The following is a 115,343-nucleotide window of genomic DNA, read 5'->3' on the forward strand; positions in this document are numbered from 1 at the left end:
GGTAGGGCTCTATTTTGAATCGGCGGATGGACTCAACTGGGGGGATCCTCAGATTGCCTGGTTCGGAGCAGAGCATTATTTTGAACAACCGCCTGCCCCTAAACACCTCAGTCGATATGGGCGGTTTGAACGTCCGCAACTGCTTATGATAGACGGCAAGCCGGCCTACTTGTTTTGTACGACCCAGGGTGGAAAAGGAGAAACAGCCTCCGGCTTTGTGTTTCGAATCAAACCGGAATAGAGGAGTAGGTGTTTCGATCGTGCTGATGTGATATAACAAAACAAAGCCCGCAGATATTATTTGATCTGCGGGCTTTGTTATATATATAATAGAATCTCTATCCGGAATTATCCATTCATAGAAGCAAGGAATTCCATATTGTCGGAGGTATTCTCCATACGCTTCTTCACAAATTCCATGGCTTCGATCGAGTTCATATCCCCAAGATATCTGCGAAGGATCCACATGCGATTGACGGTAGCGTCGTCTTGCAACAGGTCGTCGCGACGGGTGCTGGAGGCAATGATATCGACAGCCGGGTAGATGCGTTTGTTAGAGAGCTTGCGGTCGAGCTGAAGCTCCATATTACCGGTTCCCTTAAATTCTTCAAAGATCACATCGTCCATTTTTGAACCTGTCTCGGTCAGTGCCGTAGCCAGGATCGTTAAGCTACCACCATTCTCGATGTTACGAGCCGCACCGAAGAAACGCTTGGGTTTCTGCAGGGCATTGGCGTCAACACCTCCGGAGAGTACTTTACCTGATGCCGGTTGTACGGTGTTATATGCACGTGCCAAGCGGGTAATCGAGTCGAGCAGGATCACTACGTCGTGTCCACATTCCACCATTCGTTTGGCTTTATTCAACACGATGTCTGCAATTTTTACGTGACGGTCAGCCGGCTCGTCGAACGTAGACGCGATCACTTCCGCGTCGACACTACGTGCCATATCGGTTACCTCCTCCGGACGTTCGTCGATCAACAGGATGATCATATATACTTCCGGGTGGTTAGCTGCAATCGCATTGGCAATGTCCTTAAGCAACATCGTCTTACCTGTCTTTGGTTGGGCAACGATCAGTCCGCGCTGCCCCTTACCGATCGGAGAGAATAGATCGACCACACGCACAGCTGTTTTGTCGTATACCTTCGGCGTGCGGCGAGCTGTCAGCATAAACTTCTCATCCGGGAAGAGAGGTGTCAGGTGGTCAAAAGGTACACGGTCGCGCACCTCTTCGGGCGTACGTCCGTTGATGCGGTCAACCTTTACCAGCGGGAAATATTTCTCGCCCTCTTTGGGAGGACGAATCGGCCCTTCTACCACGTCGCCGGTACGCAGTCCAAACAGTTTGATCTGCGACTGTGATACATAGATATCGTCCGGTGAAGTGAGGTAGTTATAGTCTGACGAACGCAGGAATCCGTATCCATCGGGCATCATTTCCAATACACCTGTTCCGGTCAGGATACCATCGAATTCATAGGCTTTTTCCTGAGGTTGTTGTGGAGCGTTATTTTTTTGTTGGTTATTCTGTCGGGGAGTGGGTTTGTTTTGATTCGCCTGTTGCACCGGTTTCGATTCTTGTTTCTCGTCCTGTTGCTTTTTAGGCTCTGCTTTCGGAGTTGTAGAAGAAAAAGGGAATATCTGGTCGAGCAGGGATTTGGCATCCGGATGACGGAATACAACCCGCTTGTTATCTTCTTTCTCTTCTGTTTTATTGGCCTCTTCCGCTACCGGTAGTTCCTCTTTTTTCTCAGGAGCGGCAGGTGTTTCGCCTGTTGTTTCCGCTACCACCGGGGGCAACACCTTTTTGGGTTCCGGCCGACTCGCTTCCGCCTTGGGCATTTGCGCGACTTCCGGTTCTTTCTCTACCGAAGGAGTCGTCTTTGCCGACGGTGTATCGTTTTTGATTAATACCGGTTCCGCATCCGGGTTGCCCGGCATAACGGCAGCCGCTACTTTCTCTTTCTTCTCTATCCGCACCCGTTTTTTCTTTTCCGGTTGCGGGAGCTCTTCTGTCGCAGCAGCTTCGGCCTTCGTCGGTTGTTCCACGGGGGTCGGTTTGGTAACGACTTTTGGCTGCTCTGCACCCTTTTTAGGTGCAGGCTGTTCTGTGGCTACGACTGCTTTCTTTGGCGTTTTTTCTTTCTTCTCTGAAGACTGGTCGCCCTCTTGCTTCTCCGTTTTGGCCGCTTTGGCTGCGGTTTTTTTCTGTGCTTTCTTTTTGGCCAGATTCTCTACCTTCTTCGCCTCTTTTTCCTTTTCTTTCTCTACTTGGATACCGGCTAAAGAGATCGCTTGTTCGTCTAAGATGCGATAAATCAGCTCTTCTTTCTTAAAACTGCTGACTTTTTTAATACCTAACTCTGTAGCAATGGATTGAAGTTCGGGTAGAAGCTTCTCATTTAGTTCTAAAATGTTATATTTCTGCATAATTTGGGAAGTGAATAACTTTTGACGTAACGTATGTTTTATTCCGGATGGAATCACACACGGCGCATGTTTATCTCATTAATTTTGTAAATGCGTTGAATTAAATTATATCTTTCGTGAATGCGAAGTTTATTAACGTAACGATTTGTTAATAATACATCAGCGTGGTAAGATGGTGCAAATGTATAAACTTTCTTTATAATACCATGCTACTTCACTGCTTTTTTTTCACTTTAAGTACCTGTTTTGTGGTCGATTCCACCCGAAAACGATTATCCGTTCTTTCTCCGACAATCCAGAGAACATCGTTTCCGGAACATAATAGCCAGGCATTCTCTTTTTCAAATCGGCTGTATTTATTATTGGAGAAATAATCGCTTAGTTTTTGCTTGCCGGTCATGCCGAAAGGGATAAACCAATCGCCCGTTTGCCAGCGGCGTAATTCCAGGGGAAAATGAACCTTATCGGCATCAAACCAAGCGCAATTTTTATCTTTTTCGATACGGGTCTCTGTTGTATAAACAATCCGGTGGAAAGAAAGTTCAATAGGAAGATGTATTATATCGTTTTCCGACAAGATCTGAAATGAGCTTTGAATAGTTTCTTCTTTCAAAGGTGTCAGAAAGAGATCTTTCCTGTCTTTCAATAACCGATGGGTAGAGGAGAAGAATAGTTTACCGGATTCTTTCTCCAGGGAAGAAAAGATTTCGTGCACTTGTGTGCGGTTGAACTGATAGGGACGCAACAATTCAAAGAGGATTGTCTCCGGCTCTTTATAACACAATAAAGCGGTGATCGATAGTTGATGGGGGGCAACAAACACCTTTTCATTCGCCTCCTCCACCACTTGTCGATAGATTGTTTCTACGGCAGATATATTTTCGGCTGTCCGTGCGATCGCTTCGCGGACGGAGGGGTTTTGTTCTTCCATCAGGGGAAGGATGCGCAGGCGAATGAAGTTGCGCATATAGGCGTCCGACAGGTTGGTATGGTCGGTCATGTAGTGCTGCTGTTCGCTCTCCAACCAGGCGACGATCTCCTCCCGGCTGATGCCCAGAAGGGGTCTTATGATATGCCCGTTTTGGGGACGCATACCGCCCATTCCCCGGATGCCGGTTCCTCGGATCAGGTTCATGAGGAGCGTTTCCGCATTGTCATCACGGTGGTGTGCCACGGCAATGGCATCGGCTTTCAGCTCCTGTCGTTTTTCTTCAAACCAGCTATAACGCAAATCCCTCGCTGCCATTTCGACAGAGAGGGAATGTGTTTTCGCATATTGATGTGTATCAAAATCGATTTTGTAAAAGGGAACGGATAAACTTTCCGCCAAGCGGTGCGAGAATGCTTCGTCGCGATCCGATTCTTCCCCGCGTAGATGGAAGTTGCAATGAGCTGCAAAGCAGGTATATCCTAAACGCACTAAGATTTTCAGCAGCGCCACCGAGTCGGCTCCGCCACTGAGTCCAACCACCACTCGGCCTCCTTCTGGCAGAAGCCGGTTGGATAGGATATAGGTGTGAACCGCTTGTAACAAATATAGATTTATTCTACTCCTGCCAGTTCCGGGTCGATCATGATACGACCGCAGTACTCGCAAACGATAATTTTCTTGCGCAGCTTGATGTCCATCTGCTTCTGGGGCGGAATTTTGTTGAAGCAACCACCACAGGCATCACGTTGGATATAGACCACTGCCAATCCGTTGCGTGCTCCTTTGCGGATACGTTTGAAAGCAGTCAATAGTCGAGGTTCAACCATGGCTTCCAGCTTTTTCGCTTTTTCACGCAGCTTTTCTTCTTCCTGCTTGGTCTCAGAGATAATCTCTTCCAGTTCGTTTTGCTTCTGTACCAGGTCACCACGACGGCCTTCCAGGTTTTCAGCTAACTGGGCAATCTCATCCTGTTTTTGGTTGGCCAGCTCTCCGAATTCACGGATTTTCTTTTCGGCAAACTCAATCTCCAACCCTTGGAATTCGATCTCTTTGGTTAAGTTGTCGAATTCGCGGTTGTTACGAACATTATCTAATTGTGTCTTGTATTTTTCAATCAAAGCGGTAGAATCGGCTATTTTGTTCTTTTGGGCTATAACCGACTGGTCGTATTCTTTTACATCCGTTTGGTAGTTGCTTAAGCGCGTTTCCAATCCGGCAATTTCATCTTCCAGGTCCTGCACTTCCAAGGGCAACTCACCACGAAGTGTTTTAATCTTATCAATTTCAGTCACCATCGTCTGAAGTTGATACAGCGTAGAAAGCTTCTCTTCAACTGTATATTCCTTTTCAGCTGATTGTTTCTCTTTAGCCATGCTATAAATATTTTACTGGGTTTGAATTAACATTCGATAAATGAAGTGCAAAGGTAGGGAATTTTTTGGATATCAAATCAAAAAAGATCTCTTTTGTACAGACCTCTGATTCATAATGCCCGATCACTGCCAGTAAGATTCGGTCTTCCACATCGTAGAAGTCGTTGTATTTGGCTTCGCCGGTAATGAAGACGTCAGCCCCATAGGCGATAGCATCCTTGATCAGAAAAGCTCCGCTTCCTCCACAGATGGCGACCTCCCGGATCGGTTTATGGATTAGGGGCGAATGTTTGACACAGGCTACATTGAATAGGTCCTTTATACGTCGCAGGAAGAAATATTCGTCTTCCTCTTCGGGTAGTTCTCCTACCACGCCTGATCCGGCCTGCTCCCAGGTGTTCTCTAACGAATAGAAATCGAACACAGGCTCTTCGTAGGGATGCACCGAGCGCAGGGCGCGCGTCACTGCCATCTTCTTATAGGCTGGTAATACGGTTTCGATGCGTGTCTCATTCTCGTAATGCACTTTGCCTATCTCCCCTACAAAAGGGTTGGCTCCTTCCTGGGCGCGGTAGGTACCGTCTCCGTAGAGGTTGAAGCTGGTGGAATCGTAGTTGCCAACATGGCCTGCACCCGCCTGAAACAAGGTGTTACGCACCATATCAGCGTAAGGCGTAGGAACGAAAGTGACCAGTTTCAAAAGACTCCCTTTCTGCGGACTCAAGATGCGGATATTCTCCAGACCAATCATTTCCGCCAATCGGTAGTTGACCCCTCCCTGGGCATTATCCAGGTTGGTATGAGCGGCGTATATCACCAGGTCGTGTTTGCAGGCCTTTATCATACAGCGCTCTATATAGGTGGCACCGCGCAGTGACTTAAAAGGCTTAAAGGCCAGCGGATGATGGGATATAATTAAATTACATTCCCGTTCAATCGCTTCATCAAGAACCTCCTCCGTGACATCCAAACAGAGCAATGCTCCGGTAGCTATTTGATTCACATCGCCAACCTGCACACCGGCATTGTCGAAGTCCTCTTGCAGAGGAAGTGGAGCAAACAGCTCAATCTCACGAAGAATATCCTTAATCTTTATCATGTTTATTTTTTACCTGCTTGTATTATTTTTACTACGGCCTCTTTGCCGAAGCAAACCCCCTTTACTATACCCGTGCGAGGCTCGCTTCCCTCATTCGAAAAAACTGTGAATTGTACTGTCTGAACACTTGTTGGCAAATCTGCTTTTGTTGATGCCATCAAATTATCCAATATGATCCAGTCGCAGTTTTCTACATAGGCTTTATTCATGCCATTTGATTCAAACTTCACGTAAACTACCCCACCATCGGCACCGATCGTATACTCCTTCTGTTCCGGTTCGATATAGGCATTTACCACACTGTCATCATCACACGCAAACAATCCCAACGTTAAGGAAAGGATCATAAATAAACTCCATACTTTCTTACACATAGATTTCATTTTGTTTAAATATAAAATAGGTTTTAAGGTTATTCAACAAACAAAGGCTATAAATAGTTCGCCTTTGTTTGTCCTTATTATATCACCTTTTCTTTTTGTTATTATTTTTTATTATTCTTCCGGCAGCTCCACTTTCAAAAACAACTCGTCAAGCTGAGCCTGGTCGATCGGCGTAGGCGCGTCGAGCATCACGTCGCGACCGGAATTGTTTTTGGGGAAAGCGATGCAGTCACGGATAGAATCCAAACCGGCGAACAACGACACCCAACGGTCTAAGCCGTAAGCCAATCCGCCATGCGGAGGCGCTCCAAACTTAAAGGCGTTCATCAGGAAGCCGAATTGTTCTTCCGCTTTCTCGCGGGTAAAGCCCAAGAGTTGGAACATCTTGTTCTGCAACTCGCTATCGTAAATACGAATAGAGCCACCTCCTACTTCCACACCGTTGATGACCATGTCGTACGCATTGGCACGTGCCGCAGCCGGGTCGGTCTCCAACAAAGGAATATCCTCTTTCTTCGGCGAGGTAAACGGATGGTGCATCGCATACAGGCGCTGATCTTCCTCGCTCCATTCAAACAAGGGGAAGTCGACGATCCAGAGGCATACAAACTTATTCTTATCGCGCAAGCCTAACTGACCGGCCACTTCGAGGCGAAGCTCACACAATTGCTTGCGCGTCTTCATCACATCGTCGCCCGAAAGGATCAATATCAGGTCGCCCGGCTGAGCGTTGAAGGCTTTTTTCATCTCCTGCAACACCTCCTGCGTATAGAATTTATCCACACTCGACTTCACATTCCCGTCGGCCTCCACGCGGGCATACACCATGCCCTTGGCACCGATCTGCGGACGCTTCACGAAGTCGGTCAATGCGTCGAGCTGCTTGCGCGTATAGCTGGCAGCACCCGTAGCACAGATACCCCCCACATAGGCGGCATCATCGAACACCGCGAAGCCATGTCCTTTCAGGATATCCATCAGTTCCACAAACTGCATGTCAAAGCGCAAGTCAGGCTTGTCGCTTCCATACAATCTCATCGCATCATGCCACGACATACGTTGGAAAGGCTCGTTTATCTCCACGCCCCGGATAACCTTGAACAGATGTTTCGACATCCCTTCGAAAAGGGTTAACACATCCTCTTGGTCGACAAAGCTCATCTCGCAGTCGATCTGCGTAAATTCCGGCTGACGGTCGGCACGCAGGTCTTCGTCGCGGAAACATTTCACGATCTGGAAATAACGGTCGAATCCGGATACCATCAACAACTGTTTCAGCGTTTGCGGCGATTGCGGCAAGGCATAAAACTGTCCGGGATTCATACGGGAAGGCACAACAAAGTCGCGCGCTCCTTCCGGTGTGGAGTTTACCAATACGGGCGTTTCTACCTCCAGGAAACCATGTTCGTCAAGGTAACGACGCACTTCGAATGCCATCTTATGACGCAGCTCCAGGTTGGCGCGCACCGTATTGCGGCGCAAATCCAAGTAGCGATATTTCATGCGGATATCGTCTCCGCCATCGGTTTCGTCTTCAATCGTAAAAGGAGGCGTGGCCGCCCGGTTCAATACCGTCAACGTCGAAGCGATCACCTCGATCTCACCCGTAGGTATCTGCGGGTTTTTGCTCGAGCGCTCGCGCACGGTTCCGGTTGCCTGGATCACATATTCGCGTCCCAATTTGTTGGATTGCTCACAAAGTGCAGCATCATTCTCCTGATTAAACACCAACTGGGTGATGCCATAACGGTCACGAATATCGACAAATGTCATTCCACCCATTTTCCGGGTCCGTTGTACCCAACCGGCCAATGTCACTTCCTGTCCTTCATCCGACAGGCGAAGTTCTCCACATGTTTTTGTTCTATACATATTATTAATGGTGTATTTATTACTTATTGACGGCTCTCTATTTTTGTCGATAGAATGCCCATTATCTGTATCATCGGCAAAGATAATCCCAAGTTGGCAATTATTCTTATTTTATGCGAAGAAAATGCGAATAAGCGCCTCTTAGGAATGGATTATGTAGGCTCTCCATCCCCATTGCTTTTTCTTTTTGTCGAAGGATTTGATGGCTTCACCTTCAACCAAGTCAGCATCTGAGAGAGTGTATTTCTCACATAAGTTTGCCATGATAAAGACATCTTCCACAAATCCGAACTTATTTGTTTTGGATATTCGAATCTTGCCCTTAAAGTGTTTTATATACTGCTTGTGGAGTATTTCATCTTCGCCCTTCGAAAGAGTTGCCAACTGACAGAAACCACTCTCTTCTCTCTTTTGAAATCGAACTCTCAGAATATCCCCAATAGCTACTTTTTTAAGAAATCGATCATACTTGAAAAAGCCATTCCTGCCATCAGAGGTAATAAAATTCAGCATTTTCTTATCCGGATTCAGATGAGATACCATTACATTCTCTTCTGGAATGTCACGAAAAAGAATCGCTTCAGCTGTTGGTGCATACTCTTTGTATATGAATTTATTATCTCGTTTTCTGCTTGCAGATCGATACCACTCGGAACGTTGATAGGAGAGTAAGCTGTCGGATATTTTCCAATTTTTCGATTTACGTACTTCTATTATTTTATCAATCTCGGTTCGTGCCTCGTTCCACATTTTTCTCTCGATAAGCAAGGGCACTATCTGGGTTCTTAGATTAACAGTCATCTCATCGGGTGCAGGACAAAGCAGTCCTTTACAATAGCAAGCAAATTGTATGTCACCTTCCGAAGGAAAAGCCTCCGAGAGAATCTGCCAGACCCAAAAAGCATTTTGTTTCTTTTTTGCAAAAGGAAGTATGGCAGACAATACATTGTTTTGATCGCCCAATGCCAACAATAGTTTCGCTCTATAAAAAGAGGGATATTGATATTCGGGATGATTCTTTTCTAATTCCTCCATCTTTGACAAGAAAGCAGTTGCTCTCTCTTTGTTGAATGCTATTCCCCCCGATATATTCTGTCTTGGTAATAAAAGTTTCGCATAGCTGATATAGGCTTGTTCAACTAAGGCTATCATCGGTTTGCCATTTGGCATTTTCTCTTCTGCATAATCTTCGGGTCGAAAATTCTCAAAGCCCCACCAGTCGGCGAAAGTCAGATAATTGTCAGTATCTTTATATATTTTGTGAAACAGATTAAATAGAGAAGAATAGACTTGAGATGGTTTGGAAAAGTGAAATGCTTTTACGGCAACAAACAATTGTTCCTTTTCCTCCGGTTGTAATTCTCTCTCTTTCATCAAAGCAAAGCCCATTTTTACCATCAGCCAACCGATGTTGTCAAAAAGCAATTTCTCGTCTTCAGGCAGCTGTAATTCGGCTAATGCCTGCAAGTTTTCGCAAAAAGCCTGCAAGGTAGCTGTTGCACAATTTGATTTGGCGTATTCATAATAGACCCAACTGAGATTTCGCTTTGTCCAAATGTTGTCGGGTTCTTGTCTATACTCAGCAAGAGCAAGTTCAAGCGCTTTTTCCAATTGCCCTGATTGTCGTAATTCTTTGATCTCTTTTCCCGGCATAACTTTAGCACTTTAATAGTTCGATTAATTTTTGAAGTTTTATATCTTTCTCTCCTATATCTGATTTGGGATTCGCTATGGTAAAGCCTTTTTGGTTTTTATAATAAAACTGTATGTAAGAGAACTTTCCGCTTGTTCGAAAGAAATACATCACATAATAATTCGAAGGATATTCAATCACATTGGTGATTTGAACAGACAAGTCGGCACAGGCAGAGTCTATTTTCTGATAGAGCGAACGAAACAGATCTGTCGAAGGCTGATAGGACAAAGGAATATATAAATGACAAGGTTCATTCAGTAGCTCTTTTAGCCTCTTTACATCATCCGTGTCATTTGCCAACACGACAACATCATTAAATATCCCCGACTTCTTATGGTATAAGTCTATCTGAATGTGTTTTGATTCATAAGAGAAAGTGTATCTTTCGTTATACTCGAACGATTCTATTGTGTGTATCTTAAAAGGAGTACCTTCCAGTTTTTCTAAGATTTCGCAATATTTCAAACGTTTAGCGATAGGGGTATTCTCGGCATGATAAGGCGTGGAATAAAAAGTAGAATCCTGATAATAGGCATCACTCACTGTTGAAGCAGTGAGTATAGGCGTAAACGACAAGCTTTGGAGACCATCAATATGAGGCAAATTAGCCCCTATTAGTTTATTTCTGGCTCTTGTTGTAGCAGTGTAACACCAACGCAAAGCATCATCGAAAAGAGCGGCTCTGCCAGCGTAATCCACATAAACCATATCCCACTCTCCCCCTTGTGCCTTGTGGCAGGTGATGGCATATCCATATTTCACTTTCAAGGCATTGATATAAGGATCTCTTTTTATTTTCTTTTTAAACTCGTCAGAACCTTCTTTAAAGGGTAATCGTCCGTTTTCTACAGTCTGTTTTTGTTCCTCGTTGAAGCGTATGCAGAAATCGATGTAAAGCGCTTTCATTTCATTCGTATCCAAATCTCGCACAGGGGAATCTATCAAAGAATCAATAATCTTACAACTGATTTCATTGTCATAATGGGGAAGCCTAATCTTAATATCCCTAAAGACAAGAGTTATTATTATTCTCTCTTTACTGATTTTGTCGTAGACCGGAACCTTCCGAGTCTCTGTTTGTGTTGAGACATCGACTACTTTAGCCATATCTCCATTATACAACTCGATGTCGTAGGATGAATAATTGTTATTGTTTATCAAAACAATATCTCCGGGAACCACCTCTTCGTTTTGTGGAAATATTTTTTCTCTAACAGCTCTATTATAGGTGGATGCCATAGCGTTTGAGTAGGTGATGACAACACCATTCCCTACTTCCGGTATCGGAAAATGCGACACGTAGTCCGTTGCAATTTGTTCGGGTAAAATTTCCGTTATTTGACCGCCGGGAGTGATGATGAATTTATTCCTCTCTGCGGAAGGTTTTTTCAGAATTTCACGAATAGCATTCGCCTGCTGTAATATTTCACTTTGATCTTGTTGACGGAAAACTGTTTGTAGAAGAGCTGACTCAACCGCAATATTTTTTTCTAAAAAATAGTTTTCATCCAAGGCTCGTGAACTTGTATCTGTGACAGGAGGTAACTGGGCGTCATCTCCGATAAAGATTAGTTTTGATTCGTTGTTTGATAAATAGGCAAATTCAATCAAATCGGTTAATAATTGACCAGATCCGAAAGTGAAGAGTTCATTTTTGGTCACGACATCTGAAATCATAGATGCTTCATCTACAATCACAATTTTACTATCAGATCGTGGAATCAATGGATAGTAGTAATGAAATGTTTTTAGGGAAACGTCAGGATTCTCCACCTGTTTGGATTCCAGTCTGTCAAAATCATAGATTCCCCTATGTATCGTGGTTCCAAAACCGGTTTTGTCTCGGAGAATTTTTGCTGCACGCCCAGTGGGTGCGAATAGCTTAAATAGTTTTTTCTCTGCTTGCAAGAACTGGATGATTTCTCGGATCAATGTTGTCTTTCCCGATCCGGCTGCGCCTTTGAGAATAAAAACTTGCTGCTTCGAATCATTTAGGAATGACTTGATCCTGGATAAAGCTTCTTGCTGATCGGTTGTAAGAATAGGTTTCATTGCTTCTTTTTATGTAGGAGCGGTATATCATCGGACCTCTCCAACTATTGATAGGCACAATATAAGCAAAACTACACTTTAGCTTTGCGAAATGAGGTGTTAAAAAATATTTATATCGGGAGGTTCTCAGCGTTGAGCATTTATTCGTAACTACTCAGCCCCTCTCTGTCCAACTACACATTTTGCAATGTTCCACAAAATTGTTCAAAGACGAAGGGCAATTTGTTGGCTGACCATGCTCAGCCAACTGGTCGAGCTTAGTCAGTCAATTGGTCGACAGTGCTCAGCCAACTGGTCGACCATGCTCGGCCAACAAATACTCCTGCGTGCTTAATTTGATGACAACGACATGACCTGGCTTTTTTCTAAAATGTAGAATCGTAAATATTTTGTCGGTTGGGGAAATTTTCCTCAAAGTATTCTCATTAATAACTATTTAGGCGAATGAATAAAGGTTTACTTTGCATGTGTATAAAATAACGATAAAACCGATTAAGACAAAAATAGAAAAAAGTATGAGTATTGATGTTATTGCCAACGACCATGTATTGGGTGACTTAAACGCTCCGGTAGTGTTGATTGAATATGCTGATTTCCAATGTCCTTATTGTAAGCGTGCTAGTAATGTGTTGCGCGAGGCAAAGAGAATCATGGGAGATCGTTTGACTATCGTATTCCGTCATTTCCCATTACAAAAGTTGCATGCGCATGCAGTGCACGCGGCTATTGCCTCTGAGACGGCTGGCGGACAAGGTAAATTTTGGGAAATGCACGATGCTCTTTTCGAACACCAGGATCAGTTGGATGACAGTAGTCTGGTTGAGTATTCGCGTGAGATAGGATTGGATGTGAGACGTTTTGAAATGCGTTTTGGTGAAGATCCCTATTTTCATAAGGTAAACAGGGATTATGAGTCAGGGTTGCAGCATGGTGTGGACACGACCCCAACCTTTTTTCTGAATGGAAAGAAATATGAAGGCGACTGGATGTCTGATCGCTTTATTGACTATCTGCAGACATTGGCAGACGAGCGAGAACAGGTAGCTCAATAAGAGTACACAAGTAAAACCTTACTATACGTTCCCAAACCGGAAAATAGCCACAGGGCTATTTTTCGGTTTTTTTATAGGGAAGTCGAAGTTATCAATCGGAGGAGGTTTATCGGATCACCTTCTTTAGTGCTTCTTGCACAAGGCGTTCCATAATTCGGTAAGCCTCCAGGTTAGGGTGTACCCCATCGGTTGCGTATTGGGTGGGCAGTCCGCCCTTTTCGTCTGTCAGGGAGGAGTAATAATCGACATACAATAATCCGTTTTGTTCGGCATAAGCCTTAATCATCTCATTTAGCTCGACGATCAACTTGGCCGGTTCTATCTCCGGGCGCCACCCGAAACGGGTAGCCGGCAGGACGGAACACAATACGGGTGTTATTTGGTTGACTTTCGCTAATTCAACCATGGATATGATATTGCCTAAGATATGTTTGTGAGATATGTAGCCGTTGTTTTGCGCGATATCGTTTGTGCCGGCCAGGATGACTACTATTTGCGGATGTAGATCGATCACATCCGGACGAAAACGTACCAGCATCTCAGAGGTGGTCTGTCCGCTGATGCCCCGTCCGGCATAGTTGTTCGCTGTGAAAAAGGCCGGGTCTTCCCGTACCCATCCTTCGGTAATGGAATTTCCCATAAATACTACTTGGGGTGAAACTGTCACCTCTTTATTGGCCTCCGCATAACGACTGAATTTTGCCCAGTCTTTCTGTTGCGCACTAAGCGACATGGTCATTCCGAAAAGGAGAGAAAGGCATAGGCATGTGGTAAGATTCTTCATACTGGTTGTTTTTTTAATTTTAGATAGGATACAAAACTAATGAATTTTACTTGCAAACTATCGCTACTCTTCTGTATACCTCTTTGCGAATGCGAACAATTATTTGATTTATTTGTTATGAATAAGTCTTATCCCGCTTTTTTTGATAAATTTGCGGAGGTGTATAGACGATATGATATACGGTGTACGAGACCGTGTGTCAGATTAAACAAGTAAAAGAAGCAACGATACGAATATTGCGCAGGTCATGACAATTTTTATACAGGAACATCCGTTCTTTTCCTTGTTTTGTTTGCTCCTCATACTGCTGTTGGGGTATGTGGCTTATGTTTTTCGCAGATACCGGCGTCAACAAAGGGAAGATGCTCAAACGACTAACACTTGGATGAGTCAACTGCTACATTCCATCCCTGATACGGCTATTATCTACGATTCCGATCTGAAAATTATTAATATCCTCAATCCTTATAAAAATCGGCTTTTCGAGGGCGATGTATCACTGTATATTGGTGCGTCAATTTTTGATATGGCGCAGATCAGTCCCGCTTTGCGTGATTCCGCTGATAAGATTACGGAATATGTTGTGAAGACGGCCGGTACGGGAGAAACGTTTCAGTTTGAATACGAAATGAAAAATGAGACCGGGGTCTATTACTTCGAAGCGACTACCGTTCCGTTTGTAAATAACTACGTGATTTGTTTTACCCACGATGAAACCAAGCATATCGCCGCCCGTAAAGAGGTCAATCGCTTAAAAGATTTTTTTCAGTCGATTGTGGATAATCTGCCGGTTGGCTTGTTGGTGAAAGAGATTACCAATGAATTTCGCTTTGTATTCTTTAACCATCACCTGCTCGATTTCTTTGGCGATAAGGTGGTTTTCGAATTGGGTAAGAACGAACTGGAGAGCAATGACCCACGTGCTGCAATTTATTATGCAGAAGATGAGAAGGTCGTGGCTAATGGACAACCTGTCTCCTTTGAGCGTGTCTCTCTGAATGCAGAAACCGGATTGCCGGAGCGATGGGAGGTGACCACCAAGAGCTGTTTTGCCAACTCCGACGGCAAAGAATACCTGATGGCGGTGACGGTGGAGACCACCGATATACAGAAACGGGAGTTTGAGTTGGGTAAAACGAAAGATGCGTTGGCGTTAGCGCTCGAAGCAGGCAATGTCTCTGCCTGGTATTATGATTTTCCCAGTCGGCAATTCAAAACCCTTTATGGAACAACTCTTTCGAAAGACGGGAAGAGCCTGGAAGAGATACAGGCGCTGCTTCATCCTGATGATGTGGATAGCTACTCCAAGAAGATGAATGCCCTTCTGTCGGGGAAGGTAGAGAAGAGTAAGCATGTCTACCGCTTTATGACCCAAGAAGCCGGTTACCAATGGTACGAGGCCTATGTTATCAGCCAGAAAGCTGAAAAAGAGGGAGTGCCTCCGCGCGTGATCGGTACAGAGAAGAATATTACGGAAGAGATACTTCAGCAAAAAGAATTGATCGATGCCAAGTCGAAGCTCGAATTGTTGCTTAACTCCTCCCAAATCATCCCCTGGGAATATGATCTTTTCGATGGGAAGATTACCTCAATCAATCCCCAGGCTTTTGAAGCCAAGGAGTATACATTCGAGGTTATTCGTAACTTTATTCACCACGACGATCGTGTCCTGTTGGATAAAGCAATAGAGGCATTGATCAATGGCAAGGAGAAGATTGTTCATTTCGAAATACGTCTGACCGGTGAGGAAGAAGAGGGAGAGGGGGTACGCTGGTTTGCCTATACGGCTTCCGTTACCGAGCGTGATGCAAACGGCAATGTCTCTATGATTATGGGCGTTAGACGCGATATTACGAACATAAAGATGACCGACGAACTGATTGAATTACGCGAAAAAGCCGAACGTTCCAATCGTATGAAGAGTGCCTTCCTGGCTAATATGAGTCATGAAATACGCACTCCGCTCAATGCCATCGTTGGATTCTCTCAGTTGATGATGCAGGCTGATGACCGTCAGGAGCAGGAAAGCTATTATGAGATTATTGAGGCGAACAATGAGTTGCTGTTGCAACTCATCAGTGATATTCTCGATATATCTAAGATCGAAGCCAATGAATTGGACTTTATCTATTCCGGTTTTGAGGTGGCCTCGCTGTTTCATACCCTGGAAAAGGTTTATCGGGAAAAGGTCAAAGAGGGTGTCGAGCTCGTTACGTTGCTCCCCGATCGACTCTGTCTGATCTATTCGGACAAAAATCGCCTGACACAGGTTGTCTCCAACTTTCTTAGTAACGCTATTAAATTCACCACCCAGGGCTCCATTACGATGGGATTTAGCTATGTAGAAGGCGGTCTGCGTTTCTTTGTGAAGGATACCGGAAAGGGAATCGACAGCGAACATCAAAAACAGGTGTTCGACCGTTTCTCTAAATTCGATTCCTTTATTCAAGGTAACGGACTGGGATTGTCTATCTGTCAGTCGATCGTGGAACACCTCGGTGGCGAGATCGGTGTTCATTCGCAATGGGGTGAAGGATCCGAGTTCTGGTTTATGATCCCCTGTGATCCGGTGCTTCTCTGAAGCGTTTTGCCCGGATGTCACCTATAGAGAGTGTGACGCTTTCTTCCAACGATTTTTATTCATTCTTTTTGTATTTCTCCTGATATTCAGAAGGAGAGATGCCGTATAGCGCTTTGAAGTTCTTGGCGAAATAGGAACGGCTGCTGAACCCGACCTTTTGAGCTACTTCGGATATATTCATATCGGTATCTCTGAGCAGTTGTGCGCCGACCTCCAACCGGATATTACGTATCAGATCGATGGGGGAAAGGCCGGTGGCTGATTTTACTTTTCGGTAGAAGTTCGCTCGGCTCATGCCTAATGATTCGTATATCATCGATATATCCAATTCCTGGTTGGATATATTAGCCTTCACAAAATCGACATACTGGCTGAGGAAATTGTTTTTCTCTGTCGTGGCGTCAATTTTTATATGAGCCAAGGTGTTCGATAGCGTAGGCTTCTCCGCGTGGAGACTGCGGTTTTTCAATAGGTTTTTGATCCGAGCTTTCATTAAGGTGATCTGGAAAGGCTTGACGATATAGTCGTCCGCCCCGGCTTCAAGTCCCTCTTCAATCTGGGAGGTCATCGATTTGGCCGTTAATAAAATAATAGGAATCTGCTTGTAGATCTCTGTTGTTTTGATCTGCTTGCATAATTCTATTCCGCTCATTTCGGGCATAATGACGTCGCTTATCACCAAATCAGGCATTTTCTCCAAGGCGGCGAGTGCCTCTTTTCCGTTTGTGGCGAGTAGGATCTTGTAGTCGTCTTCCAATTGAAGCTTCATGTACTGGAGGATTTCCGGATTGTCGTCGACAAGCAAGATCGATTGTTTTTGCATCGTTTCCACTTTGTCGAGCAAGAGGTTGATTTTTTTCTGTGTCTGTGTGTTCGACTGAAGAACGGCGACCTCCTCTTCGGGTAGGGAACTCTGATTGTCTGTATCGGGCAGAAGAATGATAAAGCGACTGCCTGTGTTTTCGGAACTATCTGCCCAGATATATCCTCCGTGTTGATTGATGATCGACCGGGTGAGGCTCAATCCGATACCTGTTCCAGGTGACTGCTGGTGTAGGTCGTTCTGAAACCGGTAGAAGGGTTCAAATATCTTTTTTCCTTCTTCTTGTGTAAAGCCCTTTCCGGTGTCGATCACCTCTATCAAAATATAATCTTTTTCGTTGATTTCTTGTTTTATCTTTTTGCTTTCCGACGGCACAACCGGTTTCCCGATCCGGCTTGTTTGCGAGATGCGCAAATAGACACTTTCACCGGAGGGGGTGAATTTGAATGCGTTTGACAATAGGTTATAGAAGACCTTTTCGATTTCGATCTCGTCATACGTGGCATAAAAGGTGTCGGGGAGATTGTTCTCCAGTATGAAACGAATGTTTCTCTTGTTGGCAACAGCTTCGAATGAGAGATATATTTCACGGATAAAGGCAGACAAGTTGATCTTTGTCTTATTCAGCATGCTTTTCCCGGCTTCGTATTTTTGTATGTCCATTAGGTTGTTGACCAGGAGAAGCATTCTTTTACTGTTTTTATTCATCAGAAGCAAGGATTGTTTTACCTCCGGAGAGAAGGATGGGTATTGCAAGAGCTCTTCCAAAGGGTTGATGATAAGCGTCAGGGGTGTGCGAAGCTCATGAGCAAAATTGGTGAACATACGGATGCGTTCTTCATGCAACTCTTTCATCCTCTCTTGCTCTTTTTGTTTGAAACGCATCTCCCGTTCGCGTTCATGCCGTCGGTGTTGATATCGATAGGTTAACATAGCGGCAACCAATAAAAGCAAGGCGTATAGGCTGTAGGCCCACCAACTTCTGTATAAAGGAGGTTTAACTAGAATATGCAAAACGGTTTCATGTGGGTTCCATATACCGTCATTATTGGATGCCCGAACGCGGAAAGTGTAGCTGCCCGATCGAAGTTTGCTGTAATAGGCCTCCCGTCGGTTGCCAACCATATGCCAGTCGTTGTCCGCTCCTTCCAGTTTGTACATGTATTGGTTACTTTCCGGGTGTATGTAGTTCAAGGCGGAATAGGTAATGGCTATGTTGTTTTGCCAGGCTTGGAGCGTAATGGAATAGTCGGTCGGGTGGTTGGCCTTCGGATGGGTTCTTTTCAGTTGATGAATAATGTCTTCATGGTTATTCGTCACTAAGGAGGTAATATAGATCGGCGGAATGGTCGGGTTTTGTTTGATCTGTTGCGGGTTGAAAGCCAATATGCCTTTGCTTGCCGGGAAATAGATGGTTCCGTCGGAGGAGACCGATCCGGCATGGATGGAGAATTCCTGTGTGGGCACCGACGCTGACTTGACGGGATAGAACAGGTCGTCGTTCTTGTTCAACCGGAAAATATCACTCCCGCTGGCCACCCAAAGCTCTTGGTTGTTATCCAATACAAGGGAGGTGATGTTGCTGCTCGTGAGGCCCTCTTCCCGTTGGTAGTGTTTGACGAAGGAGAACTGCCGGTCTAATTTGAACAAGCCCCCCTTTGTCGTGGCTATCCATATCCTATCGGAATCCCGGACAAAGGAGGAGATGGTGCCCAGTCGGTCGTACTTGCCTAACGGCGGGAGCTTTTCGTTTAATGTTTCGAGCGTTTGTTGTTTTCTGTCATACAGGTAAATCTCCCCCCGAAGGGTGCCGAAGAGGAATACCTCGGGCTGCAACTCCATAATGGTGGTCACATACGGAAACGACTGCTTATGACCGTTTGCTACAAATTCATTTGTTCTACGACCTTTCCTGTCGATCATCACCAGATGGCTGTTGTTGTTTGTCGGGATCCACAAGTTTTTTTTGCTGTCGACATACAGGGTGAAGATATCATTCTCTTTCGAATCGAAGAGGAGGGTATATTTCCCGGTGCGTATGGAGAAGACATAGACAGAACCAAAGTGCGTGCCGCAATAAATAATATCGTCTTCAATCCGGATGGATTTGATGATGTTCAATTCGTAGTTCCCCTCTTCCGGATCGACAATCGGATATAGTTGCTGCTTGCGTGTGCGGGGCTCATAGAAAAGCAGGCCGGCACCTTCTGTGGCAAACCACATATTGCCGTTTTTGTCTTCCTGCCCCAATCCCATAATGCCCGCATATTCACTGGGGGTGATATAATAAATGGATTTGTGGTATACACTGTAATAATTGATGCCGGCCGAGTAGGTTCCGATCCATAGTGTTTGGTCTTTATCGACGAACATGGAGTGAATGGAGTAGTGACTCAGCCCGCCCTGGCCTTCGATGTTCATATAAACGGATGAAATCTGATCGTTGATTTTATCAAAGATATATAACCCGCTGAAGGTGCCTATCAATAGCGAATCCGGATTGAGGAAGACAAGCGAACGCACCCGGTCGTTGCCCAAGCCGGAGTTCTGCTTGGTGTAATGAATGAATGTTTTCGTTTCCCGGTGGTATCGGCATAAGCCACTCTCTTCGCTTGCCAGCCAGATGTATTCCCGGTCGAAGGAGATCTGGGTAATGTTGTTGGCGGGCAGAGTGGTGTTGTTCCCCGACTCCGGTAGCCATTGCTCGCGCAACGTCCAGTCTTCCGTATAAATAAAAACACCTTCCGTACTTGTTCCGATATAAATATCTCCGTTGGCATCCTGTGAGACAGCGGTTATGGTCGAGCCTATTTCAGGTAGATGCATGAAGTAATCGGCTGTTTTGTCGGAATGACAGCGGTAGATGTGAGAATAAGAGAAAAGATAAAGCGCTCCATTGGTATGCGAAAGGAGGTGGCTGGTCGATTTGTACGGGTTCTCCGGGTTGATATCCGAAGGCAGAAAGCGGGTGATCTCCCCCGATACGTAGTCGATGCAGTTGAAACCATAGCTGGTAGCCACCCATATGTTCTTATTCTTGTCTTGTGCAATGGCTTGGATATAGCTATCGGATAAAGAGAGCGAGTCGTTAATCACATTTCGATACACTTTAAACTCGTATCCGTTATACTTATTCAGACCGTCGCGGGTGCCAAACCAAAGGTAACCATCCGCGTCCTGGAAGATGCGCCTGACGGATACTTGCGACAATCCATTCTCGACTCCAAGATGGGAGAAGAAGAAATTCATGCTCCCTCGCGCAGGGAAGCTAAATAATAGAAAAAGAGCCAGGAGATAAGGCATAAAGAGCTTGTTCATAGTATGATAGTTTGGGCGTTTTCTATAGACAAAGATAAGAATAGTTTTCAAAATGAGATGAATCTATCCTGTTTTGAGATGTTTTTCTCTGCGAATAATCGTTCGTCGCCGTAGCTTTGTATGATAAACACATCTAAAATGTCAAAACTATGATCAAACGAATGCTGAATAGTCTCCTTGCCGGATTATTCTTTGTGACAACTCTTTCCGCCCAGGGACGCGTGGTCGAACCGTTCAATAATGGATGGTCGTTCAAAAAGGCTCCCGCAACGACCGAGTTGAGTGTAAACGTCCGTACCTGGAACGCCGGATGGCAGCCGGTGCATCTGCCACACACCTGGAACGCCAAGGATATGCAGGTGGCAGCGGCCAACTTCTATGAAGGAGTCGGCTATTATAAGAAAACCTATCGATTGCCCGAAGCCTGGGAAGGGAAACGATTGTTTCTGCACTTTGAAGGTGTCGGTGCCTGTGCGGAAGTGTATGTAAACGGTGAACTGGCCACTGAACACAAAGGCGGCTATTCTGCTTTTGCCTGCGAGATCACTAAGTTGCTCAAAGCGGGAGAAGAAAATGAGATTATGGTGAAGGCCGATAACAAAGCGCGTCCCGACGTGATTCCGGTCAATCACCACCTGTTTGGTGTCTATGGCGGAATCTATCGTCCGGTCTGGCTGGTGGCTACCGATCCGTATGCCATCTGCGTAACCGACAACGCCTCTTCGGGTGTCTATATCACGCAGAAGAACGTTTCGCGCAAACAGGCAGAGGTTGAGGTGAAGGTCAAACTCGATAACGGCACTCTGCAACCAGCGCCCGTTACATTGAAAAACACAATCTACGACCAATCGGGCAAATTGATCAAGACGCATACTCAGTCTTTCGATCTCTCTCCGCAAGGCATCCGCAGCTTTACCTCTTCGTTTACTATCAAAAATCCTCATCTGTGGCATGGACGTAAAGATCCTTATCTCTATAAGGTGGTTAGCCAGCTGATTCAGGAAGGAAAAGTGATCGACGAAGTGGTTGAACCGCTGGGGTTGCGTCATTACGAAGCCAGAGCAGGCGAAGGCTTCTTCCTGAACGGCGAGAAATATCCCATGTATGGTGTCTGCCGTCATCAGGATTGGTGGGGATTAGGCAGTGCTTTGCAGAACGAACACCATGACGCTGACCTGGCAACGATTATGGACCTGGGAGCGACCACCGTACGTTTTGCCCACTATCAGCAGTCGAAATATCTCTATTCCCGCTGTGATACCTTGGGATTGATCATCTGGGCGGAAATACCTTTCGTGAACCGTGTCACCGGACAGGAGGCAGAGAATGCCCGGAACCAGTTGCGTGAGATGATCCGTCAGAACTTCAATCACCCTTCTATTTATGTGTGGGGATTGCATAACGAAGTGTATCGCCCGCATGAATACACCCGCGAGTTGACCCAATCGCTTCATGACTTGGCTAAAACAGAAGACCCCGATCGTTATACCGTTTCGGTCAATGGTTACGGGCATATGGATCATCCGGTCAATATGGTGGCTGATATACAAGGGATGAATCGCTATTTTGGCTGGTATGAAAAGCGATTGCAGGACATCGAACCTTGGGTCGAGGGCTTGGAAAAGAACTATCCGCATCAGAAGCTCATGCTTACAGAATATGGGGCGGATGCCAACATCACTCATCAAACGGAATACCTGGGCGAATCGCTCAACTGGACCAAAGAGTTTTACCCCGAGACCTTCCAGACCAAGACGCACGAATACCATTGGAGTGTGATAGCAAACCACCCCTACATCCTGGCCTCTTATCTATGGAATACGTTTGACTTCGCCGTGCCTATGTGGGAGCGGGGAGGAGTGCCCGCCCGCAATATGAAAGGGCTGGTTACCTTCGATCGCAAGATAAAGAAAGACTCCTATTTCTGGTATAAAGCGAACTGGAGCGAAGAACCGGTGCTTTACCTGACACAACGCCGTAACCCCGACCGCGAGAAAAAGATCACCTCTGTCACGGTCTATTCCAATATCGGCACTCCTACGGTCTACCTGAACGGGGTGGCATTGACGGGCATCCGACAGGGCTATACCGAGGTGCATTATGTTTTCGATGAAGTTACCCTACACGATGGCGTGAATGTGTTGAAAGCGGTGGCAACCCGCCGGGGCGAAACCTATGAGGATCAGATCGAATGGAATTACAGCGGTGAAAAGAAGCGCGAAGCAGACACCTATACGATCAAAGGCGAGCATTGGGGCTTCTGATGCTTCTCCTCTGTTGAATAAATCTAAAAAAAACGGAGAGAGCTTATAACAAGCACTCTCCGTAACATGATTATGCCGGATCTACGGCTATCCCCCCATTCATATATACGTGTATATACTTTTAGGTTCTCAATTATAATAAAACTCTTTTAGTTCGTTTTGCAAACGCTGACGGGCTACGAATATGCGGCTTTTTACCGTTCCCATCGGGATATTCATTATATCAGAAATCTCATCATATCGGTATCCGCTAACGAATAGAGCAAAAGGAGCTTTCATATCTTCGCTCAATCCTTCAATAGCGTTGTTTATTTCATTCATGTCGATACATCCTTCCGGAGAATCAAAGCCGGAATGGCTGATGGTATCTACATTATATACATCAATGCTGCTATCGAGAAATGTATTGGTACGAACCACACGGTTGTAATTGTTGATAAAGATATTGCGCATAACAGTCATTACCCAACCCTTGAAATTTGTGTTGTCGGTAAATTTGTCACGGTTGTCGAGCACCTTAAGTGTGGTGTCTTGCAACAAATCCATTGCGTCTTCTTTGTTTGCGGTTAAAGTGAGTGCAAAGCTGAATAGATTATCCTGCAATCCTACCAATTTGGTTTGAAATTGAATCTGTGTCATGTTTTTCCTAAAAAATCGCTGTTATTATTCCTTATTTTCTTTGATCTTATCGCTGATCGATATGCAAATGTAGGAAGAGGCAGGTGGGAGGAATCTTTTTTCGTTGTCTTTTTTGCTTTTAAATCGTAAGTAGTTGCTTTTTCTTGAATTTATCGGATTTTTGAACAGGATTTACAACTTGTTCAAGTTGCAGATTCCAACATTTTCAACTTTGTGATTACATTTTTCAAGCAAACGGATAAGGGGGCTAAACATAAAAAATGTTTTTAGCGATTAATATTCTGTTTATATGCTTATTTTTGCCTTATGCCGACAGGAAATCCATCTCTGCCGGCTTGTGTGCAGCTTGTTTACAATCAATCATAAAATAGAAAAGAACCATGGAAACAAAAAAAGTCAACCGAAGAAACTTTCTCCGCTTATCGGCCGCGGCCGGTGCCGGTGCTTTACTGGCTCCGGGAGCCAAAGCGATGTCTCCTGATAAAACAACAACTCATAAGAAAGCAGCTTTCCCAATGCGCAAGCTTGGACGCTCGGGTATTCAATTGCCTATTCTGAGCATGGGAGTGATGCGTGCCGACAATCCGAATGTCGTACGGGCAGCCTATAATTCAGGTATCAAGCATTTCGACACTGCGCATGGCTATCAAAACGGACGCAACGAAGAGATGCTGGGTAATTTCTTCAAGGACAAACCGCGCGATAGCTTTTATGTAGCAACCAAAGGACGGACACGTCAATATCCTTATACCGATTCGTTTGAAAAAGAATTCACGGATATGCTCGACCTGAGCCTTTCCCGCCTGCAAATGGATTATGTCGACTGGTATTACGTGCATGACCCCAAGAGCGTGGAAGAGATTAAAGATCCGCGCTTGATCAATATCCTCAAGAAATTCAAGGAAGAGGGAAAGACAAAATATGTAGGCTTCTCAACACACGCCAACAAACCGGAATATATCGATGCCGCTATCGAAGCAGGCATATACGATGTGATCCTGTTGAGCTATAATTTTAAGTTGGATAATCTGAAAGCGACTGACGAAGCGTTGGCACGCGGCGTAAAAGCGGGTATTGGGTTTGTAGCGATGAAAACCATGACCGGTGCGGTGGAAGATGCCGAAGGGAATAAGAAGATTAATGCGCAGGCCTGCCTGAAATGGGTATGGCAGAATGAAAATATCACTACAGCTATACTGGGATTCTCGAACTTCGACGAATTGGATGAGTGCCTGGCAGCGGTTGAGAACATCGAACTAACTGTTGGTGAAAAAGAATACCTGGCGGCTCTGTGCACACAGGAAGGGGTGTTCTGTCAGCAGTGCGGTAAGTGCCTGGAGCAATGCCCCGAGCATCTGCCGATTCCGGATATGATGCGTGCCTATATGTATGCCTATGGTTATAAGTATGCGCAACTCTCGAAAGAGACCCTGGCGGATCTTTCGCTGCCGGATAACCCGTGTGCCAATTGTGAATCCTGCAAGGTGACCTGCGTTTCTGGCTTTGATGTGTCGCGCAAAATTGCCGCCATCAATCCGGTTCGCACTATACCCACCGAATTTTTAAGTTAATCACTGCAAAGAAAAAGCTAATATGAAATATCGTTCGTATGTGTTAAGTCTGGTAAGTAGCCTGATTGTTTTTTCTCTCTCTGCGCAAACGCCCCAGGAATTGAAGTCCTGGTTGCCCTCCATACCGGGCTGGGAAATCAACGAAGAGATAGAGGTGTTTGATCCGGATAATTTGTTTGACCGCATCAATGGGGCGGCGCCTCTTTTTATTGAGAACAATTTCAGGGAAATGACCAGTGTAGAATATAAAAAGGATAAGGACTATATCACGTTGCAGATCTACCGCCATGCTTCACCCGAGGATGCCTTCGGCATGTACGCTTCCGAGCGTTCTACCGAATTGGCTCATTACCCGATCGGCGGCGAGGCGCAGGGCGATCCAAGTAGTCTGTTCTTTTTTGCCGGTCATATATATGTAAAGATGTGGGCCACCTCGCAGGAAAATCTCGAAACAGTGTTGCACCAGATCGGAACCGGCCTGGCCGAGCGTATCGATCCGAAGGCAGCTTATCCGACGATCCTGCGATTCTTCCCGGCGGAAGGGAAGCAACCCTACTCCGAAGCCTATATTACCTCCAATTATATCGGGCATGAATTCCTGAAACAGATCTACCTGGCAAAATACGAACGGGAAGGAAAAGCCTTTCAATTGTTTGTGATCGATGGGAATTCTGCAGACGGAGCGAAGGATATCTTGACAAAATATTTCACCTTTGCCCGGCAGCCATTGGAGTTTGCGGAAGGCGCACTCGTGATAAAGGATCGGTACAATGGTGATATCCCAGCTATCTGGAAAGGGCGCTACATTGTGGCTGCCTATTCGGAAAATGGAGAAGCGATCGCAGGCGTAGAGGAACTACTGAAATCTATTGCCGCTGCCTTCCCGGATTAATCCAACTCAACGACCGTAACACCGGCTCCTCCGAACTGCACATGCTCGTCGTGGTAGCGGCGGATGCCGGGCACGGAATGCAGATAATCGCGAATCAATTGCCGGAGAATGCCCGTTCCGGTGCCATGCAGGATGCGTATTTTCCCGGCGCCCACCTGGATGGCGTCGTCCACAAAATAGGTAACGGCTTGCAATGCCTCGTCGCCACGCATACCACGCACATCGATCTCCTGCTTGAAATGGATCTTTTTCTCGTGCATACTATCGGTTGTCTGGCTGCTGACAAAGGTGCTTTTCTGGATTTCTTTCTTGATTTGCCCTTTGCTTACCTTCTCCAACTGATCGAGCTTGACGGTGCTCTTGATCATACCAAAGGCAACCATCGCCTGCTTGCCCTGCAATTCTAACACCGTTCCGGCAGAAGTCTGTCCGCGTAGGCGCACATTGTCTCCGACAGCAATGACCTCTTTGTTAAATTCCTGCTTGGCAGCAGCCTTCGGTTTCTCTTTCTTTCGCTCGTTTCGCTCTTTGATTTTCGCCATTTTACGGGCGATCTTATCGTTCTTTTCCTCCTCTTCAGCCGAAAGCACCGAGGCTTTGAACTCATCCAGCGCTTTGCGCGCCAGGCGGGTCTGTTCTTTCTCCGCCTGCGTCTCTTTGATCTGACGGATGGTATTTTCTATTTTGGCATTCGCTTCGGAGATAAGGTGCTGCGCTTCCGCTTTGGCATCCCGCAGAATCTCCTTGCGTTGCTTGTTGATGGCTTCCAGATCCTCTTCGTAGCGGGATGTGATATCTTCCAGTTTCTTCTCCTGCTGGCGGATATTCTGCCGTTTGCTCTCCCAATAGCGTTTGTCGCGGACAATATCCTGCAGGTATTTGTCCATATTGACATAGTCGGCGCCCACCTTTTCGGAGGCATCAGATATAATATCTTCGGGCAGACCAATCTTCCGCGCAATCTCAATGGCAAAAGAACTGCCCGGATTGCCTATCGCCAGTTTGAATAAAGGTTGCATCTGATGGCGATCGTAAAGCATCGCCCCATTGACTACTCCTTCGGCCTCCTCGGCAAAATGCTTGAGGTTCTGGTAGTGGGTCGTGATCACCCCGAAGCTTTTCCGCCGATTAAAGCGATCGAGCAGGGCTTCGGCAATGGCTCCACCTATCTGCGGTTCCGTTCCGCTACCGAATTCGTCGATCAATAAGAGTGTCTTCGCCTGGCAGTTGCGCACGAAATGCTTCATATTTGTCAGATGCGAACTGTAGGTACTCAGGTCATTCTCAATGCTCTGTTCGTCGCCGATATCGATAAAGAGGTTGTCAAATACCCCGGTATGCGAATTCTCATAGAGTGGAATCAATAGGCCACACTGCAACATATACTGCAATAAGCCGACCGTTTTCAGGCATACCGACTTTCCCCCGGCGTTCGGACCGGAAATAATCAGTAAGCGTTGCTGCTCATTGAGGGTAATGTCCAGCGGGACCACCTCTTTCCCCTGCTTTTTGTGCGAGAGGTAGAGGAGCGGATGAATGGCATGGTACCATTCGACCTCCTGCTTGTCTTCCATTTGCGGGCGGATTGCATTGATCTGATCGCCAAATAGCGCCTTGGCGCGTATGAAGTCGATATCCCCCATAAAAGAATAGGAATGAAGAATGTCCTGGATATAGGGGCGCACCAGATTGGTGAACGCAGTTAGGATCTGTATGATCTCCCGGCGTTCTTCTCCTTCCAGCTCGCGGATGCGGTTGTTGGCCTCCACCACCACTTCGGGTTCGATGAATACCGTTTTCCCACTGGCCGACTCATCGTGCACGATCCCTTTTATTTTGCGCTTATAAGCCGGCGCAACCGGTATCATCAACCGCCCGTCGCGCATGGTTGGTGCTACATCCTTATCGACCAGTCCTTCCGACTGTGCCGAGCGAAGAATGGACTGTAGGCTGCGGGAGATGCTGTTCATGGTCGACGCCATCTCTTTGCGGATGCGGGCCAGCTCAGCAGAGGCATTGTCTTTGATGCGTCCGTATTTGTCGAGTATATGGTCGATCTGTGTGATCAGTTGCGGAAACACACTGATGTTGCCCGCCAACGCCGAAAGAGCAGGATACAATACTTCGGCCTCTTCATCTTCCGGTGGCCGGAGGAAACGGATGATTTCATGGATGGTCTGAAGCGAGCGCTTGAGATCGAACAACTCTTTCTCGTCGAGCCAGGTCCCTTCCGGGCGAATGCGTTGCAATGAATAGCGCACATCGAAGAAGTAGCTTGCCGGAAACTCCACGTCGCCCCGCAGGATGCGAAGGAACTCTTCGGTTTGCTGCAAGCGGGTCGTAATGGTTTCGTAATCGGCAGAAAAGTCCATGTCGTGCACGCGTTCTTCGCCGAGCGGACTCAAACATTTATCGGTAAGCAGACGACGGATAGAATCAAATCCTATCTTCTGCTCAAAATTATGTGGATATATCACGTGTGTAAAGTCTCTTATTTATTTAACTTCGATTGTTACGTCCGTACGCACGGTAGGACGTATCAATACTTCTTGTTTTTCTTTCCCTCGTCGGAGAACGAAATTACAGGTGTTGTTGCCTGATAGATTGATATAGGGTGCAAAGTAGTAGAGATAAGCGAAGGGTGCCATGGCATTGCCGCGTTGCAGTGCGTTGGCTACCTGCGTATATTTGAAGCTATCCCAATACATGCAAAACTCAAATCCGTTAGCATCCTTGAATTGAGTTTTCGGGTCGCGCAGATTCATCGTGTTGGTGATAAATCGTTTATAAGCGCCGGTCAGCTCTTCGGCTGTATGATTCATGCGCTGGTTACCAATGCGGTCGACAGTGTCGCCTACACGCACTCCGGCAGTATAAGCCGGTGAGTTCGGATCGACGGCAGCTACACGGTCCAGTTGGTTAATATCATACTGCAGTCCGGTGTAATTGTAGGTTTTCCGACTCACCGTAAACGGCACGTTCCGACTATATTTCACATACGGATACTGCATCAGCATCAGCGGGATATGAATTCGCGCGTAGTCTTCCAACCGGTAGGAGTTTTCTAATAGCTCATGCGCCTCACATTCCCAAATAACCTGTCCGGGATTAATCCGAAGATCCACTAGACGAAATCCAAACTGAAGCAAAAACTCCGCCTCCGATTCTGCTGTTTGATGGTTCAGGAAAGGGAGATCGATCATGCGGTTGTAATTCACGTCGTAACGCGAGATAACCTCTTTGTTGACTATCACTTTGCTGGGACCTTTATAGTTGGGATTCTTATCGAAATAATAGAAGGTCTCTACTCGAACCTCCGGTTGCTCGGGGTCGTAGATCAATCCCTTTTGCGTCAATTCCTTTTCAATATATCCGTTGATGGCAGTCTCCATATTGCGGTTGCTTTCGTCAATGGCCGAGAAGGTGAAGGTAGAAAAAGCACCAAAATCGACCGGGTCGGGCGTTACGTTCATTTTGAACGGACAGACAAAGCGACGTTCACTGGTGGTCTCCAGGCTGTACATATTAAAGGCAATCGCCAACTGCTCCTCTGTGATGGCATTCGGTAGTTTGCAATCTTTGCGCACCACCACCTTTTTCTGCGGGTTGGAGATCGAACGGATGGTCAATGTGATCTCGTTCTTGTTTGCCGGGTTCAATAGCTGGTTGAGCTCCGTCTCACTCAGGTTCACCGTAGGCACATTGTCGATGGCTTCTACGATATCCCCTTGCTTGATACCCGCCTGTTCGGCTGAAGAGTAGGGGACAATACGGGTGACGATCGGGAATCCGGGACCCCAGTTCTGACTTTGACTTATTTCATACGAAAAACCGATGCGGCAGATCTGTTGATTGTTCTGAGCAAAGCCGATCAGCGAGAGAGCCAATAGGGCTATGGAGAAAACTATTCTTTTCATATCCGAGTAAGAATCTTATAATACGTAATAAAAGGCAGGCAACAAATACTTTTTGTGGCCTAAATCAAAAACAAAGGTAAAGATATTTTTCCTCTTTTTTAGGCCTGTCTGAAAATTCTCACCCGCGTGAGAATTTTTTCTCACCCGCGTGAGAAAAAAAATATCAGAAAAAAAAGAGATATCCATTAGGTGTATGGAGGGGGTAGTTCGTATTCATAGGTGTAACGATCTTATTTGATAATATGAAGAGAAAGGTTTTATATTTTATATTATTCCTGTCCTGCTACGCGGGAATCCATGCTCAACCCTATACCTCTAAGGTATGGAAGGCTGATCTGGGGAATGGTATGTACCGGAATCCGGTACTCTATGCCGATTATGCAGATCCGGATATAATTCGGGTAGGCGATGATTATTTCATGACGGCATCGAGTTTCAATTGTGTACCGGGCTTGCCCATATTACATTCCAAAGATTTGGTTAACTGGCAAATTATTAATTATGCCCTGAAAGATCTGTATATGGAGGGAGTAGAGCCTGTGGGATTCTTCGATAAGGCTCAACACGGACGTGGCGTATGGGCGCCCTGTATCCGTTACCATAACGGGGAATATATGATCTACTGGGGAGACCCGGATTTCGGTATCTATGTCGTGAAGACCAAAGATATATACGGCAGATGGGATAAACCTATTCGGGTACTACCCGGCAAGGGACGCATCGACCCAAGTCCACTTTTCGACGATGACGGGAAAGTTTATCTGGTACATGCCTGGGCAGGAAGCCGGGCCAGTATGAACAGTGTGATGACCCTTTGTGAGATGAATAGTGATGGTACCCGCGTGATAGGAGAGGAGGTACTGATCTATGACGGCAATGACGGTGTGAACCATACCGTAGAAGGGGGCAAATTCTATAAAAGAGAGGGCTATTATTATCTATTGGCACCGGCAGGTGGTGTGGCGACAGGATGGCAATTGGCTATGCGTTCTAAACATATCTATGGTCCCTACGAGGTAAAGACTGTATTAATACAAGGAGATACGGAGACAAATGGTCCCCACCAGGGCGGATTAGTCGATACACCCTCCGGAGAATATTGGTTCCTACACTTTCAGGACAAAGGAGCTTATGGGCGTATCAGCCATTTGCAACCTGTGGAATGGAAAGAGGGATGGCCGGTGATTGGGAGAGACACCGATGGTGATGGTTGCGGAGAACCTGTACGAACGCATAAGAAGCCGAACGTGGGACGTAGTTATCCGGTAGAAACTCCGGTGGATAGTGATGAGTTCAACGAGCCAGCCTGGGGCAAACAATGGCAATGGCATGCCAATCCACAACAGACATGGGGATACCCGACACCATACGGTTATATACGCCTGTATGGGCAATATTATCCGGATAAGTATACGAACTTTTGGGATATACCGAATCTATTGATGCAGAAATTTCCGGCACCCGAGTTCACGGCGACGACAAAGTTATCCACCATACTGCTGAATGAGAATGATAAGGCCGGGCTCATTGTCATGGGATGGGATTATGCCTATATAGCCATCCTGAAAACAGCGGACGGGTACGCGTTGGAATATAGTACTTGTAAAGATGCGGAACAAAAGACACCCGAAACACTTCTACAACAGATTCCTTTGAAAGATATCCGGGTAGAAGAACGATATAATTATAAAACACCTATACCCTCGGCAGAGATCTATCTTCGGGTGCATGTGGATAAAGAGGCTGTTTGTACATTCAGTTACAGCTTGAATGGGAAGAAATATCACCCGTTAAAACAATCCTTCAAAGCACGACAGGGGAAATGGATCGGAGCCAAGACAGGACTGTTTATCCTGAATGACCGGAAAAACACGTCACGTTCATGGGTAGATGCAGATTGGTTCAGAATAGAAAAATAAAAATAAAATATAATATGATGAAAAGACTTTTATTTACTCTTAGCTTAGTTCTTTTATGTTTCTCTTCCTGCAGTCAGAAAGAAACAATATCAGACTTTGATGTCGATCAACAGCTGGAATACTGTCACAAACAGGTAAAGCGGACATTGGATATGATAGGCGACACAACACGTATGCCCCGTAATGTCTTACCGGGACAAACTGCCTGGAACCTCGTACCCGTATCGATAGGCGAATGGACGGTTGGTTTTTGGCCGGGCACCCTATGGTATGCCTACGAAGCAACGCAAAGCGAGGATATCAGAAACCATGCCGTTCATTATACGGAGTTATTAGCTCCTCTGACTAAGGAATCACCCTATGATCATGATCTGGGCTTTCAACTGTTCTGCAGCTATGGAAACGGTTATCGTTTGACAGGTAATGGATCATATAAACAGATCCTATTGAACGCAGCGGACACATTAGCAACTCTGTTTAACCCGAAGGTAGGCACTATCCTTTCCTGGCCCAGAGAGGTAGAGCCGAATAATTGGCCGCATAATACGATTATGGATAATATGATTAATCTGGAGATGCTCTATTGGGCGGCCAAGAACGGAGGGGATAAAAAACTATATGACATAGCAACCTCTCACGCGGCAACCACCATGAAGTATGGCTTCCGAGAAGACGGTGGCAATTATCACGTAGCAGTATACGACACCATTACCGGGGATTTCCTGAAAGGCGTTACTCACCAGGGATATGCAGACAGTACACTCTGGGCACGCGGACAGGCATGGGCGATCTATGGTTATACGATGGTTTATCGCGAAACAGGGGAGCAGCGTTTCCTGGATTTTGCGGAAAAGGTGACCGATTTATACCTGAATCATTTACCCCAGAATGAATATGTTCCCTATTGGGACTTTAATGCCCCGAATATACCCGACGAACCTCGGGATGCCTCGGCAGCAGCTATTGTTGCCTCCGCACTATTAGAGTTGCAGGATTATGTGAACGATCCGGAAAAGAAAGAGACCTATAAGCTGGCAGCCGTTAATATGTTGAAGGAATTATCTTCCACCCAATACCAAAGCCATGAGAAGAATCCTTCTTTCCTATTACACTCCACGGGGCATTGGCCTAACAAATCAGAGATAGATGCTTCTATTATTTACGCGGATTATTACTATATTGAGGCGCTTTTGAGATACAAGGCGTTAACAAGCAACTAATAGTAATATGTTTTCATAAATAAAAGAAGTAAGTATGACAAAAAAACAATCTTTTTGCCTTCTTATATGGCTATTGTTCTCTTTACCGGCCATAGCACAGGAATACCCTAAGGCTATATTCCCAGGCGACTATCCTGACCCAACAATCGTACGCGATGGAAAAGACTATTACATGACACATTCTCCCTTTTATTACATGCCAGGCTTTCTGATATGGCATTCACAAGACCTGATGAACTGGGAGCCTGTTACTCGCATTATTCCGGAATATAGGGGTTCCGCTATGGCACCCGACTTAGTAAAGTATAAAGATCGTTTTTACCTTTATTATCCGGCGGCCGGAACCAATTGGGTGGTTTGGGCAGATGATATTCGTGGACCTTGGAGTAAGCCGATCGACCTGAAGGTAGGCAATATTGACCCCGGACACATCGCGGATGCAGAAGGAAACAGATATCTGCATCTATCCGATGGACATATGATACGCCTTACGGAAGATGGCTTGGCCACTGTTGGCGAATCAGAGAAAATCTATGACGGATGGATATACCCCAAAGAATGGGAAACGGAAGGGATGTGGCTTGAATCACCCAAACTAAACTATAAGGATGGTTATTACTATATGACTACCGCCGAGGGTGGCACAGCCGGGCCTCCAACGAGTCACATGGTTGTTTCTGCCCGTTCCAAAAGCCCCATGGGACCATGGGAAAACTCCCCTTATAATCCAATCGTGCATACCTATCACGCGTCCGACAACTGGTGGTCGAAAGGACATGGCACAATCATAGACGATGTGAATGGTAATTGGTGGGTTGTTTATCATGCCTATGAGAAGGGTTATCATAGTCTGGGAAGACAGACATTGATAGAACCAATCGAGTGGACAGCCGATGGCTGGTATCGTACCAAGGCAGAAGCCACACCAATCGTGCCGGAAAAACCGGTTAAACACGGGTTAGTACTCTCAGACAAATTCGACAAGCCAACACTTGGCTTACAATGGACATATTGGAAAGAATATGCACCCCAGGCGATAACAATTAAGGATAACAGTCTCTTCCTGCGGGCAAAAGGGAAAACACCGGCGGATGGGCGCAAACTCCTTATTACCCCAACAGACAAAACCTATGAAACACAAGTGGAGATAGAGGTGACTAACGGAAATAAAGCCGGATTGCTTTTATTCTATAATGAAGAGGCATTTGCCGGTATCGTTTCCGATAATAAGCAGTTTACAATCTACCAAGATGCCAAAACGGCCAAGACTATTCCTCATAAACTGGGCAAACATTTCTTTCTAAAGATATTGAATCAGGGAAACAACTGTACATTCCTGGCAAGCCAGGATGGAGACAACTGGCAAACCTTGGCGGAGCAGGTCAATGTTTCGGAGATGCACCATAATAACTACAAAGGCTTCTACGCATTGCGTCCTTGCCTATTATCGACCGGCAAAGGAGAAGCTAAGTTCCGTGATTTCCGCTATAAGAATGCTATCCCCACCGAGCAGGATATGAGTGCCTATTTGATGGTGTACCACCGGGACGAAACACATGGGCTTTATATGGCTTTGAGTGCGGATGGATATAGCTTTACCGGGCTGAACGAGAATAAACCGGTTATGGCAGGTGACACCATTGCCGATCAGAAAGGGATTCGTGACCCTCATATCTATCGCGGACCAGACGGGGCATTTTATCTGGCCATGACAGACCTACACGTGCATGCTAAAAGAGACGGACTGCGTGAGACGGAGTGGGAGCGTGACGGGGCTGTATATGGCTGGGGGAATAACAGAGGATTGGTATTAATGAAATCATGGGATTTAATTAACTGGAAACGAACCAATATCCGCTTTGACCAATTGTCGGCCGCATACAGTGAGATCGGTTGTGCCTGGGCACCCGAGATCACCTATGATGATGAAAAAGGAATGTTAATGATCTACTACACCATGCGATTTAAGAGCGAGCCGAACAAATTGTATTATGTCTATGTGAACGATGAGTTTGATCGCTTAGAGTCTATACCGCAGCTTCTATTCGAGTATCCGGATAAAAATGTGTCGGCCATAGATGCTGATATCACAAAGATTGGCGATACCTACCATATGTTTTATGTATCACATGACGGCGTACCCGGCATCAAATATGCCACTTCAAAGCGGATAAACAGAGATTATCACTATGATCCGCGCTGGTATGATCCGGAACCTAAATCATGTGAGGCACCGAATGTATGGAAGCGGATAGGAGAGGAGAAGTGGGTACTGATGTATGACGTGTATGGTATTTCGCCCCATAATTTCGGCTTCAGCGAGACTTCAGACTTTGTACACTTCAACAACCTGGGACGTTTTAACGAAGGAGTAATGAAAGCGACCAACTTCTTGCCCAAGCATGGAGCGGTTATTCATCTGACCCGTCAGGAAGCCGAACGATTGGCGAAGCATTGGCATCTCGATATGCCTTTCAAATAAATAGAGACTCTGTACGAAGAAATAGGATTTATGCCCTTAAGGACTGCGTGTTCTTAAGGGCATTTTGTTGTTTCTTTGTCCAATTCTTTGACAAGAATGTCTAATTATTGGACACTGTAGGAATAAGGTGGCGTTGTGTAATGTGTTGTATGTTAAGTCGTTTCGTTGTTTGGCATATCCTTTGCTTATTAGTTGATAGAAAAATAATGGAACAATGAAAAAGATCTTACTTACATTCATTTTAGCTGTACTTCTTTCTTCCCTATTGAAAGCGCAGGAGCAGCTGTGGACCATGGAGGCCTGTATGCAATATGCCGTTGAATATAGTCCGGCAGTGAAACAAAAAGAGTATCAGGAAGACACCTATAAGGCAGAATATACCTCGGCGATAGGCAATTTCTTTCCTTCCTTAGATGGATCGGTTGGGGCGGAGTATAATTTTGGTCGTGGGATCGACCCGGAGACCAATATGTACACCAATACCACCTCTTTCTATAATTCCTATCGAATCAATGCCAATATGCCTTTGTTTAGCGGGGGACAATTGGTGAATACCTGGCGACTCTCCAAGGTGAATCGCCAAATAGGTATGAATGATGTGCAGAAGGCGAAAGATGACCTGGCGTTGAAGGTGATGGTGGCTTTTGTTGATGTAGTCTATTATCAAGGCACCAAGCGATATGCAGGTGAGAAGCTGGAGGAGAGCAAAGCGACGCTTTATAAATCCGAACGCATGAACGAACTGGGTCTGAAGAGCAAAGCGGATCTCGCTTTGGTGGAAGCCCAAGTGGCGGAAGATGATTATAACCTCACTCGTCAGGAGAATCTGTATAATCAGGCGATGGCCAGCCTGAAGGAATTAATGAATTATCCGCAAGAGGATCTGTTAGCGGTAGATACGGCGGTCGCAACGGTCGATTATCTATTACCCACTGAATCGGTAGCCGATATATATACACTGGCCAGCGAAGCCAATCCAACGGCTCTGCAGGCAGAATATCAGGTGCGGGCTGCCAAAATGAATCATCTGATACAGAAAGGACGTTTCTTCCCGACGATCTCTTTGTATGCCGGGGTGAACACCACCTATTTTGAGCAGTTGAATAGCGATCGGGAGACCACACCGTTTAAGGATCAGTTTAAGAACAACCGGGGAGAATGGGTTGGCGTAAGCCTTTCTATCCCGCTGTTCAGTCGCTTGAACCGTTTGACCGATGCCCGTCGTGCGAAGAACAACCTGCGCATTGCCGCCGAACAGCAGACCGAGGTGTTGCGCCAACTGCAGACCGCTATTGAAAAAGCGGTATTGGACCGGGAAGGATATGCCAAAGAGACCTTTCAGATGGAGAAGAAACAGGCGGCAGACGCTATCGCCTATCAGCAAACGTTGCGCAAATATGAAGAGGGTCTGATGAGTCCTATCGAGTTGCAAACCAGCGCGAACGCGCTCTTGATGTCGCGAGCTAATCTCTTGCAACGCAAATTGTTGTATCTCTTGAAGTGCAAGGAGGTTGATTATTATAAAGGAGTTCCACTAATTGATAATTGATAGTTGATAATGGATAATGTTTCCTATCAATTCTCAATTATCAACTATCAATTATCAACTGTCAATTAAATTACAAAGCCATGGATATAAAATTAGAAAAGAAAAAAGGAATACAGAAGAAGCATATCCCTTATATAATGGGAGGCGTTGTTGTTCTTCTTTTACTGGGTTGGATCATCTTTGGAGATCACTCTTCCACTTTGCGTGTCGACGCAAGAGGCGTTAGCGTAGGAAATGTAACCCGCGATATGTTTAATGACTTCGTACGTGTCGACGGGCAGGTGCAGCCTATCACGGTGGTGCAGCTTAGCCCGCAGGAGGGTGGAATCGTTGAAGAGCGAGTGGTAGAAGAGGGCAGTCAGGTGCGGAAAGGGGATGTGATCGTCCGTCTTTCGAATTCCAGCCTGGAATTGTCGATCCTTACCTCAGAAGCTAATCTGACGGAACAGATGAATATCCTGCGTAATACGCAGATCACCATGCAACAGCAAAAACTGGATAACGAAAATACCAAGTTGCAGACCGACCTGGAGATGGCTCGCTCCAAACGTACCTTCCAACAATATGAGAACCTGTATGCCGAAGAGTTGATCTCGCGTGAAGAGTATCTGAAGGCAAAAGAGGATTTTGAATTTTCAGAACGGAAGAACAAACTGATCACCGAACGTATCCTGCAGGATTCGATCTACCGCTCGTTGCAACTCGATCAGATGGAGGAGAACGTCGAGAGTATGCAAGAGAATATGCGCCTGATCCGCCAGCGGAGGGAGAACTTGAATGTACGTTCGCAGATCGATGGCGAACTGGGATTGTTGAATGTGGTGCTTGGGCAGAACATCTCCGCCGGACAGATGATTGGACAGATCAACGACCTGTCGGATTATAAAGTAGAAGCCATGATTGATGAACATTATATCGACCGGGTACGTGCCGGTTTGAATGCGACGTTTGAGCGTCAGGGCAAAAGCTTCGGTCTGACTATCCGCCGTGTATTCCCGGAAGTGCGCGAAGGTAAATTCCGTACCGAGTTTCTGTTTGTCGGCGAACGTCCGGATAATATCCGCAGCGGGCAGACCTATTATATCAACTTGGAACTGGGACAGCCTACCGAAAGCGTGATCATTCCGAAAGGCACCTTCTTCCAGCATACAGGAGGCAGTTGGATATTTGTATTGGATAAAGAGGGTAAAAAGGCCCATCGCCGCCAGATCCGTATCGGCCGTCAGAATCCGCAGTATTACGAGGTATTGGAAGGATTGGAACCGGGTGAGCGTGTGATCGTTTCCAGCTATGAGAGCTATAAGAACAATGAGGTGTTGATTTTGGAGTAAGTAGGAGAAAGTCCTTAAAGTCCTTAATGACCTAAAAGTCCATAGTAAAAAACTAAAAAACAAGAAAAATGGAAAATCTACTAATCATATTTCGTTCCCTTTTCAAAAAAGGACGTAACAACCTGATAAAGATATTATCTCTGGGCGTAGGGTTGGCCGTTGGCCTGGTGTTAATCGCAAAAGTCTATTTTGATCAGTCATTTGATAATTTCTTCCCCGAGACGGATCAGGTTTATCAAGTACAGATGAATTTCAAAATGGGCGATGCCGATCCGTCCGAATCGAACCATACGAGTGGCGGGCTTGCTATCGGATTTCGGGAAGACATATTGGAGACGATGTCTGCTTCGCGCTTTACCGTCTTAAATAATGGAGAACATTTCTATACCACCGATGGTGAAAAGTATCGTTCCGATATCATCATGGCCGACTCTTGCTGGTTTGATATATTTCCTCGCAAGATGCTGGTAGGCAATCCCCGGGAGGTGCTCGCGCGTCCGATGTATGTGTTGATATCCGATGAGATAGCCGAACGGCTCGGTGGGGCATCCGTGGCGGTGGGGCAAACGATCTGGATCGATGGGAATAAAGGAAAGAACCTGACGATCGGTGGAGTGTTTGAGCGTTTGCCTTACAATACGCACCTACGCTATGATATGATTATCTCTATGGAATCCATCTCCAAGTTTATGTGGGATGGCACGGAGAACTGGTTGGGTAATGAGCGCTATACGACGTATGTGAAGCTTCGTCCCGGTACTTCGATGGAGCGTGTCGAAGAAGAGATCGATGATATGAAGAATAAACGTCTGCCGATGGAAGAGATCAAAAAGGTGGGCTTGGAATTGAACTACCTGTTAGTGCCCTTGCATGATATCTATTCCGGAAGTAAAGAGGTGAAGCAGATGTCCTGGTTGCTTGGTTTGTTGGCTTTCGCTCTTTTGGCAACGGCGATATTGAACTATGTGTTGATTGTGATCTCCTCTTTGGTGAGCCGTTCGAAAGAGATGGCTGTCCATAAATGCTATGGCGCATCTGAACCCAATATCCTTAAGCGAATGTTGGTAGAGACCTGTGTGGATCTGTTTGCCTCTCTCTTGTTGGCTGCTGTGTTGATCTTTGTTTTCCAGGGCAACATAAAGTCGTTGTTGAATCAGGAAATCAGCGTGTTGTTTAACGCGCAGAGCCTATGGGTGTTGGCGGGTGTGTGCGTCGTGGTATTCCTTGTCTCCGGACTCTTGCCTGGCTATCTGTTCTCGCGCATACCGGTAGCTGCTGCCTTCCGCAATTATAGTGAGAACCGTCGTTTCTGGAAGCTGGGACTGTTGTTTGTAGAGTTTATCGCTGCCGGATTCTTTGCGGTATTATTGTTGGTGATCGTTCGTCAATATAACTTTATGGTGAATGACGATACGGGATACAATGCCGATCAGATTGCCTATTGCGAGCTGTCGGGCGTGAATCGTGAGTTGCGTCAGAAGGCGCTTGATGAGGTGGGTCGTTTGGCTGAAGTGGCCGAAGTGAGCTCCGCATCCTCTCTATTGTTCTATGGAGCGTCGGGCAATAATATCGCTTTGCCGGACAATGATACTGATATGTTTAATGTAGCAGACCTTTATTTTGTAGGGAATAACTATTTTGACATGATGCAGATTCCTATTATCGAAGGACGTCTGTTCCGTGAACATGGAGCTGCCAATGAGGTGATGGTGAGCCGTAGCTTTGCCAATAAGATACTGGCATACGTTGATTGGACCGATGGTGTCATAGGGAAAGAAATCCTGATTAGCGAGCATAGCGAAGAGGGTGGAACCTTTACCATTTGCGGCGTATATGAAAACATTCGTATTGGCGCGATCGGTATGGAAGACACACGGCCGAGTATTATGTTTAGCGCAACCACTCCAGCCAATTATATGCAGATCAAATTTCATCAACTGACAGCCGAGAGTATGAAGGCGGTGGAAGATCTGTTGGTTCGTTTATTGCCCGACAAAGATATTCAGCTCTATTCTTACGAAGCAGAACTGTTGAATCGTTACAGTGACTCCAAGCGTTTTCGTGATCAGGTGTTGATCGGTGGATTGATTACGCTGATTATCTGTCTGATCGGTCTCTTGGGCTACACCAGTGACGAGATGAACCGTCGTCGTAAAGAAACAGCAATCCGCAAGGTAAACGGAGCCACTATCATGGATATCCTTCGTCTGTTTGTTACGGATATATCGCGTATTGCCTTGCCAGCCCTGATCATAGGGGGGATGGGAGCTGCTTTAGTCGCGAGCCGCTGGATGCAACAATTCCCGCAAAAAGCCGATGTCTCTATCCTTACCTATCTTTGCTGTGGCGTGGTGGTGTTCCTGATTATTCTTTGCGCAGTTGCCATAAAGAGCTTCAAAGCCGCTGTCGATAATCCGGCAGAAAGCGTGAAGAGCGAATAGGAAATAGTTGAGCGTTCATAAAAAAAGTAGCCCCGAAAGAATCTCTCTCTCGGGGCTACTCTTTTTATGTGATGGCGATCTCTTTTAGGCTAATAGCAATCCGGCGGCGACCTCTTCGGCAACGGCTTGGCCGCGAAGTGCTTCAACAATGGCTAAACCGAAGTTAAACACCAATCCGGGACCACGTCCTGTGATGACATGTCCGTCCGTTTCCACCGCAGCATCGCTGACAATGGCTCCGGTCAGTGCCGATTCAAAACTGGGATAGCAGGTGGCGCGGCGCCCTTTCAATAGGCCTAATCCCCCTAACACCAAGGGAGCGGCACAGATAGCAGCTACGATTTTGCCTTTTTGATCTTGCGCGACAAGCTGCTCTTTCAAGGGCTCGAAAGCATTCAAGTTATTGCTGCCGGGCATTCCACCGGGTAATATTAAAGCATCTGCGGCCGATAGATCCGCCTCTTCATATAACAGATCGGCTACAACACCCAAACCGTGTGCACCCTCTACCATGCGTTCTCCTGTGATCGATACAACGGTTGTTTCAATACCACCGCGTCGTAAGACGTCGATTGTTCCAACGGCTTCCGTCTCTTCGAAACCGGTTGCTAAGAATACAAAGGCTGTTTTCATATACTTTTGTTTTTATGGTTGGTTATTCGCGTTTTAATTCAAATTGTATTTGTAGGTGATCGTTCCGCTTTGGTTGTCTAACCCTTGAATCGCGTTAAACTTCGTGCGTCGTGCCGCTTCTATAGCACTCTGGCGTATGGAGGCATTTTCAATCGTTGTACCTTTGCCTGTGCGGGCATCGATCACATTGCCTCGCGGATCTACCACAATATCGATCACGATCTTCCCTTCCACATTGGCGTTGTAGGAGGGGCGTTGCAGACCTCCTGCGCCGATGGAACGCCCTTTCAGATCGAAGCTCCCCCAGCCGCCGACGCCTTCATTGGCGCCCTGATCGCTGTTGCCGAATGGATTTCCCTGGTTACCCGTTCCTGTCGCGGCATTGCCCTGGCTGGTACCTTCCGTACTGCCCATACCGAAAGCGCCGGATATGCGGTTGCTGATCTCCTCTTCCTTTTTGCGTTTCTCTTCAGCCAGGCGTTGGCGTTCGGCCTCTTCCCGGCGCAGTCGTTCTCGTTCTTCTGCTTCGCGGCGCTTGCGCTCCTCTTCTTTTTTGCGTTCCTCTTCCTGTTTGGCATTCAGGGCAATGCTCTCTTCCAGATCCTGCGTGATCAGCTCTTCTTGCTGACTCTGGCTGGGTGTAACGGGGGTAGGAGGGGGAATCACCGGCTCGGTTGGTGTTTCGCCGGTATAACGCGGCTCAAAGGTGCCTGCGGCCGTATTCAGATTACCGAAGTTGACCAGAATACCTTCCTCTTCTTGCGGTATAACTGTTTTGAGCACCGTAAACCAAAGAATAAGAAACACAATCAGGTGAAACACCAATGTGCCGATCAAGCTATATGTGTTCTCTTTTGTCAATTTCATATCCTTCTATCGTTGCGGGCGAGTAGCCAGCACCATTTTGAAGTTGTTTTCATTTGCGATATTCAATATCTTCACAATCTCCCGGTAAGGAACTGTTTCGTCGGCATAAAGGGCGACAAACATATCCGGCTCTGCCGTCTGACTCTCCTGCAGGAAAGGGGTGATCTCGTCGAAAGAGACCTGGCGTTCGCGTTGATTGCCCGCGGCTACGAAATAGTTTAGATTGGCATCGATCGTAACGCGTGTCAACGGTTTTGCCGCTGTCTGCTTTTGCGATTGAGGCAGGGTGACTTTGATGGCGTTCGGAACGACTACCGTTGATGTGACCATGAAAAATATTAATAACAGAAAGATCACATCGGTCATCGATGCCATGCTAAAGTTTGCCTCTATTTTTGTTCTTCTTTTTAAAGCCATAGTCTTTTAGTTGAAAGCATTCTTTCTGTTTAATTCGCCGGTTCATTCAATAAATCCAGGAATTCCATGGTGCTGGCTTCCATTTTATTCACCACGTTATCGACTTGTGATACCAGGTAGTTGTAGGCGAACAGGGCAATAATACCTACCACCAGACCTCCTACGGTAGTCACCAAGGCTTCGTAGATCCCTCCCGAAAGGAGTGTCACGTCAACATTTGTCCCGGCATTGGCCATGTCGAAGAAAGCGCGTACCATCCCGGTAACCGTACCCAGGAATCCTAACATCGGAGCGCCTGCCGCCGTTGTTGCGATAAGCGGGAATCCTTTCTCGAGCTTGGCTACCTCCAGGTTGCCCACATTTTCGATCGCCACCATCACATCGTTCATCGGACGCCCCAAGCGGGAGATACCCTTCTCGATCATACGTGCCGATGGAGTATCTGTGGTGCGGCAGAGGTTTAACGCGGAATCTATTTTTCCATCATGGATATAATCTTTGATGCGGTTCATAAAGCTTTCATCTTCTTTCCCGGCCTTACGGATCACAAGCAGACGCTGAATAAAGATATAGATCGCCAATAGCGAGAGAGCTAACAGGACAATCATAATCCAACCTCCCTTAAAGGCCAGGTCTATTATATTTATTTCTGCTTCGGTCGGAACGGCTATGTCCGTAAACTCCGGCAATTGTTCTGCCGCCTGTTGCCCTAAGGCTTGTAATGCAAATAACATACTCATTGTTCAGCTTTCTTATTTGATTGTTTTTATAATGATCGATTACTTGAGGTTATTCCCTAATTGTTTCCGGTATAATGTGATTGTCTCTTTGAGTCCGAAATACAAAGCGTCGCATATCAAGGCATGCCCGATAGACACCTCTTCCAGCCAGGGGATCTGCTCGTGGAAGTAGCGTAGGTTCTCCAGGCTCAGGTCATGACCGGCATTCAGTCCCATGCCTAACTCTTTCACCAGCTTGGCGGCCTCCACAAAAGGGGCTACGGCTTTCTCCCTGTTTTCCGCATACTGCGCGGCATATGGCTCCGTATAAAGCTCAACCCTGTCAGTCCCTGTCTTAGCCGCCCATTCCATGTTTTTCAGATCCGTGCCGATAAAGATAGAGGTGCGGATGCCTTTCTCCGTAAACTGATCGACCAATTCGCTCAATAGATCGAAATTGGTTTTCGCATCCCAACCGGCATTCGACGTAATAGCATCCGGCGCATCCGGCACAAGGGTGACCTGTGTCGGCTTTACTTTTAATACAAGATCAATAAACTCTTTGGTTGGATATCCTTCAATATTGAACTCGGTTTTAACAACCGGTTTTAAGGCATAGACATCACTGTAGCGTATGTGTCGCTCGTCTGGACGAGGATGAACTGTAATCCCTTGGGCGCCGAACGCTTCACAGTCGATAGCTACCTTTACTATGTCCGGCATATTCCCGCCACGTGCGTTTCTGATCGTAGCAACTTTGTTTATGTTTACGCTTAAATTTGTCATTCTTTCAAGTAAAATCCTGTTTCTTTCATTACATTTGTGGCATATAAGATGCGCTTCGGCCATACTAACACAAACGTAGTGACAAAAGTAGTAGTATTTGCTAAATAAACAGAATAATGTTGTTGAAAGATTTCATAACAAAAGATATTCCCGTGTTAAAAAAGTCTGATAGTGCAGCTTATGCCCTTGCCTTGATGGATGATTGGAAAGTCAGACAATTGCCCCTGCTCGAAGGGAATATCTATCAGACGTTGATTTCCGAGAAAGATCTGTTAATTCTACCTGACACCAAAGAAGAAATAGGAGACCCTGTTTTGTTTGCTCCCGCCATAGAGGAGAATGGGAATATCTATACCGCTTTGGCACTGATGGGGCGCTATGGCTTGTGTGTGTTGCCGGTGGTAAACCAGGAAGGCGTTTACCTCGGAGTGATTACCCGCGATAAACTGGTCGATGCCATGGCTGAGTTAAGCGGTGCTCACGTGTCGGGCAGTGTGATCACACTGGAACTACTGCCGCAGGATTATGTGCTTTCGGATATTGCACGCATCGTGGAGTCTAACAACGCGCATATCATCAACCTCTTATCGACAACAGACCCCAATACCGGTCGCATGCTGATCACGATCAAGATCGACCTGGATGATGCCTCCCCCGTTATCCGCAGCTTCGAACGCTTCAATTATACCATTCTCTATCACTTTATGGAACAGGGCATGGTGGATGATATCCTGCAGCAGCGGATGAACGAATTGCTTTACTATATGAATATGTAACCCGCCCAAACACCACAATGCCATGATGAAAGTAGGGATTTTTGGTAGCCATTACCTGTTGGAAAAGCAAAGCCTCATAAAGCGCCTATTCGAAAAATTGCGCCAATTGGAAGCAGATGTCTATGTCGATGAGGGCTTTTTCCTGTTTCTTACCGGAGAAATGCGTTTCACCCCTTCCATAGCCGGCCTCTTGCCTGAAGAGGGACCGCTGGCGCTGGATGTGGCTCTTAGTATTGGAGGGGACGGTACCTTCCTGCATACCGCCGCCCGTATCCATGCACAAAACATCCCTATCCTGGGCATCAATACGGGGCGCCTTGGCTTTCTGGCCGATATTGCTGGGAACGATGTGGAAGATACCCTGGATGAACTGTTCAAAAACTACTACCGCATTGAAGAACGTACGCTTCTTCAGCTGGTGGCAGGGGAGGAGCTGGCTACCGGCTTTCGTTTTGCCCTGAATGAAGTAGCTGTCTTAAAACGCGACACCTCTTCCATGATTACCATCCATGCCACCCTGAATGATGAGTTTCTTGCTTCTTATCAGGCGGATGGGCTGGTGGTGGCTACACCGACAGGTTCGACAGCCTACTCCATGAGTGTGAACGGCCCTATTATCGTGCCGCAAAGCAATAGCTTTGTGCTTAGCCCCGTCGCTCCTCATTCCCTGAATATGCGTCCCTTGGTTATTCCCGACTCAACGCTGATAGGCCTGACGGTCGAAAGCCGCAGTGATAGCTTTCTGGTTGCCTTAGACGGACGTTCGGAGGTCTTTCCCGCCGGCGCTTCGTTGCAGATTGTCAAGGCGGATTATACCATAAAGATCATCAAACGCTACAACCACACCTTCTACCAGACTTTGCGCGAAAAGCTTATGTGGGGGGCCGACTCACGGAACAAATAGTTTTTCTTTCATAAATTCAGAAGGCGACTTACCATATTCTTTCTGGAAGCAGTTGGAAAAATAGGCGGGAGAAGAAAACCCTGCCTGAAAAGCTATTTCATTGATGCGCATATCTCCGCTTTGCATCAGTTCGAGGGCTTTCCGGAGACGCGCCATGCGTATCAGGTCGACAGGCGTTAGGTTGGAGATCGTTTTTACCTTGCGGTAAAGACTGGAATTACTCATCCCCATCTCCTGTGCTAAGGTCTCTACGTTTAACGCTTCGTTTGTTAAATTCTCTTCGATATAGGTGTTGAGCTTCTGCAGAAATATATCGTCTAAAGCCGATAGGTTGCTCAGGTTGAACAGGCGTTCCGTATTTCTTTCAATGATGCGTAAATTCTGTTTTACCTTTTCGTTGCCTTCATTTTCAAGAAGCATTTTCTCCAACGGCTCTTTGATCAGGTTCAAAGGAGTGCGAATCTCCTCTTTGATAAAGGTGGAATATTGCACCTTGGCATGATACAGTTCCTTTTCTTTTTCTTTTTCGAAAAGTTCTTGTTTCTCTTTCTGTCGGGCAATCAGTCGTTTCTGTTTGTGCCGGTAGAGGGCAATGATGGCTGCAATCACCAGGCCTGTATAGAAAATATAAGCCCAGATCGTAGCCCAGAAAGGCGGGGTGATGGTGATCGGTATGTGTTGCTCATTGTCCTGCCATAGATTGCTGCTATTCGTTGATTTCACCCGGAAGGTATACTTTCCGGGGGATAATCCGGCAAAGGCAACCTCTCGGGTATTCCCCAGTGTGACCCAATCGGTATCTGCCCCATCCAATTTATAGGCATATTGTATCGATTGAGGGGATGTAAAGGATGGCGCAATAAAAGAAATTGTAAAAGCCGAATGGTTATAGGGCAGTTTGATGGTAGATTGCGCATCCAGGAGATATTGTTTTCCCTCCCGTTCCCTTTCCCTTTCCGGAATGGCGATCTCTTTGATATAAAGAGGAGCTGTAAAGCTGTCTTCCCGGAAGGTGCGCGGATCAAAAGAGATCATTCCATTTACGGTACCGAGATAAATCGTGCCGTCTTTTGCTTTGTAAGACGAAGAGTAATTGAACTGCGCCTCATGCAGTCCATCAAAATGAGAATAGGTACGGATGGCGTAGGTCTCCGGGTGGAATCTGACCAATCCGTTTGCTGTGGTGATCCAGAAGAGGCCGAAATCATCCTCTACAATTCGGTAGATAACGTTGCTGGGCAAGCCGTCCGATACGGTGAAGTGAGTAAAATCGTCTTCCTCCGGATGATACAGGGAAAAGCCATAGGCGGTGGTTATCCAGATACGCTTGTGAGAGTCTTCAAAAACAGAAGTGGTGTTGTCGCTTCCCAGACCTTTCGCTGGAGTTGCTTCCGATCGATACGCCCGTATTTTATCTTCCGACCGGATATATCGGTAGATGCCGGATGAGGTGGCCACCCACACATCGCCGCGACTGTCTTCCATGATCTGCCGGGTCAGAACATGAATGTTTTGCCAGCGGGTAAATCGATCTTTCTGTTGGTCGTACAGAAAGACACCATTAGAGGCGCCTATCAGCCACTCCCCCCGGCTTGTCTCTTGGAAGCATAAGATAAAGTCACTCGAAAGGCTATTGTGTGTGTTGGCTCGGGTATATCGTTTGACGATTTTCCCGGTAGGAATATGTAAGAGGTCTATGCCCGTATTGAACGTGCCGATCCATAAGGTGTCGCCTTTGGCATACAATCCGTGGATATTGGTGGCCGATAATTTACGGGTCGCGTGGCGGAGCGAATAATTCACCATCTCATCCGTTTGCGGATCATAGCGATTGATCCCGTTATCTTCCGTGCCGATCCATAGGTTTCCGTACCGGTCGGGACAGATCTCCCGAACAGCATTCCCCAGCATCCCCGGATGGGTCTTCTCGGCCAGGTAATAGCGGAAGGAGGTATTCCGATTGGGCAAATAATTGATTCCTCCGAAAAATGTACCGGCCCAAATGCCCCCTTCCCGGTCTTTGGTCAGGGAGTAGACCGCATTGTCGGAGATGGTATATTCATTGACCAGCGATTTGCGCAGGTTGACTACCGATCTATCTAATATGTTGTAGATATAGATGCCCGATTCGGAGGCAATCCAGTAGGTATTGGCCTGGTCGTGCATGATGAAACGCACATAGATATCCGGTATAAGGGTCTCTGTTTGGTTTGTTTTGGTGTGGTAAAGTTTGAGCCCCTCCCTGTTTGTTCCGATCAGTATGCCGACATCAGGCACTTCGCAGAGCTGAAGAATAGTGGTTTGCTTCCGTCTCTCTTCTTCCGTCAGGACAGGATATCTGGCGAATTGCTCTGTTTCCGGTTTGAAAAGGTAAAGCGCATGTGCATCGGAAAAGAAAGGCTGGCCTTTGTTCGACATGCCTATTTGGGTCGGATAGAAGCCGGTCTCATCCGGCGTATAGATTTTAAACGTTTGGTTGTTGGGATTATACCGGATGATAGTTGCTTCACTCCGAAACCAAAGATTCCCTTCCGCATCCTCTTTTACCATCGAGAAGGTTTGGGAGGAGAGATCGTTCTTGCCCGGAATAATCAACGGGTGGAAAGAGTTTGTCTCATAGGTGTAATAGCAAATGCCTCCATTTGTACACACCCAGATCCGGCCTTTGGAATCTTCAAAAAGACAATTTGTGCGATCATTTGGCAGCCCTCCGCTTCCGGCTGTTGAGGCATTGAAACGGAAAACGGAAAAAGTATGCCCATCAAAACGATTCAATCCATCCTCCGTGCCAAACCACATAAATCCCCGGCTATCTTGCATTGAGCAGTACACGGTATTGTGCGAAAGACCATCTTTATTAGTATAATGTCTGAAATAGTAATTGTCTGCCGCCTTCGCCGTTAAAGGTGCTATTATGCCTGAAAGAAAAATAAAAAACAAGTAGATACTCTTCATAAGAGAAAACGGGCTAATAAGTTCAGAAACAAAGCTACGAAAATAGTTTTTATATTTTCTGCTTATGCAAGATTAGTGAAATGAATTGACGGATTATTGAAAGTTGTACGTTTTTGACATCGACTATCTTTGCCCTATCAACTTAAAGAAAAATAGCATGAAACGAAGCGTATTGATTTGTACCGCACTGGCTCTTACGATGGCAGTGCAGGCTCAATGGATTCCTGTTGGGAATAAAATAAAAACCGATTGGGCAGAGAAAGTAAATCCACAGAATGTATTGCCGGAGTATCCGCGTCCCCAAATGGAACGTGCCGAATGGCAAAGCCTGAATGGGTTATGGGAATATGCCATTCAGACGAAGGGGAAAATAGAACCCGCCTCTTTCGATGGAGAGATCCTGGTGCCTTTTGCGATCGAATCGTCGCTGTCGGGCGTACAGAAAGAGGTAGGTGAGAATAATGAACTTTGGTATAAGCGTGAGTTCAGTGTGCCATCGGCTTGGAAAAATAAAAATATCCTCCTGCATTTCGGCGCGGTCGACTGGATGGCGGATATCTTCGTGAACGACATTCTGATCGGTTCGCACCAAGGGGGGTATACGCCCTTTTCTTTCGATATCACTCCTTACTTAAGTGCCAAAACAAAGCATAAACTGGTGGTTCGTGTATGGGACCCCAGCGATAAAGGCTATCAGCCTCGTGGCAAACAGGTGGCTAATCCCAGTGGCATCTGGTACACGCCGGTGACGGGTATCTGGCAGACCGTTTGGTTGGAGCCGGTGGCGGCTGATCATATTACCTCCATCAAGGCGATCCCCGATATCGACACCAATACCTTGTCGGTTACGGTCGGCGCCTCTTCCTGCGATCCGTCTCAGCTTGTCGAAGTACAGTTGATAGAAAAGGGTAAACTGCTTGCTTCTGCCCGGGGGCTTGCCGGGAAGGAGTTGCGCCTGGGGGTGGATAATCCAACCTTGTGGGATACCGAAAACCCTTATCTCTACGATATGAAGGTATCGCTGGTAAAGAATGGCAAAGTGATGGACAGGGTAAACTCCTACACCGCTTTCCGTAAGATTTCTATCAAGCAAGATGCGAATGGCATCATGCGTATGCAATTGAACAATAAGAACCTCTTCCACTATGGTCCGCTCGACCAAGGATGGTGGCCTGATGGTCTGTATACGGCGCCAACCGACGAGGCATTGCTTTTCGATATCTTGAAAACCAAAGAGTGGGGCTTTAATATGATCCGTAAGCATGTCAAGGTGGAACCGGCTCGCTGGTATTATCATTGCGACCGCTTGGGTATGCTGGTGTGGCAGGATATGCCCAGCGGCGATATGGGCAATCAGTGGCAGGCTCATGTCTATAACGGCGGTACGGACAAAAAGCGCTCCGCTGCATCCATTGCCAACTTCTACCAGGAATGGAAAGAGATCATGGATCTTTGCATTTCGAACCCCTCCGTTGTGATCTGGGTACCGTTTAATGAAGCCTGGGGGCAGTTTGATACCGAAAAAGTGACCGAATGGACAGCCGCTTACGACCCTTCCCGCCTGGTGAACCCGGCAAGCGGTGGCAACCACCGTGCTTGCGGCGATATCCTCGATCTGCATAACTATCCCGGCCCGCGTATGTTCCTTTCCGACCCGATGCGTGTGAATGTATTGGGCGAATACGGCGGAATTGGTTTGCCCCTGGAGGGACATCTCTGGCAGCCCGACCGCAACTGGGGTTATATTCAGTTCAAGAATAGCCGGGAGGTAACGGCGGAATATGTCAAATATGCCCGCGAACTGAAAGAGATGATCCAAAGAGGTTTCTCCGCCGCTGTATATACGCAGACCACCGATGTAGAGGTAGAGGTGAACGGCCTGATGACCTACGACCGCAAAGTGATGAAGATCGACGAGGCAGCGGTGAAACGTATCAACCAGGAGGTGATACAGGCGTTGTCGGAATAGATAGGTTCGATCAGGATGCCAACATCGTACAACGCTCCTTGGGAATCAAATCGGAGGAGAGGGGAAGGAGAAAGGAGAAGGGAGAGGGGGAAGCGCTGCATAGCAGCGACCTGTATCCAGCCCCGTGCGTGAGCGCGGGGGAATAGATCGTGCAATCAATAGCGCCGCGTAGCGGTGCTATATGACTGTATTTATGAGGTGTTACATAGCACCGCTACGCGGCGCGTTTTTGTTTATCCCTTTTCCCCGCGCTTCCGCACGGGGCTGTATACATATCGCTGCTATGCAGCGTTCCCTCACTCCAATTCCTTTCCCCCTTTCTCCTTCCAATTTTTCAAAATCGGAAGAAACCATTTTGTCAAAAACGCCCGAGTATTTTTCCGAAAACGGCGGGGTGTTTTGAATTACCCGTAGGGGTAATATATTTTAACATATTTTATTATAAAGGCAACTGTTCCGCCATTCCAAATAATCCCTACTGAGATTCCTTCAAATAATCGTTTTTTTACACTTGTTTGTGAGTCAATAAATGACATACAATAGGCTGTTATTGGCTAGTAACCAGGGATATAGTGCCTCCGCACTACCTAGGGACTACCTACGTACTGTCTATGTACTTTTTACATACTTTTTATATAGTTAGTATGTAGGCACTACGGAGACACTACGGAGGCACTACGGAGGCACTCCCTAGGCACCCCCTAAATACTATTAAAATGTAAGCTGATCGCTCTGAATACAGCCCGATTTCTCGGTCTATTCCTAACAAAAAGAGTCTTATTTCGGGAAATTGGTTACTTTTTGATAGTGAGAAAAAGGTGAATTTTAAGCCTCATTTTATCAATTATTAACATATGACCTGATTCAAGGTCACTACTTTCGGGTAAATAGGAAAAGTGTGGGCTGGTCGGATACTTTTGGCATATCATTTGTTATATTTATAAATAGAACATCAAAAAGAGAGATATGACATTGCAAGAGATAAACAGAGCCTATGACCGCATTGTCGGTTCGTTGGACAATAAAGAGTTGAAAAATGCCTTCGTGTTTTTGCATGGGCTGATCTCCGGCATACAGGAGTTTAGCTTTTTGGATAAGCTCAATGAGCTGCAAGAGACCTATTCGTATATGTTGCGATACCGGGCGGAGGGCTTCAAGGATCCGATGCAAGAGCATATCTATCATAGCTTATTGGCCTCTACCTATAAACTGGCGGATCGGGTGAAACACAAGGCGTTGGCCATTGAGTCGCCCTTGGTGTATTACAGCAAAAAGCGCTCTTTACAATTGAACCCTCCGGTCTCTTTCGATAATCTCTATGACATGCTGAAAGGCAGTAGCGAGGTGGTAGGGCAGGAAGAGGTGTATGAGGCGGCGTTGGTTCGATTGTATGAGAAAATCTGGCTATCGGACTTCCTGACGCTGGAAGATAAAGCGGCTGTTCATGCCATTTTGTCGGATTTGTCACTGCCTTCGTCTACGGGCTGTCAGGTGGTATCGGCTCTTTTCATGGGACTGCAAATGTCGTTCGATGCGGAAAAGATGGATTTGTTGTTTGATGCCTGCGAGTCGGCCGACGAAGAGGTGCGTGTGCGGGGATTGATCACCCTATTGCTTACCTTATACACCTATCGCAAACGTATCGACATATATCCGGAGGTGGGCAACCGCTTGGCTGCGCTGGCAGAGGGAAACCCTGGTTTTACTTCGGCTATCCGCACGATCACCCTGCGTTTTATCCTCTCGCGTGAAACGGAGAAGATCACCCGTAAGCTGCAAGAAGAGATCATTCCTGAGATGATCAAATTGAGCTCGAAGGTGGGGAATAAAATCAACCTGAAAGACTTCACCGCCGAACCCATGAGTGAGGAGATGAATCCCGAGTGGGAAGAGCTGATGGGGGATAGTGCCTTGGGCGATAAGATGCGCGAGTTTGGTGAACTACAGCAGGAGGGGGCCGATGTGATGCATTCGACCTTTGTGCACCTGAAGAGCTTTCCTTTCTTTCGCGAACTGAATAACTGGTTTCTGCCTTTTATGCCTGAACACTCCTCGTTGCAGAGTTTCGCGGGAAATGAACAAAAGGGACATGCTATGCTGGATACCCTGGCAATGGCCTCGTTTATGTGTAATTCCGATAAATATTCGCTCTACTTCAGTATGATGCAACTGCCTGACCCGCAGCGGCAGATGATGTTCGACCAATTTGGTGGGCAGGCCTCCGAGATGATCCAGCAAGACAAAGAAGAGATGATCACCAACCGGGGGAAAATAGAAATTGTCACCGGGCAATACATACAAGACCTGTATCGTTTCTATAAATTATATCCGGGCAGAAGGGACTTTGATGATATATTCACCTGGACGCTCGACTTTCATAACCTGCCGATTTTGCAACCCTATATATCCGATGTCGATAGCCTGACTACGATCGCGGAATACTACCTGCGGAAAGGCTATTACGCTGATGCGTTGGTGATCTATAAGCGGTTAACGGAGAAGGATCCCGAAAGCAATATCCTGTTCCAGAAAACAGGCTATTGCCAGCAAATGATGGGGAACCAGGAAGAGGCGTTGGATGCCTATCTGTTGGCGGATATTCTGCATACGGGCAGCCCCTGGCTGATTCGTCGTATTGCGGGATGCTATCGTGCACTAAAACAGCCCGAAAAGGCGCTTGCCTACTATCAACGCTGCGAAGCCTTGAAGCCCGATGATCTATCTGTTCAGATGAATATCGGACATTGCCTCCTGGAGATGCGTCAGTACGATGAGGCGTTGAAATATTACTTCAAAGTGGATTACCTCGACACGAAGGGGCATAAGGCGTGGCGACCGATTGCCTGGTGTTCTTTCCTGACCGGACGCTATGACCAGGCACTCAATTATTACAAAAAAATTATGGATGCCCAGCCTATTATGCAGGACTACCTGAATGCCGGCCATACGGAGTGGGCCTTGCAACATGTGAAAAACGCGTTGGGCTATTACAAGGCGGCTGTCATGATGGAAGGGGGTAATTTCCAAACCTTCTATGATCAGTTTCAGCAGGATATCCCCGACCTGCTTATCGCCGGGATTGAAGAAAAAGAGATCCCCCTTATGCTCGACCAGCTGAGGTATATGTTGGAGGAAGCCAATTGAGTAATTGCGCGGAAAAGGTGAATTAATCACAAAAAGCAATGAAATTCAAGTAAGAAAAGGGCTATATGTCGTTTTTTCTCTATATTTGTGCCTAGAGCTAATGAATTTACTCAAAGGTTAAACATAAATTATTATCATGAAAAGACGAGACTTTTTAGCAGGCACCGCTTTGCTCGGTGCCGGTATTCCACTTGGCGTTGCGCCACTAGCCCTATCCTCTTGTGAAGGTAAATCCGCTTCCGGTTCTAATGTAAAGGCAAAAACCTCGGAAGAATTAGGCATGTATTCATTTGTAGAGATTGCTCCTGATGGCAAGCCGCTGAAGGCTGCGCTGATTGGTTGCGGTGATCGTGGAACTGGTGCAGCGACTCAATTTCTTAAAGCAGGTCCTAATGTATCTATTATAGCCTTGGCGGATGTGTTCCCCGATCGGATGGCGGGATGTCGCAAGGTGTTAAAAGAAAAATTCAATAATGAAGTGCCTGATGCCAATTGCTTCTTAGGCTTTGATGCCTATCAGAAGGTGATGGCCATGGGGGATATCGATGTGGTATTGCTCTGTACGCCGACCCATTTCCGCCCCGTGCAGTTCAAGGCGGCTGTAGAAGCAGGAAAGCATATCTTTATGGAAAAACCTTGTGCGGTAGACCCAACGGGTATTCGCACGGTGATTGCTGCGGCTAAAGTAGCTACCTCCAAAGGGCTTACTGTTGTAACAGGTAACCAACGTCGTCATCGTCGCGACTATTGGGAGGCCTATATGCAGGTACAGAATGGTATTATTGGTGATCTGGTGTCTGCCTCTGCCCATTGGGATCAAGGCGCCTGGTGGAACAAACGCAAACGCCCCGAATGGAGCGATATGGAATATTGCATTCGCAACTGGTTTAATATCAAATGGCTAAGTGGTGACCATCTGCTCGATCAGGCTATCCATAACATTGATATCGCGACCTGGTTCCTGGGCGAACGTCCTGAAAAGGCTGTTGGTTTTGGTGGGCGTGCTCAACGCCTGACGGGTGACATCTATGACTTCTTTAGTGTCGACTATTATTATGCCAGCAACAAACGCATGTTGGCTACCGCTCGTCAGATCGACGGTTGCGAAGGTAATGTTTGCGAACGGGTATATGGCACAAAGGGAGTTGCTCTGTTGAACGACCGCAATGATATTAAGATTATCGACTACAACGGAAATGTGTTGTGGCAATATGATTATGAGACGAAACCAGTAAAGAACCCGTATGATCAGGAACATGTTCATTTAGTAGAGTCTATACGTTTGAACAAGAAAATTAATCAGGCTGAGGATCTGGCCTATTCTACGCAAGTAGCCATCCAAGGTCGTGAAGCGGCTTATACAGGTAAAGGCATTACCTGGGATGAGATCATGGCCTCTAATCTCTATTATGGACCGGAAACCTATGAAATGGGTGCGCTTCCGTTCTATAAAGAGGGTGAAGCTCCTGTGCCGGGTAAGGCTCCTAACGCTCCGGTTATGTAGTTCTTTCTTTTAGCATTCATTAAATACATTATTACTCATGAAAAACCAATCAAAGAAGGTCTCCAGAAGAGATTTTTTAGGCATGTCGGCATTAGGGCTGGCGGGTCTGACTATTTTACCCAGTTGGACTATCAATGGCGTTCGTATGGCTCCCAGCGATCGTGTTGTGTTAGGCTTTATCGGTCTTGGCCGACAGAGCATTTCTGACTTTAATAGCTTCAAAAATTGTCCGGGTATCCAAGTAGCTGCCGGTTGTGATGTGGATTCGATCAAAAGAGACCGCTTCAAAAAGGTAGTTGGCGAATGGCAAAAATCCATTAATATGCCGGAACGCTGTGATCAATATGAATTCTATGAAGAACTGCTCGAACGTAAAGATATCGATGCGATATCCATTGCTACGCCTGACCATTGGCATGCATTGAATGTGATTCATGCCTGTCAATCAGGAAAGGATGTTTATTGCCAGAAGCCTCTTTCGTACACCATTACGGAAAGTATGGCGATGGTAAAGGCTGTACGCGATAATAACTGCATCCTGCAAGTAGGAAGCCAGCAGCGTTCAAGCAAGGAATTTCAACAAGCTATCGCCCTGGTACGCAGTGGCGCTATTGGAGCGATCAGCAAGATCTATGTGCGTATCGGTGAACCGCCCGCACCTTTCAACCTGAAAGAAGAGCCGGTTCCTCCTCATATGAACTTCAATCAATGGCTCGGCCCGTTGAATAGTCCGGTGGTACATTTCAATAGTACGATGTGTCCGCAGATCTCCTATCCGGAGTTGAGAGAGAAAGGCGAATGGGCTACTTGGCGTTATTACCGTGAAACAGGTAATGGCTTTACCGGCGACTGGGGTGCGCACCACTTCGATATTGCTCAGGCTGCCATTGGCATGGACGGCTTAGGCCCGGAAGAGTTTATCCCGGCAGGATACAACGGCACGAAATACGCGACATTGAAATATGGTAACGGTATTGTGATGACCGAACAACCTTTCCGTGAAGACAGTGAACATGCTAAAGGCATACAGTTTATTGGCAGCAAGGGTTGGATTAAGGTGGCCAGAGGCTATATCGAATGTTCGGACTCCTCTTTGTTGAAGAAATCGGAACAGAAGATCGGTGAAGGTGTATTTGAAATGAGCTCTCCGCATATGCAGGACTTTATCGATAGCGTGCGCTCACGGAGAGATCCAATCGCTCCGGTAGAGGTGGGTAGCTCAACAAATATCCTTTGTTGTTTGCTCAATATTGCCTACGAACTGGGACGTCCGGTGAAATGGAATCCGGCTACGCAACGCTTTATTGACGATAAAGAGGCGGAAGCTCATCGTCTGTATTGGTACGAATACCGGAAACCGTATACGTTACCTTATTGGAAATAATCATTAATTGCAATCATTATGAAGGTGAATAATAAATTCTCATACCTCTTTTTAGGAATAATGACACTCTTACTAAGCTGTTCGGGAGCAACGAAAGCCGTTGCTGAGGGCAAGGATAAACCGTTGGAAGTGATGGAAATTGCCGCTGATGCCCTGAAAGGCAAGAAGGTGCTCTATGTACATGGTGGCTGGGATGGGCACGAACCCATTCAATGCCGTGATATCTTTGTGCCTTGGTTGAAAGCAGAAGGTGCCGAGGTGTTTGAATTCGATAACCTCGAATGCTATGAAGACGCAGAGTTAATGGGTAAGGTAGATCTGATCATTCAGCACTGGACCCAGGGTACAATCTCGCGCGGACAGGAAAGAGCGCTGCTCACGGCTGTGAAAAGCGGAATAGGCCTGGCCGGATGGCATGGAGGAACGGGAGACTCTTTCCGGAATAATATCGAGTATCAGTATATGGTCGGTGGACAATGGGTAGCTCATCCGGGCAATGTGATCCCTTACCGGGTGAATATTACCGATAAGAAGGACCCGGTAACTCGTGGCTTAAGCGATTTCGATATGAAGTCGGAACAATACTTTATGCACATTGACCCCAATGTAAAGGTGTTGGCTACCACTACTTTCAGCGGTGAGCATAACGAGTGGATCGACGGTGCCGTTATGCCGGTGGCTTGGAAAAAACAGTACGGCAAGGGACGTGTATTCTATTCTTCCCTGGGACATGTGGCAAAAGACTTTGATGTGCCCGAGGCTTTGGAGATTATGAAACGCGGTATCCGCTGGGCTGCCGAGAGCAAAGAGAAAGGTGCGGAGCCATGGCTTTCGCCTATCTATAAATAAACGAATAGAGATTCGCTTACGATAAACGCAAAGACGCGGAAAACACAACCTGGTGTTTTCCGCGTCTTTGCGTTTATTGTTTATCGCTTTATTGCTTACCGATCGGGAATATAGGTCTCCATCAGTTTGGCATGAGGCGAAGGTATAATTGTGATCGTCTGCGTCTCTGCCGGGATTAAAGCGGTTTGTCCCTGGTGAAGTAGTAACTCATAGCCGTTATTATCTTTCAAAACCACCGTGCCCTCCATGCAGATATAGATAAAGAAGGAATCATGGATTGCCACTTCACGCTGCATCTGTGTGTCCAGATCCAATAGATTGGTTACGAAATAGGGACACTCGGCCAACGGTACGGTTTCGTTGGTTGTGGCCTTGTAATGCGTCTTGGTGTCGGGGTACCAGGTGTAATCGATCGCATCCTTTGCCAAAGCGGTATGTAGTTCGCGTTCGTTTCCTGCCGCGTCTTTCCGGTTATAGTCGTAGATACGATAGGTGATATTACTGGTCTGTTGGATTTCGGCGATGAAGCAACCGGCTCCAATGGCGTGTACACGTCCGGCAGGAAGAAAGAAAACATCGCCGGGCGCTACCGCATACGACTGAAGCACCTCCATCAGGGTGTTCTCTTCCACTCTTTTTACATACTCATCCTTATCGATTGACTGGGAAAAACCGGAGAGCAATTTAGCCTGTGGAGCTGCTTGCATGACATACCACATCTCTGTCTTCCCGAATGAATGGTGACGCTCCATGGCCAACTTGTCGTCGGGATGTACCTGGATCGACAGATCATCACGGGCATCGATAAACTTAATCAATAAAGGGAAAGTCTCTCCAAACCGCTCGATCACCTTCTCTCCGGAGAGGCGCGCGCCATAGGCATGGATCAGATCATCTAAGGACTGACCTTCCAACTCACCGTTTGCCACCACGGAATAATTGTCTTCCACATGGGAGATCTCCCAACTTTCACCTATTCCCTCCTGGATAGGGGTGATTCCCTTAAAGCGGCAAATGTCAGAGCCGCCCCATATAATGGATTTCAATATGGGTTTAAATATAAACGGATAAAGCATATGTAGTTCATTAATTAATCTTTCTCAATACCATGCCCGAACGCGCCGGGAGATACAGTTTCAGCCACTCTTTTTTCTCTTTGCGGTAGAGCGGATCGAAGTTTGTCAGGTGATGGATGGTATCGTCAGTCAAGCCAAAGCCTCCAAAACAGGGATCATCCGTATTCAGGATCACCTCATATTCGCCCTGCGGACATAAGAATCCATAGTCGGTAAACGACTTGTCCGGGCTGAAGTTGAAGACAAACAACAGGTCTTTGCGCATATAGGCCAATGTCTGATCGCCATCGCTATCCCATATTTTCTGAATAGGGGTGTTCTGGAAATTCTTTACGCTTTTGATTACCTGAAGCATCTTTTTATCAAAATCACCCAGGAAGTGGTACTTCAGTTTCTGATCGTCGACCAATTCCCACTGACGGCGTGCATACTTATGCGACCAACCGTTTCCTTCGCGTGGGAAATCGATCCATTCCGGGTGCCCAAACTCATTACCCATGAAGTTTAGATACCCACCGTTCATGGTGGAGGCGGTGACCAAGCGGATCATCTTATGCAACGCCATGCCGCGATCGACTGTGAAATTGTTATCGCCCACCATCATATGCCAGTACATCTCCGAGTCGATCAACCGGAAGATAATGGTTTTATCGCCCACCAAAGCCTGGTCGTGACTCTCCGCGTAGCTGATCGTTTTCTCATCGGTGCGGCGATTGGTTGTTTCCCACCAGATCGACGACGGATGCCAGTCTTCATCCTTCTTTTCTTTGATTGTTTTGATCCAGTAATCGGGAATATTCATGGCCATACGGTAATCAAAACCGTAGCCTCCATCTTCCTGCTTGGCAGCCAGTCCCGGCATACCGCTCACCTCTTCGGCAATGGTAATGGCCTGTGGGTTGACTTCGTGTATCACTTTGTTGGCCAATGTCAGATAAGCGATGGCATCGCCATCCTGATGTCCGTTGTAGTAATCGCCATAATTCATAAAGGCTTCGCCCAAGCCATGGCTGTAATAAAGCATAGAGGTGACACCATCGAAGCGGAAGCCGTCAAACTTATATTCCTCCAGCCAGAACTTACAGTTCGACAACAGGAAATGAAGTACCTCATTTTTACCATAATCAAAGACCAGCGAGTCCCATGCCGGATGCTCCCGGCGTGCTCCCGCGTGGAAGTATTGTGTGTAGGAGCCATCGAAACGCCCGAGTCCTTCGACCTCATTCTTCACCGCGTGGCTATGTACGATATCCATAATCACGGCGATGCCCATCTCGTGTGCCTCGTCGATCAGTTGTTTTAATTCCTCCGGTGTGCCGAAGCGGGATGAGGCAGCGAAAAAGCTGCTTACATGATAGCCAAACGATCCATAGTAGGGATGCTCCTGAATGGCCATGATCTGGATCGCGTTGTAGCCATCCTCCTTGATACGAGGCAACACCTTACGACGAAACTCATCGTATGAACCCACCTTCTCTTCCGAGGTGCCCATGCCGATATGACATTCGTAGATCAGAAGCGGGGATGTGTCGGGTTTGAATTTCTTTTTCTTAAACTGATAGGGTTTCTCCGGCGCCCATACCTGTGCGCTGAATATCTTCGTTTGCTCATCTTGCACTACGCGGCGTATCCAGGCCGGAATACGTTCGCCTTGACCGCCTTCCCATTCCACCAATAATTTGAACAAATCGCCGTGGTGCAGTTGGTCAGCCTCCAGACGGATCTCCCACGTCCCCCCCTCCTTAGGGATCATTCGGTAGGCCTCTTCCTTTTTCCATCCGTTGAAATCGCCAACGAGATAGATCGCCGTCGCATTTGGTGCCCATTCACGGAACACCCAGCCGTCAGCTGTTTTATGTAATCCGAAATAAAGATAACCGGAAGCGAATTCCGAAAGAGTTTGTTTACCGTTGTTAGTCAAGGATTTTTCTTTTGCCATTACATATGCATATCGTCCTTCTATGGCACTTTTGTAAGGACTTAGCCAGGGATCATTTTTGACCAGGTTCAATGTATCCATCTTTTTTGTTACTTGGTTATCCTGCAAATATAACACCAACCGGATGATTTTCATTCATTCGCGTTCAATAAAAAGTTGTTTCTTTGTGGAAAGAAAACAAATTTGTTGCGAATAAGATGAAAGAGAGAATCATAAAACGAATAGGCCAGTCTCTATTTTCTTTGATATTACTTCTATCTGGTGTCCTGTTTACATCATGTGTTTCTTCCGGTATTCATTTTCCTTTGGAGGAGACAATTACGCCGGAATTGATGCCTTTGCAAGGGGTAACATCCCCCTTCCGGGTGGAGGTGAAGCAGCCTTTTCTATTAATCCAGAATGGCTTAAATCAGCGGGATAGCCTGTTTCATGTATATGATCTTACGAGTTATGAACTGAAACATGCTTTCGGTCGGGTAGGAGAAGGACCTGATGAATTTGTGGGGCCATGGATGTATTATTCCTCCCTTTCGGATCTTCTTATTGGGGATTACGGAAAAGAGCAGGTTTTTCGGTATAGTCTCGACGAGGCAGGTATGCCAACCTTAAAGGGTAGTAGGCGTCCCCTCTTTGAATACGGTACCTCGAATGCCGCTTTTATCAATGACTCTTTGTATGTGATGGATGCTATGTTTGCCGCTCCAAGCCTGTATCTATTGGGTTTCGACGATGCCTCTCCGAAGAAATCATGGCCGTATCGAGATCCCAACCTATTGGATTATTACTCTGATCCCAATGCCGGCAATGTGTATGCCAACGAAAATCGTATCGTACTCTGCTATGAATTTAAGAAGCAGATAGATTTTTTTGATACAGAACTCAATCTGTTGCATAGCGTGGTGTTCGACTATGAGCGTCCGGCAGATACGACAAATGATGGCGATGTAAAAACGAGCTATGCCTACGGCTATATAGGTAAACGCTATTTCTATGCCCTCTTCTTTGGCGTTTCCTGGAATGATCACCGGAATATCTATGACTCCTGTGGGACGATCCTTGAGGTGTTTGATATGGATGGCAATCCGGTTGCCCGTTACCGGCTCGATGGACGCCGTCCGTCCGGCTTCGCTGTCGATGAAGAAACTTTTACGCTCTATAGTGTGGGAGCTGACGGTGAACCGGAAGATTATCTCTTGGTGTATAAGCTAAAAGGCCTTTCCCCTTTGTTTTGAACAAATTTACACGTAAATGTACAAATGTACAGGAACGGAAGCAGGTAAGAAGCGTACTTTTGTTTTCCTTGAATATAATTCATAAAAAACAATACGAGAGATGAAAAAGTACACTTATTGGTTGCTGTTGTCCGTTTGCCTGTTATCGGGATGTGCCGAAAAGGATGTGGCGACCGACTGGCCGGAGATTACCCGGGAGATGAAACCCTGGACACGTTGGTGGTGGTTGGGTAGCGATGTGGATTCGTTGGGTCTCACCTATAACCTCGAAGCGATGGCGAAAGCCGGCATGGGGGGGGTAGAGGTGACTCCTATCTATGGGGTGAAAGGACGTGAGACGCATTATCTTCAACATTTATCACCCGAATGGATGTCTATGTTAGCCTTTACGGAAGCGGAAGCCGAGCGTCTGGGCATGGGCGTAGATATGAATACCGGTACGGGGTGGCCATTCGGTGGTCCTGATGTTTCGATAGAGGATGCTGCTACCCGTGCCATTTTTCAACGATATACGTTAGCAGGTGGCGAACGCCTGAAGGAGGTGTTTGCCGTGAACGATCGGCGTCAGGCGGCTCATGCACGGTTAGATAAACTGATGGCCTATTCAGCCGGTGGCGAAAAGCTGGATCTGACAGAACGGGTCACGGCTGATGGCCTTCTCGACTGGACGGCACCAGAAGGTGAATCCTATCAATTAGTCGCTTTGTTTATCGGAAAAACCCGCCAGATGGTTAAGCGCGCTGCACCGGGTGGCGAAGGCTATGTGTTGAACCATTTCGACAAGGAGGCGGTTATGCGCTATTTTGGTAAGTTCGAGCGTGCCTTTAAGCAATATAACACCCCAATTCCTCATAGCTTCTTCAATGACTCGTATGAGGTGTACGGAGCAGACTGGAGTGATGCCTTGCTCGATGAGTTTGAGAAACATCATGGCTACCGCCTGCAAGATTATTTCCCCGAGCTGTTGGCTAATGGGGAGAATGATACCTCTGTACGTGTGGTGACCGATTACCGGGAAACGGTAGGGCGTATGTTGAAAGAGAATTTCACCCAGCCCTGGGTGGAATGGGCACATGGCCTGGGCGCCACGGTGAAGAATCAGGCACATGGCTCACCGGCAAACCTGCTCGATCTCTACGCGGCGGTGGATATTCCCGAATGTGAAACCTTTGGTAATTCGGATTTCGATATTCCTTTTCTCCGGAAAGACTCTATTCGCAAGGTGAACGATGGCGATCCGACGGTCTTGAAGTATGCCTCTTCGGCGGCGCATGTGACGGGCAAGCCCTATACCTCTTCCGAGACATTCACCTGGCTGACGGAGCATTTCCGCACCTCGCTCTCGCAATGTAAGCCGGAGATCGATCAGATGTTTACTTCGGGTGTCAATCATGTCTACTTCCATGGATCCACCTATTCGCCACAAGAGGCGGCTTGGCCCGGTTGGAAGTTCTACGCTTCGGTTGATATGTCGCCTACCAATACGATCTGGCGCGACGCATCGTCGTTCTTCGATTATATCACACGGGTGCAGTCGTTCCTGCAGGACGGTACGCCTGATAACGATTTCCTGCTCTATTTCCCGGTCTATGATATCTGGAGCGAACAGCGTGGTAACTATTTCACCACCTTCGCGATCCATGGGATGCGCGAACGATTGCCGGAGTTCTGCGGTGGGGTGGAAGAGATCATGCGCCAGGGATATGACCTGGATTATATATCCGACCAGTATATTCAAAACACGACTGTCGAGAATGGTCTGTTAAAAACCATTGGTGGAACAACCTATAAAGCCTTGATCCTGCCTGCTGTTCAATATATCCCGTTGGAGACGATTGAGCAAATCCATCAGTTGGCCAAGAAGGGGGCAACCATTATATTTATGGATCAATATCCTGTGGGTGTTCCCGGACTGGCACGCCTTGAGGAGCGTAAGGAGCGTTTTGAGGAGTTGATGAAGGAGTTTCCGGCGGTGGACTCTTTCGGTCAGGTGACTATGCAGTCGCTGGGCAAAGGTAAGATCCTGACTGGTAAGGACTATGCCGATGTGTTGGCGCATTGCGCTGTGCAGCAGGAGGTGTTCGTGTCGGAGATTGGTGGACAACTGATTCGTCGTCGTCATGCGGATGGACATCACTACTTTATGACACTGCTACAGAACCGCCCGGTCGACGGCTGGGTGCCTTTAGGGGTTGATGCCCGAAGCGCGATGTTCTTCGATCCGATGACAGGAAAGAAGGGACGTGCCGCCCTGCGCCGGCAGAATGGTCGGACGGAGGTCTATATGCAACTGCAACCAGGTGAATCAATCCTGTTGAAAACATTTGCGAAAAGCGTTGTTGATGCAGAGGCATGGCATTATTATGAGCCGACGGCAAACGAGCCTATTCGTTTAGAAAAAGGCTGGACGCTTCGCTTTCCGGAGAGCGATCCGGTTATCTCGGAAAACTATACATTGGACGCTTTAGGTAGCTGGACAGACTTGCCGGGTGAGGATCTAAAACGAAACAAAGGAACCGGTTTGTACAATATTACCTTTACGTTGGAGAAAAAGCCGGAGAGCAACTACCGCCTTGACCTGGGTGATGTGCGGGAGAGCGCGCGTGTGCGTGTGAATGGACAGGATGCCGGTACCCTGTATGCTGTTCCTTTCCGAACCAATATTGGTGATCTGCTTCGGGACGGTGAGAACACCATCGAACTGGAGGTTACTAACCTGCCGGCCAACCGGATCGCTGACTACGACCGTCGGGGTGTGGAATGGCGTATTTTCCATGAGATTAACTTTGTGAGCATCACTTATCAACCAACTCAATTCGATATCTGGGGCATCGTGCCTTCCGGACTATTGGGACCGGTTACTATTCAAGAAATTAAACAGTTTGAACCATGATACGAAAAATCGCGCTTGTAGGGCTTTGCCTGGGGTTGAGCTTTCCCTTTCTAACGGCTCAGAAAAGCTATTTCAATCCTTCGGATCTGACCACGGTCGGTACCTATTATTATCCTGAACACTGGGATGAATCGCAATGGGAACGCGACCTGAAGCAGATCAAATCCTTGGGATTCGACTTTGTGCATTATGCTGAGTTTGCCTGGGCACAACTGGAACCATCCGAAGGAGTTTATGACTTCGCCTGGCTCGACCGAGCAGTCGATCTGGCCGCTAAGAACGGACTGAAGGTGATCCTTTGTACCTCTACGGCTACGCCGCCGGTATGGCTTGTGCGGAAACATCCCGATATCCTGATCGAGAACGAAGACGGTACCCGGAAAGACCACGGTTCGCGCCAGCATCCGTCGGCTTCCAATAACTATTACCGTCAATACTCGTTGAAGATGATCGAGAAGCTGGCTGCGCATTATGCGAACGATAAGCGTGTTATGGGGTGGCAGCTCGATAACGAGCCGCGTCCTTTCCAGGATTATGGCGCGGACGCTCAGCAGCGGTTTCGCGATTTTGTAGAAAAGAAATACGGAACGATCGAGGCTGTTAACAAAGCCTGGGGAACAGCCTTCTGGAGCCAGGTCTATAGCAACTTCTCGGAAATCAATATCCCGCGTGTCTCCCAGCAGTTTATGAACAACCACCAGACGCTCGACTATATGCGTTTCTATACCGAAGAGATTGTCAGCTTCCTGGATGAGCAGGCGGCCACGATCCGCCGTCAGGTGGATCCTTCGCAATGGATCACGACCAACTACATTCCCGAATACTCGGACGGACATCTCCGCAAGAGCGATGAGTTGGATTTTCATTCCTATACGCGTTATATGGTGTTTGGGGAGAACTACGGGATCGGACGCAAAGGCTATCGCCTGGGACCGGTGGAGCGTATTGCCAAGGCAAACGACTTCTTCCGCCCGATCGATGGTGTCTATGGGGTGATGGAACTGCAACCCGGACAGGTCAACTGGGGACAGATCAACTCCCAACCGCTGCCTGGCGCCGTGCGCCTCTGGTTGTGGCATGTGTTTGCCGGGGGCAGTCAGTTTGCCTGTACCTATCGTTATCGCCAGCCTATCTATGGAACGGAACTCTATCACTACGGGATTGTTGGTCCTGATGGTGTGACCCCGACGGCAAGCGGTTTGGAATACGCGCAATTTATCAAAGAGATAGCTCAACTGCGTAAGGCGTACGACCCGAAGGCCGGGAATCCGGCCGCTTACGAGAAGCGGCGTACGGCGATTCTCTACAACCACGAGAATACCTGGGAGATGCAACGCAACAAACAAACCATTGCCTGGGATACGGAAAAGCATATCGATAAATATTACGATGCCCTGAAGTATATGGGCGCTCCTGTCGATTTTATTGACGAAGGCGATGACTTTGGAAAATACAACGTGATGATTGCTCCGGCTTATCAGTTGATCGATGAAAAGTTGGTAGAGCGTTGGACCGACTATGTGCGTCAGGGGGGCAATCTGGTGTTGACCTGCCGCACAGGGCATAAGACCCGCAACGGACAACTTTTTGAAGCACCTTTCGCTGCGCCTGTCTATCCATTGATCGGTGCAAAGATCGACTTCTATGACCTCCTGCAACCCTCCGCACCGGATCATGTCCTCTTTGAAGGGAAACAATACCCCTGGGTGACCTGGGGAGAGGTGTTGATCCCTGAAAAGGATACGGAAACCTGGGGCACTTTCCTGGGTGATTTCTACGAGGGACGGCCCGGTATTGTCTACCATAAGCTGGGCAAAGGAACAGTGACCTACGTCGGTGTCGATTCGCAGGATGGACAACTGGAAAAAGAAGTATTGAAAAAACTATACGGACGTCTTGATATCCCGGTAATGGATCTGCCGGCCGGTTTGCATATTGAATACCGCGATGGTTTCGGCATCGCTGTTAACTATGCTGATAAGGCGTATACGCTACCTCTGCCTGCTGGAACGAAGTTCTTGATTGGTGGCATGGAAATACCAACTGCCGGCGTATCGGTATGGAAAGAATGACAAATCTATAATTTACAGTATGATAATTATGAAACGAATCTTATTATTATGTGTGGCTACGTTGTTAGTCTGCCCAAACCTCGTGTATGGACAAAAACGCACCGACGAAGAGGCTATCCGGGCTGTGGCCGACAATATTCTGAAACAGCCGGTAACGCAGTTTGTAGGCGTAACGACGAAAGAGGTGTATAACAGTACGAAAGAGATCCCTAAGGGCGAGGACGTGAAATTCAAGAGTCCGCTGACCGAGTGGCATTATTCCAACGGGGTGTTGGATATGAGCATGATCCGCTTGGGGCAGTTCCTGAACGAACCGAAGTATGTCGAGTATGCAAAACATCATGTGGCTTTTGCCTTTGATAATTACAAATATTTTCAACACACCTTCCGTAACGATCGTCGCCACTGGTATTGGCCGTTTGGGCAGTTATGGAACTTCAAAGAGCTTGATGACTGTGGTGCCATGGGTGCTGCCGTGGTGAATGTGTACGAATTGGATCCTCGTCCGGAATATCGCGAATACATTGAGAACGCCGCCAATCATGTGATGTACGGGCAAGATCGTCTGGCGGACGGTACGCTTTGCCGCACCACACCCCGCGAGATGACCGTTTGGGCAGACGATGTCTATATGAGTGTCTCTCTTCTCTCGCAAATGGGAAAGATGACCGGGGATGTGAAATACCTGGATGAAGCCGCTAAGCAGATCATTCAGATCACAGATTATCTCTGGTGTCCGGAGAAAGAGTTGTTCTACCATGGCTATTATACGGACAGGAAACGCAACGGGGTTGCTTTCTGGGGACGGGCGAACGGATGGATCACCGTGTCGATCACCCTGGTGTTGGATGTGATGTCGGAAGATCATCCCAAGCGGGCAGAGTTGATGGCGCTTTTAGAGAAACAGATCGTAGGGGCTTCCCGCTATCAGAATGCGAATGGTATGTGGAACCAATTGCTCGATAAGCCTGAATCGTATGATGAGTCGTCGATCACCGCTATGTATGTGTATGGCATTGCCAAGGCGATCAATAACGGATGGCTCGATCCTGCCTATCGTCGCATAGCGGACGCAGGCTGGAAAGCGCTGAAAGAGACGCAGATCACGGAAGATGCTAAGTTTAGAAATGTATGTGTAGGAACCGGTATCATGGACGACCTGCCTTTCTATTACAGTCGTCCGGTCGGTGACAACGAAAAGCATGGCCTGGGATTGATTATCGATACGGCCATTGAAATGATAAAATTGCAGTCGAAGACTAAGTAGTCAAGTAATCAGAGTAGTCAAGTAGTCATAATCATTTTAACTACTTTGACTACTCTGATACTGCATAATTAAAAGCGTGCCGGATAGGCCAGTAATTGATACAGAAGGGTACGAGCCATGCGCTCTTGCCCTTTGTTGTTTGGGTGCAGGCGGTCTGTCTCGGTATCCCGGAGGTAGATAAGCTGTTCTTCTACCATGGGGTTGATGCCACTCACTGCGTTGAAATCGATCACAGGTACGCCCCATAGATTGCCGGCTTCCCGGATTGCTTCCACGTAGGTGTCGATGTATTCGCCATAGGCGTTCTGGTAGTTTTCGTCGGGTTGCACGTTGGTATCGCCGAAGATAGCTGTCGAGCGGTGGAGCGGTGTCAATAGGATAATCTGTTTGTCGGGAAAATTTTGTTTGAGCCAACGCAATCCGATATTGATTCTTCCTTTGTAGGTGCTGTCGGTGTAGTGGAAGCTGCGCTTGGTGCGCAATACCTCCTGCTTGGGGTTACCACGGGCGGCCATCACCATCTCCTTTGTCTCGGCGTACCAGCTGCCGACAGGTATGCTCGCGTTAAAGTCATTTGTTCCCAGGAATACGATGATCGCGTCGACCTCCTGGCCGTGCTCTTTCAGTAGGCGTCCGCCCTGGTTGGGTACGTCGTTCCATTGGCGTCCGCTGATGCCGTACACATAGGAGGAGATGCCCAGCCATTCCTCCAGCCATTTCCAGTAATTCTTGATGGTGCCTTTGTATAGATTCGGGTCGGTGATCGAATCACCGATATAACCAACCCGCATACCTGCCCAGGGATGTTTTATCATGCCATCGGGCGAAACTACTCTTTCCTGCGCCTGTAAAAAACCGATAGAGCTGCTTCCTAACAATAGCAGGAGGATAATCACTTTCTGTTTCATACTCTTTTTCTTATTGCGGAGAAACTGTTTTTTCGTCTATCTCTTTCAGCCAACGCTCAAAGGAGGCCTGGAACTCGTTCTTATACTTGAATGTATCGCGCCATCCCCAACCATGTCCACCAGTCGGATAGATATGAATCTCGCAGGGTAGCTTATGGGCTTTCATCGCCCGGTAGAAACGGATGCCGTTTTCGGTGGGCACAGCCGAATCGTCGTCGCTAAAGGCAATAAAGGTCGGCGGGGTATTAGCCGATACGCGCAATTCGTTGGAGAAACCAGCAATAAGTCCCTCGCTCGGGTTCTCGCCGATGAGGTTTCGGCGCGATCCGCCATGGGTATATTTTTCGTCCATGGTGATCACCGGATAGATCAAGGCAGCGAAGTCGGGACGGTTCTTGGGCGAAGTGAAGTGGGTCGCCGCTGTCGAGGCGAGGTGTCCACCGGCCGAGAAGCCCATTACGCCGATCTTGTTTTCCGCGATATGCCAGGCTGTGGCCTGTTTGCGGGTGATTTCAATGGCCCGTAAGACGTCTTTTGCCGGGATAGTGAAATTGCCTGCCGGCATCCGGTATTTCAGGATAATGGCGGCAATGCCCCGTTCATTGAGCCAGGCAGCTACCTGGTGCCCTTCGTGTTGCATGGCCAGTCCGGAGTAGCCTCCTCCGGGACATATCACCATCGCTTGCCCATTGGCTTTCTTCGCCGCAGGCAGGGAAATGAAGAGACGTGCATCGGTCACATTACTGAATCCGCCGTCGGGGCGAACTGTTTCTTTCAACTCGGTATGTTCCGGCGTACCGCCGGGCCATAACTCCAATTCGATTTTCTGTTGAGCGGAGGCCATAAAAGCGGCACCTAACAGACAGGTAATAATCAATGACTTTTTCATGTGGATAAACTATTATTATTTTATTATTTCAAATTTAGTAGGGCTCTGGCGACAATCGAACAAGGCACTGATATAAATGATTTGATCTTCAATATGGTAAACTAATTTATAGTTTTTGTGTACTACCAAAGAACGATAGCCTTTTGGCTTTTGTTTTAAGTATTCTTCCATAGGCCCCATTTGGGGATGTGTGGCTAATCTCGCCGCAGACTTTTCAATTTTATGTGCAATTCGTTTGGCAGCATTTACCCCTGCGGTTTCAAGAATATGGTTATAAACCGCATGGAATTGTGAAATAGCATCTTCTGTCCAGGTTACTACCATGTGGTAATCTGCTTTTTCAATTCCTCATGCGAAATGACTCTTCCGGCTTTTATATCTTCTTTGGATCGCTGAACCGCTTCAAAGAGTTCTTCTTGTGTATGAGGTACGCCCGGTATATGTTGAACGGCAACTTCCGTTTTTTCGTTTGTCAGGTGAATGGTTTTGCGAACGGAAGGCTTCATGTTGCGTATCATACTCATCAGTGTACGACCCGCTTCGCTATTTTCATCAAAGGTGATTGTTGTCATAAGATTCCCTTCTTTTTTACAAAGATAGTGAAAGCTGAAAGCAGAACCAAGCTGGCTTGAGTTATGCTGAGGCGCATCCTATCTTATGCAAAAATAAAATAATTAGAGGAGAAATAAAACTTATCTCTCCTCTAATTATTTTTCTATTTATCTGATACGAAGGTATGGAATTATTTCAACCCTGCCTTTTCTCTTTCGAGTACCGCCATGATGAAGGGACCGACCACTTTCGGGTCGTTGGCGCGTACCAGTTCGTTGATGTAGTAGTCGTAGTCGCCTGAGCGGTTGTTGCTTCCGCCGAGGCCGGCTACACCGCAGGCTTTGGTGATGTTCATCAGGCCTTTTTCGTCGAACTCGACAAACTCATCGAGGAATCCGGCAAAAGCCTTTTCGGCCACCTGGCGGTAGGATTCGTCGATGTATCCCAGACGAACTCCCTTCGAGAGGGCGTAGATGAACATAGCCGAACAGGTCGATTCGAGGTAGTTGCCGGGATCGCCGCTGCGGTCTAACACCTGATACCAGAGCCCTGTTTTAGGGTCTTGTATCTTTTTCAATTGCAGCGCTATGTTTTGCATGATGGCGATGGCCTGATCGCGTCCCTTTTGGTCGACAGGGATAAAGTCAAGCGCATCGACAATGGCCATAGCATACCATCCCAGGGCGCGTCCCCAGACATGTTTAGATTGTCCGGTCACCGGATCGGCCCAGAACATCTGGCGGCTCACGTCGCAGGCATGGCGATAGAGGCCGTTGGCCGGGTCGTAGGTGTGGCGGGCAGCCATCAGGATCTGGTTGATTCCGTCGGCGTAGTCGTCGGGACGGTTATAGCGCGAAGCATATTCCACCATAAAAGGAGTGCCCATATAAACACCGTCGAGCCATACCTGGTTCGGGTAGATCTTTTTGTGCCAGAATCCGCCGTCGTCGTTGCGCGGATGGGTGGCCAACTGGCTATACAATAGGTCGAGCGCTTTCTTCACCTTCTCGTCGCCGGTCAGGTCGTAGAGCTTGAACAACATCTTGCCGCTGTTCAACCGGTCGATATTGTATTCCGATAGACGGTAGGTCTTGATGGAGCCGTCGGCCTGGATCATCGTGTCGGCGTATGCCTTGGTGTAGTCGAGGTATTTCTTGTCGCCTGTGCGCTCGTAGAGTTGCAGGAAAGCCTGTAATTCCAGTCCGTGGCAATAGTCCCACTTCAGTGTACGCTGGAAGTCGAGCTGCCATGATTCGGGGTAACGTTTCATCTCCGAGTCGGCGATGCGGATAGCATATGATAGGGCATCTTTCGCTTCCACCTTCTCTTCGTTGGGAGTGATGCGAAACCAGTCGACATCCGCCCATCCTCCGTCGTTTGTTACGATGGCCGGACGGCTACAGAACATACCAACCTTGGCACCGATCCATTTTCCTTCGCGTGCCTGGAAAGGAGCGCCCAGGGGCGTGTAATGGCGTCCGTTGGTGCTATAGGAGAATTGACACTTTGCGTTAGCATCGAAGGTAACACGCAGGTTGATCCAGTCACCTGATACCTTCACGCCTGCTTCCGCTGTCTCTTCGCGGCCTTCGTCAGCCTTGCGACATACAACGGGTGAAAGCATGATACCCTCGTTGGTGTTTTCCAGAACGATGCCCGCGTAGTCGCGACCCATCACGATGAGGCCGGTGCGTTCGCCCTTGTATTTGTCGGAGGGTTGGAAGCGCAGGCGCATAGTGGCCGTAAAGGCGGGCGCTGGTGTTTTTTGTAACAATAGGTTGGGCGCGTCCCAGAGGCTCTTGGCCGGGGCTGTAAGCGGGTAGGAGTAGAGGCGAAGCTGGCTGTTGGCCGCGTCGGTATAATACCATTTCGGATTTATATTGGCATGCCATTGCCATTGTAGTCCCAGGCTGTTGGCGTCGAACTCGTCGCTCTCTTGTGGGGTGCATATTGGATAGGTGTTGCCTACGTCCGGTTTTTTATAGCGCATGACCGGTTGTCCGCAGCCATCGCCGTCTTTATCTTCGCCAATCACCGGCCACCCCTTTTTCCAGGCCATCGGTTGCAGGTGGATGATGCGTCCATAAGCGCCTACGTCCTGGAAGTGTATGAACCAGTTCTCGCCTTTAGGCGTATCCACCCAGGCACCCTGGTGCGGGCCGTTCACAACCGTTTTTCCCTGTGCCATCACGGTTTTGATTTCGTAAGGTCCGTAGGGATCGGTTGATCGGAGAGCTACCTGCCATCCGGTGGCAACGCCACCTGCCGGAGCGAAGATATAGTAATAACCATCTTTCTTATGGAATTTAGCCCCTTCGATGGTCGGATGTTTTTCGTGTCCGTCGAAGATAATACGGCTTTCGGTAATGGCTTGGGTAGCCGATGCGTTGAGCTCGCACACTGCCAGTACGCTTTTCAGTCCTGCCCGGCTGCCGGCATAGGCATGTGCCAGATAGACCCGTCCGTCGTCGTCCCAAAGAGGAGATGTGTCGATAATGCCTTTTCCGGCCTTCACCAGTACTGGTTGACTCCAGGTGCCCCGGATATCACTCGCGTAAGTCATAAAGGCTCCCTGGTCAGGATCACCCCAAAAGATATAAAACACACCCTCGTGGTGGCGGATACAGGGTGCCCATATCCGGTTGCCATGCTGAGGTATTTCCGGTATATCTGCCGGTTCCAAAGCATAAGGGATGGCGGCATTGATAATTGTCCAGTTTACCAGGTCTTTTGAATGCAGGATCTGCAAGCCCGGGATGCAGTTGAAACTGGAGGAGGTCATATAATAATCATCGCCAACCCGAATCACATCAGGGTCGGAATAATCGGCATACAGGATAGGATTCCGGTAGGTGCCGTCTCCCTGGTCGGCAGTCCATACCGAAGAGAGAGAACTTTTTGACTGAGCCTCTGCCGCCCAGCATCCTGCTAGCAACGATAGGCTTAATCCGAAACGGATAAAAAATCTTTTCATGATATCTATTTTATTTGATTGTTATTTTTACAGGATGTTGCAATTCTTCCTTCCAGCGGCGCACATAGGCAAACCACTCTTCCGGCGTCTTATAACCGAAGGTCTCTTTCATGGAAGTGAAACTGATATGGTAGGTGAACGATTTTTCGCCTTTTGCCTGAAGGGTATAGAGATAATTAGCTCCGTCGGCCGCTTTCTCTTGCACGATCTCCTGCGGTAGACAGGTGGCCAGTCCTACCGTTTCTTTGGCATATTTGATGGTGTCGTTTACCGGCCAGTCGTGCCCCCAACAGGCTACCAATCCCTTGTCGTCATAGAATGATTGCGAACCCTTGATGTTCTGCACGCCCGCGCAGAACACCTCTTCTTTTAGCGGACGGTCGAAACTTACCCGTACTTCACAGTCGCGGTGTCCGGCATAGAGGATATAACGTATCTTCATATGGAGGAGCGAGCCTTGGTATTGCCAGTTGTCCGCGTCTACGTCGACCACCGTACGCACCGGTCCGCCCGCCAGTACCGTTTCCGTACGCCATTCCACCGGTTCGATATGGTGTGCTTTCTTTCCGTTCCAACCCTTCAGGGCACCCAGACCACCGCTACCGCTAACCCGCAACACATCGTCGCCGAATCCCTGCGCCAGCTGTTCGTCGTTTGGATAGAACTGACAGGCTTCGATTTCAAAGCCTTTATTGAATTTTCCGTAGATATCTACCGTTTGTTTCTGGTCGAAATAGATGCGATAGGCCACCAGCTCCGACTCGAAAGCCGGCCCGTGGTGGTGCAATAGGTTATAGACATTGCTGCTGCCGGGTATGGTCAATGAACGAATCGGCTGATGCTTTCCTTTATCACCTCGCATAAGCATCTCAGCAAATACGCGAGAAGGGTAGGGGTTCTCCCTTTTTTCGGCCGAGAGACTGATCTGCAACGTGCGTGTAGCTCGTGCCGGGATGTCGAGTACGAATGAGAGTTCGTCCGGTTGCCCGTCACTGTCGAAGTCATCTATTTGAGATGGGATCTCTATATTGCCCTCTTTTACGACAACCGACTGAATGGGAAAGGAGGCCTGGAAGTCGGCCAGGGAAATCGTCACCGGCGCATCTGTCCGGTCTTCCGCCCAAGTGTTTTGAATCTCAACGGAGCATGTTTTTTCTTGCGCCTGAATGGATGCCACAGGAAGAATCCATGCGATCCCGGCAAATGCCGTATAGCGCATAAATGATTGGAGTGTTTTCATGTCTATGGTGCTACTGATTGTTCAGTACGATACAAAAGTAGGGGAATCATCGCTTCCCGGTGTGTATATTCTGACCGTTTAGGTGTATTTTTTGTTCTCTTTATATTCGGTTGGGGTCATGCCATATTTCTGTTTGAAGCACTTGCTGAAATAGCGCGGGTCGTTGATTCCCACCATATAAGAGACCTGTGAAATGCTGTATTCGCCGGTCTCAATCAGCTCGGCTGCCCGTTTTACTCGCATCTCCCGGATAAATTCGATGGGCGCCAGTCCGGTCAGTGCTTTCAATTTTTTGAAGAAGACCGAACGGCTTACGGCCAGCTCCTGAACGAGGTCTTCGACCACCAATTCGCCATTATCCATATTCTTCTCCATCAGCTCCACCAGCCTGTCGATAAACTTCCGGTCGTTGGGTGATATCTCCTCATTGGTTACCGGTTTTTCTTCCTGCTCGCGGGTGACGGGGGTGGTCAGGTTGGTTCGATAGAGCTCTTGTAATTTCTTATGTTGAACCAATAAATTATCTACTCGCGCCTTCAGGTAGGTAGAGCTAAACGGTTTGGTGATGTAGTCGTTTGCTCCGTACTCCATACCCTCGAGTTTGCTCTCCAAGGTGGTCTTGGCGGTCAATAGAATAATGGGGATATGGCTGGTGGTTAGGTTCTCTCTTAGTTCACGCGTTAGCTCCAGACCATCTTTATCGGGCATCATCACATCGCTGATGATGATGTCGGGCAGGAGGCTGAGAGCCTTTTCAAGTCCCTCTTTCCCGTTTTTCGCTTCTGCTATGCGGAACGAGGAGGCAAAGATGGTCCGTAGGAAGGTGCGCAATTCGCCGTTATCCTCCACCAATAGCATTACACCCCGCGAAGCATCTGCCTCTTGGTTCCCTGCCGGAGAGGTGTTGTTTGGCTCCGAGGTGTTTCCCGTTTCCTTTTCGGTGTCCGACAAGAGAGAGTCTTTTAGTATGAATTCGACCGACGCGTCGTAGTGCTCTTTCCCTTTCAGGAAAGCCACCTCGAAGGTGCTTCCTTCATCTAATATTGAATCGACAGAGATGGTGGCTCCGTGCATCTCCACCAATTCTTTCACCAGCGAGAGACCGATGCCCGAACTCGACTGATTGAACAGGTTGCGGTCGACCAGGTTTTCGAAGCGGACAAAGAGAGACTCTTTCTTATTGGCGGCAATGCCAATGCCCTGATCCTGCACGCCGATCGAAATATGCTTTTCGTTTTCCAATACATAGACCCGGATCATCTTCCCCACCGGCGTGTATTTGAAAGCGTTCGACAACAGATTGAATATGATCTTCTCCAGATGATCCGCGTCGGCCCATAGGTAAAGGGCTTTCTTTTCCGACTCGAAGATAAAATCGATCTGATGTTCGGTCGCCAGGGCTTCGAAGTTATCCATGATCGTGCGGATAAACGATTCCAGTTCGATCTGTTCGACCTTCATCTTCATCTTCTTGTTTTGTATCTTACGGAAGTCAAGAATCTGATTCACTAAGCGCAGCATACGGTCGGTATTCTTTTCCACCAGTTGAAGCTGTTCGCGGGTCTCCGGTGCCAACGTGTCGTTTTGCAGAATATGTTCGACCGGCCCGGCAATCAGAGTCAGTGGGGTACGCAATTCGTGGGAGATGTTGGTGAAGAAACGTAGTTTGATATCCGATACCTGTTGCTCCACCGATACTTCGTGCTTTAGGCGATAGATCGTGAACAGAATATATACGGCAACAAAGATAATGCCCAGAATCAATAGGACATAGAGGGCATAGGCCCAAGGGGTTTCCCAGAAAGAGGGTAGGATGGTGATCGGCAGTCCCCGATCGTTTTCGACCCACACGCCGTCGTTATTGGTTGAACGTACTTTGAAGACGTAATCGCCTTTGGGTAGGTTCGTATAGGTGACCATACGCTGTTTGTCGGCCAAGGTCCATTCGTTGTCGAATCCCTCCATAATGTAGGCATACCGGATATTCTCCGGTGCTTTCATATCCAATGCAGCGTATTGAATGGTCAGGATATTCTCTTTATGTGATAAGGTCAACCTGGGAATCTCATCCAGCACTTGTTCCAATATCTTGGAACGTCCGGGTCTGATCTCTTCGTTGTTGATTTGCAAGCGGGTAAAGGCCACCGGGGGAATAAAGGCACTTTTGGAAATGGCTTTGGGGTCGAAGGTGAGCCATCCGCTTCGGGTACCGAAGATTAGCTTTCCATCTTTTGTCTTAATGGAGGAGGCCTCGTTAAACCCGGCTCGTATGTTCAGAATACGGTCGTTATAATTATCGGCTCTCTCTTCCGAAGGTATGAATTTGCATAAGCCGTTTTCTGTACTGATCCACAGATTCTTATCGTCGTCTTCGCGCATAGAGAGCAAGATATTGCTTGGCAGGCCGTCTTCCATGTTATAGGTCTCGAAGCGGGCATTCCCCTTTTCGTCGACCGATATCAGTTTGTTTAATCCTCCTCCGAAGGTTGCCAGGTATAGGTTTCCGTCGGTTGTTTCGGTAATCCAGTAAACGTCATTGTGACTTAGGCTTTGCTTGTCGGTTGGGATTCGCACATGATGATCGAAACGGATCTCTTCCGGCTGTGTGAAGTCCTCCGGGAACGAGATGGCGCCGGAGGTGCTCCCTACCCAGATGTAGCCTTTCGAATCGGTTGTAACGAAGCGCACCCGGTAGCAGTCGTCGATCGGATAGCCTTTGAGGTTGTTTTGGTGGTTGATAAAGACAACGGAGCCATCTTCCCGTTCTTCCATATAATTCAGGCCTCCTCCAAAGGTGGCAATCCAGATACGTCCATGGCTGTCTTCGTGGACACAGTAGATGTTATCGTCGCTTAGGCTATACAGGTTATTCGGATCGGAATGATACTGCGTGATGCGGTAGCGCCCCTGCTCCTCCTGTGCCTTGTAGAGGCCATCGCCTTTGGTGGCAATCCATATATTTCCTTTCGAATCCTCATAGATATGATAGGCTACGCCTAAAGAATGATCGCCGTTCTTGGCAAAGGTACCTTCCCGAGTCAGACATCCCAGGAAGGTGCCATTTTTCTCATATATCCGGATCTTTCCATCACGCAGTCCCATCCATAAGCGACCATGGTTATCTTCGTAGAGCGAACGCACATCGTTACTAAGCGATTCGTATGACAAAGGATGTGGCATTTGCAGATGGAAACGCTCGGTTATGAATGATATCTTCTCCAGGCCTTTGGAGTGAGTACACATCCATAGGTTGCCTTGGCGGTCCGACATAGCCGCGTGAACCTTGTTGGAGAAGCGCCAGTCAGGCGCGCCCGGTTCGTTGTGGAACGGTATCAGACGGTTCTTCTCCCGGTCGAAATAGGAGAATCCGCCATTGAAGGGGTGCACCCAGAGGTTATCGTTTATGTCTTCAAAGATGAAAAAAGCGGGCTGTGAACGATAGGCACTACCGTCTTCCACAGCCAATACCTCCTGTTTGATTTGTTGGGTGGAGGGATTGAAATGGGTGACTCCCCGGATATTCTCCAGGTCGAACCACACCTCATTCTTTCTGTCGACATAAACAGATAGGATATGATCGCCGGGCAGATTGCGGTGAGTGGCATGTGTATAGTGCTCCTGGTGTCCCGATTGTGTGTCGTAGGTATAGAATCCATCCGTTCGGGTTGCAATGATCAGATCCTTATCCGAACAGGAATTGATAGAGATAATATCCGATTCGGTATCAAATTCTAAGAGACGGAAACTATTGTTCTCTTTCTGATAGAGCCATACACGCCCTTTGCCTGATCCGAAATAAAGATAATCATCTACTTCCCGAAAGCAGTAGAATGCCTGTTTTTGTCGGCTTTTCGACGACTGGGCATCCATGAAATAGAGTACCGGCAAGAGCGAATCAGGTCGGATCATGCCGATGCCGTTGTCCGAAAGCAACCATTCATTGCCCTCGCTGTCCTGGCGAACGGTGTAAATAGACATAGAAGGGAAGAGCCCGGATTGGAGCGAAAAGACTTCGGTCGATAAATCGTGGCTTACCGAATCGGTGGTGACCCGGATGGCCCCCTCTTTTTCGGTTAGTAGCCAGATGTGACGATCGAGTATGATAATAGAATCGACCGTCGCATAACTCTCTTTGCCCGATGCAGGTACCTGTTGGAATATCTCTGTGCGCGGATCGAATCGGTAGACTTTACTATCGTAGGTCAATGTCCAGATATAGCCATATTGGTCTTCTGCAATATGGTCTACCCGGTTATTTACCAGTCGGATCGCATTGTCTTCGCTGGCTTTGTAGGTCTTGAACGTGTATCCGTCGAACTTGTTAATCCCGTCCCAGGTGGCAAACCACATAAATCCTTTGTGATCTTCAATGATCTTCATCACCGAATTTTGGGAGAGCCCCTCTTCCGATGAGTAATGGGTAAAGGTAGCCTGCCACTGCGCAGACGCACTGATAATCAATGAAAATAAGACAGTGAGAAGAATGGTAAGTTTTCTCATGATAATTCGACTATGGCTTCACCGTACAATATTACAACTTTTTAGCCAAATAGTCGGTATCTATTATCTACAACTTTTCGCTGAGGCGACGAATGAAATCCCTCGAGGCGGCGAATGAAATCCCTCGATTTTTTTATTCTCACCCGCATGAGAATTTTTTCTCACGCGGGTGAGAATTTTTTTTCTGTTATTGTTACCGTTTTTCTAATACGACGGTTTGTGGGTCGGTCAATGGGTTCCAGTTGTCGTTGCCCGCCATGATTTTTTCGATGGTGTAGTCATCTATATTGCTTATTTGTTGGGCAAATGGGGCACGTACCGTCGCAGGCTGGGCGCCCTCTCCCGTGTTTTGATACTCGGCATAATAGATGCTCTCTTCGGCATGTTTTTTATTCCAGTTGTGCCATCCTACGGGTAGGATATGACTTCCAAGCTGGCAGCGGATAAAGACTGCTTTGGCATAATCACGCCAGGGACGGGAGAGATAGACCTTATCGACACCTTCGTCGGCGGTCAGTTGACAGTCGAGGAACACATATCCATACGGATGTCCTTCGGGTGTGGCCGGGGCGGTTACGTATCCGTTCCGTTTGTTATGGATGTGGCAACGATTAAAGAGAGCTGTTGACCATCCGAAAATGAAATCGACAGACCCTTCGATATAGCACTCCTCGTAATATTGGCGACTATTCATGCCATAGGTATAGAGTGTGTCCTGGAAGCCCAGGAAACGACAACGTTTGAATACCGTGCGGTCGCCGGCAACGAGTGCGGCAACGGCTTGTCCTACGGGACCGGAGCTATTCTCGAAGGTAATATTCTCCACATAGAGGTTATCGGCATAGAAATAACAAGAAACCGAGCCGGAGGTAGATTTCTCTTCTCCAAATAGGTTCTTTTTTTGTGCGAAATCGTCATAGGTGATGGTGGTTCCTTCTTCGCCAAACAGGGAGACATTGATTTTGCTCTCCGGAATGATCAGTTTCTCTTTATAGATACCTTTCCGGATCAGGATGCGGGTACGCGCCGCTTTCCGGTAGTCGGGCACAGCGTTGATAGCCTCTTGCACGGTAAAGAAATCACCGGAACCATCTTGCGCTACCACAAAGTCGTATTCCCGAAAGAAGGGACGCATCTCGGGGATGGCTTCGCCCAGCGACTTAACAGCCATGCCGGCAACGACTTTTGCTCCGGCCACATTCAGGTGTGTATTATCTTCTTTCCCATCCGGGCAACAGGCCAGGGTGTTTTTGGGTACCCACATGAAATATTGTCGGGTTGCTTCATCGCCCAATGGTTGTATCCAGTCGTGCGTTTGCTGACACAGATCAATCAGGAGAGTATTGGTTTCGCGTGCTACGTTTTTGGTAGCTGTGATATAGTCGCCATGCGTATCTTTCAATAATCCGTTCTCATCGAACTGACGGCGTACGATCGAGGTGAAGAGCACCGGTGTTCCCCCTTTGGCACGTGTTTCGGTGATGAAACGTTTGAGGTTGGCATCGAAGGTGCTTCCCGGCTTTGTGTAGCGGTCTTCTCTTGTTTTCTGGTCGTTATGTCCAAACTGAATAAAGACGTAATCACCCGGTTTTACTTGCGAGATAACCGCGTCCCAGCGTCCACTGTCTATAAAGCTTTTGGTGCTTTGTCCGTTGACGGCATGGTTGTCTACGCGAACCTCTTCCGAAAAGAATCCGGGCAGTACATGCCCCCAGCCACGTTCCGGGTTTCCCCCTGTCAGGTTTTTATTGGCCATGGTCGAGTCGCCAATCATAAAGATGGTGAAGGAGGGTTTAGGTGCGAAAGCCAGGAGGGGCAATAGAAGAGCCACACAACAGAAAAAGGCTAAGAATTTCTTTGTTCTCATTTCGTATTGATTTATTGTTTATTTACTATTTATTCTGACCCGTAATATAGGAGAGGAGGTGTTGAAAATAACCATCAGATAAGCCTCTTATCCTCCACAAAAGTAAAAAGAAGTTTCTTTTTGGCAATAATGCCCCGAACCTTTCAGAAAAAGGTCCGGGGCAAAACCCTTAAAAAACACTATTACCTACTAATAATCAATATCCGGGATTCTGATCGGCAGCCGTCAGTTGATCGTTGGCATCGATAGCCGCTTGCGGTATCGGCCACAACAGTTTCTGTCCGATTGTAGAAGCCGCGTTTCCTTTCAGATGCGGGTTGTACAGGTTATTGTATTCGATCAGTTTGCCTGTACGACGAAGATCCATGCGGCGATAGCCATTACCAAAGAGTTCGCAGGCTGATTCTTTCAGGATAGCATCGATGTCAATGCTGGTGGCATCGGCCAGACCTGCACGCTTACGTATGCTGTTCAAACGAGCCAGAGCAGCTGCGTTGTCGCCTTTCTTCAGGTGAGCCTCAGCAGCTACGAGGAAGATTTCCGGCAAGGTGATGATATGCAAGTCGCGGAAGCTCTTTCCGGCAGCGTAGAACGGGTTCTTGCTGTCGTCGAACTTTTTGCAGGGATGAATAGCCCAGCTCTTTCTTTGCGATTCTTCGAAGTCATATTTCATGATCAAGCCACTGGGGTAATCTTTCAAGTCGGCCATATATGTTGACATCGGTTCCATCTGTGCTGTTTTGTCGGTCTGCGGAATCACAAACGTATTAGCGCGGTTTTCCGGATCTTCCGCACGCCATGCAGCAACAGAAGCCTCGTCGCACTCCCAGTAAGCCGGATAGTAAACACCTACTAATTTGCCTTTCGCTGAATTTCCATTGTTGTAGAAAGCAAAGTAATCACCCAGAGGCTTACCGTTTTCTTTGAAGCCATTTGCTGGATCCCACATTTTGCTCACCAACAGCGTTCTGAGGAAAGTAGCGTCATAACGTTTGTCACCTTTCTCAAACAATCTCAGGGTATGCATCAAAGGAATGAAGTTAGAAGAACCGTTTTTCATACCTTCTTCAGCACCACCATAATAGTTTGAATAGAATGACTGCCAGCGGTTACCGGCATCAGCATCGTGTGAACTGGCTTGATCGTATTCGATGTCGAAGATAAATTCAGCGTTGTCATCGCCAGAGCGGTCAGCAGCCCAAAGGTCTGCAAATTCGGTTGTCAGCGAGCGTCCGCCAATCACTTCATCCGCATATTTAGCTGCTTCAGCGAAATAGGACTGGTTGCCTAAGTCCCAAGCCGCAGCCAGGTATGTCTTAGCCAACAGGGCTTTCGCAGCTTCGATGCTTGCTTCACCACCTCCTTTGGTAGCAGAAGAGGCCACCAAAGCGTTGTTAGCTATCACGCTTTTCAGTTCGTCGATGATATAGGTATATACCTCTTCGGCTGAGGCGCGAGGATATCCTTTTACAGCTGTTGCCGCGTAAGAGGTTACTAAAGGCACACCGCCAAAGTTGTTTACCAACAGATAATAGAACATCGCGTTGATGAAACGACCCTGGTCTATCGCTTTTTGTTTTTCAGCATCACTCACACTGGCTATATCGGCATAATACTGAATAGCCAGACAAGCGCGGATACCGTCATAACAGTCGACATAGAATGTTTTTACCACGCCGTTTTCCGGGGTGAAGTTCGACCAGCGATGATGCGCCGCGTCGATATCGCTACGACCATCCTGATAGAGGTCTGTGCCGGCATTGAAATAGGTGGTTACGTTGGTGCTGTTGTAGATATCAACCAGTTGGGCGTAGGCATCGTATACGAGCGATTGAAAGCCCGAAGCTGTTGAGAAAAAGTCGGAGTCCGTTACGGAACTCTTATTGTCCGGAGTGAGAAACTCATCACATCCCGCCAGTGTCATGGTTCCAACCATACACATAGCATATATTATTTTCTTATAGATCTTCATGTCTTTTGTCAATTAATATTATTAGAACTTAATATTCGCACCAATCTGATAAGTAATGGAAGCGGGTCCACCATTGGTCAGGTTTGCACTTGCCCATTCCGGGTCGAATCCTTCATAGTTTGTGAAACAGAACGGATTGAGCACATTTACATACAAACGAAGATGTTTAACCATCACTTTGTTCATCCATTCTTTGGGGAATGTATACCCCAGGGTGATATTCTTCACTTTCACAAAAGAGGTATCATGGTAGCGTACGGCTGCACTACTGCTGCTGAAGTAACCACCACCGGTCTTTTCCGTGTTGTTCGGATAAGGGTATTTACCGATATGGGCTGTTGCCTGTGTCGTTACATCGCCTGTTACCGGATCCAATACCGGAGTGCCTGCCGGGATATAGTAGTCGAAGCTCATCTTCTGACGTCCGCGATCGCCGTAATTCTGGAATTGTTCGTGGAAATAACTGCGAGACCACTGTCCCTGTTTGGTGTAGATCATAAACGAGAAGTCGAAGCCTTTGTAAGCTACAGTAGAACTTAAGCTACCGGTCCATGTCGGGTCGGTGCAGGCGAAGATCTGTTTGTCGTCTTCATCGATTTTTCCGTTGTTGTCCCAGTCGTTTACAGCCATCTGGCCTTCATACCATTTCAGTTTCTGACCACCGGCGCCAAAGGTATCGTATACCTCTTGCAATGTATAATGACGGTCGCCATCCTTTGTTTTCATGGTTACACCATCTTCGGTAATGATACCGGCAGACGTGTAGTCGCGCAATACATTCAGGCGTTCGCCGATAAACCAGTTGTTGGCGATATCGTCTCCGTTGGGCAGCTCAGTGATCTTGCTCCAGTTGCGGGCAAAAGCCAGGTTTACATCCCAGGTGATGTTGCGGTTGCGTACCACACCCAGGTTCAATCCTAACTCAATACCCGTATTGCGAACGGCACCGATATTGGTCGTGATGGAGCTTTCGCCTGTTTCCAAAGGAACAGTCGCTTTCATGATCTGTCCGTCAGACAAACGACGATACGCGTCGGCTGTCAGATTGATACGGTTGTTAAACACCGCGAAGTCGAGACCTACGTTGAATTCTTTGATCTTTTCCCATACCAGAAATCTGTCAATCAAGCCATTGGCATAATATCCTTGGAATTCACTTCCGCCGATGGTCGTGTAGGTCGGACCAGCCGCAGAAGAGGCCGTAGCATAGTCACCTACGTTGTTGTTACCGGTGATACCATAAGAGAGGCGTAATTTCAAGTTGTCTAACCAATCTACATTGTTCAGGAAGTCTTCCTGTGAAGCACGCCAAGCAACGGCTGCTGATGGGAACCAACCCCAACGATTATCCGGAGCAAAGCGAGAAGAACCGTCAGCACGCAGGGTTACTGTTGCCATATAACGATCTTTGAATGCGTAGTTCAAACGAGCGGCAGCCGATACCAGAGAAGACTCTGTATAGGTTGAGTTGATTGTCTTCGTACCTGATCCTTTTCCCATAGCGTGGAAAGAGAGTTTGTCGTCAGAAATATTGGTTACCGATTGTGTATAGGTTTCTCTGTTGGTAGAATACAAAGAGAACATACCCATGGCATTGATTCTGTGTTCACCCCAAGTCTTGTTGTAGTCGATTTGGTTGTCCCATGTCCAGTCCAGACGGTCGGTGTTTACAACCGAACCATAATTGTATTTCTTGTTCTGGAAATAAGCGGTTCCTAACGGATATGTTTCGGAAACCCCTGTTCCCATGAAGATACCCTGACGTCCGTGGTAGAAGTTCGGAGAGAAAGTAGTGGTAAAGCGCAGTCCATCCATGATGTTGAAGCGCAGATACAGGTTACCAAATACATGGAATTTACGGCTTTCGTTCTGATAAGCATCGATATCGAAGTCAACCAGCGGAGAAGGAGTAGAGGTCAGTGACATCTTACCTACCTTAGCCGGGATAGCCAGCAGGTTACCCTCTTCGTCCCAAGGAGAAACTACGGGAGCAAACCAGAAGGCATTATTATAAGGAGAATAAGCATTCGACGTATCCGTGATCCAGTCGTTCTGTACATCGTATACCAAGTTCATAGCCATACCGGCTTCAACTACCTTAGACAATTTGCTGTCGAAAGATCCTTTGATATTGATACGTTCATAGTCATTCATTTTGAACACGTTCTCTTCATTCTGATAACCAACGCCCAAACGATAGTTGGTCTTTTCGGAAGCGCCGCTCAGGCTGAGGAAGTGGTTCTGTTGAGAAGCCGTCTGCAATACCTCGCTTGCCCAGTCGAAACCTTCATTGTTCATCCAGCGATTATGCAAAGGAGAGCCTTTCCATTCGGTTCCATTCTGGAATACAGATTGAAGGTCGCCGTCGCTGATTGTGTATTTGGCACGTCCGTTGGCATCGCCTCCTCCCAGTGTGTAACGGGCAAAGCGATAATTCATCCACTCGGTAGCGTCCATGAAGTCCGGCATACGGGCAACTTCACGAATACCATAATAACCATCGTAAGAGATTTCTACTGGTTGCGATTTGTTCTGTCCAGCACCGGTACCTTTGGTAGAGATGATGATCACACCTTCAGATGCGCGTGAACCATAAATAGCCGTTGAAGAGGCATCCTTCAATACGTCGATACGTTCGATATCTTCCGGGTTCAGGAAGTCGATAGAAGAAACGACCATACCATCAACAACATAAAGCGGACCGCTTGTGTTGTTGATAGAAGCCTGACCACGGATCTGGATGCTAAACTTACCGTTTGCACGGCTGTTTGCCTGGGTGATGTTTACCCCCGGTACAGATCCCTGCAAAGCATCTTCTACGCGAAGAGCACCGCGAGCGCTGATCTTTTCGGAAGAAATAGAAGATAAAGAACCGGTTACGTCGGTCTTTTTCATCGTACCGTAACCGATAACCACTACTTCGTCCAATGCTTGTGAATCTTCACGAAGCGTTACATTAATAATGGATTGGTTACCTACCGCAATTTCCTGAGGCATGTAGCCGATGTAGGAAATAGATAAAACAGCGTTATCCCCTACATTAGTGATAACGTACTCACCATCCAGATTGGTAATGGCACCGTTAGTCGTTCCTTTGACTAATACGTTGACCCCAATCATCGGTTCACCGGTCGCGTCTGTCACAGTACCCGTTACTTGACGTCCCTGGGCAAAAGCAACCACACTGAGAAAACTCAATAGGAATGTAAAAAATCCTTTGTGTACTTTGTTTACTTTTTGTCTATTCATGATAGAATTGATTTATAAATTAACTAATCATTAGCTGCAAATGTATGGCGCTTGCGCTGGTTCGATGTTTACAGATTGTTCATTTATGTGAAATAATTGACTGAAACCAATTTTTCCACATCAAAACCAAAAAGCAAACATCTTTACCAATTTCTCTCTGCAAAAAAACAAATATTCACCAAAACTGCAAATCGAACGCTTTAATATTGCATTTGGAATAAAATAATTAAACTATACAATCGAATACACATGAAAACAGCATCTATTCAACTATGCTCTTTTTTCTTTGCCGGAATATTGGCATTCACGGGGTGTCAAACGACTCCCGGATCGACCGCGGCCACAGAGGACTCCCTGGCCGCTTATTTTGATCATGTACCTTTCTCTATAGAGGCTTTCGAACGCCCTGCTTTTCCGGATCGTTCGGTGAATATCATCAATTATGGCGCTGTAGGCGATGGCATAGCCATGAATACGGAGGCGATCAACCGGGCCATTCAAGAGCTGTCGGCCAAGGGTGGGGGAACGGTGGTGATACCTGCCGGGATCTGGCAAACCGGCCCAATTCAGTTATTGGATAATATCAACCTGCATGCGGAGGCGAACGCGCTTGTCGTTTTCAATCCCGACAAAACGCTTTATCCCATCATCGAAACCTCTTTCGAGGGGTTGAATACACGCCGCTCAACCTCGCCTATACACGCGCGTGACGTACAAAATATTGCTATTACGGGCGAAGGGGTGTTTGACGGTTCGGGCGATGCCTGGCGTTTTGTGAAGAAAGATAAGATGACCACTGCTCAATGGCGCAAACTCATTGGCTCCGGAGGGGTACTCAATGAAAAGGGTGATATGTGGTTTCCCAGCGAAGAATCGTTTCGCGGGTATAAAACGAGTGATATGTTTAACAATCCGCAAGACCTGACGACTGATGCCGAATGGGAAGCGATTCATCATTGGCTGCGTCCGGTACTGGTGAGTCTGATCGGTTGCAAAGGGGTTTTGTTGGAAGGTGTAACGTTCCGCAACTCGCCGGCCTGGGGTATCCATCCATTGATGTGCGAGCAGTTTATCATGTCGGATGTCAAGGTATTCAATCCCTGGTATTCACAGAATGGTGATGGACTGGATCTGGAATCTTGCAAGGATGCATTGATCATCGGTAATTTGTTTGATGTGGGCGATGATGCGATCTGTCTTAAATCGGGAAAAGACAAAGACGGACGTGAAAGAAATGTGCCCTGTGAGAATGTGATTATAAAAAATAATGAGGTATTGCACGGACATGGAGGTTTTGTTGTCGGCAGTGAGATGTCTGGTGGTGTGAAGAATATCTATGTGTCCGACTGTTTGTTTATGGGCACCGACGTGGGGCTTCGCTTCAAGAGCACCCGTGGCCGTGGCGGTGTGGTAGAGAATATATGGATTGAGAATATCCGGATGACCAATATTCCGACCGAACCAATCCTGTTCGATCTGTTCTATAGCGGTAAATCAGCCCTGGAAGAGCTGGAAGAGGGTAAATCTATTCAGCCAGCCTTGCCTGCTGTAACAGAGGAGACTCCTTCATTCCGTAATATATCGATCCGTAACGTCACCTGTAAAGGAGCGCGCCGTGCAATGTACTTCAATGGACTCCCCGAGATGAAAATCCAAAACGTTGCCTTGGAAGATATCACGATCACCGCCGATCGGGGTATTGAATTGATCCATGCCGAAAATGTTTCGGTAAAGAACGTGCATATCAATGTAAAGGAGGGAAAAGAATTATTGTCACAGCACACCAATCAACTGGTTGTCGATGGGCAGACTATGCCTGACTCAGGCTCGGAACCCTTGTTGTTGATGCTTGGCAAATAATCGATTTGGTAACTATTGCACTTACGCCTCGTTAACGATCCATTGCTTGAATTCCGAAGCTTTGTTTTTGCTGATATAGATCGGTTCCGGCGTGTCGATTGTTAGATTCACAAGCAATCGGCTGTCGAACCAGATGGTGATGTTTTGAACGCTGTCACGGGAGAGGAGGAATTGCTTGTTGGCACGAAAGAACTTCGCCGGGTTTAGCTGACCTGATATCTGTTCGAGGGTCTTGATATAGGGGTAGCAACTGCCATCTTTCATATAGATCTTGGTATTCTTTTCGGAGGTATAAAAATAGGCTACCTCGTGGAGGGCAATGGGGATTAATTTGTCTCTTACCGGAATCAATAAGCGGTCTTTATAACGAGGTGAGGGATTGATTTGCGTCATTCGGGTGAGGTATTCAACCACCTCAATCCTTGTCCACTTGCTGAATTTATGCAAGGCACGGGTGAGCTCCTCTGCTTTGATAGGTTTAAGCAGGTAATCCACGCTGTTCACCTTAAAGGCTTCAATCGCATATTCGTCATAGGCAGTCGTGAAGATAATGGCTGTATCGACCTCTATACTGTCGAAAATAGAAAAAGCAGAGCCGTCGGAAAGGTGGATATCCATCAAGATCAGATCGGGAGCCGGGTTGGTTTGCAGCCATTTGATAGTTTGAGTAATACTTTCCGTATTGCCAACCACCTCGATGTCGAGATCTATTTCAGCAAGGATATTGATCAGGTTCTCGTATGCAACAGTTTCGTCTTCTACAATCAGGATTTTCATACGATGTTATTTGAGTGGTAAGTAGACTGTATAGGTGTTTCCGTCGTCTTCGATGCGGATCTGTTTGTTCATAAGCAGGGCGAAGCGGTTTTCCAGATTCTTCAATCCGGTCCCATTGGTCTCCGAGGGAGAAAGTTTGGGGTATACCGGGTTGGTAATCACCAGTTCGTCGTCCGGGTTGAGGTAGATGGCGACCTCCATCTTATGCTCGCTATCGATCGTATTATGTATGACGATATTGTCGATAAGAGGCAGGATAGACAATACCGGTAGTTTGAGATTCTGCTTTTCCGGGCTTACATCGATGTTGAAAACAAGCTTATTGGCAAAACGAACCTCCATCATATAGCGGAAGGATTGAGCGAATTCCAGTTCATCGGCCAGGGTCACCAGTCCTTTCTTATCGCTTTGTAGGATATAGCGGAAGACATCGGATAGTTTGTTTACAAAGGCCAGGGTGTTTTCATCCTCTTTCTTGCGCACCAAGGCTGTCAGGCTGTTCAATGAATTGAAGAAAAAGTGCGGGTTGATCTGATTGGCCAAGGCATCGCACCGGCTTTGCAGGTTCTCGATTTTCAGTTGTTCGATCTCCTGTTCTTTCTTTCGCTGCACATGATACAACATAAAGACATGCCCTACAAAGGTGCAAACAATAAACACCACAAAGAACTGGAAGAGCAGTATGCTGCCAAATCCACACATTTTTCCGTGCCAAAGGCACATGAAAACCACAAACAGGCCGTAGGCAACGGCGGTAATGGCAAACGTTCTCCATGCCCGCTGCTGGAAACAAAGGTTTTTGATTTTATTCAGGTTATAGATCAACAGCCCCCATATCAACCCAACAAAGAAGAAATAACGGATAAAGAAGAAAGTCCAATGGGAGGCACGTTGCGCTTCATCAAGAAAACTAAGCTCCCAGGGAAGGCAGGCAATGTCCGGATAGACAATAAACACCGCACTGACAAAGCTGATCAGACATAATTTGAAAGCACTATAATTATCTAATATTTTCATGACACATCTTGTTTTTACAAAGATAACATCCTAATTAGATTATTGTACCACTTTTACGCAAACCATTTTAGCCTGGTCGCGGATCAACAGTTTGCCGTCGGCCAACGCGATAGGCGCCCAATTCTGTGTGCTACCACCCATGCGTGCCATCCCTTCGCCGGCACCGCCTTCGGTCAGAACATCAGCTTTTGAGATCATCTTAAAGGCTTCCGGGCTGGGTTCTATCAGATAGAGCGTCTTCAGTCCGTCGGTTGCCAACAGTAGCCCATCGGCCAGGATCATGCTACCGCGGTCGAAGTTGGGATTGCGTCCGGTCTTCCATTTGATATTCCCCTCCATATCCATACAGACAAGCCCGTCGCGTTTCTGATTTGTACGATACATGGCGTAGAAATGTCCATTGTGGTAGAGGGGGGGCTTTGTCTGGTCGCCGAACTCCAGTGTCGTAAAGAGTTCGGTGGTGTCGAAGCTGCCGTTAGCCTTTTTGTTTATCTGTATCATGGTTGCTCCACGCTCGTATCCTCCGATAATCAGTAGTTTGTTGTCTGCAGTAACCACCGGACAGGCTACGGAGATATGACAATCCCAGTTGCTGTATTGCCAGAGTGTTTTGCCGGTATGCGGATCCAGTCCGACCACATTACCTTTGGTCACTTCCGCGTCGCGGTTCTGAAACGTATTGGTAGAGGAGGTGAGCCATACGACCTGATCTTCCCCATGGATCTTCAGAATCTTCGGGCTCACATAGCTTTCATTGCCGAGATTAGGCGTTTTCCATACTACATCCCCCGTTTGTTTGTTGTAGGCCACAACACCCGCTTCGGGAGCTTGTGAAGCCACAATAAGCAGATCGCCGTAAAGCACCGGACATTGCGAAATGGCCCATAAAGGAATTGTTTTGCCACCGAAATCAGTCCATACGTTTTTCTTCCACACCGGCTTTCCGGTTTTGACGTCGAAGCAATAGAGGTCGCCGTAAGGACCACAGGAGTACACATGGCGATCGTCGACTACCGGCACACTCCGTGAACCCGGAAAAGGAATGTCTCCCGGAGCGTCATAGCTGTATCTCCAGAGCTCTTCTCCGGTCTGCAGGTTGAAGCAACGCATAATATCCCCCGTTTCCTCATCCCGGTCGAGCAGATAGGCTTTGCCGTTTTTCACAACAGGCCCACCATATCCTACGCCTACCTCTACCGCCCATAATACTTCCGGACCTTCTTCCGGCCAACTTCTTAACAATCCTTTCTGGGGTGATTTGCTATCTCTGTCGGGGCCGAGGAACTGAGGCCAATCCTGCGCCTTGATAGACGGGCAGAAGAACAAAACAGAAGCGATAACTACTATACAAAGAGACTTCGTTTTCATGTGTTGTTGTTTTTATATTATAAATCCATTTTCTTCAAAAAACCTTTTAGCGGCAACATAATCGAAGTTCAACCATTTGCCTGTGATCAATGCCTTATCTCTGGGAATAGCACCCGTTTCGATGACCACCACATTGGCGCCGCTTTGTATGGCCAGTTCGGACGCCGGATGTACACATATATGTTCTACTGTTTTGCCCCCCGACAGGCGTAGTACCGCAATCATTTTAGCAATTTCTTCATCGCTCAACCGGGGCATTTCCCCCAAGGGGGTGCCCTTCACCGGGATCCGAGCCATAATACCTGAGATACACACCCCGTATTCGAGCGAACACAGAAACCGATTAGCTATCTCCTCATAACTATGCTCTATGCCTACCGGCTCCACCAGATGAATTAGCTTTAGAGGCGATTGTTTTACGGCGGACAAAGTATCCAGCCGCTCTTTCGTTTGGAAACGGGTATCCACGCCCTCCCGAAGCCGTATCGCATGATACACACCCTCTACGCCATGTGCATGCATTCGATTGGCCGTTGGAAGATCAAACTCTCCTACGTTGACAACAATCTCGTAATCGCCCGCGACTTCCTGGCGAATCGTCTGCACATAATCCGTCAGTGTGTCTAAGGAATAATACTGCGTGGTGCGCAATACAATAAAATGAACCTGGTTGTCTACATATTCCTTTACTTTTGCCAGTATCGCAGGAAGTGTATAGATCTTTTCCGTCTCAATCAGTCCCCAGGCTTCGCCGAAGGAGCAGAAGTCGCAGTTGGCAGGACATGGGGCATAATCGAGACCGATGGCTCCCCACATATATGCTTTGTTGCCGGTAAGCAATCGTCCTGCCTCATCCGCTTTCTTTCGTAAGTAAGAACAGGCATCCGAGGAGGTATTGATCTCCAGCAAAGCTACCACCTCCGGCTTACTGAGTGTCATGCCAGAAAGGGCTTTTTGGAAAGCGGCATCAATTCTTTTATACATAGCTTGCCGGTAAACTACAAAACCTCATCCAGTATCTTACAGCCCGAACATACCACCTTCGGGCAAAGGGTGAAGAGAAGGTTCTTTTCCATAATCACCTTCATCTCTTCCGGGTTGCTCAGGTCGTAACCAAGTATTTCTTTGCACACCACACTGCCGTTCTCTTTCGCAAACTTGTTTTCGAATTCCATCTTTTTGGCAAGGAGTCTGTTCTTTTCATCTGTTGCGCCTGGTTCACTGTATCCATATTTCAGACCCAACGCCATTAAAGCGCCGGTAACACAACCACAGGTACGTCCACCCCACATGCCACCTCCAAAGGCGGATGCGACCCTGAGAGCCTCATCACTATCTATACCTGCTTTGTCAGCGGCATATCCCAACACAATCTGTGAACAATCGATCCCCTGTTTAAACAGATCCGAAGCGATCTCTTCTGAAACCTTGTCAATTTTCATAATAAATAAGCATTTATAATTAGTAAATGGAATGATTTATAGCTATGATAAAAATAGGACAAATTCAAATTTAACCCCTTCTCTTTCCCGTTAAAGCGAAAAAAAGAAGGGGCAAAACGAAAAGAAAAGGGGGCTGATAATCAATCTACCGGCGGCAGATAGCCAAATTCCCTAAGCATATTCCAGGCAGCGGCAGGCGTGAAGCCACGGCTTTGTTCGGTGTGGCTGTCGGTATCGCGTGGATTGGCGCCTACTTCGGCATATAATTGGTTGACACCCGCCATAAGAGCGGCCTGGATGGGCTCATGTACGTTCATGGCGCGGGAGGGATCGACCACGAGATTGGTCACGGCAACAATCTTTGTCAGTTCGGGCGCGGATATTTGTCCCTGTTCATACAAGGGAGTCCCTTTCACGGCTGTACGGCGCATGGCGGCCATCACACCGATATTCAATTCTTTGGCACGAAGGATCTCGGCTGTTATCTCTTCATAGGAATGTTCGGGACCTATCGGCTCGATACAGTAATAGAGCTCCAACCCCGCCTCCTGTATGGCGCGAAGGGTTGCCTCGCGCTCTTTGGGATCGGCCATTGTATCGATGCCTTCGCGCAGGCGGTTGATATGGTAGGCACCGGTAAATCCGGCCTCTTTCAGTTGGAGAGCTGTTTGCAGATCGAAATCACCGATATTGGCTACTAATCGTTGCCCCTTTCGCAATAACAGTTTGACGGCTTTGCCTACCGATAGGAATTTATCCTGCGGATAATCAGCGGTGGTCATCAGAAAGAAATCGTCGAAATAGCCCTCCTGCAACCAGTTCAGTTGTGAACAGATCTCGCCGGCCGTCTTTTCCCATTGAGAGTCCATCGAGTAATGGGCGGCTCCCATAGAGCAAAACTTACAATTGATCGGGCAGGGCTCGGCATTGATTCCGATCTGGGTAAACACATACCCGCGGTTGCCGAATTTCTGCCGCGATCGATCGTTGGACACGGCAAGCAATTCAAAGAATTCTTTGCTGAGAACCTCTATACGCAACAGGTCGACTATTTCGCTTTCAGACAAATGAAAGTCTGTTGATTTAATTTTTTGTAGTGCATTCATCTTGTAAATATTTAATTAAATTATCCGGAGCGAAATATCATTTTGTCAAAATCGCCCGAGAATTTTTCCGAAAACGGAGGGGTATTTAAAATTACCCGCAGGAGTAACACTTTTTAACGTATCATATTGTAAAGCAAAATCCCCTTTTTGCTTACACTTGTGTTTTTCGTTTATCGTCTCATTCTTGAAGAATTTCCCGGACAGATTTCCGGATAAAGACAATCACTCCTATTACAAAAAAGGCGGCAAAGAGTCCCGCAAGCAGCCACACCCATACGCTTGTATGCACAAAGTTGAGGCTTACGCCAACCAGCGAACTTATCACCCCGGTGGCAATGGCGTACAGCGGAACCAGCCGGTTCTCGCGGTAGAGAAGCTCTTCTATCTGTAGGTCGGTAAAACCTAGCGTACGGTACAGGTCGATTTCCGGCCGGCGCATGGAGAGGTTTTTACGAACGACAATAATAAAGCTCATAATGCCCAACAGAAGCCCTAATCCGCCCAAGGTGAGGAAGATGGTCAGGTAGGTGTCTGTTACGGTATTGAACTGGCGGAGGCGGTCGTTGGTAGTCGAAACCCGCACGCCATATTCGTTTAGTGCCTGTGAGAGTAGGTTTTTGACCTCTTCTTTCTCCGTTTCATTTACTTTCAACAGAAACACCTCGCTCCCCGTTGTTTCGGGCCAAATATGTGAAAAATGGCGACGGTCAACCAGTAGATGTCCCTGGAAAATGGAATTGGAGAGTGTGCCGGCCAATTGTATGGCGATACTTTCTCCCCGGTCATTCTCATAATGGAGGGTATCGCCGAGGTTCATCATCAATCCCCAGGTTAATACGGTTGCATCGATCAATGCCGGATAGACCGAGTCGGTCGTTGTTTGCATACGTTCAAAAACCTCATCTCTATCACTTGACCAGATGTTTTGTTCGATCTGGAAATCGCTTTCCAGTAAGCCATTCATATCGACACCCAATACGGTCGGGGTGGTGACCCTGTTCAGGTTCAGGCAGCTCGCGTCGTCTGCCCCGTAACGGAGACATTGCAGGATTTGCGCATCCCCCGGCAGTCCGGTCAGCGATAGTTTTTCTTTTCCTGCCGCTGTTGTCATATTATGATATACGGGGACGCTGCTTTCGCACCAGAGGGAATAGCCGCCGGTGCCGGTTCGTATCTGCGAGCTATCGGCAAAACCTTTGCGGTTGAGACCGACCGAGAAGACAATAAATACGCCGGTCGAAAGGGCAAAAAAGGATAATAACGCCTGTTTGCGGTTAGCCAACAGGGCGCTCCAGATCATTTTGCCGGCGTGGAAGTGGGCCGTTGAGGCGGATCCGTTTCGGCGAATCAGGTAGTCGCCCCATAAGGCAGCGGTTCCGATTAGTATAACTCCCGCCACCACAAAAAGAATAACATTGTGCAGGAAGAACAGATTGATCACGATCATGCCAATGGCCAATAAGGATGCCATGTATTGTGCCCGTGCGGTGCGGGGTGGTGACGATGGTGACGGTGACGACAGTGACGATGGTGATGGTGACGACAGTGACGATGGTGATGGTGATGGTGACGACGGTAGAGACGCAATGCATTGCGTCTCTACGATGGACGCGGTGGGCACAACGGTTTTTTTGATTCGCCACCACAATAATCCCAAGGAAAGGGCAACGCCTATAATAAACCCGATAAGGATAGTCATCGCCCCGGGATACACGGCAAAACCATCCGTATGGGTGGCTCCTTTCCATACGTTTCCAAGCAACCACATGATCAGGGTGGTATATAATAGTCCGGCGATGACACCCACTAAGGAGGATAATAAGACAACCGGTGCCGCTTCCCTCCAAAGTATCCGGGAAATCCGTTGGCGGCTAAAGCCCAGCGATTGCAACAGGGCTATCTCTTCTCGCCGTTGCCAGAGCATCTCGGAGAGCGGAACAAACATCAACAGTATGGCCGACACAATGATAAAGAAGCCCAATGCCAGGAACAAACTGGCAAAGTCAACACCGTTTTTTGCGGCGTAAAGTCCCGTTTCACGCGGATGAATCACCTGAATGCCGAACATCTCGGCACGAAGCGCCGATAATACGGGGCTCGTATCGTTGATTCGCAGGGCGGTTGCATTGCCATAGGCATTGCTCCAATCGGTCGCTATGGCATCGTAGGCAATAATTGCTTTCGGAGTAGTCCGATAGAGTTCCCAATATTTTTCATCTTCATCGGTGATCCGGTCCATATCGATCGGCAGGTCACTGTCCCAGTCTGTACACCGTTCAACATCCGACAGGCCGGGGAAGTCGGCGCTCAGGGTCTTATCTTCCTGCAGGGCGGCAAGCGGAACGATCTCTTTTACGCGTAACTTCACCTTTTGGGTCACCAGGGTTTTCAGATCTTGTGAAACAAAATAGCTCACCTCGATATGGTCGCCGGGTTTGGCTTGCAAGCGTTTGGCCGTGTAGTCCGAAAGGATGATCTCCTCTTTCCCTAAGGTTTCACCCTGAAAGCGATCCATCGCCGTCACGAAGGAATAAGGAACAGACACGCCCTCCCGCTCGATGGAATTGGCCAGATAGGAAAACAGGCGGTTGGTTCCGGTGTTCTCCCTCATAATAGTACTGGTCACCTCTTCGGGCAGGAAGACACGGTCGGAGAGGATTTCCGTGAAGCCTTCCCGGGGGTTGACAGACAATCCGGACATACGGTAATTCCATTCGTGGTTCAGTTCGTCGGATGTGATTTCTTTAGGCGTAAGTATCAGGTTTATTTTTCCGACGGTCTCCATGGCCTCGGCCAGCTCTTCACGGTTCACAAACAGATTGAATGGGATGGTCTGCTCATTCTTCATACTGAGATTCCCTCCCTCTTCTGCCTCGACAATGCCTCCGAAGTCTAAGCGGAGGCTGGTGGTATAATTCTCTGTAACAAATAGCGATCCCGAAGGTATCAGCCCCGTAGCCGGCAAGCGGAGTATGATTGTTGAAATAGCCTCTCCGCCCAGCTCTTTTGCCAATGCCTGATTGGGCTTGGCGGTTCCTTTGGCGAGTGAATATTCGTCGGTTCCCCACACAAAAACCGGGATTAGTTTGCCATTTTGAGCGATAAACCCGTTGGTAAGTAGAAAGCCTTTGGCCGACTCTCCCCAAAGCGAGGCATCCAGCCAGGCTTCGTCCATAAATGAATTTCGGGAGAAGATAATGGTTTCCGTATCGCCCAACCGCTCATTTACTCTGTTGACAAGCGTCGTGCGCACCGAATCGCCTACCACCAGACTACCGACCATAACGGCAACAGTAATCAATACCGCGATGGCCACCAGTCGGTAATAGCGGGTGAAAAAAGAGATATTGGCTCGTATCAGTCTGGAGAGATTCATTGCAGGATGCCTTCTTTTAATGTAAACGTACGATGGGCAGCGGCCGATGTCTCATCCGAATGGGTCACCATCACAATGGTTGTTTGCAGGCTTTTGTTGATCTCGGTCAACAGACCGGCCATGTTCCGGGCGTTCTCTGTATCGAGTTGTCCGGTCGGTTCGTCGGCTAATAACAGTAAAGGCTTCATCATCAAGGCGCGGCAAACGGCTACACGGCTTGCTTCTCCGCCCGATAAGGTATGTGGATACTGCTTGGCTACGGATGCGATCCGGGTTATTTCCATCAGTTGGCGGGCATAGTCGGTCTCTTCTGCCGTCGCTTTCGCTTTGGTTGCCAACGTAGGTAGTAAGATGTTTTCCAAGGCGGTAAGCTGTGGCATCAGGCGATGATCCTGAAAGACGAAACCTATCTGCCTGTTTCTTATTTCCGCATGGTTCACCATGGCTGTCTTCATTTCGAATCCGTTCAATCGGTAACTACCCGAATCGGCCGGCAATAGCGTGCCCAGAATGGACAATAAGGTCGTTTTGCCGGAACCGGAGCGACCTTTGATGGCTACAAATTCGCCCTTTTCTATCTCCATATTCACATCACGAAGCACATGATTCAACCGGTTTTCACCGTCGCGATAGCTTTTCTGTATATTGGATAATTGGACTAATGGCATAGTGTGATAAATTATTTATTTTCTTTTCCAAAGCAAAGTAATGTCCCCTTTGCTGTTAATATCATGAAATGATCCTTGATAACGGCAGGCGATCCGACAATCTGTTCGCCGGTATCGTATTCCCAAAGCAATTCGCCATTGTCAGCATTCAGGATAGAGACGATGCCCGTCTTGGTGCATACAAGTATCTTGTCCTTGCATACCACCGGAGAGCTTTCGCCTACATTCCCTTTCAACATATACTTCCAGTTCAATTTTCCGTTTATACGGCTGATGGCATGTAGATACCTGTCGCCGGAAAAGAAGTAGAAGGCATCACTTGAGATGGCCGGGACAGAGACGAACGATGCGTTTTCGCTGTCTTCGGATATAATCTTTTTGTGTCGAATGATCTTCCCGTTTTCAAGCATTAATTTGTAAATGTTTCCGGAGTAATCGCCGATGTAGCAATAATCGCCCATGATAGCCGGAGAGGCCGGCACGTAGGCTTCCAGCTGCAAGGAGTCGGTCTGGGTGCCCGTTTTGCAATCGATAATGCGCACCCAGGCATCGCATCCCCCGAATATGACATGGTTTTTCCACAAGGCGGCAGCGCCGTTGAGGTAATAGCCCGACTCGAATCTATTTAGTACTTCGCCTGTCTTTGCGTCGAGACAATAGAGCCAATTATCATAACTGCCGAACACAATCGCTTTCCGGTCGGCAAACTTCAACAGATTGGGCGAAGCGGATATCTGTCCTTCCGTTTCATAATTCCAAAGAGTCTCTTTCCGAGCGAGTGAGATGGCTGTCATAAAGCCATCGATTCGCCCGATATAGAGCGTTGAATCGTAGATCATGGGAGTCGCTTCCACGGCTGTTTTGAGATCGTAATCGAAGCATAATTGCCCATTTATATCAACTCCTTTTATATGTCCTCTTTTATCGCTCCAATAGGTAGTGCCGTTATCTACGATAGGCGAAGAAACAGTACGGGCTTCTCCTTTGTAGGTCCATTTCAATACCGGTTTCGAAGGAAGAGATGTCTCGGTATGTCCGCTCAACGCAGGGTCGCCCCGGAAAAGTTTCCAGTCCATACTGCCCGAATCGGAAGATTCGGTTCCGGACGTGCAGGCAATCAATAGACAGATTATAAATATGGATAGTAGCTGTTTCATTTGGCTTGTTGTTTTAAGTAAATGGCTCCGGTGGGGCATAAATCCGCCAGTTCCCGGCGGATGTTTCCGCGGTTCTCTTCCGGCAAGACGACTTGCATACCAAATCCCCGATCCTTGAAGGTAAAGCCGTTGTCGCTATTGTAGACACAGAGGCCGCAACGAATACATTTTGCCTGTTCAAACCACAGGTCTCCGGCGATATGTTGTTTCTTCATTACCGGAAGGGTAGAAGAGGCATCGTAGCGTGGACGCTTGATCCCTTCGGTGGTGGCGTAGAGGCGCAGTTTGCAACCCGAGCGTCCGGCACAGGCGCAATGCAGGCAGCGGGATGGGGTGGTGACTGTTTCTTTCAGTCGCTCCTTCTCTTTGGGAGTGAATCTGCCCAGGCGGGAATAGAAGGTGTTTTTGTCATTCTTCACCGAGTTGTCTAACCACCCCACCGTCGCAAGCGACGGTCCACCCCCTCCTTGGGAAGGAGGGGAGCTGAGGATAGTTTTTTCTACCACCTCTTTGATAATCGCCCGTATCGAAACCGACGTATCGATCGATCCCCTTCGACATGCCTTTTCACAAGGGACTTTACAGTTGTCGCAGCCTATTTCAGGAAGTGCAAAAGCAGATGCAATAAGCTGATAGGCCTTTTCGTGATCTCCGGCATCGTAATGGCTGAGCATACGTTCCACATCTAATCCTTTCGGGCAAACCATCGAACAGGGCGCTTCGCAATCGGCTTTGTGGTCGCTTAATAAGAGTTCGAGCGAAAGGGTGCGTATCAGTTTCACCTCATCACTCTCCGTATCTATCTGCATGCCGTCGGTCGGGTAGGTGGTGCAAGAAGGGATTACCTGCCCGTTGGCACTGTTTCTGACAGCGCATACCATGCAGGATGACTTGTGGCGTGCCCCCGGGGCATAACAAAGGGATGGAATGGTATATCCTATGCGCCGCGCTGCCTCCAGGATGGTTTCGCCTTCCCGGATCTCTACCGGTATATTGTTTATTGTTATCTGCATAATGGAACCTTTTTAATGGCATCGTAACTGCATTCATCGATACAAAGACCACATAATACACAATCCTGTACGTTTATCGTATGTATCTCATAAGGAGTATAAGGAATGGCGTTCACCGGACAGGCTTTGGCGCATTTGGTGCAGCCAATACAATCATCGGTAACCACATAGTGTACCATCTCTTTGCAGGTGCCTGTTTTACAAAGGCCGTTCACATGCTCTTCGTATTCATGGCGGAAGTATTTCAACGTGGTAAGAACCGGATTCGGGGCTGTTTTGCCCAGTCCGCAAAGAGATGATTTCTTTACGTTCAAAGCCAGTTCCTCCAGTTTGTCAATATCTTCCATGGAGGCTTTTCCGCTACATATTTTGTCCAGCATATCGAGCATCCGGCGGATCCCTACCCGACAGAAGGTGCATTTGCCGCACGACTGGTCGCAGGTGAAGCTCAGGAAGTAGCGTGCCATATCGACCATGCAATCATTTTCACTTAATACCACCAATCCGCCCGATCCCATCATGGCGCCCATCTGGTTGAAAGCGTCGAAGTCGACCTGCACATCGCAAAGATGAGCCGGGATGCACCCGCCCGACGGGCCACCGATCTGTACGGCTTTTAGTTTCTCGCCGCCTTCTACGCCACCGCCGATCTCTTCGATAATCTGATTCAGTGTGATACCCATAGGCACTTCAATCAGTCCGCCGTGGCGGATCTTTCCGGCTAGGGCAAACACTTTGGTGCCTTTACTACTTTCAGTACCTATTTTAGTATAGTGATCAATATCGTTACGGATAATATAGGGAATCTGACTCAATGTCTCCACATTATTCACAAGCGTGGGTTTACCATGCAAACCTTCTACGGCGGGGTAGGGCGGACGTTGTTTGGGAAACCCGCGTTCTCCTTCGATAGAAGCGATCAAAGCCGTTTCTTCCCCGCAGACAAATGCCCCGGCTCCCTCGAATATGGAGATATCAAACGAGAAATCACTTCCGGCAATGCGTTCGCCAATCAGGTTCCGCTCGCGGCATAATTCGATAGCTTTTCGGATACGCGTTACCGCCAGCGGATATTCGGCGCGGATATAGAAGATACCCTTATTAGCTCCTACCGCATAACCTGCGATAAGCATACCTTCAATGATACGAAACGGATAGGACTCCAGCATCATCCGATCCATAAAGGCACCGGGGTCGCCCTCATCGCCGTTGCAGATAACATATTTCTCTTTTTGACCGGAGGCGGCAACGATTTCCCATTTCTTCCCTGTTGCAAACCCGCCACCACCACGGCCGCGGATACCACTGGCAAGGATATTGTTTATCACCTCTTGTCTGTCGGGAGTTGAAAGCACTTTATGGAGCCCTTTGAAACCACCGTGTCCGATATATTCCTCGATATTCAATGGAGCAAGAAATCCATATCCCTCGGTGGAGATATGTTTCTGTCCGTTAAGAAAGCTATCGATCACACCGGTTCGTTCCTCTTCCGGCTTCCAGATCACATTGTCCCAGGTTATATCCGTATGGAAGGTGTCTATATGATTGAACAGGTTGTTCTTCAATCGTTTCAACCGTCCGGCCGGTTTGAAATGATGGTGCAGTATCTCTTTTATTTCGGTTGCCTTTACGTTGGGATAGCGGGTGATTGTCCCGTCGGGCAATACCACATCGATCAGAGGCACTTTGTTGCATACGCCGACACAGCCGACCGGTTTGATATTAACATCGATAGCCAGATCGTTGGAGGCTGTTTGCAGTTCTTTATAAATATCCGCCGATCCGCTTGCCTGACAGCATGAACCCATGCCAAGACGTATCTCGCCGGCAAAAATCTGCGGTCGAGACGCAATGCGTTGCGTCTCTGCGTTTTCTTGTGTTGCCAGGAAATCTTCGATCACCTCGTTCACCTTTCCGGGGAGCACATGGCCATATATCTTTTCGTCGATCTGTACCACGGGCGCTAACGTGCAGCAGCCCAGGCAGGCTATCTTTTCGATGGAGAAGAGTTGATCGGAAGTGGTAATGGAATCCTCTTCCATTTTCAGTTCGCGCCGGAAAGAATCATACACATTGCCGGCACCTTTCACATGGCAGGCCGTTCCGGTACATACTTTGATCAGGTGTTTCCCGTAAGGGATATGGCGGAACTGGGAATAGAAGGTAGAGACGCTGATGAGTTGCGCCCGGTCGATCTCTGTCCGTTCATAGATGCGCTCGATCGCCTCCGACGGCAGGTAGCTGAATTCCTCCTGCAAGGCCTGCAACAAAGGAATAATAACCTGTCGCGATGTGCCGATACGATCGATGATGGCATCGATTTGTTGCAGAGACGCAATGCATTGCGTCTCTGCATTTTGTTGATCCGTCAAACATTGCGTCCCAACGGTTATATTATTTTCGCAATTGCAAGCCATATTAATTTGCTGATACACAATAAATACTCTTTTCAGTCCGCACGACAATCTTACCATCGGTAAAGGCAGGAGTCGCAAAGGTTCTCTCCCCGGTTTCAAACGAATCGATCAGGTTGAACTCGTCGTTGGCGGAGAATATATGCATCTTTCCGTCGTTACTGAACAGGTATATTTTACCTTCTGCTATGACCGGGGAAGAATAGAATTCGGTGTTTAGTTCGTGTTCCTTACGCAGTTCCCCCGTTTGTGTATCGAAGGAGACGACCACCCCGTAGCTGGTTGCCAGGTAGAGGTTGTCTTTGGTGGCAACGGGACTGGACACTTCCGGCAGGTATTCGCTGCTTTCCCAAAGGACGCTTCCGTCGGCTCCATTGATAGCTACCAATTTGGCATATTCGCTTGCACCGAAGATAATACCGTTGGCACTGCAGGCGCTGGAGCCTACCTCGCCGCTAAGGCATTCTACCCGCCAGAGTTGTTCGCCGGTTTGGGGGTTATAACCCGTAATAGCCGGATTCCCCATCAATACCAGTTGCGAAGTGTTGCCTACGGAAGCTATGATTGGAGAGCTCCAGGTTACTTTCTCCGTGCGGTTTTTACTCCACCGTTCCGCCCCCGTAGCCAGGTCGAATGCCATGACTTTCGGGGTGTTTCGGTTGTCGTATTGCACGATAACCGTCTGACCGAAAATAAGCAGGGAGGAGGCATATCCGTAGTGATTATCGGGAACGCCCAGGTTTTTGGCCCAGAGTTGCTTGCCTTCCATATCGGCACAGATGATATCGCCTGTGGCAAAGATAGCGCAGACCTGGTTTCCGTTGGTAGCCACCGTTGAGGCTGCCAGCCCGGTGTCTTCCGTTGTCTGAGGCATCTGTGCCGGTGAACCCGGAATATTGGCAGCAGCCAGCGTCCATAGTTTTTTACCTGTGGTGAGATCATAGCAATAAAGCTCGCGCGCCTCTTCATCCGCACCGGAGAAGAATACCCGGTTTCCGCTTATCACGGGGGAGTTATATCCCCTACGCGGCACCTCCTGTCGCCAGGCAATATGAGTTCCATTGCTGAGATCCCATCGTGCCGGCAGGCCTTTTGCCGACGAAATGCCGTTGGACTGATTCCCACGGAAGGCATGATGGGTCACTTTGGAGATAACAGGCTGCGGAGCTGCTTCGACGGGTGCTTCTGCCGCTTCAGCTTCTATATCCTGAGAGGTAGTCTCTTCTGTTATGATTTCATTCTCTTCTTCCTCCGCCGGAACATCCGGCGTAATTTCTTCTGCTGCTACCTCCTGAACCATCGCCTGCTCATCGGTATCCACTGCCTGAACGATCATCTCGGTCTCTTTGTTTTCTTCCCCACTTGGTGGTTTCTGAAGATAAGGAGAAGTCATCACTACCATAACAAGTGCGATAGCCGCCAGTCCGACCGCTGCCCAGACAACATATTTCCGGGCTTGCGTTTTAATAGCCCATTCATCGATCGGGTCGATCTCTTTGCCGGGGATCTCTTTCTCATGGGCAAAATAGAAACGGGCAGAAACAATAAATACCGCCAACATACCCAACAGGATATAAACACCTGTCATCAGATGATCCATCCGCACGAAATAGGCTTTCCGCGCCAATAGATCGAGTTGGCGGATCTGCTGCTGCAGAGCCGGATTACCGGCCTGTTGGTCGTTCAATGCCTTCAATGTCTCTACCACCTCCGCCTGCAGAGGGGTGGTGCCTCTCACCTGGAAATAGTTGGTGATCAACATAATCGAGAAGGTGACAATAAAGATGGCCGAAACAATGGCTATATTTCTGAGAATCGCTTTCTTCATGTTCATATTTTATTTTGCGGACAATAGCTGAAACATTTGCCACAGGCTACGCAGGCGGCATGATCTATCTCATAGAGTGTGCGGGTGCGTTTGAGGGAGAGGCTTATCAAGGTTAGGCCGATCACCAACCCGATCAATGCCCCGGCAATCGCGGCATAGAGTCTGAAATCAGCCTGCACCGCGTTGTATGCTTCCGTTAGCTCTTCCAATGTGCCTCCCTGCCCGTAGAAAGCTTCGAGCTCTACCGAGAGGATATCCTGCGGATCGGCTTCGTGTTGCATCACCATATCATAGAGTTTCACCTCTTTATGCACCCGGCTAAGCTGGCCACTGAACGACTGCATCAGAAAAGCCCCGACGGCAATGATCAACGGCAGGACGATGCAGTAGTGCATAATTCGTTTCACTCCCTCCAGGCGGGTCTCTTTCACTTTATTGTCGTAGGGCGCCCGGATGGCATCCACCGGGCAGGCATGATGGCAAAGCTCACAATTGATGCAGGGCTTTTGGGTGATCTCCACTTTCCAGATCGATACACGCGAGAAGAGGCTCAACAGCGCACCGTATGGGCAAAGAAAACGGCAGAACGGTCTTCCGATAAAAACAGAAGTGACCAACAATAAAACACCGAAAAGGATAAGCCCAATATCTCCGCCCAGGCGGAATATGCCGATAAAAGGGTCAAAACGGCAGATGATAAAGCTGCTGCGGGTGACGGCATACAATAGGGCAAAAATGAGGTAGATCCAGGGAATCATGCCCAGTGCCGTTGTGACGGCTTTCGGCAATCGGTAGTTTTTTAGATTGACCAATTCCTGCAAGGCGCCGAACGGACATACGCCGGCACAGAACACCCGGCCGAAAAGAAAGACAAACACCACCGGAAGCATAAAGAATAAGAAAACGGATATGGGTAAAATGTAGCTGTTGTCGACCAATGCCAATGCCACATTCTGAATAGAACCTATGCTACAAACGCATCCGCTGCGAAAAAAACCGAAATAAGCGACCGAGATAATAGACACCCAGATAATGGGTTTGCGGGTGCGCTTTCGGATGACTGCCCATGCCACAAAGCTCATCAATGCGATGAGGAGAAAAATGTCGACCGCAGTCCACAAGGCCTCATCCGGGATAGGATAGGTCATATCCGGGTATTGGTATCCCGACTCAAAATCGGGTTTGGGAAACCTGTTCTGTGCCATAGCTAGTGTAGGCAGTAAGAGGAATATGGAGGTAAAAATCTTTTTCATCATGAGTCCTTTAGTTTATAGGCAACGCTCAACGGCACACGCGTGATGGCATTCGATGCGCATACGGTGGCAATCTTACATTCGTTGCAATCGGTACACAGATCACACTTGATCTGCAGGTAGAGCGAACCGTTTCCGAACGAACTGCAGCCTTTCACACATTTTCCGCAGCCGTTGCAGAGGTCTTCGTTGATCGTATATTCAAAATAGGGATCTTCCACATATTTGCGTGTGATGGCTCCTGTCGGACACATCAGGTTTTCGGCAGCCGTATTGAGTTCCTTGACGTTGGAACGATAATAGCCGCCACACAAATCGCAGTACCCGCATACTTTATTGGCATGGATACATTTCACGGCCGATATAGGCAATACGCAATGAGTCTCGCAGCGTCCGCACTGGGTACACTTCTGCGGGTCGATCTGCCAGTAAAGGCTAGCCTCTTCTCCCCGTGCTTTCCCTATCAGCCCGCCGGTAACAGCCAGGATGCTTCCCCCTGCCACTGCCGACCCGAACAGCCGCAGAAACCTCCGGCGTGCTATGGGGCTGTTTTTATGTTCGTTCTTTTGCTTCATAATCACACACAAAAAAAACGTGTAAACTTTGGATATGGGTTTACACGTTTTTGTTTGGTATGAAGAATGGGATTACTGCTCAAGAAACTGTTCTAGTTTCAATGGATCCTGCCGGGTGTCCCAAACTGCAGAGATAAAGACACCTGTATTATTTGTATGATAATATAGTTTGTAATGCTTATATGCAAGTATTGAGCGATATGTAATATGGCTTCCTGTTTCTTCCACAATCATTCCTAAAGAAGGGAAACGACCCAACTTATCGGCTGTTAACTTAATCTCATCTCTTATTTTACGGGCAATTCGTGTACCTGCATTTTTTCGATGATAAAGGAAAATATCCTTCAAATTATCAAGTGCTTCAGACTCCCAATAGACTACCATGATTTCATTTCTTCATCAAGTTCATCAGAAGAAATAAAGAGTCCAAGCCGATGTTGCTCTTCCGCTCTCCGCAAGGAAGCCATACGCTCCTCATGGGTATAGGGGAGACCGGGAATACGCTCGAAAGGTAAATTATCTATTATACTCTCCAGTTCTTCTGAATCCAAATCCAAGTCTTTTGCATCCAAAACAGTCATCGGTTCCTGTAATGTCGATATAATATCTTTATGTTTATAGAAAGAGTTATTTCTATCTCCTTCATATTTAATCAATAAAGAAATGATGTCATTCAACAGCTCCTCGTTCTCCGTATTGAGTATTTCGCGTGCCAGCATGGCTTTTTTTGCTTCCAGTTCTATTCTATCCATAATCTTCGTTGTAAGTTTGGTTACCAACAACAAAGATACGAATAAAACGTGTAAACCAATATGTCAAAGAACACTTATCTTCTCTCTGTTACACAGAGTTACATATTATATTGTTAGTCCTTTTCGCAGCGGGCAATTGTTTACTCCGCAGACGGAACAGGCTGTTTTTGCGGCCAGGGTGTTATCGTACCGGAAGGTGGATATCTTGTTTTTTCCGGCAATGAATAGTTTGTCGTCTTGTACTTTTACATCGTATGCCACATTGCCTCCTCCGAGGGCCTTGCTGTCGAGAAGAACGCTCCGGAACTCTCCGTCAGGGCTGTAACAACTGATGCGCGGATTCCCTTTTTCGGAAGTGATAAGCTCGCCGGAAGCGGTGTAGGCTAAACGAGCCGGATTACAGCATCCGCAGAACATGCCCGCCGCATCTCCTGCCTGCCCGAAGGCGGCGATATATTCACCGTCGACGGTGTAGCTTTCTATCTGATGACGTCCGGAGTTGGAACAATAGATCACGCCATCGGCATAGGTGATATCAAACGAATAGCTGGGAATGATAAAGCGATTAGGGCTTTGAATAAACCTCCGGAAACCGCCTTCCAATGTGTATTGGCAGATATTCTTCGCGGCTGCATCCGTGACGAAAACAGCTTCGGGGGTGACTGCCAAAGAGCAGTAGTCGGACTCATCGCTACAGGCTTCCCAGTTGCGTATAGCGTCACCGGATTCGTTGTACACTTCGATACGGGTAGGAAACAGGAGGTAGATCAATCCGTTTGCCACAGCGATATCGCGCAGGTGACTGTCTATGATAAAGTTATTCAATAAGGCGCCATCCTGTGCATAGATATAGAGCAGACCGGCAGCGGCGGCGATTAATTTGTCGTCATACAACTCAAAGGCTTCAATCGGATCGGGCACCGTGAATGCCGACACCTGTCGATAGGGTGATGTCCCGGTTGTTTCACGCGAGGATGCTGTCCCCACCTCCGCCAGGTTGGGGTTTCCCCTTTTCGTCAGCAACAGAGCCGAAACGCCCAATATGCTGCCACCTGCCAGGATCGAGCCGCAAAGCTGAAAAAACTCTTTTCGTGATATTGTATTCTTCTTCATCCTATCCGATTTTAAGACATTTAACCACATGGGCATCCCTGACGATCAGCCGTCCGTCGGCATAGGCTAAGGGCCCCCAGGCATCGGCGCCGTCCATGATGCGTTGCTTCTTAAGTAGTTTTAAATCTCGTTGGCCGACTTCATACACATAGAGTTCTCCATCGTCTTTGAAAACAAAGAGATGGTTGTTGATCATCAGGTAAGGACCGAGGCCGAAACGTTCGTCGGCAGCCGATGTCCAGATGGGCGAGCGCAGGTTGGAAGGAGAATAACAGACCAATTTGCCCCGATGCCCGCCTCCATCTTTTGGCATCACGCTGATGATCATATTGTTGTAGAATATCGGTGTCTGTTGCTCGCTGGATAAACCTTCATTGGGTTTGTACTGGTCGGTCACCGTAGCCGTCCATGCGTTGCCCGAACGGTCGACCTGCAAAAGTGCGCCTCCGGTGCCGTAACCGGCTACCAAAAAGATCTGATTTTGGGAGACCTGGAGTGGGGAAGGAGCTACGACCGAAGGCTGCCATTTGGAGGTGTTCCACAAAAGAGTGCCCCGGTCATTTTCCTCTGCCGACACGCCGCATACACCGCCTACGCCTATATAAACATAGGTACTCTTGCCGCCGAGCATCATCGGCATGACGGAAGAGTGCGACATTTTATATTTCAATGTGTTGGGCGTAGTCCAAAGCGTTTCTCCTGTCTGGCAGTCGAGCCCGGTCAATAAGACCTCTTCGCCGGCAGGAGCCAGGATAACTACACCGTTGTCTACCCGTGGGCATTGGCCGGTGTACCAGAAGGGAACTTCCGTTTTGTATTCTTTTTGCATATCGAGCGACCATTTCATGTCGCCTGTCACCGGATCGCAACACATCACATGTCCTTCGGGGCCGATGGTGATGATATAATCATCGCCAATGGCCGGAACCGTACGCGAGAAACCATGATTGCGCTTGATCGGTACACGATACCAGCGGCGCCATAGTTCTTGTCCCGTTTCTAAAGAGAAACAACGGAGAGCGTCTGAGTTGAGCTGTTCATTGTAATCCAATAGGTAGACCCTGCCGTTATAGATAACGGGAGCGGCATGCCCTTCCCCTGTCTCTATGCTCCACATCTCAGGGTATGCCTCTTCGCCCGTATGAATGATATCGTTTGTCTGAATGATATTGTTGGTTTGCTCTCCCCGGAAACTATTCCATTTCCCTGTCAGGGAACCCATGTCGGCACCCTCTTCATACTTCATAAAGAATTCACCGATCAACACATCGTCGGCCTTCCGGGCGGTTCCTTCGGGACGATTGTCGGCACCGGGAGCCTGGATAGTAAGATCTTCATAAGGGGTATACAAATGCCACCCGATGATAAGACCGGTATATAGAAGAACCGTAAAAACGGTAACGATCATTACTATCCTGTTTTTCTTCATATAGACAAATATGGACAGAATCTTTTATCCTTTTTTTGTTTTTGTCGTGAAATGGAAAAATCAATGGGTAAACACGAAATGTAGAGGCGCAATGCGTTTGCCAGTAGAGGCGCAATGCATTGCGCCTCTACGAACGTATTTTATACGCCATCAACGTATCTCCGTGACGCACATACATAACACCTTGGTAGATTACCGGATGTGCCCAATGCTGTCCGGTACCCAGGGTAATGGAAAACTGGCTGATGATTTCAAATTTCTCCGGATTGGGTTTGACCAAAGCCATCTCTCCCTTTTCGGAATAGCAATACAACAGGCCGTCGGCCGCAATGATATTACCTATTGCTATATTGTTGTCGGAATACATGACTTTCCCGGTCTCCCAATCTACACAATGCCAGTGTGTACGATTGCCGGAACCATAAACCTGATCTCCAACTTTCATCATGTGACCAAAGCCATGTGCCAATTCTTTTATTTCCCAGACAGGCGATACCTTCCGCCCGCCATCGGTCAGTTGCAACATAAGAGCCCCCTGTCCATAGCCGCTCATAAAGAGCAATTTGTTGTCACTATAGACCGGCGTATTAGGATGTTCGCTGAAGCGGTTTGTGTGATCATACGACCAAAGCATTTTGCCATTTGTCACATCTAATCCCAGAATCTGATCGCCCATCATAATGACCACCTGCGGCACCTCCTGGTCGTCGAGAAAGATTGGCGTTCCATATCCTGATATGCCTTTCATGCCTTCGGAACTCCAGATGATATCACCGGTTGCTTTATGCAATGCCAGGACATTATGTGTGGGGCCTCCCGGTGCGATGATCAATTTCTCACCGATGATCAACGGCGGCCCGTTCCATCCATGCTTGGTGTTTTCAGCGCCATAATCGGCTGCGTAATTCTTTTTCCACAATAGTTTCAAGGTTTGCATATCGAAACAAAACAATTCGGCAATGCCGCTTACGACATATACTTTCCCTTCGTGAGGAATTGCCGTGCTGCGTGTGCCCGTGAAGTTATCGCCGGTAAACTCCGTGCCATATTCCACCTTGTTCAACAGCTTACCGTTCATATCCAATACATACAGAAACCCTTTCGCATCGGTAAATCCGGTGACAAACAACTTCCCTTCGTCTATAGAAACGGAAGAGAATCCGAGATCTAATCCATCGAAATGCCAAAGCAATTCAGGACCTTCTGCCGGCCAGGACTTCAATAAGCCGCTTTCATTGTATACGCCCGTATGGTCATTTCGCCAACCGATCTGTGCCTGTGCGCACAGTATGGAGCTTGTCAATAAAATGAATAAAAGACTCTTAAGAACAACTCGTTTCATGATCATGAGATATTAAGTTTATATTTCTTCAATGCATTCAATACAAAGGTAATGTTATACATCTCTTCCGAGTACCACAAACGGGAGAAATAGAGCCCGATCGGTTCAGCACGGAACAACTCGCCGGCCTGGTACATCTCGTAAAGGTAGTTGAAAGCCCGTTTCATTACTTCGCTGTCCGTTTCCGGGTAAGATGCCAACGCACTCAAGGCACGGGCGGTCAAGGTTACTTTCGAAGGAACATCTTTGGCACCTCCCCATCCGCCGTCGGCATTTTGTGTGGCAAGAAGATAGGCTAAGCCTTTACGCACCATCTCCCGGGCAATCGGATCATCACAATCGGAGAGATATTCGACGGTCATAGCTGTGGCATATACCGGTGAGCGTTCATCTCCGGCATCCTGATCGCCAAACCAAAGAGGTGTCCAGGATCCATCTGTTGCCTGTATCTTCTGCATCCAGCGCAATAGGCGCGACATACTCTTCCGGCACTTCCGCTGCAAGTCGGCAGGCAGTCTCTCCATCCACAACTGAAAAGCCAGGAGCGTATGGGCGGAGATATCGGGACTGCTCCGGTCGAAAGGCAACTTGCCCCAGCCTTTGCAGAAAGTAGGCATACCACCGTCGCTGTTTTGCAGATCCAATAGCCATTCGATGCCTTTCCCTACTTCGGGACAGTAAACGCCATCGAGCAGTATATGTAAGGCCACCAAGGCACCGGAGGTGTCGTCGGCATCGGGAGCCGCCCCCGGCAGGTCGGTCCATCCCCAGCCGCCCTCTTTGGCTCCGGTGAACGAATGCTTGTGGGTAAATGCGTTTTGGCGGATCAGCATGGCCAGCTCTTCTTTCTCCGGAAGATCATTGCCCAAGGCACGTACACTTAGAGCGGTCATCCAACTGGCCAGGTCGGTATCGATCGGCCACGAGCCGTCGTCGCGTACCGTATCGATGAGGAAGCCAACCCCTTTCTGTGTCGCTATATGTTGGCGATAGCCCGCACCACTCATACACATCGCCACAAAGGCGGTAAGCGGAGCCGCTTCCAGGAAGCCGCCGTTCACTGGCTGAAGCTTTTCGAGCACCTTGAGTGATTTCGGGATAAACGATTCGCGGATGGGGGAGAGTATATTCTTTTTCCCTTTGCGGTGGCGCAGGATACCCACGGCAATAAGTGCCGGAATAGCATAGCTGACCACGGGTAGTTGCAGGAAGCGGAAAAACCGTTGTGGCATCACCGCCAACTCAAAAGGCAGTTGCGGAATCTTATCCCAGCTTGAGATGATACCGGCCAAAGCACACATCACCAGGATGGGTGCAGAGAAGGTCAGGTCGGTTCCGTAATAATCTAATACTCCCCGGATAATATGTTGATCGGTATAGCCTCCAAATCGGTCAGTCAGATAGTCTTTGGCCACCTGTGGCGCTTTCCCTACGGCACAAAGCGTGGTATAGCTGAGCAGCGTTGCCGTCATATTCGAAGGGCTTTCGATGGTATCACCCCAGGATCCATCCTCCTTCATCGTTTCGATCAGCCATGCGCTTCCTTTTTGGATATACGGAGCATACTTCTCTTTGTCTACAGTATGGAGCGCAAAGACAGACACGGATGTTGATATAGCGCTCGACGACAACTCTCCTCGCCAGATCTTTCCGGGCATCCGCTTCGCCAATAGCTGCTCGCGTAAAACCCCAATCATTTCATCTATCTGCCCTCTCTTCATTTTATTTATCAACTATCAATTATCAATTATCAAACGTCTATCGCTCCCAGCGCCAACAGCCCATAAAAGGTATATTCCACATCACTCTTATCCTCTAATAGGGTCGCCGAGAAACCGCCCGACTCAAGCCAATGTGCTTCTATAAACTCTTTAGCTGCATATCTTGGTTTCGACTTGTAGCAATTCAATATAAAAAGCGCAGTCGCCGTAGACAAGAGGTCGGGCAGGGGAGAAGCCTCTGCCGCCGCAAAGCCTCCGGACGGGGCTTGCCGTTTGCGCAGGGAGTCTATATCCGGGTTTTCCCTGTATCCTTCGAGTTGCCCTTTGATGGCTAAGGCGGCAGCCGTTGCGTTGGTGGTGGCTGTCAGTCCGTCGGTCGTATTCATATATCCGCCGGTAGGGGCTCGATAGGCTTCCAGTGAATGTAACATCTCTTTGGGGTCTTTGATCCGGTTGCCAGTGTCTTCCAATAAAGACAACCAGATAAACTGTGTATAAGGCGATTGCCTATCGTTATGCGGCAGACCGTTGAAATCCGCTAACGGTTTGATCTCTGTGGCGAAAAGCGAATGAATCCATAATGAGATCTTCCCCTGATCTATCAACTGCCGGATCATACGGCAGCGCATATAGGCCGCGTAATGGATCAAATCCAGCCTCTCCGGATTCAGGCTCTCCAGGTAACGACTATTCTTTTCGGAATCGGAGGGGATATTCAAGACATACGATAGCATCTGTCCGAAAACCGTGTAATACAAATCGGGCTGCCCGCTTTTATTCCTGAATGCTCCGTTGTCCATACGTTGTGACCGTACAAAATGACTTATCCGTTCGAAAGCCTCATGGGACAATTGCTTTTTGCCCTTTAGAAGTGACTGAAATAATCGTATGGACAGGGTCTCCTTCATCGGTATGGACTATTTTAGAATACGTTGAGTCACGCGGAAAAGTAAACGGCGGAGTTCCGTGTTTGGGATTCGGTGCAAAGTCTCCAGGGCTTGCCGGTGATATTGCTTCGCCAGTTCGCGGGGATGGTCGATGGAGGTAGCTATGCCGTCGTCTTCCAGATCATCGAGTAGCTGGTAAGCAATGCCCAAAGCCTCCGCGTAGTCATGTAGGTTGTCGATGAGCGATTGATCGCCTCCGGCGCAGAGTACGCCCATCGCCAACGATACGTCGAAGGCAGGCACGGTCTTCAGGCGGAATACCTCCAGTACAAAGTCGGCCGTCAACGCCCCCTGTGTCGCGGTCCATTCCAATTCCATCCCTTGTCCGCGGCAAAGGTCGGCATGCGCCTTGGCGGCCACCTCGATGAGCGCCATGTTTCCACAGCGTGCCAATAACAGATAGCCATAGCCCAATAAAAGGTCCCCCACGTTGATGGCAATGGCTTCTCCATATAGGGCATGCACCGTTTGTTTGCCGTAGCGTGTGGAGTCATTGTCTTGTATGTCGTCATGCACGAGAGAGGCCTTATGGAAACACTCGACCGCGATAGCGGCCCATTCCACCTCTTTCGGAATCTCTTTTTGACCATTCAATGCCATATAGGTCGCCGCTAATAGGTAAGGCCGCCAGCGTTTGCCCTCTCCGCCGATCCATTCCCGGGCAACCCGTGACGTGAGGTCATCGGCAGGCGATAGGAGATTAGTCAGGTTCTCCATGGAGAACCAGGCATCCAAGGTCGACTTCAGATACTCGTAGTCCAACAGATAGACCTCCTTCTCCGACCGCATCCCGATCATCTCTTCGACATAGGCATAGTCTACGGTCGTGTCCTTACATCCTGTTTTGTTTAGTGGGATAGCCAGTCCGGGAACCGCATGGTTAATCAATAAAGGAAATGCCTTCTCCAACGAATCGAGGCAACTGACCCCGATCACCGTATCGACGACCCGATTCTCGATCAGTCCGATCACCGAGGTAAACCCTTCGGCCACCAGACTCATCATGCCGAGCTCGTCTGCTTTATCTTGTAGATTGGGAATGGAACAATGATTACAACGGTGGCATAATAGTCCGAATTCGTCGACATCAGCCTGGCATTTTGCTGAGTTACTCAGGCATTTTGGTAGTAAAAGAATACGTTTGTCGTGTGGGATAGCAGCCACCGTCTCCCGCCATACGCAATTATTTATCTCAACCATGATCCAGCCTTTCACCTCCGGGTCAAGTCCTTCGTCATGGATCAAACGATCGGATAGATTGGATAGATCGTTCATCGAAAGCGGAGGACCTAGTCGTTGACCACTGACAAACTCATCGATTAGACTCCGTAAGCGTGTCCGCTCGTCGTAGGTCTGTGGAACATGATATATCTGTTTGTTATCCATAAGCACCAAAGCCAAAGAAATACTTTTTCTTCACCATTTTATAGAACACATTCTCTTCCGGAATCTCCTGTCCCTGCTGGTTATGTCCGGCCGTAGGAGCCATTTTTTTATATTCTTCAAGAACCGATCCTCGGCTTGTTGTGTCTGTTGCGTGATGTTTCTCTAAGAAATCGACCATCATCTGCGGATCTTCCAATAAAATGCATCCGCGCGAACTCTCGGCTGTCATCTTGCGGAACTGAGCCAGAAACTCGGAATGCTCGAACAACTCCGCCAGGTTCGATCCATCCTCGTTGATATAATCTTTGGCCATCTGGATGGGTGGACAGAACTCCAGCGCCCCCGAAGGGGATATGTGATGGCTCATGCCCGTAGCACCGGGACAGAGCGCGTTGCCTTGGGCATCCCAATAGGTCTCGATAATAAAGAGCGGCGCGTCTTTGCGTTGCTCCACAATAAAGCGGCGAAAGGCCAATACCTCCTCTTTGTCTAACGCATTCGCGCGGTTGGGGTCGGCACCCACGGGGCGGTAGAGATAATACCATAGATAATGAGCCCCTTCTTTGGCGATCAGCTCGATATAGGCGCGGTTCACCAGCTCATCATAATTGCTCTTGCAGATACTGGCGGCGGCTCC

The 115,343-nt window shown here is 47.8% G+C and carries 78 protein-coding genes and 1 pseudogene (2 of these 79 running past the window's edge); 24 read left to right on the top strand and 55 right to left on the bottom strand.

The window, feature by feature from the left end:
* Positions 1 to 241, top strand: partial view of a glycoside hydrolase family protein gene (locus tag M2134_RS04460; protein ID WP_280749854.1) — the 3' portion only. Its footprint begins 836 nt before the window's first position; the window shows 241 of its 1,077 coding nt (coding positions 837-1,077); the start codon falls outside the window, past its left edge; it ends in the stop codon at positions 239 to 241.
* Positions 242 to 348: 107 nt separating this feature from the next.
* On the opposite strand, the gene rho is transcribed toward M2134_RS04460, so the two are convergent.
* The 8 genes from rho to M2134_RS04500 form a co-directional block, all read right to left on the bottom strand.
* A complete protein-coding gene (rho, locus tag M2134_RS04465) occupies positions 349 to 2,436 on the bottom strand; it encodes a transcription termination factor Rho (RefSeq protein ID WP_280749855.1) in 2,088 nt (695 codons plus the stop codon).
* A gap of 214 nt (positions 2,437 to 2,650) precedes the next feature.
* Complete coding sequence (tilS, locus tag M2134_RS04470; protein WP_280749856.1) at positions 2,651 to 3,970, bottom strand: tRNA lysidine(34) synthetase TilS; 1,320 nt, start codon at positions 3,968 to 3,970, stop codon at positions 2,651 to 2,653.
* Positions 3,971 to 3,978: 8 nt separating this feature from the next.
* Positions 3,979 to 4,740 carry a C4-type zinc ribbon domain-containing protein gene (locus tag M2134_RS04475; protein WP_280749857.1) on the bottom strand — a complete coding sequence of 254 codons (762 nt, stop codon included), beginning with the start codon at positions 4,738 to 4,740 and terminating at the stop codon, positions 3,979 to 3,981.
* Position 4,741: 1 nt separating this feature from the next.
* Positions 4,742 to 5,839: a Nif3-like dinuclear metal center hexameric protein gene (locus M2134_RS04480; protein WP_280749858.1), complete on the bottom strand. Its 1,098-nt coding sequence runs from the start codon at positions 5,837 to 5,839 to the stop codon at positions 4,742 to 4,744.
* Between the two features lie 2 nt (positions 5,840 to 5,841).
* A complete protein-coding gene (locus tag M2134_RS04485; protein WP_280749859.1) occupies positions 5,842 to 6,213 on the bottom strand; it encodes a BACON domain-containing carbohydrate-binding protein in 372 nt (123 codons plus the stop codon).
* Positions 6,214 to 6,333: 120 nt separating this feature from the next.
* Entirely contained in the window at positions 6,334 to 8,094 is a 1,761-nt protein-coding gene (gene aspS / locus M2134_RS04490; protein WP_280749860.1) for an aspartate--tRNA ligase, read from the bottom strand.
* 141 nt (positions 8,095 to 8,235) lie between these two features.
* Positions 8,236 to 9,747 carry a hypothetical protein gene (locus M2134_RS04495; RefSeq protein WP_280749861.1) on the bottom strand — a complete coding sequence of 504 codons (1,512 nt, stop codon included), beginning with the start codon at positions 9,745 to 9,747 and terminating at the stop codon, positions 8,236 to 8,238.
* Between the two features lie 4 nt (positions 9,748 to 9,751).
* Positions 9,752 to 11,842, bottom strand: a complete 2,091-nt coding sequence (locus M2134_RS04500; RefSeq protein WP_280749862.1) for an AAA family ATPase — start codon at positions 11,840 to 11,842, stop codon at positions 9,752 to 9,754.
* 515 nt (positions 11,843 to 12,357) lie between these two features.
* Here M2134_RS04500 and M2134_RS04505 point away from each other — a divergent pair.
* Positions 12,358 to 12,894 carry a DsbA family protein gene (locus M2134_RS04505; protein WP_280749863.1) on the top strand — a complete coding sequence of 179 codons (537 nt, stop codon included), beginning with the start codon at positions 12,358 to 12,360 and terminating at the stop codon, positions 12,892 to 12,894.
* A 106-nt stretch (positions 12,895 to 13,000) separates the two neighbouring features.
* On the opposite strand, the gene M2134_RS04510 is transcribed toward M2134_RS04505, so the two are convergent.
* Complete coding sequence (locus M2134_RS04510; RefSeq protein ID WP_280749864.1) at positions 13,001 to 13,678, bottom strand: SGNH/GDSL hydrolase family protein; 678 nt, start codon at positions 13,676 to 13,678, stop codon at positions 13,001 to 13,003.
* 385 nt (positions 13,679 to 14,063) lie between these two features.
* On the opposite strand from M2134_RS04510, the gene M2134_RS04515 reads away from it, so the two are divergent.
* A complete protein-coding gene (locus tag M2134_RS04515) occupies positions 14,064 to 16,259 on the top strand; it encodes an ATP-binding protein (RefSeq protein WP_280749865.1) in 2,196 nt (731 codons plus the stop codon).
* Positions 16,260 to 16,314: 55 nt separating this feature from the next.
* Here M2134_RS04515 and M2134_RS04520 read toward each other — a convergent pair whose 3' ends face one another.
* Positions 16,315 to 20,400 carry a hybrid sensor histidine kinase/response regulator transcription factor gene (locus M2134_RS04520; RefSeq protein ID WP_280749866.1) on the bottom strand — a complete coding sequence of 1,362 codons (4,086 nt, stop codon included), beginning with the start codon at positions 20,398 to 20,400 and terminating at the stop codon, positions 16,315 to 16,317.
* A gap of 149 nt (positions 20,401 to 20,549) precedes the next feature.
* Between M2134_RS04520 and M2134_RS04525 the strand changes: the two genes are divergently transcribed.
* Positions 20,550 to 22,664: a glycoside hydrolase family 2 TIM barrel-domain containing protein gene (locus M2134_RS04525; RefSeq protein ID WP_280749867.1), complete on the top strand. Its 2,115-nt coding sequence runs from the start codon at positions 20,550 to 20,552 to the stop codon at positions 22,662 to 22,664.
* 129 nt (positions 22,665 to 22,793) lie between these two features.
* On the opposite strand, the gene M2134_RS04530 is transcribed toward M2134_RS04525, so the two are convergent.
* Complete coding sequence (locus tag M2134_RS04530) at positions 22,794 to 23,303, bottom strand: sigma-70 family RNA polymerase sigma factor (RefSeq protein WP_280749868.1); 510 nt, start codon at positions 23,301 to 23,303, stop codon at positions 22,794 to 22,796.
* A gap of 380 nt (positions 23,304 to 23,683) precedes the next feature.
* On the opposite strand from M2134_RS04530, the gene M2134_RS04535 reads away from it, so the two are divergent.
* Together M2134_RS04535 and M2134_RS04540 are read left to right on the top strand one after the other, a co-directional pair.
* Complete coding sequence (locus M2134_RS04535; RefSeq protein ID WP_280749869.1) at positions 23,684 to 24,874, top strand: aldo/keto reductase; 1,191 nt, start codon at positions 23,684 to 23,686, stop codon at positions 24,872 to 24,874.
* Between the two features lie 22 nt (positions 24,875 to 24,896).
* Entirely contained in the window at positions 24,897 to 25,766 is an 870-nt protein-coding gene (locus tag M2134_RS04540; RefSeq protein WP_280749870.1) for a DUF6599 family protein, read from the top strand.
* Here M2134_RS04540 and M2134_RS04545 read toward each other — a convergent pair.
* Both M2134_RS04545 and M2134_RS04550 read right to left on the bottom strand, forming a co-directional pair.
* Positions 25,763 to 28,243, bottom strand: a complete 2,481-nt coding sequence (locus M2134_RS04545) for an endonuclease MutS2 (protein ID WP_280749871.1) — start codon at positions 28,241 to 28,243, stop codon at positions 25,763 to 25,765. The two genes, M2134_RS04540 and M2134_RS04545, sit on opposite strands and share 4 nt — an antisense overlap.
* An 18-nt stretch (positions 28,244 to 28,261) precedes the next feature.
* Entirely contained in the window at positions 28,262 to 29,683 is a 1,422-nt protein-coding gene (locus M2134_RS04550; protein ID WP_280749872.1) for a PDZ domain-containing protein, read from the bottom strand.
* Between the two features lie 242 nt (positions 29,684 to 29,925).
* Between M2134_RS04550 and M2134_RS04555 the strand changes: the two genes are divergently transcribed.
* The 6 genes from M2134_RS04555 (at position 29,926) to M2134_RS04580 (ending at position 40,625) form a co-directional block, all read left to right on the top strand.
* A complete protein-coding gene (locus M2134_RS04555; protein ID WP_280749873.1) occupies positions 29,926 to 31,602 on the top strand; it encodes a glycoside hydrolase 43 family protein in 1,677 nt (558 codons plus the stop codon).
* A 17-nt stretch (positions 31,603 to 31,619) separates the two neighbouring features.
* Entirely contained in the window at positions 31,620 to 32,822 is a 1,203-nt protein-coding gene (locus M2134_RS04560; RefSeq protein ID WP_280749961.1) for a glycoside hydrolase family 88 protein, read from the top strand.
* 34 nt (positions 32,823 to 32,856) lie between these two features.
* Positions 32,857 to 35,304: a family 43 glycosylhydrolase gene (locus M2134_RS04565; RefSeq protein WP_280749874.1), complete on the top strand. Its 2,448-nt coding sequence runs from the start codon at positions 32,857 to 32,859 to the stop codon at positions 35,302 to 35,304.
* Between the two features lie 214 nt (positions 35,305 to 35,518).
* Positions 35,519 to 36,853, top strand: a complete 1,335-nt coding sequence (locus M2134_RS04570; RefSeq protein ID WP_280749875.1) for a TolC family protein — start codon at positions 35,519 to 35,521, stop codon at positions 36,851 to 36,853.
* A gap of 80 nt (positions 36,854 to 36,933) precedes the next feature.
* Positions 36,934 to 38,184 carry an HlyD family efflux transporter periplasmic adaptor subunit gene (locus M2134_RS04575; protein ID WP_280749876.1) on the top strand — a complete coding sequence of 417 codons (1,251 nt, stop codon included), beginning with the start codon at positions 36,934 to 36,936 and terminating at the stop codon, positions 38,182 to 38,184.
* A 68-nt stretch (positions 38,185 to 38,252) separates the two neighbouring features.
* Entirely contained in the window at positions 38,253 to 40,625 is a 2,373-nt protein-coding gene (locus M2134_RS04580; protein WP_280749877.1) for an ABC transporter permease, read from the top strand.
* 84 nt (positions 40,626 to 40,709) lie between these two features.
* On the opposite strand, the gene M2134_RS04585 is transcribed toward M2134_RS04580, so the two are convergent.
* The 5 genes from M2134_RS04585 to M2134_RS04605 are packed head-to-tail and all read right to left on the bottom strand — an operon-like array spanning position 40,710 to position 44,047.
* Entirely contained in the window at positions 40,710 to 41,258 is a 549-nt protein-coding gene (locus M2134_RS04585) for a DJ-1 family glyoxalase III (RefSeq protein ID WP_280749878.1), read from the bottom strand.
* A 33-nt stretch (positions 41,259 to 41,291) separates the two neighbouring features.
* The gene (locus tag M2134_RS04590; protein WP_280749879.1) at positions 41,292 to 42,125 is read right to left on the bottom strand and encodes an energy transducer TonB; all 834 of its coding nucleotides are present in this window, start codon (positions 42,123 to 42,125) and stop codon (positions 41,292 to 41,294) included.
* Positions 42,126 to 42,131: 6 nt separating this feature from the next.
* Positions 42,132 to 42,542 (bottom strand): biopolymer transporter ExbD, encoded by a 411-nt coding sequence (locus M2134_RS04595; protein WP_280749880.1) that lies wholly within the window; start codon positions 42,540 to 42,542, stop codon positions 42,132 to 42,134.
* Positions 42,543 to 42,571: 29 nt separating this feature from the next.
* Positions 42,572 to 43,282, bottom strand: coding sequence for a MotA/TolQ/ExbB proton channel family protein (locus M2134_RS04600; RefSeq protein ID WP_280749881.1), 711 nt, complete (start codon positions 43,280 to 43,282; stop codon positions 42,572 to 42,574).
* Between the two features lie 39 nt (positions 43,283 to 43,321).
* Positions 43,322 to 44,047 carry a pyridoxine 5'-phosphate synthase gene (locus tag M2134_RS04605; RefSeq protein WP_280749882.1) on the bottom strand — a complete coding sequence of 242 codons (726 nt, stop codon included), beginning with the start codon at positions 44,045 to 44,047 and terminating at the stop codon, positions 43,322 to 43,324.
* A 152-nt stretch (positions 44,048 to 44,199) separates the two neighbouring features.
* On the opposite strand from M2134_RS04605, the gene M2134_RS04610 reads away from it, so the two are divergent.
* Both M2134_RS04610 and M2134_RS04615 read left to right on the top strand, forming a co-directional pair.
* Complete coding sequence (locus M2134_RS04610; protein WP_280749883.1) at positions 44,200 to 44,823, top strand: CBS domain-containing protein; 624 nt, start codon at positions 44,200 to 44,202, stop codon at positions 44,821 to 44,823.
* A 25-nt stretch (positions 44,824 to 44,848) separates the two neighbouring features.
* Complete coding sequence (locus M2134_RS04615; RefSeq protein WP_280749962.1) at positions 44,849 to 45,727, top strand: NAD kinase; 879 nt, start codon at positions 44,849 to 44,851, stop codon at positions 45,725 to 45,727.
* Here M2134_RS04615 and M2134_RS04620 read toward each other — a convergent pair.
* Complete coding sequence (locus tag M2134_RS04620) at positions 45,713 to 48,682, bottom strand: two-component regulator propeller domain-containing protein (RefSeq protein ID WP_280749884.1); 2,970 nt, start codon at positions 48,680 to 48,682, stop codon at positions 45,713 to 45,715. The genes M2134_RS04615 and M2134_RS04620 overlap by 15 nt on opposite strands.
* 157 nt (positions 48,683 to 48,839) lie before the next feature.
* On the opposite strand from M2134_RS04620, the gene M2134_RS04625 reads away from it, so the two are divergent.
* The 5 genes from M2134_RS04625 to M2134_RS04645 all read left to right on the top strand — a co-directional run bounded on the left by M2134_RS04625 (position 48,840) and on the right by M2134_RS04645 (position 57,532).
* The gene (locus tag M2134_RS04625) at positions 48,840 to 50,651 is read left to right on the top strand and encodes a sugar-binding domain-containing protein (protein ID WP_280749885.1); all 1,812 of its coding nucleotides are present in this window, start codon (positions 48,840 to 48,842) and stop codon (positions 50,649 to 50,651) included.
* A 966-nt stretch (positions 50,652 to 51,617) separates the two neighbouring features.
* Positions 51,618 to 53,795: a tetratricopeptide repeat protein gene (locus tag M2134_RS04630; RefSeq protein WP_280749886.1), complete on the top strand. Its 2,178-nt coding sequence runs from the start codon at positions 51,618 to 51,620 to the stop codon at positions 53,793 to 53,795.
* A gap of 136 nt (positions 53,796 to 53,931) precedes the next feature.
* On the top strand, positions 53,932 to 55,299 hold the full coding sequence (locus M2134_RS04635; RefSeq protein WP_280749887.1) for a Gfo/Idh/MocA family oxidoreductase: 1,368 nt from the start codon (positions 53,932 to 53,934) through the stop codon (positions 55,297 to 55,299).
* Positions 55,300 to 55,336: 37 nt separating this feature from the next.
* On the top strand, positions 55,337 to 56,683 hold the full coding sequence (locus M2134_RS04640) for a Gfo/Idh/MocA family oxidoreductase (RefSeq protein WP_280749888.1): 1,347 nt from the start codon (positions 55,337 to 55,339) through the stop codon (positions 56,681 to 56,683).
* Between the two features lie 24 nt (positions 56,684 to 56,707).
* Positions 56,708 to 57,532 carry a ThuA domain-containing protein gene (locus M2134_RS04645; protein ID WP_280758139.1) on the top strand — a complete coding sequence of 275 codons (825 nt, stop codon included), beginning with the start codon at positions 56,708 to 56,710 and terminating at the stop codon, positions 57,530 to 57,532.
* A 95-nt stretch (positions 57,533 to 57,627) separates the two neighbouring features.
* Here M2134_RS04645 and M2134_RS04650 read toward each other — a convergent pair whose 3' ends face one another.
* Both M2134_RS04650 and M2134_RS04655 read right to left on the bottom strand, forming a co-directional pair.
* Positions 57,628 to 58,608 carry a type I phosphomannose isomerase catalytic subunit gene (locus M2134_RS04650; protein WP_280749890.1) on the bottom strand — a complete coding sequence of 327 codons (981 nt, stop codon included), beginning with the start codon at positions 58,606 to 58,608 and terminating at the stop codon, positions 57,628 to 57,630.
* A 10-nt stretch (positions 58,609 to 58,618) separates the two neighbouring features.
* Complete coding sequence (locus M2134_RS04655) at positions 58,619 to 60,628, bottom strand: alpha amylase C-terminal domain-containing protein (RefSeq protein ID WP_280749891.1); 2,010 nt, start codon at positions 60,626 to 60,628, stop codon at positions 58,619 to 58,621.
* A 116-nt stretch (positions 60,629 to 60,744) separates the two neighbouring features.
* Between M2134_RS04655 and M2134_RS04660 the strand changes: the two genes are divergently transcribed.
* From M2134_RS04660 to M2134_RS04675, 4 genes are all read left to right on the top strand, one after another.
* On the top strand, positions 60,745 to 61,779 hold the full coding sequence (locus M2134_RS04660) for a BF3164 family lipoprotein (protein WP_280749892.1): 1,035 nt from the start codon (positions 60,745 to 60,747) through the stop codon (positions 61,777 to 61,779).
* A 100-nt stretch (positions 61,780 to 61,879) separates the two neighbouring features.
* Positions 61,880 to 64,672 (top strand): glycosyl hydrolase, encoded by a 2,793-nt coding sequence (locus M2134_RS04665; RefSeq protein ID WP_280749893.1) that lies wholly within the window; start codon positions 61,880 to 61,882, stop codon positions 64,670 to 64,672.
* Complete coding sequence (locus M2134_RS04670) at positions 64,669 to 66,744, top strand: beta-galactosidase (RefSeq protein ID WP_280749894.1); 2,076 nt, start codon at positions 64,669 to 64,671, stop codon at positions 66,742 to 66,744. Before M2134_RS04665 ends, M2134_RS04670 begins: the two co-directional genes overlap by 4 nt.
* A gap of 28 nt (positions 66,745 to 66,772) precedes the next feature.
* On the top strand, positions 66,773 to 68,011 hold the full coding sequence (locus M2134_RS04675; protein ID WP_280749895.1) for a glycoside hydrolase family 88 protein: 1,239 nt from the start codon (positions 66,773 to 66,775) through the stop codon (positions 68,009 to 68,011).
* A 68-nt stretch (positions 68,012 to 68,079) separates the two neighbouring features.
* Here M2134_RS04675 and M2134_RS04680 read toward each other — a convergent pair whose 3' ends face one another.
* The 11 genes and pseudogenes from M2134_RS04680 to M2134_RS04730 form a co-directional block, all read right to left on the bottom strand.
* Positions 68,080 to 68,919 carry an SGNH/GDSL hydrolase family protein gene (locus M2134_RS04680; RefSeq protein WP_280749896.1) on the bottom strand — a complete coding sequence of 280 codons (840 nt, stop codon included), beginning with the start codon at positions 68,917 to 68,919 and terminating at the stop codon, positions 68,080 to 68,082.
* A 10-nt stretch (positions 68,920 to 68,929) separates the two neighbouring features.
* Positions 68,930 to 69,808: an alpha/beta hydrolase gene (locus M2134_RS04685; RefSeq protein WP_280749897.1), complete on the bottom strand. Its 879-nt coding sequence runs from the start codon at positions 69,806 to 69,808 to the stop codon at positions 68,930 to 68,932.
* Positions 69,809 to 69,823: 15 nt separating this feature from the next.
* A complete protein-coding gene (locus tag M2134_RS04690; RefSeq protein WP_280749898.1) occupies positions 69,824 to 70,132 on the bottom strand; it encodes a type II toxin-antitoxin system RelE/ParE family toxin in 309 nt (102 codons plus the stop codon).
* Positions 70,126 to 70,380: a hypothetical protein gene (locus tag M2134_RS04695; protein ID WP_280749899.1), complete on the bottom strand. Its 255-nt coding sequence runs from the start codon at positions 70,378 to 70,380 to the stop codon at positions 70,126 to 70,128. Before M2134_RS04695 ends, M2134_RS04690 begins: the two co-directional genes overlap by 7 nt.
* A 170-nt stretch (positions 70,381 to 70,550) precedes the next feature.
* Positions 70,551 to 71,681 carry a glycoside hydrolase family 88 protein gene (locus tag M2134_RS04700; RefSeq protein WP_280749963.1) on the bottom strand — a complete coding sequence of 377 codons (1,131 nt, stop codon included), beginning with the start codon at positions 71,679 to 71,681 and terminating at the stop codon, positions 70,551 to 70,553.
* Between the two features lie 15 nt (positions 71,682 to 71,696).
* A pseudogene (locus M2134_RS04705) lies at positions 71,697 to 73,334 on the bottom strand (glycoside hydrolase 43 family protein); the annotation flags it as partial.
* 10 nt (positions 73,335 to 73,344) lie between these two features.
* Complete coding sequence (locus tag M2134_RS04710; protein ID WP_280749964.1) at positions 73,345 to 74,553, bottom strand: DUF4861 domain-containing protein; 1,209 nt, start codon at positions 74,551 to 74,553, stop codon at positions 73,345 to 73,347.
* A gap of 99 nt (positions 74,554 to 74,652) precedes the next feature.
* On the bottom strand, positions 74,653 to 79,074 hold the full coding sequence (locus M2134_RS04715; RefSeq protein ID WP_280749900.1) for a two-component regulator propeller domain-containing protein: 4,422 nt from the start codon (positions 79,072 to 79,074) through the stop codon (positions 74,653 to 74,655).
* 193 nt (positions 79,075 to 79,267) lie between these two features.
* Positions 79,268 to 80,941, bottom strand: a complete 1,674-nt coding sequence (locus M2134_RS04720) for a pectinesterase family protein (protein ID WP_280749901.1) — start codon at positions 80,939 to 80,941, stop codon at positions 79,268 to 79,270.
* Between the two features lie 196 nt (positions 80,942 to 81,137).
* Positions 81,138 to 82,913 (bottom strand): RagB/SusD family nutrient uptake outer membrane protein, encoded by a 1,776-nt coding sequence (locus M2134_RS04725; protein ID WP_280749903.1) that lies wholly within the window; start codon positions 82,911 to 82,913, stop codon positions 81,138 to 81,140.
* A 21-nt stretch (positions 82,914 to 82,934) separates the two neighbouring features.
* Positions 82,935 to 86,162, bottom strand: coding sequence for a TonB-dependent receptor (locus M2134_RS04730; RefSeq protein ID WP_280749904.1), 3,228 nt, complete (start codon positions 86,160 to 86,162; stop codon positions 82,935 to 82,937).
* Positions 86,163 to 86,411: 249 nt separating this feature from the next.
* Between M2134_RS04730 and M2134_RS04735 the strand changes: the two genes are divergently transcribed.
* Positions 86,412 to 88,022 (top strand): glycoside hydrolase family 28 protein, encoded by a 1,611-nt coding sequence (locus M2134_RS04735; RefSeq protein ID WP_280749905.1) that lies wholly within the window; start codon positions 86,412 to 86,414, stop codon positions 88,020 to 88,022.
* 21 nt (positions 88,023 to 88,043) lie between these two features.
* On the opposite strand, the gene M2134_RS04740 is transcribed toward M2134_RS04735, so the two are convergent.
* The 23 genes from M2134_RS04740 to M2134_RS04850 all read right to left on the bottom strand — a co-directional run.
* On the bottom strand, positions 88,044 to 88,799 hold the full coding sequence (locus tag M2134_RS04740; protein ID WP_280749906.1) for a LytTR family DNA-binding domain-containing protein: 756 nt from the start codon (positions 88,797 to 88,799) through the stop codon (positions 88,044 to 88,046).
* 6 nt (positions 88,800 to 88,805) lie between these two features.
* A complete protein-coding gene (locus tag M2134_RS04745) occupies positions 88,806 to 89,816 on the bottom strand; it encodes a histidine kinase (protein ID WP_280749907.1) in 1,011 nt (336 codons plus the stop codon).
* Positions 89,817 to 89,855: 39 nt separating this feature from the next.
* Complete coding sequence (locus M2134_RS04750; RefSeq protein WP_280749908.1) at positions 89,856 to 91,184, bottom strand: PQQ-binding-like beta-propeller repeat protein; 1,329 nt, start codon at positions 91,182 to 91,184, stop codon at positions 89,856 to 89,858.
* 12 nt (positions 91,185 to 91,196) lie between these two features.
* A complete protein-coding gene (locus M2134_RS04755) occupies positions 91,197 to 92,168 on the bottom strand; it encodes a hypothetical protein (protein WP_280749909.1) in 972 nt (323 codons plus the stop codon).
* Positions 92,169 to 92,182: 14 nt separating this feature from the next.
* Positions 92,183 to 92,626: a C-GCAxxG-C-C family protein gene (locus M2134_RS04760; RefSeq protein WP_280749910.1), complete on the bottom strand. Its 444-nt coding sequence runs from the start codon at positions 92,624 to 92,626 to the stop codon at positions 92,183 to 92,185.
* A 140-nt stretch (positions 92,627 to 92,766) separates the two neighbouring features.
* Complete coding sequence (locus tag M2134_RS04765) at positions 92,767 to 93,732, bottom strand: radical SAM protein (protein WP_280749911.1); 966 nt, start codon at positions 93,730 to 93,732, stop codon at positions 92,767 to 92,769.
* 178 nt (positions 93,733 to 93,910) lie between these two features.
* The gene (locus tag M2134_RS04770) at positions 93,911 to 97,108 is read right to left on the bottom strand and encodes an ABC transporter permease (protein WP_280749913.1); all 3,198 of its coding nucleotides are present in this window, start codon (positions 97,106 to 97,108) and stop codon (positions 93,911 to 93,913) included.
* Positions 97,105 to 97,776, bottom strand: coding sequence for an ABC transporter ATP-binding protein (locus tag M2134_RS04775; protein ID WP_280749914.1), 672 nt, complete (start codon positions 97,774 to 97,776; stop codon positions 97,105 to 97,107). Before M2134_RS04775 ends, M2134_RS04770 begins: the two co-directional genes overlap by 4 nt.
* A gap of 11 nt (positions 97,777 to 97,787) precedes the next feature.
* On the bottom strand, positions 97,788 to 98,933 hold the full coding sequence (locus M2134_RS04780; protein WP_280749915.1) for a PQQ-binding-like beta-propeller repeat protein: 1,146 nt from the start codon (positions 98,931 to 98,933) through the stop codon (positions 97,788 to 97,790).
* Positions 98,930 to 99,946: a 2Fe-2S iron-sulfur cluster-binding protein gene (locus M2134_RS04785; RefSeq protein ID WP_280749916.1), complete on the bottom strand. Its 1,017-nt coding sequence runs from the start codon at positions 99,944 to 99,946 to the stop codon at positions 98,930 to 98,932. Before M2134_RS04785 ends, M2134_RS04780 begins: the two co-directional genes overlap by 4 nt.
* Positions 99,937 to 102,363 (bottom strand): NAD(P)H-dependent oxidoreductase subunit E, encoded by a 2,427-nt coding sequence (locus M2134_RS04790; protein WP_280749917.1) that lies wholly within the window; start codon positions 102,361 to 102,363, stop codon positions 99,937 to 99,939. Before M2134_RS04790 ends, M2134_RS04785 begins: the two co-directional genes overlap by 10 nt.
* Position 102,364: 1 nt before the next feature.
* The gene (locus M2134_RS04795) at positions 102,365 to 104,188 is read right to left on the bottom strand and encodes a PQQ-binding-like beta-propeller repeat protein (protein WP_280749918.1); all 1,824 of its coding nucleotides are present in this window, start codon (positions 104,186 to 104,188) and stop codon (positions 102,365 to 102,367) included.
* Between the two features lie 2 nt (positions 104,189 to 104,190).
* Positions 104,191 to 105,444 (bottom strand): 4Fe-4S binding protein, encoded by a 1,254-nt coding sequence (locus M2134_RS04800; RefSeq protein ID WP_280749919.1) that lies wholly within the window; start codon positions 105,442 to 105,444, stop codon positions 104,191 to 104,193.
* A complete protein-coding gene (locus M2134_RS04805) occupies positions 105,441 to 106,016 on the bottom strand; it encodes a 4Fe-4S dicluster domain-containing protein (protein WP_280749920.1) in 576 nt (191 codons plus the stop codon). Before M2134_RS04805 ends, M2134_RS04800 begins: the two co-directional genes overlap by 4 nt.
* A 72-nt stretch (positions 106,017 to 106,088) precedes the next feature.
* Entirely contained in the window at positions 106,089 to 106,400 is a 312-nt protein-coding gene (locus tag M2134_RS04810) for a type II toxin-antitoxin system RelE/ParE family toxin (RefSeq protein WP_280749921.1), read from the bottom strand.
* The gene (locus M2134_RS04815) at positions 106,394 to 106,768 is read right to left on the bottom strand and encodes a hypothetical protein (RefSeq protein WP_280749922.1); all 375 of its coding nucleotides are present in this window, start codon (positions 106,766 to 106,768) and stop codon (positions 106,394 to 106,396) included. Before M2134_RS04815 ends, M2134_RS04810 begins: the two co-directional genes overlap by 7 nt.
* 105 nt (positions 106,769 to 106,873) lie before the next feature.
* On the bottom strand, positions 106,874 to 107,881 hold the full coding sequence (locus M2134_RS04820; RefSeq protein ID WP_280749923.1) for a hypothetical protein: 1,008 nt from the start codon (positions 107,879 to 107,881) through the stop codon (positions 106,874 to 106,876).
* 1 nt (position 107,882) lies between these two features.
* Positions 107,883 to 109,289, bottom strand: a complete 1,407-nt coding sequence (locus M2134_RS04825) for a PQQ-binding-like beta-propeller repeat protein (RefSeq protein ID WP_280749924.1) — start codon at positions 109,287 to 109,289, stop codon at positions 107,883 to 107,885.
* A gap of 148 nt (positions 109,290 to 109,437) precedes the next feature.
* Complete coding sequence (locus M2134_RS04830; protein ID WP_280749925.1) at positions 109,438 to 110,652, bottom strand: PQQ-binding-like beta-propeller repeat protein; 1,215 nt, start codon at positions 110,650 to 110,652, stop codon at positions 109,438 to 109,440.
* Positions 110,653 to 110,654: 2 nt separating this feature from the next.
* Positions 110,655 to 112,373 carry a prenyltransferase/squalene oxidase repeat-containing protein gene (locus M2134_RS04835; protein WP_280749926.1) on the bottom strand — a complete coding sequence of 573 codons (1,719 nt, stop codon included), beginning with the start codon at positions 112,371 to 112,373 and terminating at the stop codon, positions 110,655 to 110,657.
* A 29-nt stretch (positions 112,374 to 112,402) separates the two neighbouring features.
* Positions 112,403 to 113,173, bottom strand: coding sequence for a prenyltransferase/squalene oxidase repeat-containing protein (locus M2134_RS04840; protein WP_280749927.1), 771 nt, complete (start codon positions 113,171 to 113,173; stop codon positions 112,403 to 112,405).
* A gap of 117 nt (positions 113,174 to 113,290) precedes the next feature.
* Positions 113,291 to 114,712, bottom strand: coding sequence for a polyprenyl synthetase family protein (locus M2134_RS04845; RefSeq protein WP_280749965.1), 1,422 nt, complete (start codon positions 114,710 to 114,712; stop codon positions 113,291 to 113,293).
* Positions 114,699 to 115,343: the 3' portion of a radical SAM/SPASM domain-containing protein gene (locus M2134_RS04850; RefSeq protein ID WP_280749928.1), read on the bottom strand. 573 nt of this gene lie beyond the right edge of the window; the window shows 645 of its 1,218 coding nt (coding positions 574-1,218); its start codon lies off the right edge, out of view — the gene reads right to left on this strand; the stop codon is at positions 114,699 to 114,701. Before M2134_RS04850 ends, M2134_RS04845 begins: the two co-directional genes overlap by 14 nt.

Origin of the sequence: Parabacteroides sp. PM6-13 (genome assembly GCF_029892605.1) — a bacterium.
Classification (GTDB): domain Bacteria; phylum Bacteroidota; class Bacteroidia; order Bacteroidales; family Tannerellaceae; genus QVMG01.

Excerpts from the sequence above, each read along its gene's own strand:
- rho (WP_280749855.1), bottom strand. The coding sequence starts at position 2,436 with ATGCAGAAATATAACATTTTAGAACTAAATGAGAAGCTTCTACCCGAA.
- M2134_RS04475 (WP_280749857.1), bottom strand. The coding sequence starts at position 4,740 with ATGGCTAAAGAGAAACAATCAGCTGAAAAGGAATATACAGTTGAAGAG.
- M2134_RS04480 (WP_280749858.1), bottom strand. The coding sequence starts at position 5,839 with ATGATAAAGATTAAGGATATTCTTCGTGAGATTGAGCTGTTTGCTCCA.
- M2134_RS04485 (WP_280749859.1), bottom strand. The coding sequence starts at position 6,213 with ATGTGTAAGAAAGTATGGAGTTTATTTATGATCCTTTCCTTAACGTTG.
- aspS (WP_280749860.1), bottom strand. The coding sequence starts at position 8,094 with ATGTATAGAACAAAAACATGTGGAGAACTTCGCCTGTCGGATGAAGGA.
- M2134_RS04495 (WP_280749861.1), bottom strand. The coding sequence starts at position 9,747 with ATGCCGGGAAAAGAGATCAAAGAATTACGACAATCAGGGCAATTGGAA.
- M2134_RS04500 (WP_280749862.1), bottom strand. The coding sequence starts at position 11,842 with ATGAAACCTATTCTTACAACCGATCAGCAAGAAGCTTTATCCAGGATC.
- M2134_RS04505 (WP_280749863.1), top strand. The coding sequence starts at position 12,358 with ATGAGTATTGATGTTATTGCCAACGACCATGTATTGGGTGACTTAAAC.
- M2134_RS04510 (WP_280749864.1), bottom strand. The coding sequence starts at position 13,678 with ATGAAGAATCTTACCACATGCCTATGCCTTTCTCTCCTTTTCGGAATG.
- M2134_RS04515 (WP_280749865.1), top strand. The coding sequence starts at position 14,064 with ATGAGTCAACTGCTACATTCCATCCCTGATACGGCTATTATCTACGAT.
- M2134_RS04520 (WP_280749866.1), bottom strand. The coding sequence starts at position 20,400 with ATGAACAAGCTCTTTATGCCTTATCTCCTGGCTCTTTTTCTATTATTT.
- M2134_RS04525 (WP_280749867.1), top strand. The coding sequence starts at position 20,550 with ATGATCAAACGAATGCTGAATAGTCTCCTTGCCGGATTATTCTTTGTG.
- M2134_RS04530 (WP_280749868.1), bottom strand. The coding sequence starts at position 23,303 with ATGACACAGATTCAATTTCAAACCAAATTGGTAGGATTGCAGGATAAT.
- M2134_RS04535 (WP_280749869.1), top strand. The coding sequence starts at position 23,684 with ATGGAAACAAAAAAAGTCAACCGAAGAAACTTTCTCCGCTTATCGGCC.
- M2134_RS04540 (WP_280749870.1), top strand. The coding sequence starts at position 24,897 with ATGAAATATCGTTCGTATGTGTTAAGTCTGGTAAGTAGCCTGATTGTT.
- M2134_RS04550 (WP_280749872.1), bottom strand. The coding sequence starts at position 29,683 with ATGAAAAGAATAGTTTTCTCCATAGCCCTATTGGCTCTCTCGCTGATC.
- M2134_RS04555 (WP_280749873.1), top strand. The coding sequence starts at position 29,926 with ATGAAGAGAAAGGTTTTATATTTTATATTATTCCTGTCCTGCTACGCG.
- M2134_RS04560 (WP_280749961.1), top strand. The coding sequence starts at position 31,620 with ATGAAAAGACTTTTATTTACTCTTAGCTTAGTTCTTTTATGTTTCTCT.
- M2134_RS04565 (WP_280749874.1), top strand. The coding sequence starts at position 32,857 with ATGACAAAAAAACAATCTTTTTGCCTTCTTATATGGCTATTGTTCTCT.
- M2134_RS04570 (WP_280749875.1), top strand. The coding sequence starts at position 35,519 with ATGAAAAAGATCTTACTTACATTCATTTTAGCTGTACTTCTTTCTTCC.
- M2134_RS04575 (WP_280749876.1), top strand. The coding sequence starts at position 36,934 with ATGGATATAAAATTAGAAAAGAAAAAAGGAATACAGAAGAAGCATATC.
- M2134_RS04580 (WP_280749877.1), top strand. The coding sequence starts at position 38,253 with ATGGAAAATCTACTAATCATATTTCGTTCCCTTTTCAAAAAAGGACGT.
- M2134_RS04585 (WP_280749878.1), bottom strand. The coding sequence starts at position 41,258 with ATGAAAACAGCCTTTGTATTCTTAGCAACCGGTTTCGAAGAGACGGAA.
- M2134_RS04590 (WP_280749879.1), bottom strand. The coding sequence starts at position 42,125 with ATGAAATTGACAAAAGAGAACACATATAGCTTGATCGGCACATTGGTG.
- M2134_RS04595 (WP_280749880.1), bottom strand. The coding sequence starts at position 42,542 with ATGGCTTTAAAAAGAAGAACAAAAATAGAGGCAAACTTTAGCATGGCA.
- M2134_RS04600 (WP_280749881.1), bottom strand. The coding sequence starts at position 43,282 with ATGAGTATGTTATTTGCATTACAAGCCTTAGGGCAACAGGCGGCAGAA.
- M2134_RS04605 (WP_280749882.1), bottom strand. The coding sequence starts at position 44,047 with ATGACAAATTTAAGCGTAAACATAAACAAAGTTGCTACGATCAGAAAC.
- M2134_RS04615 (WP_280749962.1), top strand. The coding sequence starts at position 44,849 with ATGAAAGTAGGGATTTTTGGTAGCCATTACCTGTTGGAAAAGCAAAGC.
- M2134_RS04620 (WP_280749884.1), bottom strand. The coding sequence starts at position 48,682 with ATGAAGAGTATCTACTTGTTTTTTATTTTTCTTTCAGGCATAATAGCA.
- M2134_RS04625 (WP_280749885.1), top strand. The coding sequence starts at position 48,840 with ATGAAACGAAGCGTATTGATTTGTACCGCACTGGCTCTTACGATGGCA.
- M2134_RS04630 (WP_280749886.1), top strand. The coding sequence starts at position 51,618 with ATGACATTGCAAGAGATAAACAGAGCCTATGACCGCATTGTCGGTTCG.
- M2134_RS04635 (WP_280749887.1), top strand. The coding sequence starts at position 53,932 with ATGAAAAGACGAGACTTTTTAGCAGGCACCGCTTTGCTCGGTGCCGGT.
- M2134_RS04640 (WP_280749888.1), top strand. The coding sequence starts at position 55,337 with ATGAAAAACCAATCAAAGAAGGTCTCCAGAAGAGATTTTTTAGGCATG.
- M2134_RS04650 (WP_280749890.1), bottom strand. The coding sequence starts at position 58,608 with ATGCTTTATCCGTTTATATTTAAACCCATATTGAAATCCATTATATGG.
- M2134_RS04655 (WP_280749891.1), bottom strand. The coding sequence starts at position 60,628 with ATGGATACATTGAACCTGGTCAAAAATGATCCCTGGCTAAGTCCTTAC.
- M2134_RS04660 (WP_280749892.1), top strand. The coding sequence starts at position 60,745 with ATGAAAGAGAGAATCATAAAACGAATAGGCCAGTCTCTATTTTCTTTG.
- M2134_RS04665 (WP_280749893.1), top strand. The coding sequence starts at position 61,880 with ATGAAAAAGTACACTTATTGGTTGCTGTTGTCCGTTTGCCTGTTATCG.
- M2134_RS04670 (WP_280749894.1), top strand. The coding sequence starts at position 64,669 with ATGATACGAAAAATCGCGCTTGTAGGGCTTTGCCTGGGGTTGAGCTTT.
- M2134_RS04675 (WP_280749895.1), top strand. The coding sequence starts at position 66,773 with ATGAAACGAATCTTATTATTATGTGTGGCTACGTTGTTAGTCTGCCCA.
- M2134_RS04680 (WP_280749896.1), bottom strand. The coding sequence starts at position 68,919 with ATGAAACAGAAAGTGATTATCCTCCTGCTATTGTTAGGAAGCAGCTCT.
- M2134_RS04685 (WP_280749897.1), bottom strand. The coding sequence starts at position 69,808 with ATGAAAAAGTCATTGATTATTACCTGTCTGTTAGGTGCCGCTTTTATG.
- M2134_RS04690 (WP_280749898.1), bottom strand. The coding sequence starts at position 70,132 with ATGGTAGTAACCTGGACAGAAGATGCTATTTCACAATTCCATGCGGTT.
- M2134_RS04695 (WP_280749899.1), bottom strand. The coding sequence starts at position 70,380 with ATGACAACAATCACCTTTGATGAAAATAGCGAAGCGGGTCGTACACTG.
- M2134_RS04710 (WP_280749964.1), bottom strand. The coding sequence starts at position 74,553 with ATGCGCTATACGGCATTTGCCGGGATCGCATGGATTCTTCCTGTGGCA.
- M2134_RS04715 (WP_280749900.1), bottom strand. The coding sequence starts at position 79,074 with ATGAGAAAACTTACCATTCTTCTCACTGTCTTATTTTCATTGATTATC.
- M2134_RS04720 (WP_280749901.1), bottom strand. The coding sequence starts at position 80,941 with ATGAGAACAAAGAAATTCTTAGCCTTTTTCTGTTGTGTGGCTCTTCTA.
- M2134_RS04725 (WP_280749903.1), bottom strand. The coding sequence starts at position 82,913 with ATGAAGATCTATAAGAAAATAATATATGCTATGTGTATGGTTGGAACC.
- M2134_RS04730 (WP_280749904.1), bottom strand. The coding sequence starts at position 86,162 with ATGAATAGACAAAAAGTAAACAAAGTACACAAAGGATTTTTTACATTC.
- M2134_RS04735 (WP_280749905.1), top strand. The coding sequence starts at position 86,412 with ATGAAAACAGCATCTATTCAACTATGCTCTTTTTTCTTTGCCGGAATA.
- M2134_RS04740 (WP_280749906.1), bottom strand. The coding sequence starts at position 88,799 with ATGAAAATCCTGATTGTAGAAGACGAAACTGTTGCATACGAGAACCTG.
- M2134_RS04745 (WP_280749907.1), bottom strand. The coding sequence starts at position 89,816 with ATGAAAATATTAGATAATTATAGTGCTTTCAAATTATGTCTGATCAGC.
- M2134_RS04750 (WP_280749908.1), bottom strand. The coding sequence starts at position 91,184 with ATGAAAACGAAGTCTCTTTGTATAGTAGTTATCGCTTCTGTTTTGTTC.
- M2134_RS04755 (WP_280749909.1), bottom strand. The coding sequence starts at position 92,168 with ATGTATAAAAGAATTGATGCCGCTTTCCAAAAAGCCCTTTCTGGCATG.
- M2134_RS04760 (WP_280749910.1), bottom strand. The coding sequence starts at position 92,626 with ATGAAAATTGACAAGGTTTCAGAAGAGATCGCTTCGGATCTGTTTAAA.
- M2134_RS04765 (WP_280749911.1), bottom strand. The coding sequence starts at position 93,732 with ATGAATGCACTACAAAAAATTAAATCAACAGACTTTCATTTGTCTGAA.
- M2134_RS04770 (WP_280749913.1), bottom strand. The coding sequence starts at position 97,108 with ATGAATCTCTCCAGACTGATACGAGCCAATATCTCTTTTTTCACCCGC.
- M2134_RS04775 (WP_280749914.1), bottom strand. The coding sequence starts at position 97,776 with ATGCCATTAGTCCAATTATCCAATATACAGAAAAGCTATCGCGACGGT.
- M2134_RS04780 (WP_280749915.1), bottom strand. The coding sequence starts at position 98,933 with ATGAAACAGCTACTATCCATATTTATAATCTGTCTATTGATTGCCTGC.
- M2134_RS04785 (WP_280749916.1), bottom strand. The coding sequence starts at position 99,946 with ATGCAGATAACAATAAACAATATACCGGTAGAGATCCGGGAAGGCGAA.
- M2134_RS04790 (WP_280749917.1), bottom strand. The coding sequence starts at position 102,363 with ATGGCTTGCAATTGCGAAAATAATATAACCGTTGGGACGCAATGTTTG.
- M2134_RS04795 (WP_280749918.1), bottom strand. The coding sequence starts at position 104,188 with ATGAAGAAAGCGATTCTCAGAAATATAGCCATTGTTTCGGCCATCTTT.
- M2134_RS04800 (WP_280749919.1), bottom strand. The coding sequence starts at position 105,444 with ATGATGAAAAAGATTTTTACCTCCATATTCCTCTTACTGCCTACACTA.
- M2134_RS04805 (WP_280749920.1), bottom strand. The coding sequence starts at position 106,016 with ATGAAGCAAAAGAACGAACATAAAAACAGCCCCATAGCACGCCGGAGG.
- M2134_RS04810 (WP_280749921.1), bottom strand. The coding sequence starts at position 106,400 with ATGGTAGTCTATTGGGAGTCTGAAGCACTTGATAATTTGAAGGATATT.
- M2134_RS04815 (WP_280749922.1), bottom strand. The coding sequence starts at position 106,768 with ATGGATAGAATAGAACTGGAAGCAAAAAAAGCCATGCTGGCACGCGAA.
- M2134_RS04820 (WP_280749923.1), bottom strand. The coding sequence starts at position 107,881 with ATGAAGAAGAATACAATATCACGAAAAGAGTTTTTTCAGCTTTGCGGC.
- M2134_RS04825 (WP_280749924.1), bottom strand. The coding sequence starts at position 109,289 with ATGATCGTTACCGTTTTTACGGTTCTTCTATATACCGGTCTTATCATC.
- M2134_RS04830 (WP_280749925.1), bottom strand. The coding sequence starts at position 110,652 with ATGAAACGAGTTGTTCTTAAGAGTCTTTTATTCATTTTATTGACAAGC.
- M2134_RS04835 (WP_280749926.1), bottom strand. The coding sequence starts at position 112,373 with ATGAAGAGAGGGCAGATAGATGAAATGATTGGGGTTTTACGCGAGCAG.
- M2134_RS04840 (WP_280749927.1), bottom strand. The coding sequence starts at position 113,173 with ATGGACAACGGAGCATTCAGGAATAAAAGCGGGCAGCCCGATTTGTAT.